Raw genomic sequence first — 114,569 nt, 5'->3', positions numbered from 1 at the left:
CCGACGGAGAGCGCGGCGCAGGGTTTAAATACCCTGTTATGAACGTGCAGGGTATCTGCCGTCTCCCGGTGTGGGATCTGGCTGCCGATAGCTGCCTGTTGGCTATGTGGTGGGTGCCGACTCAGCCGATTGAAGCGCTGAAGGTTGTCGAGGCGTGGGGATTTCGCCTGATGACCATGAAGGGATTCACCTGGCATAAGACGAATAAACACAAAGGCAATAGCGCGATCGGCATGGGCCATATGACCCGGGCCAACAGCGAAGACTGCCTGTTTGCGGTACGTGGAAAACTTCCTGCCCGCATGGATGCTTCTATCTGCCAGCATGTCACCGCGCCGCGGCTGGAGAACTCCCGCAAGCCTGATATCGTTCGCGAAAAATTAGTGCAGTTGCTCGGTGATGTCCCTCGCATTGAGTTGTTCGCTAGGCAGTCATCGCATGGTTTCGATGTGTGGGGAAATCAGTGCGACGGCCCTGCCGTTCAGTTGCTTCCAGGTTGTGCGATTGACGTTATGAAAACGGAGGCAGCATGACACCAGAGCAAGACAACGCCGTCCGCGCACAGGGTCGTAAATGCGTGGCAGAGATTCAGCAAGCAATGAAATGCAGGCCTAAGCCGAAATGGAATGCAGGCCTAAGCCGAAATGGAATGCAGTCGTGCCGCCAATCATCAGGAAGCATCACCAGAAAATTGCGCCGCTTGGTATCAGCCTGGTGGCATTCGTTAGCAGCATCGGTCGCATGCAAGGCCGATACGGAGTGGAATCATGAGTGAAGCAGCAATGATTATTGTCCCAACGGATATCAGCACCATGGTCCACGAGGTTGAAACCGCATATAACCGATACCTAAACGAGTACAGAATACCAGACGACCATAAAATCGTAGTTAACTACTCGGCAGGAAAGGATAGCACGGCGACGCTTGCAGTGGCGCATGCGCTGTTCGGTGACCGGGTTCACGCTGTTATGGCTGATACTGACAATGAACATGATTTAACAGTCGAATTTGCTCGAACCATTCACGAGCAAATCGGCTGCAATCCTGTTCAAGTAGTGAAGCGCATTTACACCGAGGAGGACTTCGCAAAACGCCGGGAATACCTTAAAAAGAACTGGCCAAAGCGGCAAGTGATCCGTATGGGCGCATATCGCGGAATCGTAATGCCATCATTATCCCGTTCAGATACTAAATTCGGCCAGGCATGGCTTCGTACTGCTGAGCGATGGGGTGTTGAATTTGATACCGCTCTCAATGCTGCCCTGTCGGTAATGCACCCGAGCGGAAACAGCTTCCTTGACTGCGCCCTGCTACACGGAAAATTCCCGATGCTCCGTGACCGGTTCTGCACAGATGAACTGAAGATTCAGATCGCGTTCGACAAAGCAATGCGACCGATGCTTGATGACGGAGATGTGGTCGTGCAGTGGTCAGGGGTTCGGGCTGATGAATCATCTAAGCGCGCCGGGTACGAGCGATTTTCGACTGACCGAAGAGATCCGGAATTCCTATATAACTTTCTCCCCATCCACCAATGGACAGCGGCTGACGTATTCGCCCTGCACAAACACTTCGGAATCACACCGAACCCACTATACCTGCAAGGTGCGTCGCGAGTCGGCTGCATGAACTGCGTGCTGTGCAATAAAGAAGAGATAGCCGAAACGGCGGCGCGCTGGCCAGAGCACATTGAAAAGCACAAAGAATGGGAGTTGAAAGTTCGCCTAACCTCTAGATGGGTCCACTGGATGAGCGTGGGCGAGATTAGCCAGCGTTGGATGAAATCATTCGATCTCCCTCTTGGGCGTTCGGTTCAACTGTACGGACTGACGCCGGATGTTCAGCACATCGACTGGTCTGGTTTTTACGGACCTAGGGGGGGGCTTAATTCTCCAGGAGTTGATGATGTTGTTGAGTGGGCTAAAACAGGGCGAGGTGGCAAGGTCTACGATTTAGTGAAGGCCAGCATTGACACGGCAGTATGCTCATCACGGTACGGACTATGCGAATGACGCTAACCAAACGAATCACCAGGTCGCTATGTCGGCCTTTTTTATTGCTGGCGTTCACCTTCAACCGAATTAACCGACAGTTCATGGAGTGAGATATGGAAGAACGTTTTACGCCGGGCCCGTGGTTTGTTCAAGACGACGAATGGACTGATGGCGATACCGCAAACATTACATCAGATTTTCGCAGTGATAACAGCATTGTTCCTGTCGCACAGGTTAGCGGTGGCGGATCAGAATCTGGATACGATGGTGATTTTTCACTGGAGCAGAAAGCAAACGCCAAGCTAATAGCTTCGGCTCCTGAATTGCTGCAAGCGCTGCAACTATCACTGGAAGCTATGAATGAAATGGGCGACATCCTTAATTTTCATGACATGGCTGATTCAGAAACCGTAGAAAAACTCACTCCAGCATTTGAAATGGCTCGTGTCGCTATCAATAAGGCACTCGGAAAGGAACACCCATGACACCAGAAATCATCGATCAGGCCAGCGCTCTCGAAGAGATGATGCGCGAAAACGCTATTCAGGCTCACAGACTCAACCACTCAGCAGTATCAGCAACGCACTGTGAGGAATGCGGAGATCCGCTAATTCCTGAGCGTCGAGATGCGTTTCCGGGCTGTAAGAAGTGCGTAAGTTGTCAGGAAGATGAAGAAAAGCGGAATCGGAGGATGTGATGGGAAAAATGACTTTTGTTGTCGAGTTTGAGGACGGAAAGGAACCGCCATTCCAGTTCACTGATGACTTTATGGGGATGAGCGGGAAGCTCTGCTCGGTAGCAGCATTTGATTATAAAGACGACCTTTTAACTGGAGATGAAGTTTCCGCTGTTATTGGCCTATTCAATGAGCATCGAAGGGATTTCGAAGTGTGGTGTGATGAGTTCGAGGTGGATTCAGCAGAAATTGAGCGAAAAATTAACCTGATGGGGTGAAGTGATGGATTACAGCAAGCTGAGCGATCAGGAAATAAACCAACTTATTGGAAAGGTAATCAGCCGTGATGGACTGTCAATTATCGCATATAACGGCAGCGTGGTTATCCATGAATACTCGGACTGTGGTGATTTTAAAGGGGTGTGCCTTGGGTGGAAGGCTTTCGACCCTTGCAACAACCCAGCAGACGCATGGCCTATTATCGTTGGTAAGAAGTTGAGCATCATTAACGCCGATGATAAATGGCTTTGCGTTCCAGAAGATGAACCAGTTAATGGTGTAACTGGAGATGCTGTCCACATGATTTATTCCGGAGATGGTGTTGAGCATGAAAACCCGCTCCGAGCCGCGATGATTGTATTCCTCATGATGCAGGACTCAGCCAATGTTCCAACTAATTCAACGGGGTCAGATATACGCTGACAATGCCGGGTGGCCGGTAATAATTCATTCCGTCACATCACAGATAGTCCGCTACTGGCGACAGGGCCGGATTAACACCACTTCAATCGACCGATTTAATTCAGATTTCGAGCACCTCGACCCACACGAGGCGGCACAGATACGCGCCGAACTTGAAACAGCAGAACACTTAAAACGCCTCCGCGCTATGCGGGCGGCATGAGGAGCGATGATGCGCATCACTATAAACGTTAATTCCACTCCTGATGTGGAGGCGGCCATAACAGCTCTGCGCCACTTCATCAAAGAGAAGAAACCAGATGATGGAACGAGCGATGTGTGGGGGATCGGCATTACCGGCGGCGCCTACTTTTCTGTGGGAGTTAAGCCGAACGGGAATTACACAGTTAAGCAGCAGGATTGAGGAGAGATTATGAATTGGAACAACCGAGTCGACAGCATGCCAGACCCGGAAAGTAAGAGTCGAGTTCTTGTATTTACACCAACACAGCATGAGGACATGCGATACCGGCTTGTGCCTGCGTCACTATTTAAAGCTGTTTGTCGTGACGCTACGCACTGGATGTAGTCGATGACCCTGAGGAATGAAGCAACTGATAGCTGATTCACTGAGTCGGCTATTGGGTGCGAATGCACTGCCACGTTATCCCTTTTGCTCGGCCATAGTGCCGGGTTCTTTTTGCCTGGCTTCCAGGTTCGATTTCCAAACCGGAGATGAAACCTATGCGCGAACTACGCGACGACTCCCTTATTGACATGAAGTTCATGATCGAAGATGCTGGCTATACAGCGAAGTATTTTTATTCGCAGATTAATGCCGGAAAACTCCCCAAGCCAATCAAACTTGGTCGCACATCACGATGGATGTACGGCGACTACCAGAACTGGAAACGCAGCTACCAATCCCCTATGAAAAACGCATCATGATTTGCCTTTGTGGGCATAAATGCGGGCATAAAATTCTTCACTTCTACAAATTCTCTTATTTCCCCTGTAGTTACGTCTATTATGTGATGTCTGCAGGGGACACTCTGAACGCTCATATCCTCTGCTAAAAACCCTTTATCTTGTGACCCAAAACGGCAGAGAAATGTCTCTTCAGCTCAACCCTGTGCCAGGCGATAAAACGGAACATTTCTCACTGTTGCAGTGAGATTATCAGACACCATTGTCTGACCCGTCGCTACCCGCATCCCTGATTTTCGCAACCTCAGTACGTCAGCCGCTATACGCTGGCTGCCAAACCAGAAAAGCCCGTCCAACGCCGTGACATCCAGTCCTGATTCGAGCGCCATCTTCAGGCGTTCCCGTGGAGATTTCACCGCTTTTGCGATCTGCTGGTAAGGGGCTTCGGTCAACCCTTCTGGATCTATGCGCCGGATACGATGCGACAGACGGTATTGAAATTCATCCGGTATACCGTCAAGGCTCGCTTTCAGGGTATATACACACCCAAAGCGTTTACCATTGAAGATGACGTTTTTCTGGCTAAGCTGTAGCGCGTCACGCACGCTGGCAATCAATTGCGGGGTGCGAAGTAATAACAACCGAAAAGGCAGCTCAAAGCTGGTCACATAGTCCACGTTCAGTAAGGCAATACGCAAACGCTCTTCCGGGCCGGCCTTCATTTCCCGACATTCCGCAATGACGTCAGCCCATTGGCCGGTAAGACGAGAACTTTCAGCAGCCTCTGTAAAGCTGTACTTTTCAGCCTGATAATCAATACGTCCGGTCACACGGTATTCCCTTCTGGCCACATTCGGTATTTGCTGCTCACTTTACCAGCGACAGACGACTATCGAAAGCCCGGCAACATAACGAATATTGACTCAACTCATATACTTAATTGTTATCACACTGCTAATCTCACGGAATTCATTGGCTGGCGGACAGGGTCACCGTGTTAGAAATCTTTTCTTAACCCACTGAAAAATATCTAACAAATATTTTTCTCATATAAAAACGATGGTTCGTTCAATACGGATCCGAATTTATTTGGGTTAAAAAAGGTACGGTATGAAAGTCACATGGACTGTCACTCCTGCCGGGTACCAGCGAATTACCAAACGCTGTCCCGCATGCAATATAAAACGCGAGTTTGCACCTTCCGGTGCCTTCAGGGTTAATTCACAAAAAAAAGTGCTCGATATCTGGAGCATTTATAAATGCACGCATTGTGAATATACGTGGAATATCTCGCTGTTCTCACGGTTTCACATCAGCAAAATTAATCGAGAGCTGTACCATCGGTTTATCACGAACGATGCCAGTACGGCTCACTATTATTCTCATGATAAAGCCACTCTGAGCCGAAACAACGCTGAGCTTGCGGGTAAGCCTGATTTTCGTGTTCAGGAGCAATGGCAGGCCAGCATCAATATTGACCAGCACTTCGCCGTCAGCATCAGGCTTACCTGTGCTTTTCAGATCAGTGCGCTATCGATATTAAAGCGCCAGCTTTTACTCAGCACGGCGGAGATTAAGAAACTGATAGATGAAGGTCATATTCGTGGTATCACCATGAAAGAACTCAAATCGCGAAAGTTACGGACAGCAAATGTCGATTTTCACTTGTCTGCGGTAACGTTGTATGCCCGGCGAAGGGTGGTTCTGGCGCCACGTTAATAGAATAAGGCTCATCCTGAGGTAATGAGCCCTCCCGATCCGACACCTTTGCCGGATCGGGATAGCGGTTTTATGTCAGACAACAAAACGATTAACCAGATCCCTCATGGTTACGGAGAGATTATCCAACCGCTGGCTGTCATTCGCGGCCTGAGAAACCAACGCCGCGTTTTGCTGCGTGACCTGCTCCATGGGTCTCAACGCCTGGTTTATCTGGGAAACACCCAGCGATTGTTCCGTCGCCACCCGGGCGATATCGCCGATATATTGCTTCATACTGGTGGTATTATCCGCCGCCGCTTTTAGCGCGGTAGCTGACGCTGTAACCCGCTCAACGCCCTCGCTGATTTTTACCATATTCTGCACCACCAGCTCACGGATCTGATTCGCTTCTTTAGCACAGCGCTGTGAAAGATTGCGTACTTCACTGGCGACTACCGCAAATCCCCTGCCCATCTCTCCGGCGCGTGCCGCTTCAACAGCCGCATTCAGCGCTAGCAAATTCGTCTGAAAGGAAATATCATCAATTGAAGTAACGATATTTGAGATTTTCTCACTGGAGGAGCGAATCTCTCCCATGCTCTGGTTTGCCGCGCTGGCGACGTTACTTGCCTGGCGAACCTCTTTTTCCAATCTTATTGTCAGGAGCTCCGCTTCGCGGGCATTGTCCGCCGTTTGCGTAATCGTCGTTGAGAGCTGTTCCATACTGGCCACGGCTTCTACAATCGATGCGGCCTGTTCATCGGTGCGCTGGGCCAGATCCTGATTTCCCGCCGTGATACTGCTGCTGGCATCGTACAGCACCAGAGAGCCTTGTTTTATCTCCTGTACGATGTGCTGAATATTTTCCAGCATCGTGTTATAGGCGCGATTGAGTGAAGAAAGCTCGTCTTTCCCTGGCGTCGCCAGACGTTGAGTCAGATCGCCGTTCATACCCGCAATCTTGCTTAGCGTGTCGCTGAACTGACGGTGCATATTGAGTGCGATGGCCCCGGCGAACGCCAATGATGCCAGTAGCGCCAGCAGGCTCACGGCCATATATATCTGCCAGTTTTTACGTGCATCCTGTGCGAGTTTTATGGCACTCTCCCATAGAAGATTCGCCGCCACATTTTCTATCTGTCGCATCACTTCAATACGCTGGGTTTGTACCTTAAACCAGACAGTAGGATCGACGTCAAATCCACCGTTCGCCGCATGGCTAAACGCGGCTTCGCGTAATGAAAGCGCTTGTGTAGCTTCGGTGGATTGTAAGCGACTTTTCAGCATGGAGGCCTGTTCAGGTGAACTCAGGCGCAATGATTGTGCCAGCCAGACATTCTGTTTACTGACCACATCGCTAAGCTGATGTAATTGTCCGTCGGCGAAATGACCAGAGGAAAAGATATTTGACAGCAGCGCTCGCTCAATGCCCGCTTGCTCCTTCAAATTCAGCAAGTTGTAGTAGGCTGCAAATGAATTCGCCATCTCGCCGGAATCCGTCAACGTCCCCAACCGGCCAACAAAATGCAGTACATCAGCAATAACACTAGTATAAAACTCAACCACCTCGGAGGCTGGCAGACCCAATAGCGTCACCTTTTCCCGAATTGTCGCCAGCGACAGAATATTTTTCTTAAACGCGGCGACAGAGGTGGTCACATCCCCTGCCTGTAAGGCAGTATCGGACAGCGAACGCACAAATATCTCGATCTCGCGATCGGTTAACGCCCGTTGCGCGTTTAGTTCATCTTTGAACGTCTTCCCTTCGGCCCCAAGAAACCCGACACTCATTCCACGCTCTTTTTGCAGTTCATGCACCACATTTCCGGCACTGCGTGCGAGGGCTGTCAGTTGGGCAATATTCTCCATCTGTCGTTCTGTTTCGATGCGCGTCCATATTCCTGAACCAGCAAACCAACATAACGCCAATAATAGTGGTTGTAGCGCGATTATTAACTTCATTTTCATCGGCATTCGATAAACCCACCACATGCCACTTACCTCCCTTATCCATATTTTCGTCATGGTTATCGGCGTGACATAGCTGCACTTTACATCTTTTCAACAGACACATGGCTATTTATTTGGTTTAATATTAATCAATATACCTCTATATAATTAGAACAAACAGGATAAACATCCATTTATATGGCATTGCCGAATCTATATTTTATTATTTGATAATATATAGCATGTTATTTCTAATTCTAACGAGAGGCATTATTAACCCGATACCAAACGGGAATAAGACACAGGATCGCTCCCACCGCGGGTGTCGCCCAAAGAGCTACCTGCAGAGCGCGCGCCTCATCTGGCTTCCCGCCGAACGTTAAGGTTATAATCCCTACAACGATTTTATTGGATTAGAAGCGACGATGACAAAACTTACCCTACAAGAACAGATGCTAAAGGCAGGTCTGGTCAGCAGTAAAAAAATGGCAAAAGTGCAGAGAACGGCGAAAAAATCGCGCGTTCAGGCTCGTGAAGCCAGAGAGGCGGTGGAAGAGAATAAAAAAGCACAGGTCGAACGTGATAAGCTGCTCAGCGAGCAGCAAAAGCAGGCTGCGCTGTCTAAAGAGTATAAAGCACAGATCAAGCAACTTATTGAAATGAACAAAATCACCATTACTCGTGGCGATATTGGTTACAACTTCACTGATAATAATCTGATCAAAAAAGTCTATGTTGATAAAGTGACCCAATCACAGTTGATCAAGGGCCGCCTGGCCATTGCGCGTCTGACGGCTGAAAGCAGTAGCGATAGCGAATATGCCATCATTCCGGCTGTCGTCGCCGATAAAATTGCCCAGCGCGATGCAAACTATATTGTATTAAATTGCGAGCTGAGCCAGGAAGCGAAGGGCGAAGACGATCCGTATGCTGATTTTGTCATCCCTGATGATTTAATGTGGTAAGAAAACAAGCAGATAATTCAAACTTCCGTCGCGTATTTCGGTGAACGCCAACGCTACCACCGAAATACCGTTGACGTCACCTCTGCCCAATCCTGTCAGCTAAAACTTATAATGTTCTTTGCTCAGCCCGTATTTTCTCATGCGTAAATACAGTTTTTTACGCGGGATTTGTAAATACTCCGCCACTTCATTAATGCGCCCCTGATGAATATTTAACGCCTCGGTAATAATCTGCCGTTCGTACTCCTCCACCCGGCGATCGAGCGGCGTCGGTTCAGGCATATGCAGCTGCGGATTTGCGGTTTCAGCCAGCGGAAGTAGCCCAACGGCAAAAAGCTCAGCGGCGTTCGCCAGTTCCCGAACATTACTTAGCCACACGCGGCGCCGCATGCCTTTCAGGAGTTCCCCTTCAACGTCAGGTACAGGATGATTCAGGCGCAGACAGGCTTTTTGCAGATAATGGCGAAACAGTGGCTCAATATCATCGGGACGCTGCGACAACGACTGACAAGCGATTTGCGTCATCGCGAAACAGTAATAGAGTTCGGCCACAATTTGGTTAGTTGCCGCCAGTTCCACCAGCGATGTGGCGCCAATACCGATCAAGCGAAACGGACGCCTCTCCTGGCTTTGCAGGTGCACCAGTTGGTGCTGCTGTTCGCGCGTCAGGCATTCAATATGGCTCAGGACCAGCGTACCGCCTTGCGCCTGGGCAATAAGATCATTGAGTTGTCCCGCATTCGCGGGCGTCAGCTCACCGCGGATAAACGGTCCCTCGGTGCTGCGCCCAAGCTGATGCAAATAACGGGCTCCCGTCATACGCCCCGTTCCCGCCTCGCCATAAAACCAGACGGCGATATCCGTTTCCGCCAGTTGCTGCAGACGCTGACGGTACTGATTGACCCAGTCACTGTAACCGATCAGCTCAACCTGCAGCTTTTGCTGACAATAGTGGCGACGCGCAATCACAGATTTTCGCTGACGCAACGCATCTTCTACCAACAACAGCAGTTTGCCGGGGTCGACCGGTTTTTGCAGAAAATCCCATGCCCCTTTCTTCACCGCTTCCACGGCCATCGGGACGTCGCCATGCCCGGTGATCAACAGGATCGGCAGCTGATTATCATCCTGATGAAACAATGTCATTAGATCGATTCCATTGCAGCCAGGCATACACACGTCGCTCAGGACAATCCCCGGCCAGTCGGCCTGGAGCCAATTTCGGGCGTCAAAAGGGTTACTGCATGCGTATACACGATAACCCTCTTGTTCAAGCAACAGCGTGTAAGCGTCGAGAACATCAGCATCGTCATCAATCAGCAAAACAGCATATTCATCACACAACATCGTTTACATCCGTCAGATTAAATTCCAGCACGACGCAGGCATTCCGCCCCGGCGTCGAGGCCAGGCGCAGCTCGCCGTTCATTTGCGTCATTAACGATACACAAATCGATAAACCAATACCGAGACCCACATCCTTACTGGTGGTAAACGGCTTTAATAGTGATGGCAACAACGCGCCTGGCCAGCCGGGGCCGTTATCACAGACTAAGACGCATAATCGGCGCCCATCGGTCTGCCAGTGAACCTCTATTTCCGCGGCAGCCGGACAGGCATCCAGCGCATTTGCCAGTATGTTTACCAGTACCTGCTGAATACGCACTTCATCACCTGCCACCCACACGCTGTGAGCAGGAAGCGTCAGCGTGCCCTGCTGCTTATGGCGCATAGCCAGCAGTTCCCAGGCAGCCGCAAACGTTTGTCGCAGATCGACCGGATGTAAAGGCGCGCCCGGCTCAGCCCGACGCGCAAACTGACGTAGCGAACGGATAATGGCATCGATGCGGGTAATCAACCCCTCTGCTTTGGTTAACGTGCTTCTGGCCTGAGTGGATTGTCCCAGCTCAATTGCCCTTCCAGCCGTAAACAGGTACATCGACAGCGCATTCAGCGGTTGATTAATTTCGTGTGCCAGAGTGGTCATAGTCTGGCCGACGACCGCCAGTTTAGCCGTCTGGATCAGCTCATCCTGCGTCGCCCGGAGATCGGACTCAATCTCCTTACGCTCCGCCACTTCCTGCTCCAGCTGATTTTTTTGCGCATTCAACTGGCCCAGGGTATGGCGCAGCAAGCCCGCGATACGCCCCAATTCATCGCGCCCATAAACCGGGATAGTGGCATCCGTTCGGCCAAGACCAATTTGCACCACGGCCTGGTTGAGCGCGGTAAAACGCTTCACCAGCCGGGAACGAATGAAATAATGGTTAAGTCCCCAGGCGAGAAGGAGCGCCAGCAGCGTCGCCAACAGAATAAGTCCGCCACTGACGCGAACAATTTGTTCCAGCCGCTGGTTAAACATCTGCATTTGCTGATGGCTACTTCCCAATTGCGCTTCAAGTAGTGTTCGAAAGCGCCCGAGCGTTGCCTCTCTGGCATGGTTGGCATCAATGAGCGCCTTTTGCGCAGCGACATAATCGCGCATCGTATCGGGCATTTTATTTTTCATCATCCCGATTTCCAGCAGTTCATCAATGGTTTGCCGCAGGGTGATGGTACTGGGCCAGTCATCGAGGGTACGGATGTTTTCATCGGCGGTTTTCTTCAGATTCTCCAGGTAGCGGATATGGTTCTCCACCAGCATCCCGTCGTCGCTGCCCGACTTCAGTTCATTAAGCCGGTCGCGTAAATCATCCACGATCTGGTTTTCAATTCTTGCCAGGGTGTACACCTGCTGCTGCTCGTTTTGCACCTCTCGCGCACGTTTGAGATACAGCGCCGCATCGCCACTTTTTGCCTCGATTTGATCCAACAACGTCCCCTGCTGCCAGGTGAAATCCTGCACCAGTGAATTCAGCTCGGTGTTAAAATCATCATGTAGCCAGTCGATGCGTGCGGAGAGTTCACTCACTTTTTCACGCACGAGGAACATGTTGTAGAGCACCCGGTCCAGTTCCGCCATCAGCGCCCGGCTGTCCTGCAAAATCACCGCCAGCTGCTGTTGTTCTGCGGGTTGTAGCCCCCGGCTCAGTGCCTCGATTTTATCCAGATGCGAGATTATCTGATTGCGCAGTTGCAGCCTCACCGTCGTATTGGGGGCCAGCAGGAATTCATTAAGCTGATCCACAACCAGGTTAAGATTGCCTTCAATCAAAAAAGCGGAATGCACGCGCGGGAAGTAATCATCAAGCGAATAGCGTATTTGCGAGCTCTGCTCGTGCCATGAGTACAAACTGACGCAGCTCACGCTCAACGTCAGTAGTGCGCCCGCCAGAAAGGCTCCCCGCAGGCTGCTGCTGATGTTGAGCTGCCGCAGGCGTTGCAGTATCGATCCACCTTTCATTTTAACTCTTCCAGTTTTGCTATCGCCTGACGTTGATTTTTAAGAAACCACAGCTGCCACTCCATCATCTGCTGTTCGGCAAAGCTTTTGTTATCGAACTGAGCAAGCCAGGCCTCATCTTCACTACGCCTGGCATCTATCGGGACGCTGGTCAGTAAGGCTCTGATTTCGGGTAACGGGCGTTTCAGGCGCGCTTCCGCACTGTAAAGCGCCCGCCAGGCATCTTTCAGCTGTGCGAGACGAAAACTGATGGCGGTATCAAACATTCGCTGCACCAGCCGCTGCCGCTTAAGGATCAGCCGATAATTAAGCGCAGGCTGGTTCATCAACATCGCCTGTTGAGCGGCCCGTGGGTTATCTGGCGCGAGCTGGGTAACCGGATATTTTCCCGTATTCGCATCCGCAAGGATCCGCTGTCCTTCCGGACTTAATAAGTAGCGGATAAAACGACGCGCTTCACTGGCGTGCTGGCTGTTCTTGAGCACGGCGACATAGGTTGGCGACACTGCCGAGCGTGGAAAATAGCTAAAAACCAGATGCGGATCGTTGAGCAACAGGTTGGCATAGTTATCAATGACCGGCCCGGCAACGCCAAGACCGCTCTTAATTTTGTCGGCTACGCCAAAACTGCGTGATGAAATCGTCACCAGATTACCGGCGCTCGCTAACAGCGTCGCCCAGCCCTCTTCCCACCCTTTTTGCTGCAACAGCGACTCAACCATCAAATGGTTGGTATCGGAACGAGACGGGCTACTCATCAACAACGCATTCTGATATTTAGGCTGCGTTAAATCCGCCCAGTCAGCAGGAGGAGAAAGGTGTCGCGCCGCCAGCGCAGAACGGTTAATTAGCAGGCCAAAACCGGATATCGCCACAGCCACGGAGGTAGAACGAATAGACTCAGGCACCAGCCTCTGGCTTTCCGGCAACGCATTATCAAAGAGCGCCAGCTTCTGATGCTCCTGAAGATGCTGTAACAGCATGGGCGATGAGGTCAAAATGAGATCAACGTTTTCCGCATTCGCGGTATCAAGCAGTTGTTCCAGCGAGCTGCTGGTCCGGTTTAACGTGCGAATCATCACCGACCCCGGCTCCGTCTGCCAGCGCTGAATAATCCAGGCCGTGGCTCCGGGTGAGAAGGTTGTTGCCATCACCAGCTCTTTACCCAAAGCCTGGCAGCTCGCCGACAGCGACATGAAACAGAGCGAGATTGCCCAAAAACGCCGCCAACAGTAAAGTCTGTTTGTGATCCCGTTCATAAATACCAACATATGCAAAAAATAATATTGAGACAAAACTTACCCGTTTATCCCTACAGGAGAGAAGAATAAGGTTTTTCGCAATAATAACCATACGAAAAGTGACTACATCAGCTAAGAATACCCGAAAACACAGTCTGAATTTGTTAATATCCGCACATGCCAGCAATAAAACTTCGCGCAAAAGAACAGAAATAAAATGCCATTATTTAAAAAGAGTCAAAATCTGCCGCACCATCTATAAAATGAGTCAATAGTGACCCATTTCATCGACTTGAGTTTCTCTCCTGCCTATTTCACTCTTCACCACGAAAATTCCTGATATTCACATCAATATAAATTTAGGTGATGATATGTTATCAATATTTAAGGCAGGGCCAGCGGCAAATAAAGTCCCGACAGAGAAAGTCCAGGAAACTTATGGCCGCTACCGCATTCAGGCATTGCTCAGCGTATTCCTGGGCTATCTTGCGTACTATATTGTGCGCAATAACTTCACGCTCTCAACTCCATATCTGAAAGAGCATCTGGATCTCAGTGCCACGCAGATCGGTTTACTCAGCAGTTGTATGCTTATCGCCTATGGCATCAGTAAAGGCATTATGAGCAGCCTGGCAGACAAAGCCAGCCCCAAAGTCTTTATGGCATGCGGTTTGATTCTGTGCGCCATCGTCAATGTGGGTTTAGGATTCAGTACCGGATTCTGGATTTTTGCCGCGCTGGTTGTCTTCAACGGCTTGTTCCAGGGGATGGGCGTCGGCCCTTCATTTATTACTATCGCTAACTGGTTCCCGCGTAAAGAACGTGGACGCGTTGGCGCGTTCTGGAATATCTCACATAATGTCGGTGGTGGTATTGTTGCCCCGATCGTTGGTGCCGCCTTTGCCATTTTGGGAAGTGAACACTGGCAAAGCGCCAGCTATATTGTTCCGGCCGGCGTTGCCGTACTGTTTGCAGTTATCGTGCTGATGCTGGGGAAAGGCTCACCACGCCAGGAAGGTTTACCGGCTCTGGAACAAATGATGCCGGAAGAGAAAGTTGTATTAAATGCCCGACACGCTGTCCAGGCGCCAGAAAATATGAGCGCCTTCCAGATTTTCTGCACCTATGTCCTGCGTAATAAAAATGCCTGGTATGTTTCACTGGTAGATGTCTTTGTCTATATGGTGCGTTTTGGCATGATTAGCTGGTTGCCAATTTATCTGTTAACCGAAAAACATTTCTCGAAAGAGGAAATGAGCGTCGCGTTTTTGTTTTTCGAATGGGCGGCAATTCCTTCCACATTACTGGCGGGTTGGCTTACCGATAAACTGTTTAAAGGCCGCCGCATGCCATTGGCAATGATTTGTATGGCGCTGATTTTCGTCTGTCTGATCGGCTACTGGAAAAGCGAATCGCTGTTGATGGTGACTATTTTTGCCGCCATCGTTGGCTGCCTGATTTATGTTCCTCAGTTCCTGGCCTCCGTTCAGACCATGGAAATCGTACCCAGCTTCGCAGTGGGTTCCGCAGTAGGATTACGCGGATTTATGAGCTACATTTTTGGCGCATCATTGGGTACCAGCCTGTTTGGCGTAATGGTCGACAAAATGGGATGGCATGGCGGTTTCTATCTGCTGATGGGGGGAATTGTCTGTTGCATCCTGTTCTGCTACCTCTCTCATCGCGGGGCGCTGGAACTTGAGCAACAGCGGAAAAATGCTCAGCAAGAAGAAGCATCACTCCAGTTGGCTGACGCCCGTTAATCGATTCCAGTCTCGCAAAAAGTGCCAGCACCGCTGGCACTTCCCTACGCTCAGCTAAATAAATCTCTAACCGTGATAATTCATTTCCAATCGTAACGTGCCAGGTTATTGCCTACCGTCCCCCACCATAAAGCGAATGATCAAACCGCATGTCGGGGCAAGAAAAAGGAATAATCCGGTTACCATTTCGTTACCATTAGTCAACCGCATAGTGAAAACGTAAATTAAAGCCGTGAGTATGCCCATGCCGATAAAAGCGCTTATTGACGCCGCCGCGCCCATTACCTGCCAGATGTAGCAACTGACGCTCAGAATGCTCAATGCGAGAAAGATCCAAAAATAGAGCATTGCGATACCTCCTGTTTGCCGTAAAACTTTACGTAAGTCCTTACACTCCCTTGATTTTATATTCTAAGACAATTCCCATTAGTTCGCAATTTAAGCAACATTTACGTTACAAAAATCACTCATCTGCTTACTATTTAGATATTAACCTGGATTTTATTTATTCATCATAAAAACAATGGATTATATATAGGCTTTTTTTTGTTCTTAATCGCCCCAAAAATATTTACGAAACTTGAGTAATTATTTCTGGCTGACATTAATCTTCGGGTGTACATTGTGCGTCCGATCATTCATGCCCCTCGTGGTTTTGTCCTGACTCAGTTTTACACTCTTTGCAGGAACCAATGTCGTTTATGGCGGCCTAACGATCTGTGCAGAGTGTAACGCGCCAGACCCAGCGTCTTCGCGATACATCTATTTCGTACCAACAACAGGTGCTTATGTTTCCCCAATGTAAATTTTCACGCGCGTTTTTGCATCCGCGCTATTGGCTCACGTGGTTTGGCGTCGGTGTGCTCTGGTTACTGGTACAACTTCCCTATCCCGTATTATGTTTTCTTGGTACCCGTACAGGAACACTGGCTCGCCCATTTTTAAAGCGCCGTGAATCTATTGCACGTAAAAACCTCGAACTCTGTTTCCCCAATCTGTCGCAGGAAGAAAGAGACAAACTGGTCGATGAGAACTTCCGTTCACTCGGTATGGGACTGCTTGAAACAGGCATGGCCTGGTTCTGGCCGGATCACCGGGTTCGCAAATGGTTTGATGTAGAAGGGTTAGACAACCTTAAACGCGCCCAGATGGAAGGCCGTGGCGTGATGGTTGTAGGCGTACATTTTATGTCGCTGGAATTAGGTGGCCGCGTAATGGGGCTTTGCCAGCCGATGATGGCAACCTATCGCCCACACAACAATAAGTTGATGGAGTGGATCCAAACCCGCGGTCGTATGCGTTCCAACAAAGCCATGATCGGCAGAAATAATCTGCGTGGCATTGTCGGCGCCCTGAAAAAAGGGGAAGCGGTATGGTTCGCTCCCGATCAGGACTACGGCCGTAAAGGAAGCTCGTTCGCGCCCTTCTTCGCCGTTAAAAACGTGGCAACCACCAATGGTACTTACGTGCTGTCACGCCTATCGGGCGCAGCGATGCTGACCGTAACCATGGTGAGAAAAGCAGATAACTCAGGTTACCGCCTGTTTATCACACCACAAATGGAAGGTTACCCGGCAGATGAAAGCCAGGCTGCGGCTTATATGAATAAAATTATCGAAAAAGAGATCATGCGCGCGCCCGAGCAGTATCTCTGGATCCACCGTCGCTTCAAAACCCGCCCCATGGGTGAAGCCTCGTTATATATCTAAAAAGAAAGGCCTTACGGCCTTTCTTTTTGTCTGTGGCTGAATTACTTAACGCCCCACTCGTTCTGTAGTTCAGCCATGCGCTCATTGTAGTTACGAGCAATACAGGCTGGTTTATCCTGCTCTTTCCAGCACTCGTTTCGTCCTTTAACCCAGCCGCGCTGCTCAGCTTTCAGCGTTGGGTTATTTTTCGATTTAACCAACGCCTGTTTGTAGACCCCGTTCAACTTAACATCCAGCGCGGAGAGTGATGGACTCTGGCAAATAACCTCTTCAATACTTCCCTTTGCCACCGCTGAGCAAGAGAAAGAAGGACCGCTGTAGGTCGATTTTTCCCCCGGAGCGTAGTCAATATTGTCTTCAGGCTGACAAATTCCGTGCTTACGATTAGGTCCTGTCCATGAAACTTCCGGGTTGCCGTCATCTTTACGGGAGATGGAAAGCGTATTTTTCCCGCTTTTGGCTTCCCAGTAGTTGTCATTGAAGCTCTTTACGGTTGCCTTTGAGCCATCAATCCAAACGTTGCCTTTACCATCACTATTCACACCACCAATACTTGCGCAGCTGAAATTAAACGCTAACGGAGAGGCCGCCATCGACGCCACTGGCGTAAGAACGAGTGCTAACATCATTAATCTGGTCATTTTTAACCTTTTCATTATTGAATTCCGCGAAAAATTAACCGTATTCATATTATGGTGATATGAGAATTCTCCGACTAATCATTACGTCGCTCAATAGCAATTTATTACCGGCAGAAATTAAACTGTCGCCGAATCACGACACTTGTAAGTTATTAAAATTAAATAGAAAAATGCCTCTTGTCTCACCTCATTTTTAGGCGTACATTAGCGCCGTCTGGAGCACTAAAGCTCAGAATTCTGAGGTGATGCAGCCAGGCAAACGAGGGATATTCTCCATTTCGTTTGCGCGTGCATCAGCTCTCTGTCAGGTAAGCATATGTTCATTCAGACGTACCCAGGTACGCGGAGAGATGAAAAGTGAAATATTTCTTTATGGGCATTTCTTTTATGGTCATCGTTTGGGCCGGTACGTTCGCCCTGATGATCTAAATAAAAGACGCAGCAAAAAAACAGGAGCCATCAGGCTCCTGTTTGCTTTTGGGGATCTCACGATTGGTTAGTCGGTACTTTCAATAGCCGATTTCGCACTGGCAGGCAGTAAGCCATCTGCGCGAAACATCGCTTTGATGCCGCGGATCGCCTGGCGGGTACGGTCACGGTTTTCAATTAAGGCAAAACGCACGTGTGTATCGCCATAATCACCAAAGCCAATCCCCGGCGAAACGCATACTTTCGCTTCGTTCAGCAATTTTTTGGCAAACTCAAGTGACCCCATCGCGGCATATTGCTCAGGAATTTTCGCCCAAACGTACATTGAGGCCTTTGGCATCTCAACCATCCAACCGGCCTCATGCAGCCCTTTAACCAGCACATCGCGACGGCGTTTATACTGCTCGGCAATATCCCGTACGCATTGCTGATCGCCTTCCAGCGCCGCGATTGCCGCAACCTGCAACGGTGTAAACGTCCCGTAATCGTGATAGCTCTTGATGCGCGCCAGCGCATTGACCAGCGTTTTATTGCCGACCATAAAACCGATACGCCAGCCCGCCATGTTGTAGCTTTTCGACAGGGTGAAAAATTCAACCGCGACATCACGAGCGCCTGGTACCTGCATAATCGATGGCGCTTTCCAGCCATCGTAAACGATATCGGCATAGGCGAGATCGTGAACCACCAGCACGTCATAGCGTTTAGCCAGCGCGACGACTTTTTCGAAAAATTCCAGCTCGACGCACTGTGCTGTCGGGTTGGACGGGAAACCTAAGATCATCATCTTCGGTTTCGGGTAGCTTTCACGGATCGCGCGCTCCAACTCATTAAAGAAATCGACACCTTCCACCAGCGGCACTGACCGTACCTGCGCCCCGGCAATCACCGCGCCATAAATATGGATCGGATAGCTCGGGTTGGGTACGAGAACCGTATCACCATGATCGAGCGTTGCCAGCATCAGGTGCGCCAGTCCCTCTTTGGAACCAATAGTCACAATCGCTTCGGATTCGGGATCAATTTCAACGTCATAGCGTTCCTGATACCAGCGGGAAATCGCCCGACGCAGACGCGGGATGCCGCGAGACGTGGAATAGCCATGCGTGTCCGGGCGCTGCGCCACGGTACACAGTTTTTCAACAATGTGAGGAGGTGTGGCCCCATCCGGGTTCCCCATACTGAAATCGATAATATCTTCGCCGCGCCGACGCGCAGCCATTTTCAGTTCAGCTGTAATGTTAAAAACGTAAGGGGGAAGGCGATCAATACGCGTAAAGCGACGTTCAGGGCGGGAGTCAGCCATAATATCCTCAGATTAACGTTAGCGCCCGGACCGTCCGAGCGACGCTGCCACGATGGTGGCACGTTTAGAAAATAGCCTGAATAATTTCCTTCTGTCGAGAGGCAATACAAAATATTTTTTTTCGACACAAATGAGGAACAGGCAAACAAAATGAGGAAATATTCAATTTCACACACAGCTAAAAATTACCATCATTTAACATTTTGTTGTGAAAAACATTACCTTGATCTTTGCGCTTAGAAGATAGGTATTGTAAATACAACAACAATGCAACAATCCCCTTTTAATATTAAGGTTTTTCCTCATTAGCCGCAGACTGCGCGGGCGCTGGTCATCCAGACTCAGGTTGCCTATCATAGAGGTTTAACCCCTGCGCAAGAGTCACCCGTGCACGAAATATTTAATATGCTGCTGGCGGTATTTGACCGGGCAGCGCTGATGCTGTTTTGTCTGTTTTTCCTGATTCGTATCCGCCTGTTTCGCGAACTGTTGCACAAGTCAGCCCACTCCCCGAAAGAGTTGCTCGCCGTCACCGCGATTTTCTCGATGTTTGCCCTGTTCAGTACCTGGTCCGGCGTACCGGTTGAAGGCTCACTGGTTAACGTACGTATTATTGCGGTCATGTCAGGGGGAATTCTGTTCGGTCCGTGGGTCGGCATCATTACGGGGCTCATCGCCGGCACCCACCGCTACCTGATTGATATTGGCGGCGTCACCGCCCTACCCTGCTTTATTACCAGTATTCTGGCAGGCTGCATTGCCGGGTGGATCAACCGTAAGATCCCCAAAGCGCAGCACTGGCGCGCAGGTATTTTAGGCGGAATGCTATGCGAATCTCTGACCATGATCCTCGTCGTCGCCTGGGCACCCACCACCGAACTGGGGCTGGATATCGTCTCGAAAATCGGTATCCCAATGATCCTGGGCAGCGTCTGTATTGGCTTTATCGTTATGCTGGTTCAAAGCGTGGAAGGTGAGAAAGAAGCCAGCGCCGCGAAGCAGGCCAAGCTGGCGCTGGATATCGCCAACAAAACCCTGCCGCTTTTCCGTCACGTCAACAGCGAGTCGCTCCGCCAGGTATGCGAGATTATTCGCCATGATATTCATGCTGATGCCGTCGCTATTACCAATACCCAGCACGTTCTGGCCTACGTTGGCGTGGGTGAACTGAATTACCGCGATAACGATGACTTCGTCAGCCCGACCACGCGACAGGCGATCAATTATGGAAAAATCATCATAAAAAACAATGATGAAGCACATCGGACACCGGAAATACACTCCATGCTGGTGATCCCGCTTTGGGAGAAAGGCGTTGTTACCGGCACGCTAAAAATCTACTACTGTCACGCTCACCAGATCACCTCCTCATTGCAGGAAATGGCCATCGGCCTGTCGCAGATTATCTCGACTCAGCTTGAGGTTTCTCGGGCGGAACAGTTACGCGAAATGGCAAATAAGGCAGAGCTAAGAGCACTGCAGAGTAAAATAAATCCCCATTTCCTGTTTAACGCCCTGAACGCTATTTCCTCGTCGGTGCGGCTTAACCCGGACACTGCGCGTCAGCTCATTTTTAATTTGTCTCGCTATCTTCGCTATAATATTGAATTAAAAGATGATGAGCAGATCGACATCAAGAAAGAGCTGTATCAAATCAAAGATTACATCGCCATCGAACAGGCCCGTTTTGGCGACAAGCTGACGGTTATTTATGATATTGATGAAGAGGTAAGCTGTTATATTCCCAGCCTGCTGATTCAGCCGCTTGTTGAGAACGCCATCGTCCATGGTATTCAACCCTGCAAAGGGAAAGGCGTGGTCACCATCAGCGTTGCAGAGTGCGGGAACCGGGTACGGATTGCCGTGCGGGATACCGGTCATGGTATCGATCCGAAAGTGATTGAACGGGTCGAGTCCAATGAAATGCCGGGTAATAAAATTGGCCTGTTGAATGTGCATCATCGCGTTAAGCTGCTCTACGGTGAAGGATTACTGATCCGCCGTCTGGAGCCAGGCACAGAGATTGCCTTTTATGTGCCTAATCAGCACTCGCCCGCAGCCGCACCGGCCACATTATTGCTTTAACCAGGAGTGAAGTCGTGAAAGTCATCATTGTCGAAGATGAATTCCTGGCCCAACAGGAACTAAGCTGGCTGATAAAAGAGCACAGCCAGATGGAGATTGTCGGTACATTTGACGACGGTCTTGACGTGCTGAAATATCTCCAGCACAACCGCGTTGACGCTATTTTTCTGGATATCAATATTCCCTCGCTGGATGGTGTACTGTTGGCGCAAAACATCAGCCAGTTCGCGCATAAGCCCTTTATTGTGTTTATTACCGCATGGAAAGAGCACGCTGTAGAAGCTTTCGAACTGGAGGCCTTTGACTATATTTTGAAACCGTATCAGGAATCACGCATTGTCGGCATGCTGCAAAAGCTGGAGGCCGCCTGGCAACAGCAGCAAGCGGGAACCTCACCATCTGGCCCAGCGCCCCGTGAAAACGATACGATCAACCTGATCAAAGATGAGCGGATCATCGTAACCCCGATCAACGACATCTACTACGCTGAAGCCCATGAAAAGATGACGTTCGTCTATACCCGGCGCGAGTCGTATGTGATGCCAATGAACATCACCGAGTTTTGCAGCAAACTGCCTGCTGCGCATTTCTTCCGCTGCCACCGCTCATTCTGTGTGAATTTGAATAAAATTCGCGAGATCGAACCCTGGTTTAACAACACCTACATTTTGCGCTTAAAAGACCTGGAATTTGAAATCCCGGTGAGTCGGAGTAAAGTGAAAGAGTTCAGACAGTTAATGCACTTATAGCGCAGAGAAAGAGCAATGAAAGAGCCAGGCCTGCCCGCCGACCAACAGTTTTTTGCCGATCTGTTCAGCGGCCTGGTGTTAAACCCGCAGCGTCTGGGGCGCGTATGGTTCGCCAGGCAACTAGCCACATTACCGACCGGCAGTTTATGTATTGACCTGCCCCGCCTGGATATCGTGTTGCGCGGAGAGTACAGCAACCAACTGGAAAAACAGCAGCACAGCCTGGCGGAAGGCGACATGTTGTTCATCCCGGCGAAAGCGGCGAATTTACCAGGCAGCGATAAACCGGTGATGCTCTTGAGCCTGGTATTTTCACCGGCCTGGCTGGGCCTCTCTTTTTATGACAACCGAACCGCATCGCTGCTACGTCCCGTACGTCGCATTGAGTTACCGCATCCGCAGCGCGGTGAAGGCGAGGCGATGCTTACCGCATTAACCCATTTAAGCCGCTCACCACAGGCCCAGGATATTATTCAGCCGCTGGTGCTGAGCCTGCTGCACCTGTGCCGCAGCGTGGTAAACACCCGGCCTGATATAGCGCGCCCGCGCTCTGAATTTCTCTATCACAGCATATGTAATTGGGTCCAGGACAACTATGCCCAGCCGCTGAACCGGGAAAACGTAGCGCATTTTTTCAATATCACACCGAATCACTTATCAAAAGTATTTACCCAGCATGGCACCATGGGATTTGTTGAGTATTTGCGGTGGGTGAGAATGGCGAAGGCGCGCATTATCTTACAGAAATATCATTTGTCGATTAGCGAAGTCGCACAGCGTTGCGGGTATCAGGACAGTGATTATTTTTGCCGCCTGTTCCGCCGTCAGTTTGGCCTGACGCCGGGCGAGTACGGCACCCGTTTTCAGTCAGCACGTTGATTGAGGCAATACCAACGAGTTAGTCATATCCACTTGTATCGTTGTAAAATAATGCCCTTTCGCGCATAACGTGCAGGCTTACTCAACAAAGTGAATATTCGATGAAAAACAGAAGTGCACTTTCCCTGATGTGTCTTCAGATGCTGGAATCAGGTGCGGATCGTCGGACCGTAAAAAGAGCGCTCACCGCCCGACGCGTAAAAGGTCGCCAGGCGGTAGTACTGCTCTGCAAACAAGAGATGATACTGTTAAGGGCCGGGAAACTGCCGATTCAACACACCGCAGATTAATAATTCCTCTTGTAAAACCGTTTTGCCCAGCCTGCAATCCCATTACCGTAGGCTGGAAAACACTCCTCACAGTGGCGTTTAAAACGTCAGTTCCGCCTGCAGCAACGCCAGAATGCTTTCGGCATCGGTCGCGGCAAACAACGACTGGCGGAACTGCTTGTTCACCAGCTTACGCGCCAGCTGCGAGAAGACCTTCACGTGGTTAATGCCTTCATCAGCCCCCAGCGTTAGCATGATCACCAGCTCAACATCGCCCATTTCGGACTGCCAGTCTATCGGCTGAGCAAGCCGGGCAATGCTGATACTGGAATGGTTGATCCACTGGGATTTAGTATGTGGGATAGCAACCCCGAAACCAACGGCAGTAGTCACTATCTCTTCGCGCTGCCAGACATCTTCCTCCAGCTCAAACGGATGTTCGGTGCGTCCATTTACCCCAAGATTACCACATAAGAACTGGATCACCTGCTCTTTGTTGGCAAGAGGCTCGCCAACAAAAATATTCTCCAGCGCCAGTAGCGGGCGCACGTCTTTCTGCGGTGCAAACTGCTTCAGCAAATCTTCTATCTCCTGAGCACTGCGACACTCGCAGGCCTGCATAGCGAGTTCGCGACACGCCTGGCCGTCCAGTTGACGAAGCTGACTTTTCACCGCCGGGATCCGTGGGCTGCTCATACTTAACTCGTCAAGCCCTAAGCCCAACAGCAGCGGTAGGTAACGACTTTCCCCGCCCAGTTCACCGCAAATGCCTACCCATTTACCGCGTTCGTGCGCCACGAGGACAATCTGCTGCAACATCCGCAAGAACGAGGGCGTAATCGGGTTATATAGCGGCGACACGCGAGGATTATTACGATCGACAGCGTACAGATACTGGGTCATGTCATTTGAACCAATGCTGAAGAAATCCACCTCGTCACAGAAGTGGTCGATGATGTAACACACCGACGGTACTTCAACCATAATCCCCAATGAAATTGTCGGAGCATGACGTAAACCCTCCGCTTTCAGCTCCACCAGCGCTTTTTGCAATTCGCTTTTTACCCATAAAATCTGGTCGAGGCTGTGCACCATCGGGATCATCAACTGCGCATTACCGAAGGTGGCCGCGCGTAAAATGGCGCGCAACTGCGTGCGAAACAGCCCAGCAAATTCGGGATAAATCCGCACCGCGCGATAACCCAGGAACGGATTTTCTTCTTGCGGAATATTGAGATAACGGATGTTCTTATCGCCGCCAATGTCCATCGTGCGAAAGATAACCGGCTTGTCGCCCGCAGCCAACAACACCTGTTGGTAGGCTTCAAACTGTTCCTGCTCGTCGGGAGCACTGTCGCGATCCATAAACAGCATTTCTGTGCGAAACAACCCAATCCCTTCCGCGCCATTGGCAAACGCCCCCGGCGCTTCCAGCGCGGTGCCAATATTCGCTGCAACGTCAATTCGTTGATTATCTTTGGTTAACGCGGGCTGGGCGGCGTCAAGGGCTTGCCGACGCTGGCATTCATCAGCCAGCTTCTGCGCAATCGCGTAGTAGCCGCGAACCGCCTCGTTTGGATTAATGGCCAGGACGCCACATCGGGCATCCAGTACCGCGGGTTGCCCGGCATAGCGGCTAATCGCGTCCAGCGGCAAGCCGCTAAGCACCGGAATTGCCGACGCCCGAGCGAGGATCAGCGTATGCGAGGTGCGCCCTGTTTTCTCAAGGATCATGCCTGACAGATGCTGCAAATCGAGGCTCAAAAACTGACTGGGCGTCAGATCTTCAGCAACCAGAATCGTTGGTTTTTCCAGCACCAGCGCATGGCGTGGCCGCTTTTCAGGCCAGGTAATGTGCAACAATTGTTCGCTGATATCACGGATGTCGCTGACGCGTTCGCGCAAATAATCGCTGCCGGAAGCCGACAGCTTATCGCATACTTGTTCCATATTGGTGATAATCGCCGCCCCTAACCCCAGATGCTGCTCGAGCATTAATCGGCGAATATTCCCGGCGAACTCATCGTCCTGAATCAGAGACAGATGCGCGCTGAGAATGGTTTTACTCTCACCATCGCGCTGGCGGAGTTGCTGATTGAGCAGCTCCGCCAGCGTCGCCAGACTGTGCTCCAGCCTGGCGTTGTCTTCCGCACTCGCCGCAATCGCGCGATAGCTCTCCAGATTATCACTCTGCCACAGCGTGAGCTGACCTGCCCCCACGCCGCCTGCCAGCACGGTGCCATACAGCAAATCCGGGTTGAGCCGAATCAGCGAACGCGGCAACGGATGCGCCGCCAGTTCCGCCGCCCCAGGCTGAACGCTGTCGCTGTCGATAAACCGCTGCTGAATGTACTCCTCCAGCGCCCGTCTGGCCTGTTCTTCATCATGACCGGTGATGGTTAAGCTACAGCTGTCGTTAAACAGCGTCCCGGTGCCAATCAGCGCCAGCGAGCTTTTCGCATCCGCTTTGGCGTTTTGACGATGGTTGAAAAACATCACCTCACTTTGCCACTGGCTACACTGCTCTTTCAGCTCCCATGCTGGACGCGCATGCAGGCCATTGGGTAACGGGCAAAGAAATTGAATCGTTAGCATAACAACTCCTGATTAGCGCGAAATCAGCACCTGAAATCCGTCAGATGAGCCACGGTTTCGCACGTAAGATGTGAAATAAGCGCCGACAGCAGCTGCTGCGTCTGGATGATGTCACGACAGTCGGCAATCGATGCCGCACAGTGCCCATGCCGTGTGGCTGGCCCCATAACAACCGTCGGGATCCCCGTTCCGCTGACGTGTACAGCCCCGCCATCGGTGCCGCCATTACTGAACATATCGAGCTGTAACGGTATACCCGCGTCAGCGGCCACACTTTCAATCCATGCCGTCAGCTTTGGCGGCGCAATCAGCGATTTATCGCTCAGCACCAGCATCGGGCCTTTGCCGAGCTGTCGGTGGTTGGCCGCGCCACAATCAAAATTTTTCGCCCAGCAGGCGGTGTCCAGCACGATCGCCACATCGGGGGCAACTGCACGCGCGGCCGTTTGCCCTCCGCGCAGTCCAACTTCCTCACTGGAACTGGCTACCAGCCACACCTCGCAAGGGAGATCGGCACCATGCCATTCGCGCAGCAGCGCGACCAGCAAATAACATCCAAGCCGGTCATCAAAGGCTTTGCCCATGACGCGTTGGTGCGGCAAAACCTGAAAAGTCGTGTCAAAGGTAACGCGATCGCCTGGGTGCACGCCGGCCTGAAGTACTTCGTCATAAGATCGAGCGCCAATATCCACCCGTAGCGCATTCACCTCATTGCCACTGCGCTCTCCGTCGAGCAGACCCGGGATTTTGCTCTCTTCGCGGGTGGTAATCCGCACCGACTGCAACTGTCTGGCCGCCATACGCACATTTCCCACTGGCAAGACATCGATCGCTCCTTCGCTGGAAATACTGCGCACAATAAATCCCACTTCATCCATATGCGCGCAGATCATTACCTTCGGACCGGTTGATTCATTCAGGCGGATCAACACCGATCCTAACCCATCGAAGCGCACTTCTTTGTGCAGACGATCTGCTTCTTCGAGCAAGATCTGCCGCACCTCCTGTTCTGAGGAGGCGATCGCATCAGCCTCGCTCAGCGCCTTCAGTAGCGATAAGTCCATCACGCCTCTCCCGTGTGTAACAATGTTTTCGCCATGGTGTAGAGCACCTCGCCGCCGTCTGGCGTAACCAGTACCACGTCCTCAATACGTACTCCGCCCTGCCCCGGCAGATAAATACCTGGCTCAACGGTGAGCAGCATTCCCGCCGCCAGAGGCGTCGCATCGGTGGGTGAAAAACGTGGATTTTCATGGACCTCAATGCCGATAGCGTGTCCGGTATTGTGACCAAACTCATTACCATAGCCCGCCTGCGTAATAACTTGCCTGGCTGCGGCGTCCACCTCATTGCAACGCGCGCCGGGTCGGATTGTCGCCACCGCCGCCAGTTGCGCTTCCAGAACAACCTGATAAATCGAAAATAGTGCGCTTTCTTCTGCAGAGTGGTTGGCGTCGGGTATGCGAAACGTTCGCGTCATATCCGAACAATACCCCTGATACTGTGCGCCAAAATCCAGCGTAATGAACTCACCCGCCTCAACACGCTTGTCGCTGGCTTTACCGTGCGGCAGCGATCCGCGCCAGCCGCTGGCGACAATGGTGTCAAAAGAGGCTTTATCTGCGCCGAGCGTACGCATGTACCACTCCAGTTCGGCGGCAATCTCGCGCTCACGCAAACCAGGTTTAATAAAACGCCGTATGTGCTCAGCGCTGAGGTCGGCAATCCGACAGGCTTCACGGATACAGGCTATTTCCTGGGCCGTTTTCACCTGCCGAAGCACGTCCGGCACGGCGCTCACCAGTCTTCCATGCAGTTTGTCTGCCCATGTCTTTGCCGTTTCCCAGCTTACCTGCTCGCCTTCGAACCCCACCGTCTGCAGCTTTTCGTCAGCAATGATGTGATTCACCCGCGAATACAGCGTCTGCGTGCCATCGAGGAGATGGATCTGGTAGTCCTGAGTACGCGTAGCGACATCGGTGTAATAACGGGCATCGACGAGGATATGCGCGCTTTCATGGCTGATAAACACATACCCTGAACTGCTGGAGATCCCCATATGCGGCTGTTTATTCTGTCGCGATGACAGCAGCATCGCATCAAGATGTTGCGCCGCCAGCCAGTCACGCAGCGAGGCAAGTAAGCTCATGGTTACAATCCTTTTGATCAGAGGCTTTCAATCAGCAATTTGCCTTTGCGGTACATCAGATGACGCAGGAACACCACCATCAGCGCGGTAATCACCGCACCTAACAGGATCCCTGCCATATAGACACCGAGATTGGTCACCAGCGGCCATGCCCAGATCGCCGACTCAGGGAACCACTGCACCGCACCCAGCCAGACGGCAGCCGTCGATCCGACAATGGCGCCAACCATGTAGGAGGGAATTGCCGTGATGGGGCTTTCCAGCGCAAACGGGATAGCCCCTTCGCTGATGCCCATAAATGCGAGGAACATTGCCGTTTTTCCCTGCGGGTAGAGCTGGGCGCTGAACAGACGCTTACCCGTTAAGCGGCGGTCAAGCAGCGTTGCCAGCCCGAGGCCAATCGGCGGAATAACAATCGCAATAGAGCGCGCGGTGACCGGCAGAACGTGATCGGTGGTAAAGCTGAAGGCGACAAATCCAGCGGCTTTATTAATCGGCCCGCCGAGGTCAATCGCTGTGGCCGCGGAAATCCCCATCGCATACATCAGCGTGCCTTTCTCTCCTGCTGCAGTCAGCAGAGTACGGATGCCGCCGTTGATCCAGCCGCCAAACGGCGTGATCACGTAATACATCGCCAGCATGACGAAAATGGCAGAGAGAATGGGCAGCAAAAAGGTGGTCTTGAACGCCAGCAGGAAATCAGGGAGCTGGATTTTTTGGTTCATCCATTTCACCAGATACCCGGCAACAATCGAGATAATTAGCGCACCAATAAAGGTGGAGGGTACGGGTGCACTGGTTACCCATTGCAGCGTTGATGGGTCAAAATTCAGCAGCTGCGTAGGCTGAGTAGACATCAGCCCACCGATGAACCCCGCCGGAAACGCCAGCTTGCCGCCGATGGAGTTGGCAACGAACGCGGCAAACATCGGAATAGCAAAACCAAACAGCACGCCGCCAAAAGATTGCGACAGCCAGGCAAACTTCAATAATGAGAGATTAAAACCGGTAAATTTTCCGCTGTTCAGCGCATCCATGATGCCAGTGTCAGCAGGAATATCGAGCCAGCTATAAGCGATCAGTTGCGAGAAGGCGAGAATTACCCCGCCCATAATTAACGTCGGCACCATGCGTGAAATACCCGACATCACATGTTGCGGAAGTTCGCCCCAGAAGCTGTTGCGGGAGGCCGGTGGATTTTTTATTGCCGCTGCCGCACCAGATGCGCCAGGCACAACGGTTGCACTGCGTTTTTTAATGGCCATACGTAGTTCCCTGTCGATAATTATTGTTGTTCAGCGGCAACCATCTCTTCGATCTCTTTAATGATGCCGGCCGCATTTTTTATCGCGTCCTGTAGCGTAATTTCGTAGACATCACGCGACTCAAAACGCTCGTTATCTTCCGGAGTTACGGCAACTGAATGGATGATTAACGTCGCCTCAGCAATATCCTGCGCCGTCAGACGATTTTGAATTCCGTCAGCGCCCTGAGTTTCGATTTTCACTTCATAACCGGCTTCAACCGCCGCTTCTTCCAGAGCCTGCGCCGCCATAAAGGTGTGAGCCAGCCCCATCGGACACGCACAGACAGCAATTAATTTTTTGCTCATATTCATTTCCTCGTAATAGTTAACGAGAGAAATTATGGTCCGAGGCAAGTAGGGACCGTTATCAGACAAATAATGCTTTTACTGGACATATAATCCAGTAATCAGGAAGTGTGACGAAGGTCGGAAAGCTGGCCGGCAGGCATAAAAAACCGCGTCAGAAGCGTAATGCTTGTCAGTTAATCATTATGGGGAACATGTGATTGCGACTCAGGGTTCCGTTCACTTCAGCTTTTCACTTTTCTGAAGCACAGGTACCCGTGAACGTGCAAGGGAGGCTCACCGCCGCCTCCCTTGCAACCCAGGCTCCCGGCGGGAAAATCGTCGCGATGCGATTCATTCGTCTTATGCCGTCTGCCTGTCGGGTCGGGGGCGAGCCTGCGTCCATGCAGGCCGTCCCCTCTGCCCGCATCCCTGCGGGCAGCCCCGGTCAGCCGTCAACGACTCATCGATTTTCAGCCGGACCGGAGTCATCGCTTCAACGCTCTGACTTCCAGTTAAATCTGTTTTGCTGTTTAAACAAAAAACGCAAATGGTCAGGTGTGGGCTGGTCCGGCTGAAAATTGCCGACGTGTTTCCGTAAGGCCGGGAGAGCCAGCATGGATGCTGGCTCAGGGCGCGCTTTGCAAGGACGCTACCTCGCGCCCGACCCGGTAGCCTGGAGGAATAAGCGGAGGACAAAATTGCCGGGAGCAATTTTGAACAGCGCTTACGCTGGCCCCGAAGGGGTGAGCCCCAGGGATGGGGCGAATATTCCACGAAGTGGCAATTTTCCCGCCGGGAGCCGGGATTGTTAAGGGTACGGCGATAGTACCCTTAACACGTTCACTGGGAGTAATCGTTTCAGAGAAGTGAAAAACATAAGGTGAACGTAACAAATACCGGGGGCAACAAATTCATTACCTCCGGATATGCCGCTCTTAGCTATAGTTACGACGATTGCTCGTCGTTAACTGATCGTCATTACGTCAGAAGCGCGGTTTAGTGGGAATACAGGCCGGATGATTGCTAAATACCATCCGACATTGGCCTTACAAAATATGCCCCAGCGTCTGACGCAGATGTGCGCCAGAACCAAGCAGGCCCGGATTATCATGCACAATCAGATACACCGGAATATCCTGAACGTAGGCTTTAAAACGTCCTTTATCTTCAAACCCACCGCGGAAACCGGAAGCTTTAAAGAATTCAAGGAAGCGCGGCACGATCCCGCCAGCGATGTACACGCCGCCAAACGTGCCCAGCGTTAACGCCAGATCGCCGCCAAAGCGGCCCATGATCACACAGAACAGCGACAGCGCGCGGCGGCAGTCGATACAGGAATCTTCCAGCGCACGGGCGGTGATATCCTTCGGCTGCAGATTTTCCGGCAGGCGGCCGTCTGATTTGACGATGGCGCGATACAGGTTCACCAGTCCGGGTCCTGAGAGCACACGTTCAGCAGAAACATGACCGATTTCCGCACGCAGAACCTCAAGGATAATCCCCTCTTCTTCGCTGTTAGGCGCAAAATCCACATGCCCGCCTTCACCCGGCAGACTTACCCAGCGTTTATCAACGTGCACCAGATGCGCCACGCCGAGGCCAGTTCCCGCGCCATACACCGCAATCGGTTTACCTTCGACAGGTTCCGCGCCGCCAAACTGGATCAAATGATCTTTTTTCAGCATAGGGATTGCCATCGACACGGCGGTGAAATCATTAATGATTTCCAGATGGCTAAAGCCCAGATTTTTTTTCATCTCAGCAATAGAGAATGCCCAGGTATGGTTGGTCATTGCCACCCAGTCGCCGGTGATCGGACAGGCAATGGCAATGCAACCATCTTCGACGCTGACGCTATGCTCATCCAGGTACACGCGCACCACAGCCTCCAGACTGGGGTAATCCAGCCCGGAATAGGTTTTTGCCTGCGAAATCTCGCCACTGGCAATGTCGCACAGAGCAAGACGTGCGTTGGTGCCGCCAACATCACCTACTAAAGCATATTTTGTCATTCTTCCACTGCTCCGCTAAAGTCAGAATAAATCTTTGCCACACTGTAAATTCATGGGGGCATAACAACAACGGCCTGAAGGCTGATGCCCGTAGAAAATCGATCCAGATCACACAATTACTTTATCGTTTCAGCACCATTTGCAGCGATGCGGCCGCGCAGGCTGTGCAAACTATATCTATGACTCTGTTTGAAGGAATTGAAAATGCTCCATCCGCGAGCCAGAACGATGCTCTTGCTATCAACTCCCGCGATAATCATTGGCATAGCGTCCAGCCTGGTGTTGATCGTTGTGATGAAAGTCGCTTCCGTTTTACAGCAATTTTTATGGGAGCGTCTGCCGATTAGTATCGGAATTGCCCAGGACTCTCCGCTGTGGATCATCGGTATGCTCACGTTAACCGGACTGATGGTCGGGCTTGTCATCCGCTACAGCCGGGGCCATGCCGGCCCTGATCCGGCTTGTGAACCGTTAATCGGAATGCCGGTGGCCGTTTCGGCACTGCCAGGCCTGCTGGCGGCGCTAATCCTCGGTCTGGCGGGCGGCGTCAGTTTAGGGCCGGAACATCCCATCATGACCGTGAATATCGCCCTCGCAGTGGCGCTTGGCAGTCGCCTCTTTCCGCGCATTGCTAAGCTGGACTGGACCATTCTCGCCTCTGCCGGCACCATCGGGGCGTTATTTGGTACTCCCGTTGCCGCCGCGTTGGTGTTTTCGCAAACGCTGAATAGCTCGAACGATGTTCCTTTATGGGATCGCCTGTTTGCGCCATTAATGGCCGCCGCCGCAGGTTCACTGACCACCAGCCTGTTCTTTCATCCCCATTTTTCATTGCCCATCGCGCACTATACGCAAATGCATCTGATCGATATCCTCAGCGGTGCGGTCGTTGCTGCTATAGCCATTGCCGCGGGCATGGTGGCCGTCTGGTGTCTACCGCGCTTGCATCATTTAATGCATCAGCTTAAACACCCGGTACTGATCCTTGGGGTTGGTGGTTTTATTCTCGGTATTTTGGGTGTAATTGGCGGGCCGCTTACCTTATTTAAGGGACTGGATGAAATGCAGCAAATGGCGTTTAGCCAGACGCTGGGGACATCAGATTATTTGTTGCTTGCCGTGATCAAACTGGCGGCATTGGTGGTCGCCGCAGCGAGCGGTTTTCGCGGCGGGCGAATTTTTCCGGCGGTCTTCGTGGGCGTCGCGCTGGGTCTGATGCTGCACGCCCATGTTGAAGCCGTTCCGGCAGCCATCACGGTCTCCTGCGCAATTCTCGGGCTGGTGCTGGTCGTTACCCGCGACGCGTGGCTGAGCCTGTTTATGGCGGCAGTCGTGGTGCCAGACACCACTCTGCTACCGCTGCTTTGCGTCGTTATGCTCCCTGCGTGGCTGTTATTGGCCGGAAAACCAATGATGATCGCCAGCCGCCCCGAGGAGTAGCTATCCTCCGTTGCGAGATTCCAGCGCACGGGTCACCGTGCGCAATAACTCAGGAAGATCCGCTTTCGGTAGCACCACTTCAATTAATGACAACCGTTGCGGACGGGACAGCCGGGCCAGCACTTCCTCCAGTTGTACCGCCTGCTTCACTCGCCAGCATTCCGCCTGACATTCATGACTTAACGCCTGCGGCACCTGCGTCCAGTTCCATCCGGCGATGTCGTTATAGCGCTGATTTGCCCCGTGAATAGCCCTCTCCACGGTATAGCCGTCATTGTTTAGCAGTAAAATCACCGGTGATTGCCCATCTCTGAGCATAGAGCCCAGTTCCTGGATAGTGAGCTGCGCTGCGCCATCGCCAATAATCAGGATCACCCGGCGCTCCGGGCAGGCTGTTTGCGCGCCAAATGCCGCCGGGAGCGCGTAGCCGATGGAACCCCACAGCGGTTGGACCAGGACTTCCGCACCGCTGGGTAGCGAGAGCGCAGCCGCACCAAATGCCGCCGTTCCCTGGTCGACGAGGATGATGTCATCCGGCGCCAGATAATGCTGCACCGTTGGCCAGAAATTTTCCTGGGTCAGCAGCCCCTTCTCAACCTGGATACGCCTAACTGGCGGACGTTCGGGCGGCAGTGAAAACGACATCTCCAGACACAACTCGCGTAACGTAGTGACGGCCTGTTCCATCGGAACGTTAAACCATTGGGTACCAACACGTGACGCATGGGGCTGAACTTCAATAGTACGCTCCGCTGGTAACCGTTGCGTAAACCCAGCGGTCAGGGTGTCGACAAATTGTGTACCGACGCAAATAATCGTATCGGCATCTTCAATCGCCTGGCGCACATAATCGCTACTGGCTCCGGCGCTGTACGTACCGACAAACGCCGGGTGACGCTCATCAAATAACCCTTTCCCCATCAACAGCGTGGCGTGGGCCATCGGCGTTTCCGCCATCCAACGCTGCAAAACAGGCTGTAAACCAAAGCGCTGCGCGAGAAAGTCGGCCAACAGCGCTACGCGCGGACTGTCCAACAGCCGCTCGCGGGCATAATAGCGAAACGCTTCTGCCACGCTGCTTTCCGGTTCGCTCAGAGGAACAATCAGAATGTCATTCGGCGGCGTAGCGGGCTGTTTGGCCACATCAGCAGGCAACATCAGGTAGCCTGGCCTGCGCTCTGTTAACATCGCCCGCAGCACACGGTCAATTTCATAACAGGCGTTTTGTTCATCCAGCATTGCGCTGGCCGTCGTTACCGCCTGCTGCATACGGTAAAAATGCTGAAAGTCACCGTCGCCAAGGGTGTGATGCATCAGTTCCCCGCGACGCTGCGCACCGCGACAGGGCGCGCCGACAACATGTAAGACAGGAACATATTCCGCATAGCTTCCGGCGATACCGTTGATTGCACTTAACTCTCCCACGCCAAACGTGGTGAGCAATGCTCCTGCCCCTGCCACCCTGGCATAGCCATCCGCGGCATAAGCCGCATTTAATTCGTTCGCACACCCAACCCAACGTATGCTGGGATGTTCAATCACATGGTCAAGAAACTGCAAATTATAATCACCAGGCACACCAAAGAGGTGGCCGACGCCACAGCCTGCCAGCCTGTCCAGCAGATAATCAGCAACGGAATATTGGGTTTGCATGACAGCTATCCTTCTGACGGTAACCTCAATGTTGAGTATCGAAGAACTGTGTTGACTGTCCAGAGAAGCCATAGTGAAGGGGGTGGAAAGCAAGATGTACAGTTTTGCCGATTAAAAATTCATTGCCGCCTGCTTTATGTAAACGTATACACTCAATGACACACGTTATCCGACAGGAGGCTACATGGTTTATCAGGCTGATGAAAATCGCTATCAAACAATGGAGTATCGCCGCTGCGGCCAGAGCGGCCTCAAACTCCCGATTGTCTCTTTGGGTTTGTGGCATAATTTTGGTGATGCCACGCAGGTAGAGAACAGTCGGGCTCTGTTACAGCGCGCATTCGATCTGGGAATTAATCATTTTGACCTGGCGAATAACTATGGTCCACCGCCGGGCTCAGCGGAGCGAAATTTTGGCCGCATTCTGCAGGAAGATTTTTTACCGTGGCGGGACGAGCTGGTCATCTCCACCAAAGCTGGTTACACCATGTGGGAGGGGCCCTACGGCGACTGGGGATCACGCAAATACCTGATTGCCAGCCTCGATCAAAGCCTCAAACGCCTGGGGCTGGAGTATGTTGATATCTTCTATCACCACCGGCCCGATCCTGAAACGCCGCTCAGAGAAACCATGCGCGCGCTGGATCATATTGTCCGTCAGGGTAAAGCGCTATATGTCGGACTGTCTAATTATCCGGCGGAGCTTGCCAGGCAGGCGATTGAAATACTCGACGATTTAGGCACTCCCTGCCTTATCCACCAGCCTAAATATTCCCTGTTTGAACGTTGGGTCGAAAGTGGCCTGCTGTCGCTATTACAGGAAAAGGGGGTTGGCAGTATCGCCTTCTCGCCACTGGCGGGTGGGCAATTAACCGACCGCTACCTGAACGGTATTCCTGCGGACTCGCGCGCGGCAAGCTCCAGCCGTTTTCTTAACCCGGACCAGTTAACGCCACAAAAACTGGAAAAGGTCCGTGCGCTGAACGCGCTGGCAGAACGTCGGGGACAAAAACTTTCTCAGATGGCGCTCGCGTGGGTATTACGGGAAGACAAGGTCACCTCGGTGTTGATTGGCGCCAGTAAACCCGCGCAAATTGAAGACGCCGTTGGCATGCTGGCAAACCGTCATTTCTCTGCCGAAGAGTGCGCGGAAATTGATGCCATTCTGAGCTGATTGAAATAAAGACACATTTATTAACAAAAAGTGCTCTCGCTCGCGATTTAAGAGTTAAGGCGATGAAACGGGGCTTTACTGCCCCGTAATATTACGTTAACAGGCCGGCTACGGCTCGATCGTGAAGGAGAGTAAAAATGTTCAGGTCACTGATTCTGGCGGCAGTCTTATTGGCTTTTACCCCGCTGGCCGCGAACGCTGGCGAAATCACCCTGCTGCCATCAATAAAATTGCAAATTGGCGATCGCGATAATTACGGTAACTACTGGGATGGCGGCCGCTGGCGCGACCGGGATTACTGGCATCATAACTATGAGTGGCGCAAAAACCGCTGGTGGCGTCATGACAATGGCTATCATCGTGGCTGGGATAAACGTAAAGCTTATGAGCGCGGCTATCGTGAAGGCTGGAATGACCGTGACGACCATCGCGGTCGCGGGCGCGGCCACAAACATCATCATTAATGTAACAAAAGAGCCTACGGGCTCTTTTGTTTTTACAAACCCAGCGCGGTTCCCACCAGTAACCAGATATTCAGTGCGACCACTAACACCACAATCATCCAGCCAATGTATTTGACCCAGGCGGTGTTAACCAAATCCCCCATCAATGGGCCGTTGCTGGTAAAGATTAGTAGCGGCACCAACGCAAGGGCAATCCCGAAACTGAGCAACACCTGGCTCATCACCAGAATACGGGTGGGATCCAGCCCCATCAGAATCACAATAAATGATGGCATCATGGTGACAGTACGGCGTACCCACAGCGGAATGTGGAAGCGGATAAACCCCTGCATCACCACCTGCCCCGCCAACGTGCCGACCACAGTAGAAGACAGCCCCGCTGCCACCAGGCTTAAACCAAACACCGTCGCCGCCGCGTGGCTCAACAGCGGTTCAAGGGTCAGGTACGCCTGATCGAGATCGGCGATACCGGTATGCCCGCTAAAATGAAATGCGGCGGCAGCTGTCGCCATCATCGCCAGATTCACAAACCCGGCAATCGTCATGGCGATAGCCACATCCCATTTCGTGGCCGCATAGCGTTGTTGCCGCGTTCCGCCGTGCAGATGCTGGGTTAAAGAAGAATGCAAATAGATCACATGCGGCATGATGGTCGCGCCAAGCACGCCAGCAGCCAGGAACACAGCCTCAGAATTGGGCAGGTTGGGAATAATCATCCCTTTGCTAAGCTGCGCCAGATTGGGTTGGGAAAAGATCAGTTCCACGATGTAAGCCGCTGCCACAAACAGCAGCAAGCCGCCAATGACTTTTTCCAGCGGTTTTTGCCCGCGGCGCTGCAGCATCAGAATTAAAAACGTCGCGATACCGGTAAGTACGGCCCCCTGCAATAATGAAACACCCAGGATCAGTTTGAAACCAATCGCAGCGCCAATAAACTCAGCAAGGTCGGTCGCCATGGCGATAATTTCAGCCTGCACCCAGTAAAACCATACCACCGGACGAGGATAATGATCGCGAATTTGCTCCGCCAGGTTTTTACCGGTGGCAATACCCAGTTTTGCCGACAGCACCTGAATCAGCATTGCCATCAGGTTTGCCCAGACCACAACCCACAACAGTTTATAGCCAAAGCTGGCCCCTGCCTGGATATTGGTGGCAAAGTTACCCGGATCGATATAGCCGATCGCCGCGATGAACGCAGGTCCCATTAATGCGAGCTTCAACTTGCGCGCTGCCCGTCCACTGCTACTCTCAACGCGATCGTTAGTCATTTTAGTGCCTCAGAAACATAGCCTTTGCTATGTTTCAAGCTACGCTTATTGAGAATAATTATCAAATTCATTTTAATGGGTGAAGTTGATTTCTCTGATAGCGTTTGTCTATGGATCGATAAGGATTCTTGAAAGACTGGTGAGATGTTTGATTATTGTTATGAGATTAGCACAATGACATAACTTTTCACTTCCCTACTCAACATAACGGAAGTGTATCACCGATCACTAATTTTGAATCTCGTCACAGGTCCTTATTATAGTGTGTGTTTGATCTCGTTTTCTTTATGGTTGTTACATAGAATGTGCACGAAAACTAAACCTGCCTCATATTTGGAGCAAATATGGACCGCGTTCTTCATTTTGTCCTGGCCCTTGCCGTGGTTGCGGTACTCGCACTGCTGGTAAGCAGTGACCGTAAAAAAATCCGCATTCGTTATGTTATTCAACTGCTTGTTATTGAAGTGTTACTGGCATGGTTCTTCCTGAACTCTGATGTCGGTCTGGGCTTCGTGAGAGGCTTCTCCGAGATGTTTGAAAAACTGCTCGGCTTCGCTAATGAAGGGACAAACTTTGTCTTCGGCAGCATGAACGACAAAGGCCTGGCATTCTTCTTCCTGAAAGTGCTTTGCCCGATCGTCTTCATTTCCGCGCTGATCGGTATTTTGCAGCACATCCGTGTTCTACCGGTTGTTATTCGCGCGATTGGTTTCCTGTTATCCAAAGTCAACGGTATGGGCAAGCTGGAATCCTTCAACGCCGTCAGCTCCCTGATCCTGGGTCAGTCCGAGAACTTTATCGCCTATAAAGATATTCTCGGCAAAATGTCCCGCAACCGTATGTACACCATGGCTGCCACAGCGATGTCGACGGTTTCCATGTCTATCGTCGGCGCATATATGACCATGCTGGAGCCGAAGTACGTGGTTGCTGCGCTGGTTCTGAACATGTTCAGCACCTTCATCGTGCTGTCGCTGATCAACCCCTACACCGTTGATGCCAGCGAAGAAAATATTCAGATGTCTAACCTGCACGAAGGTCAGAGCTTCTTCGAAATGCTGGGTGAATACATCCTGGCAGGTTTCAAAGTAGCCATTATCGTTGCAGCCATGCTGATTGGTTTCATTGCGCTGATCGCCGCCCTGAACGCCCTGTTCGCTACCGTAACCGGTTGGTTTGGCTACAGCATCTCCTTCCAGGGCATCCTGGGCTACATCTTCTACCCTGTTGCATGGGTGATGGGTGTGCCGTCCAGCGAAGCGCTGCAGGTGGGCAGTATCATGGCAACCAAACTGGTTTCTAACGAATTCGTCGCGATGATGGATCTGCAGAAAATCGCCTCTACGCTCTCTCCACGCGCCGAAGGCATCATCTCTGTGTTCCTGGTCTCCTTCGCTAACTTCTCTTCTATCGGGATTATCGCCGGTGCGATTAAAGGCCTGAACGAAGAGCAAGGTAACGTGGTGTCCCGCTTTGGTCTGAAGCTGGTATACGGCTCTACGCTGGTGAGCGTACTGTCCGCGTCCATTGCAGCTCTGGTGCTGTAAGCGTCAGGCAACGTAATTGTGACAAGACCGGGGAGATTTCCCCGGTTTTTTTATGTCTGCTATTCAGCAAACCAAAGAGACAGAGAGTGAGAACTGGCAGGATGCAGAAACAAAAAACCCCCGCTTTTCAGCGAGGGTTTAAATTTTGGTGGAGCTAAGCGGGATCGAACCGCTGACCTCTTGCATGCCATGCAAGCGCTCTCCCAGCTGAGCTATAGCCCCACGATGCTTTTACGTACATACCAAATTCATTGGGATTAAATTTGGTGGAGCTAAGCGGGATCGAACCGCTGACCTCTTGCATGCCATGCAAGCGCTCTCCCAGCTGAGCTATAGCCCCGTCACGTAAAGCTTGTCGAGTTGACGGGCGGCATCATATGAATTCCCTTCGCGTGTGTCAACGGCAAAATTAGCTCATAGAATTCAATCGCTGAAAAAGCAGTCAAATGAAGAACATTGCGTAACAACTCGCATTCAGTAGTTAAACGCGTCACGGTTTCTACTAAAATGGTGCTATAAAATGAACCACTAATTAACCCCACGACTATTCAGGGAATCGTTATGTTCAAGGAACGGATGACGCCAGAAGAGCTTGCTAATCTGACCGGATACAGCCGACAGACCATCAATAAATGGGTGCGCAAGGAAGGTTGGGCTACATCACCAAAACCAGGCGTTCAGGGCGGTAAAGCCCGTCTGGTTCACGTCACCGAACAAGTTCGTGAATACATTCGCAGCGCCGAGCGTTCAGCCGAAGGTTTATCAGATAACTTATCGTTATCCGGCGATACCTCTATTGAAGCTCTGCTGATTAGGCTCGCCAAAGAGATGACACCGTCAGAACAGAAAATGTTTACGTCACTGATCCTGCGTGAAGGCATTACGGGTTTATTACAACGCTTAGGGATCCGCGATAACAAATAATATGAAAAAATTACGCAGCAAAATGACGACCGAAGAACTAGCGGAATGTCTTGGGGTCGCCAAACAAACCGTCAATCGTTGGGTCAGAGAACAAAACTGGACCACCGAAAAATTTCCCGGTGTTAAAGGTGGTCGTGCAAGACTTATTCATATCGACTCCGGCGTCCGCACGTTTCTGCTCAACATTCCCGCTTTTCGCAAAGTTCCTGAGGTTTATCAGGCTGAAGAGCCGCTGGCAGAATACACCCATGTAGTGCGCAGCCATGCCTGCCGCCAGATAATTAGCGCGCTGGACAATATGTCTCCAACGGAACAAGAAAAGCTGGCGATGTATATCTCGCGCGAAGGGATTCGTAATTTCCTTATCCGTCTGGGGATTGATGAGTCTGAATAACGGATAAAAAAACGGCAGGAGTGCATCCTGCCGTTGTGTCATCAATCAGCCTGAATTACTGCTGACTTTCACGCTCTGCAATAAACGCCAGCGCTTTGTTAATACGCTCAACGCTGCGGGATTTGCCAATCGCATGCACCGTGACGTCTAACGCCGGGGACTGACCCGCGCCGGTTACCGCGACACGCAGCGGCATCCCAACTTTACCCATGCCCACTTCCAGCTCATCAGCGGTTGCCTGAATCGCGTGGTGGACGTTTTCTGCCGTCCACTCGGTAATGGCGGCCAGTTTGTCGCGAACCACTTCCAGAGGCTGACGCGCAACCGGGCGCAGGTGTTTCTTCGCCGCGTCAGCATCGAACTCAGCAAAGTCTTCGTAGAAGTAGCGGCAGCTCTGCGCCATCTCTTTCAGAGTCTTACAACGCTCGCCCAGCAGTTTCACCAGCTCAGACAGTTGAGGCCCAACGCGGGTATCGATATTTTCCTGCTCAATGTGCCATTGCAGATGCGTTGCCACATATTCCGGCGCCAGCGCATTAATGTAGTGATGGTTCAACCACTGCAGTTTTTCAGTGTTGAACGCACTCGCAGACTTGCTCACCGCACCGAGGGAGAACAGTTTAATCATCTCTTCACGGGTGAAGATTTCCTGATCGCCGCTGGACCAGCCCAGGCGTACCAGATAGTTCAGCAGCGCTTCCGGCAGGTAGCCGTCATCGCGGTACTGCATCACGCTGACCGCTCCGTGACGTTTAGAGAGTTTTTTACCGTCGTCGCCGTTGATCATCGACACGTGCGCGTAAACCGGCACTGGCGCGTTCAGCGCTTTCAGGATGTTGATCTGACGCGGGGTGTTGTTGATATGGTCTTCGCCACGAATAACGTGGGTAATTTCCATATCCCAGTCGTCGACCACCACACAGAAGTTGTAGGTCGGGGAACCGTCGGTACGGCGGATGATCAGATCGTCCAGCTCCTGGTTGCTGAATTCGATCGGCCCACGGATCTGATCGTCAAAAATAACGGAACCGTCCTGCGGGTTGGCAAAACGCACCACGCACGGCTCGTCGGCGGCATGGTGCTCATGACCATGGCGGCAGCGGCCGTCGTAACGCGGCTTCTCACCGTTCGCCATCTGCTCTTCGCGCAGCGCATCCAGGCGCTCTTTGGAGCAGTAGCACTTATATGCGGTGCCTGCTTCCAGCATTTCATCAATAACAGCGTTGTAGCGATCAAAACGTTTGGTCTGGAAGTACGGGCCTTCATCCCATTCCAGATTCAGCCAGTTCATACCATCCATAATGGCTTCAATAGCTTCCGGCGTGGAGCGTTCGAGATCGGTGTCTTCAATACGCAGCACAAACTCACCGCCATGGTTACGTGCAAAAAGCCAGGAATAAAGAGCAGTACGCGCACCGCCGACGTGCAGGTAACCTGTCGGGCTTGGCGCGAAGCGAGTTTTGATTTTCATGAAATGGCCTTACGTTTATAAAGATGCCGACAACCGGCAAATCCAGGGAAGATTATCAGGCTCGTATTCTATCACTGTGGTCTGATTCCTCAATGTTGATCGGGTTGGAACATCACGCTTTGCCATTTTCGTATACAAATCATGCTGCATGGATTGTTTTGCGATCGTTTTGTTTAAATTTACGACGAACGAACAATTTCTTTAGAAAATGCGTTGACTCATTTTCAACTCTCCCTATAATGCGACTCCACACAGCGGGGGTGATTAGCTCAGCTGGGAGAGCACCTCCCTTACAAGGAGGGGGTCGGCGGTTCGAACCCGTCATCACCCACCAACTACTTTATGTAGTCTCCGCCGTGTAAAACAAGAAATTGAGAAGTGGGTGATTAGCTCAGCTGGGAGAGCACCTCCCTTACAAGGAGGGGGTCGGCGGTTCGATCCCGTCATCACCCACCACTTTCTCGCCAGCTGGATTTCTTGTTAAAATGTGAAGTACCGAAGTGGGTGATTAGCTCAGCTGGGAGAGCACCTCCCTTACAAGGAGGGGGTCGGCGGTTCGATCCCGTCATCACCCACCACTTCGGGTCGTTAGCTCAGTTGGTAGAGCAGTTGACTTTTAATCAATTGGTCGCAGGTTCGAATCCTGCACGACCCACCAATGTAAAAAGGCGCCCTAAAGGCGCCTTTTTGCTATGCGCAAAATTCAACGATTCAGAATCTGCTTGCCTGATGCACTGCGCTTATCAGGCCTACAGACGGCCTGACACGTAGGCCGGATAAGACTTTAGTCGCCATCCGGCACAGTCATCATACCGTTAACGCTGCCACCAGTTTCTCCAGTGCTGGCGTCGCCTGTTGCTGGTCATACACAATATACAAATCTGCCGGAATACGTTCCTCTAACGGACGGAACACCACACCCGGCCAGCTCATCTGCGCATAACTGTCTGCAATCAACGTAATTCCAACCCCCATACTGATCATCGCCAACACCGTTTGCGGCTCCTTCACCTCGCGAATAATCATTGGCGAAAATCCGGCGCTTTGGCAAACGCGCTGTAAAAATGCCCAGTCGGTATGAATGGACGGCATTGTGACAAAATATTCGTTCCGCAACGCTTCCAATGGTATCGCGGCAAGTTCAGCCAGGGGATGCTCTTCTGGCATCGCCACCAGAAAAGAGGATTCGTGCAAACGCAGGCTGGTAAATCCAGGAGAAGGCTCAGTGGCCATCCGCCAAATTCCCGCATCCAGTTCACGTCGTTCCAGCATCGTCATCTGCATTGCAGGCATGTTCTCGCGAAACAGCACCTCAACGTTAGGGTTATCTTTTAAGAAACGCCGCATCACGGGGCGCATTTTCCCCCACATCGCCGTCCCGATAACACCAAGCTCAATCCGCCCCGCCTCGCCGCGACCAATCTGCTCGACTCTCACCAGCGCCTGATTCGCACTGGATAGCAATCGGCGCGACTCTTCCATCAAAATTTTTCCGGCGTGAGTTAAGGCTACACTGCGAGAATGTCGGATAAATAGCAAAGTGCCGAGCTGTTGTTCCAGCTCTTTAATATGCGTACTGAGCGGTGGTTGCGACATATTCAGGCGAGCAGCAGCGCGTCCAAAATGCAGTTCTTCTGCGACAGCAAGAAAATAACGCAGTAACTTCAGATCGATACGGTGCGTGCGTTCCATGGATAATGCGCTCCTGAGGACAAAGGATAATGCGCAAAGTTACCACATCGCAGCGCCGAACATGAAACGGCAGGTATCAGGACCCCGCCGCTAATGTCACGTTAATGTGCCAGTGATTTCTGCACCCGCCGTTCAGGGTCATGTTTATATTTGAAGAACAACGCAAAGATAACCGCAAGTGCTAACGCATACGCGGCAAACACCAGCCAGATGGTTTGCCAATCCTTAACGCCATCGACAGAGAAGTAATCTACCGCCATCCCGCTCAGGATTGAACCCACCCAAGCGCCCACGCCGTTGACCATCGTCATAAATAGCCCCTGCGCACTGGCGCGAATGTTAGAACTCACTTCCTGCTCTACAAACACCGATCCTGAAATATTGAAGAAATCAAACGCGCAACCGTAGACAATCATCGACATCAGCAGCATAACAAAGCCGACCGGGGACGGATCGCCAAAGGCAAAAAAACCAAAGCGCAGCATCCACGCCAGCATGCTCATTAGCATTACCGTTTTAATACCAAAGCGTTTGAGGAAGAACGGGATGGTGAGGATAAAGCCCACTTCCGCCATCTGCGAAACTGAAAGCAGGATAGAGGGATACTTCACCACAAAACTGTCGGCAAACTCAGGATTACGGGCAAAATCATGCAGGAACGGATTGCCGAAAACATTAGTGATTTGCAGTACCGCCCCCAACATCATCGCAAACAAAAAGAAGATAGCCATGCGTGGATTTTTAAACAAAACAAAAGCATCCAGCCCAAGCTTGCTGGCAAGCGTTGTGTTCGCTTTCTTCTCTGCAACCGGAATTTTCGGCAACGTCAATGCATACAGCGCCAGCAATAACGATGCGCCTGAAGCGATATACAGTTGCGCACTGCTCAGCTCCAGTCCCATCAGGCTCACCGTCCACATGGCCACAATAAACCCTATAGTGCCAAACACGCGAATGGGGGGGAAAGCGGTGACCGGATCCTGACCCGATTGTGCAAGGCATGAGTATGAGACGCTGTTCGATAACGCAATCGTCGGCATATATGCCATCGCGTTAACCAACATCACCCAAAACATCGTCTGGGGATCGGTAACGGTGGTGGCGTATAGCAACACACCCGCGCAGACCAGATGACAAAGCATATAGGCGCGTTCGGCGCGTAGCCATTTATCGGCGATGATCCCCATAATGCCCGGCATGATTATCGCCGCCAGCCCTTTTGAACTGTAGACCATACCCACATTCGCGCCGGTAAAATCAAGGGTATTAATCATGTAAGAACCCAGGGTGACCAGCCAGCTTCCCCAGATGAAATATTGCAAAAACGACATGAGCTTTAAGCGAGATGCGATACCCATTTTCCCGTTCCTTGCCAAAAAAGTAAGACCCCGCAAGCGGGGTCATTTTCTAATTATTCAGGCCAGTTTGCGCAAAAAGCCGCAGATCAGATTGATAAAATTCTGCCGAGAAAGTTCAGCTGCCGCCAGCGTCTGCGCGTGAGATAATTTCACATCGCCCAACCCTTCAGCCAGGTTAGTGATAGCTGCGACCGCAACCACTTTCAGACCGCAGTGGCGTGCAGAGATAACTTCAGGCACCACCGACATCCCCACCACATCGCCACCAATGATTTGCATCATGCGAATTTCTGCCGCGGTTTCAAAATTTGGCCCCGGATAAGAGACAAATACGCCTTCGCTCAGCGGGAAACCTTCTTCTGCGGCAACGGTTTGTAGGATTGCACGATATTCAGCATCATAGGCATTCGCCAGCGAAAAGAATCGCTCGCCAAAACGCTCATCGTTAAGTCCCACCATCGGTGTACCAGGCATCGTATTGATGTGATCGCTAAGCGCAACCAGACTACCTGGCCCAACTTCAGGGCGGAGGGAGCCTGCGGCATTAGTACAAAATAACAGTTCACAGCCCAGCAGCTTCAGTGTGCGAATGGCATCGGTCATCACCGTCATACCGCGCCCTTCATAAAAATGCCCGCGACCTTTCATACAGGCCACCGGTACGCCCGCCAGATTTCCCAGCACAAGTTCACCGGCATGACCGTGAACGGTGCTCACCGGGAACCCGGGAAGTTTCTCGTAAGAGATGGCCACCGCATCCTCAATTTGATCCGCCAACGCGCCCAGGCCTGAGCCAAGAATAAAAGCGACACGTGGAGTGAAATCCGGCTTATAGCTACGAATAATATCGGCGCTGTACCAGGGATTTTGCGAGAAAAGAGAGTGGCTCATGAGATATCCTTAATACTGAGTAATCGAAATAACATCGCGTACCGGACTGTTATAGCGGGACTACGCAATCGATTACCAATACCGTTTATCCCGATAAGCGATAGTAAATCTGTATCGATGAGTTGCACTAAATTAGCTTGAAATCACATTATTTTCGAGCCAGAAATGGCACAGGAATACAGATACATGAAGGTTTGGGATTTTAATGATTAAACTCCACTCGGCCGTATTGTCGCTGAAGTTCTGTTCGCTGATGCCGATACTCATGTTTTATGGCACGAGGAATCCGTATGACAACTATCAACGTTTCCACCCCAACTGTTCAAAGCAGTAGCGGCGGTGGAAAAGCATCAGCCGAGAATGACATCTCCGCACAGATTGCACAAATCACCCAAAAGATAACCAAGCTAACCCAGCAGCTCAAAGATATCCCCAATAGCAGTGGCAGTGTTGAGCAGAAACGCGAGCAGCAAGAGCTTATTCAGACTCAAATCAAGATGTTACAAGCACAGCTGGCTCAATTGTTGCGCCAGCAGGCCGAGGAGTCACAGCAAAAGCAAAGCGCCGATCAAAGAAAAGCTGAGGGCGTCAACAATGCTACCGGCCAACATCAGGTCGATATTTATATCTGATACAACGGATCTCGGGCACGACCGGCGGTTAATTCACTGGCCTGCATCCGCACTACGTCCCACAGCGCCTGGGCTGCAGTCGATAAAGAACGATTTTTACGTCGTGCCAGCATCAATTGTCGTTCCACAACCGGCGTCAGGCGTTTTACCTGCAAATGGCTGCCCTGTGGCAGAGGAAGCGCCAGCGCGGGCAGTACGCTGATACCAATGCCCGCCTCTACCATCGGAAACAACGTAGCCGGGTGACCAATCTCCTGAACAATATTGGCATCAATCGAAAAGTGGGCCAGCGCCGCATCGATCAGCGGTCGACTGCCGGAAGCGTAATCCTGTAGCACCAGACGCTCATGATAGAGATCCTGCCAGTTTACCCATTCCCGCTGGGCTAACGGATGATCCTGCCGACACAGCAACAGGAAAGGTTCGGACAGTACGGCTTCACACTGCAGATCGGTCACAGCACCAGGATCAATCACAATGCCAAAATCGACTTCTCCCTGGCGAATGCTTTCCAGCACCCACTGCTGTGGCCTGTCGTGCAGCACAAAATCGATCGCAGGATAAAGCTGATTACTCTGGGCAATACACTGTGGAATCAGGTGCGCGGAGATCGTCTGGCTGGCGGCAACGCGCACCGTTCCGGTTAACTGTGTCCCCACCTGGCCTGCTTCACGCAGGGTGCTGTGCAGTTCATCCAGAATACGCTCCAGTCGTGCCGCCAACTGATGCCCGGCTTCTGTCAGTACCACTTCTCGCGTTGTTCTATCTAATAATCGGACGCCCGTCTGCCCTTCCAGCTCTTTAACGCTATGGCTGACTGCCGACTGGCTTAAGCCAATGATATCCCCCGCCCGGCTAAAACTTTTAGCCTGAGCGACGGTAACAAAAATACGGAGCTGACGCAGAGAGTAATTCATCTATTCGATTCATATATGGATGCAATAAATCAATTTTATTTCTCAAACGGAAAAACGCAAAATGTTCCTACCGAATTTCAGGAGCTTTTATGAAACTATTTCGTATTCTTGATCCGTTCACGATAACGCTAATTACCGTCGTTTTACTGGCTTCCTTTTTCCCGGCCGAGGGCGGTTTTGTCCCTTTTTTTGAAGGCTTAACCACCGCCGCCATTGCCCTGCTGTTTTTTATGCACGGGGCAAAGCTGTCGCGTGAGGCCATTATTGCCGGTGGTAGCCACTGGCGTTTGCATCTGTGGGTCATGTGCAGCACTTTCGTCGTCTTCCCGGTATTGGGTGTTCTGTTCGCGTGGTGGGCACCGGTCAATGTTGACCCGATGCTGTATTCCGGTTTCCTGTATCTGTGTATTTTGCCGGCCACGGTGCAGTCGGCCATCGCCTTTACATCGCTGGCCGGAGGTAACGTCGCCGCCGCCGTGTGCTCCGCTTCGGCCTCCAGCCTGCTGGGTATTTTCCTTTCACCACTGCTGGTAGGCCTGGTGATGAATATGCACGGCGCGGAAGGCAGCCTGGAGCAGGTGGGGAAAATTATGCTGCAACTGCTGCTGCCATTCGTGTTGGGACATCTTTCGCGTCCATGGATTGGTAACTGGGTATCACGACATAAAAAATGGATCGCCAAAACGGACCAATCCTCCATTTTACTGGTGGTGTACTCCGCCTTTAGCGAAGCCGTCGTTAACGGGATCTGGCACAAAGTAGGAATTGGCTCACTGCTTTTTATCAGCGTGGTCAGCATCGTTCTGCTGGCAATTGTGATTGGCATAAACGTCTTTGTTGCCCGGAAATGCGGCTTCAATAAAGCCGATGAAATCACCATTGTCTTCTGCGGTTCGAAAAAGAGCCTGGCGAATGGGATCCCAATGGCAAATATTCTGTTCCCGACTTCGGTGATTGGCATGATGGTGCTGCCGTTGATGATCTTCCATCAAATTCAGCTGATGGTCTGCGCCGTATTGGCCCGTCGCTACAAGCAACAGACGGACGCATTGCAGGCGCAGCAGAAAAGCCCCGCCGCAAAAGCTTAAAGCGGGCGTTTCAGGGGCTGCACCAGTTGCGTCAGCCCCTCAGTTTTAATCAGCAGCGTGATTTGCATCAGCTCGCCCAGTTTACCCGGCGGGAATTCATCCTTACGGGCAAACCACAGCAGATACTCTTCCGGGACATCAATCAGCCGACGCCCCTTATATTTGCCAAAGGGCATCACGGTGTTGGCGATTTCAACCAGCTGCTCTTTTTCCATCTCAGGCACCCAGTAAGCGGATCATTTCAGCTTCATCAATCACGCTAATACCGAGTTCCTGCGCTTTTGCCAGTTTCGAACCCGCCGCTTCGCCGGCAATAACCAGATCGGTTTTCTTCGACACGCTACCGGCCACTTTCGCGCCCAGTTCGGTCAACCGTGCTTTGGCGTCATCACGCGACATCAGGCTCAGGCTTCCGGTCAGCACCACCGTTTTGCCCGCGAAGGGGCTGTCGATTTCCTCAGCGTTGATAACCACTGGCGCGGGCCAGTGAATGCCCTGCGCCAGTAACTGGCCTATCACCTCGCGGTTGCTCTCTTCGGCAAAGAAATTAAACACGTGCGTCGCCACCACAATGCCGACATCCGGCACTTTTTGCAGCTCGTCAATAGAGGCCGCTTCCAGCGCTTCAAGCGTGCCGAAATACGCCGCCAGACCTGCGGCTGTGGCCTCGCCGACTTCACGAATGCCCAGCGCGTAGAGGAAACGGGCAAACGTCGTTTCTTTCGCTTTTTCCAGCGCATTCACCACGTTTTGCGCCGACTTCGGCCCCATCCGATCGAGCCCGGTCAGCTTGCCTGCCGTCAAGGTGAAGAGATCTGCTGGCGTATGGACATACTCTTTCTCGACCAGTTGATCGATAATTTTGTCGCCCATACCGTCAACGTCGAGCGCACGGCGGGAAACGAAATGTTTCAGCGATTCCTTACGCTGTGCCCCGCAAATCAGGCCACCGGTACAGCGAGCGACCGCTTCGCCTTCCACACGTTCAACATCAGACCCGCACACCGGACAATGCTGTGGAAACACGATTTCACGCGTCTCTTCCGGGCGCTCGGAAAGCACCACGTTGACGACCTGCGGGATCACATCGCCCGCCCGGCGAATAACGACTTTATCGCCAATACGCAACCCCAGACGATCGATTTCATCGGCATTATGCAGAGTGGCGTTACTGACCAGAACCCCGGCAACCTGAACCGGCTCAAGACGAGCGACGGGCGTAATCGCCCCGGTACGTCCGACCTGAAACTCAACCTCGCGTACAAAGGTCATCTGCTCCTGCGCCGGAAACTTAAAAGCCACTGCCCAGCGCGGCGCGCGAGCGACAAAGCCCAGTTGTTCCTGCAACGCCATGGAGTTGACTTTAATCACCACACCGTCAATATCGAAGCCCAACGTCGGTCGGTCTTCTTCAACCTTGTGATAGTAAGCGAGTACTTCCTCCGGTGAGTCACACAGCGCTACCCTGTCGCTTACCGGCAGTCCCCACTCTTTAAATTGCAGCAGACGGCCGAGGTGAGTATCAGGCAGCACGCCGCCTTCCAGCACACCAACGCCATAGCAGAAGAAAGTAAGCGGTCGCTTCGCCGTGATACGTGGATCAAGCTGACGTAATGACCCGGCTGCCGCGTTGCGCGGGTTAGCAAACACTTTATTGCCAGTGCGGCGGGCTTCTTCATTAATTTTTTCAAATCCGGCCTGTGGCAGGAACACTTCCCCGCGCACTTCCAGACGGGCGGGAATATTTTCGCCACGCAGTTTTAACGGGATCGCGCGGATAGTGCGCACGTTAGAGGTAATGTCCTCCCCCGTGGTGCCATCACCGCGCGTTGCGGCGCTGACCAGCACGCCGTTTTCATACAGGATACTGACCGCCAGGCCGTCCAGTTTCAGTTCACAGCACCAGGTCAGCTTATCGGTGCTCTTCAGTCGGTCCTGCACGCGCTTGTTGAAGGCGAGAAAACTCTCCTCATCAAACACGTTATCCAGCGACAGCATTGGCACTTCATGGCGAATCTGGCTGAACGCCGACAACGGAGCGGCGCCAACGCGTTGGGTTGGCGAGTCAGGGGTAACCAGGTCCGGGTGCAGCGCTTCCAGCTCGCGCAGTTCGCGCATCAGACGATCATATTCCGCATCGGGAATTTCCGGCGCGTCCATCACATGGTAGAGATACTCATGATGGCGAAGCGTGGTTCGCAGTTCTGTCAGTTGTTGTTCGATTGATTCCATATCGCACCATCAATGATAAAAAACCCCCGACAGGCGGGGGTTTAGCAAGGAGATGTCACGCCAGAAGTAAATCAGGCGTGAGATTCTTTAACTTCGCGGATGCGGTCCTGATATTCGCGCAGTTTCTGCGGCGTCATCATACGACGTTGATCGTCGAGCACCACACCGCCAACTTCATCAGCAATGTGCTGCGCGGACTGCAGCATCAGCTTAAAGTTTTGCAGCTCGTCGCCATAGGACGGAACCTGCATAAAAATAGTCACGCCAGGCGTGCTGAAGTCGCCCGTCATCTCCGGGTCAAACGTCCCAGGATTAACCATGTTGGCAAGACTGAACAGCGACGGACCACTACCATCCGGGCTCAAATGGCGATGGAAAATATTCATATCGCCAAATTTAAAACCGGCTTGCTGAATGCTGTTAAGCAGCACATCACCGTTGAGCTCGCTACCATGGTGGGCCGCAACGTTCATAATGATGACCGCTTCTTTACGCTGCGGTTTTTCTGCAACAGGCGCTTCTTCAACTACCGGCTCAGGCTGCGGTTGATGTTCAACGACAGGCTCTGCTGGCTGGAAGGTTTGTGGCGCAGGTTGCGGAGCCTGCTGCACCGGCTGCTGAACCTGAGGGGCAACAGGCTGATGCTGCACCGGCTGTTGCACCGGTTGCGGCTGAACAGGCTGATGTTGCACAGGCTGTTGCGGTTGAACAGGCTGAGGCGGCTGCTGAACATGCGGCGGCGGTACCGGCTCTTGTGCAGGCTGCTGCGCGGTTGGACGCGGCTGAGCAGACGCATAAGGCGGCTGGTACTGGTGTTGCGGCGACTGAGGAGGAACACCATGTTCCTGCGCGTTACCGGGAGCATGATTCACACGATGAACGCGAACTTCGCCCACGCCTTCGTCTTCCTCGACGTTGTCGTCGAACGAATCCTCGTCTTCACGTTTAGACTTCATGCGTTTCAGTGGGCGATCGCGGAATATAGAAGACCGCTCTTTACGGCTAGTCCAAAAACCATGTACCAGTAAAGCGATTATGGCGATCGCGCCAACAATGATTAATATCAGACGCAAATCCTGCATCATTATATTCTCTGTTGTTCTAACACCTTGCCACCACGGCAAACATTTACTCACTAAGAGTATTTGTCGATTACGCCAAGTGCAAGTGCACTCTTGGCTTTCACGGCATAAAGATGAACAAAATTGTGCTTTTTGCTGTTTTTTCGAACATTTCCGAACAGCTTAACGCTCAACAACCCGGTAAGATACACCAGGTTTACCAGAGCTTATATAACAAGGAGTATGTCCTGACCATGGTTTCATCATCTGCAGTTGTACCTCGCAGCGGCCTTTATTACTTTTCTCAGGGATGGAAGCTCATCTCCCAACCGGGCATTCGTCGGTTTGTTATTCTGCCTTTGCTGGTGAATATCCTGTTGATGGGCGGCGCGTTCTGGTGGTTATTTACCCAACTCGATAGCTGGATCCCCGCATTGATGAGCCACGTTCCAGACTGGCTGCAGTGGCTCAGCTATTTGCTGTGGCCAATTGTCACTATTTCCGTACTGTTAGTGTTCGGCTACCTGTTCTCCACCGTTGCCAACTGGATTGCCGCACCGTTTAACGGTTTACTGGCAGAACAACTTGAAGCACGCTTAACGGGCGCAACGCCACCCGACACTGGCGTTCTCGGCATCATGAAAGACGTTCCACGCATTATGAAGCGTGAATGGCAAAAGCTGGCGTGGTATCTCCCGCGCGCTTTTGTATTGCTGATCCTCTATTTTATTCCCGGCATTGGACAGACCGTCGCCCCGGTGCTGTGGTTCCTGTTCAGCGCATGGATGTTGGCCATTCAGTATTGCGATTATCCGTTTGATAACCATAAGGTTCCCTTTAAGGAAATGCGCGTCGCGCTGCGTACGCGTAAAGTGACCAATATGCAGTTTGGCGCGTTGACCAGCCTGTTCACCATGATTCCGGTGCTGAATCTGTTCATTATGCCGGTGGCAGTTTGTGGCGCCACGGCGATGTGGGTAGACTGCTATCGTGCTAAGCACGCGTTATGGAAGTAATGCAAAAATGTGTAAAAGCGGGCTGGCTTATGCCCGCTCTTATTCCATACTGCAAGGCATTATTTCCCATCAGCATATAGATATGCGATTTCCTTACTTCCCCATACTTTCTCAACAGGTATGCTGAAGCGGTATCCCAATTTCATACAGTTAAGGACAGGCCATGAGTAAGATTTTTGAAGACAACTCGCTGACTATCGGTCATACGCCGCTGGTTCGACTGAACCGTATCGGTAACGGACGCATTCTGGCGAAGGTGGAATCACGTAACCCGAGCTTTAGCGTCAAATGCCGCATCGGTGCCAATATGATTTGGGATGCCGAAAAACGTGGGGTGCTGAAACCGGGCGTTGAGCTGGTTGAACCGACCAGCGGTAATACCGGGATTGCTCTGGCCTACGTTGCCGCCGCCCGTGGTTACAAACTGACTCTGACCATGCCGGAAACCATGAGCATTGAGCGCCGCAAGCTGTTAAAAGCGCTGGGCGCGAATCTGGTGCTGACCGAAGGCGCAAAAGGGATGAAGGGCGCGATCCAGAAAGCGGAAGAAATTGTGGCCAGCGATCCGGAAAAATTCCTGCTGCTGCAGCAGTTCAGCAACCCGGCCAACCCGGAAATCCACGAAAAAACCACCGGCCCGGAAATCTGGGAAGATACCGATGGCCAGGTTGATGTCTTTATTTCCGGCGTCGGCACCGGCGGTACGCTGACTGGCGTTACTCGTTACATTAAAGGCACCAAAGGTAAAACGGATCTGATGACCGTCGCGGTAGAACCGACCGACTCACCGGTTATCGCCCAGGCCCTGGCGGGCGAAGAACTCAAACCAGGCCCGCATAAAATTCAGGGTATCGGCGCAGGCTTCATTCCAGGTAACCTTGATCTGAAGCTTATCGATAAAGTCGTTGCTATTACCAACGATGAAGCTATTTCTACCGCGCGTCGCCTGATGGAAGAAGAAGGTATTCTGGCGGGGATCTCTTCCGGTGCCGCGGTTGCTGCCGCGCTTAAGCTCCAGGAAGATGAAACCTTTACCAATAAGAATATAGTGGTTATTCTACCGTCATCGGGTGAGCGTTATCTGAGCACTGCACTGTTTGCCGATCTCTTCACTGAGAAAGAACTGCAACAGTAATGCCAGCATGTTAAAAACGCGTAAAAAAGCACCCTTTTGGGTGCTTTTTTGTGGCCTGCTTCAAAGTTTCAACTCTCCTGGCATTGATTCAACCCGCCGGAACTGGTATTTAACCAAGCTAATTATTTTGATGCGCGAAATTAATCGTTACAGGAAAAGCGCTAGCTGAATCGATTTTATGATTTGGTTCAACTCTTCCTTTCGCTGCATAATGTTTAATGACGAACGAAACGTCAGCGGCAAGAAGTTGCCAGCAACGGATTGCACCGAACTCCTTTTGTGTCGCGTCCAGTTTACGCCGATGCTAACAATACAGGCTAAAGTTGAGCCGCCAGGCTAGACTTTAGTTCCACAACACTAAACCTATAAGTTGGGGAAATATAATGTTCCAGCAAGAAGTTACCATTACCGCTCCGAACGGTCTGCATACTCGCCCTGCTGCTCAGTTTGTTAAAGAAGCAAAAGGTTTTACTTCTGAAATTACTGTGACTTCCAACGGCAAAAGCGCTAGCGCCAAAAGCCTGTTTAAACTGCAGACTCTGGGCCTGACTCAGGGTACCGTTGTCACCCTGTCCGCAGAAGGTGAAGACGAGCAGAAAGCAGTTGAGCATCTGGTAAAACTGATGGCTGAACTCGAGTAAGTTCAACGAGTTCTTTTAAATATCAGTCACAAGTAAGGTAGGGTTATGATTTCAGGCATTTTAGCATCCCCGGGTATCGCTTTCGGCAAAGCATTGCTGCTGAAAGAAGACGAAATCGTCATTGACCGGAAAAAAATTTCTGCCGACAAGGTTGATCAGGAAGTTGAACGTTTTCTGAGCGGTCGTGCCAAGGCATCTGCGCAACTGGAAGCGATCAAAACCAAAGCTGGTGAAACGTTCGGTGAAGAAAAAGAAGCCATCTTTGAAGGGCATATCATGCTGCTCGAAGATGAGGAGCTGGAGCAGGAAATCATAGCCCTGATTAAAGATAAGCACATGACGGCTGATGCAGCTGCGCATGAAGTTATCGAAGGTCAGGCCACAGCCCTGGAAGAGCTGGATGATGAATACCTGAAAGAACGTGCGGCTGACGTACGTGACATCGGTAAACGCCTGCTGCGTAACATTCTGGGTCTGGCAATTATTGACCTGAGCGCTATCCAGGAAGAAGTTATCCTGGTTGCCGCAGACCTGACCCCGTCTGAAACCGCACAGCTAAACCTGAACAAGGTACTGGGTTTCATCACTGACGCGGGTGGACGTACTTCCCACACCTCCATTATGGCGCGTTCCCTGGAACTGCCTGCCATCGTCGGTACGGGTAGCGTCACCTCTCAGGTGAAAAACGACGATTATCTGATTCTGGATGCCGTAAACAACCAGGTTTACGTCAATCCGACCAACGACGTTATTGAGCAACTGCGTGCCGTTCAGGAGCAGGTTGCGACCGAGAAAGCGGAACTCGCAAAACTGAAAGATCTGCCGGCTATCACGCTGGACGGACATCAGGTTGAAGTTTGCGCCAACATCGGTACCGTTCGTGACGTTGAAGGCGCTGAGCGTAACGGCGCTGAAGGTGTTGGTCTGTACCGCACCGAATTCCTGTTCATGGACCGTGAATCGCTGCCGACTGAAGAAGAACAGTTCGCTGCGTATAAAGCCGTGGCGGAAGCCTGTGGCTCTCAGGCGGTCATCGTCCGTACCATGGACATCGGCGGCGATAAAGAGCTGCCGTACATGAACTTCCCGAAAGAAGAGAACCCGTTCCTGGGCTGGCGCGCCGTGCGTATCGCCATGGATCGTAAAGAGATCCTGCGTGACCAGGTTCGCGCTATCCTGCGTGCCTCTGCTTTCGGTAAACTGCGCATCATGTTCCCGATGATCATCTCTGTTGAAGAAGTGCGTGCGCTGCGCAAAGAGATTGAAATCTACAAACAGGAACTGCGCGACGAAGGTAAAGCTTTTGACGAAAGCATTGAGATTGGCGTGATGGTGGAAACACCGGCTGCGGCAACAATTGCGCGTCATTTAGCCAAAGAAGTTGATTTCTTTAGTATCGGCACCAATGATTTAACGCAGTACACCCTGGCAGTTGACCGTGGTAATGATATGATTTCACACCTTTACCAACCGATGTCGCCATCTGTGCTGACGCTGATCAAGCAGGTTATTGATGCTTCTCATGCTGAAGGCAAATGGACTGGCATGTGTGGTGAGCTTGCAGGCGACGAACGTGCTACACTTCTGTTGCTGGGGATGGGTCTGGACGAATTCTCTATGAGCGCCATTTCTATCCCGCGCATTAAGAAGATTATCCGTAACACGAACTTCGAAGATGCGAAGGTGTTAGCAGAGCAGGCTCTTGCTCAACCGACAACGGACGAGTTAATGACGCTGGTTAACAAGTTCATTGAAGAAAAAACAATCTGCTAATCCACGAGATGCGGCCCAATTTACTGCTTAGGAGAAGATCATGGGTTTGTTCGATAAACTGAAATCTCTGGTTTCTGATGATAAGAAAGACACCGGAACTATTGAGATTGTTGCTCCGCTCTCTGGCGAGATCGTCAACATCGAAGACGTGCCGGATGTAGTTTTTGCTGAAAAAATCGTTGGTGATGGCATCGCTATCAAACCAACCGGTAATAAAATGGTCGCCCCTGTTGATGGCACCATCGGCAAAATCTTTGAAACCAACCACGCTTTCTCTATCGAATCCGACAGCGGCATTGAGCTGTTTGTTCACTTCGGTATTGATACCGTTGAACTGAAAGGCGAAGGCTTCAAGCGTATCGCTGAAGAAGGTCAGCGCGTTAAAGTGGGCGACCCGGTTATTGAATTCGATCTGCCGCTGCTGGAAGAAAAAGCCAAGTCTACCCTGACTCCGGTTGTTATCTCCAACATGGACGAAATCAAAGAGCTGATCAAACTGTCCGGTAGCGTGACCGTGGGTGAAACTCCGGTTATCCGCATCAAGAAGTAATTCTTGCCGCAGAGAAGAATGGCGCCAGATGGCGCCATTTTTTTATCTAACGGATGGCGGCGTTAAATTTGTGAGGTCATCGGCCGATAACACGCCTCGCGCATCAGAATTTTCATCCCTTCCGGCCCGCTTTCCAGCATCCGCCTTTCGGAATCAGACACCAGCAGTTCACAATCATACCCACCCGCAATACCAAACATCGCCCGCGCTACGCAAATATCTTCCAGCGCCTCTGTCCCGCTGGTATCAAAATGCCCGATTAAACGTCCATGCTGGCGTACCACCAGCCGATAACTCTTCATCGTGCCTCCCCTGCCGGTGGCAGAATTAATTCATCACAACCGCACTGATGCGTCCAGCTCATGACGTCCAGCACGCGCTGCGCGGCATCGTATGCCGCCGTAGTCAGCGCTTTCCCCAGCACAATGCCGCTCGCCAGTTCAGCACAGAACAGATCGCCGGTGCCTTTTAAATCCGTCTTCACCCGCGGGTGAGCGAACACCTCAACCGTTTCAGCCGTCACTACCGCCACATTAATAACTTCTTCGCTATCACCCGGCGCGCTGGTGATCACCACCCATTTCAGCGTGTCGCTAAGCAGAGATTTTGCCGCTGCGATTGCTTCATCAAGCGTACGGCACGGCTTGCCGCTCAGCATTTGCAGCTCGAACACGTTCGGCGTCAGCCCCTGCGCCAACGGCAGCAGGTGCTGACGATAAGCCTCCGGGATTTCGGCTTTAACATACATACCGCTATCCGTATCGCCAATCACGGGGTCAACCAAAATGCACAGGTCCGGATGCGTGGCCCGAACGGTTTCCAGCCATTGTGCCAGCAAGGCGATTTGCTCCGCGCTGCCCATGTACCCTGTCGTCACCGCCTTTAGCTCGCGCAAGGCATCACGTTCGCTTAAGGCGCGGAGATAGCCGCTAAACCATTCGGGCGGAATAACGCCGCCATAAAAGGTTTCATAATGCGGGGTGTTACTGAACAGTACCGTGGGTACTGCCGTCACGCGTAATCCCTGCGCTTTAATGGCCGGCACAGCGATGCTGTTGCCTACGCTGCCATATACCACCTGTGACTGGACGGCGACGATATCGGTCTGTAATGCCCGATGCTTGTCGTCGAAGAGCACTGACTGAATATCACTCTCCTGCTCCATAAATTTCTCCTCTCGCTGGACAGCGCGCTTACGCCTCATTATTATCGTCATATGCTAAAATTCATTTTGTCATAGGTCAATAATGATCGACGGAAAAACCGCTAACGAAATTTTTGACAGTATCCGTCAACATGTTGCTACAGGCACGCTGGCAGCAGGAGAAACGTTGCCGCCAGTGCGGGAACTGGCAACGGAATTAAACGTGAACCGCAATACTGTCGCGGCGGCTTACAAACGTCTGGTCACCTCCGGGTTGGCACAGAGTCTGGGACGCAACGGCACGGTGATTAAGGGGATTACTGCCCCCGTTGCGCTGGAAGGTGGTAACCCAGATACTCCACTCATCGATCTTTCCGGCGGTAATCCAGCGCCCTCACGGCTTCCTGACCTGAGTAGTTATTTCGCGAAGATAAATAAGGATCCGCGTTTGTATGGTGATGCGGCCGTCTCCCCAGGACTCAAGAGCTGGGCCACGCAATGGATACAGGATGCGATACCGGGTCAGGGGGAAATTGATATCACCAGCGGCGCCATCGATGCCATTGAGCGGCTGCTATGCGCCCATTTACTGCCCGGCGATAGCGTGGCTGTAGAAGATCCGTGCTTTTTGAGTAGCATCAACATGCTGCGCTATGCCGGATTTACCGCCAGTCCAGTTAACGTCGACAGTGAAGGCATGCAACCCGCCATGCTGGAATGCGCATTACAGAAAGGCGCGCGGGCGGTGATTCTGACCCCGCGCGCTCATAACCCGACAGGATGCAGTCTGAGCGCATCCCGCGCGGCGCAATTACAGGAAATCCTGGCTCGCTATCCGCAAACGCTGGTGATCGTCGACGACCACTTTGCGCTGCTGTCCGCTTGCCGCTGGTATCCGGTGATTGCGCAGGAAACTGTACACTGGGCGATTGTCCGTTCGATGTCGAAAACCTTAGGCCCGGATTTACGCCTGGCTATCGTAGCCAGCGATCCCGTCACATCCGGGAAACTGCGTTTACGGCTCAACTCCGGCAGTCAGTGGGTCAGCCATCTGCTGCAGGATTTAGCCTGCGCGTGCCTGAGTGACGAGACATATCAACACACGCTGGCACAAACGCAGCAGTTTTACGCCGTCCAGCAGCAAAAGCTGAATACGGCTCTGCGCCAACATGGCATTGAACTGCCCGTCGGTGACGGTCTGAATCTGTGGTTACCGCTGGCAGATCACAGTCAGGAGATCGCTTTTGCGCTGGCAAAGTCCGGCTGGCTGGTTCGCGAAGGCGAAGTGTTCGGCGTCAATACGCCTGCACACGGTTTACGCATTACGCTGTCAACATTAGAAGACAGCGACATTGATAAGCTGGCGGTTGATATTCATCAGGCGCTAAAGCGCTAACAGGAGACAAAAAGTGCGAGTTCATTTTGTTATTCATGAGTCTTTTGAATCTGCTGGCGCGTACCTGCCGTGGGCCGAATCGCGCGGCTATACCATCACCTGGTCACGCGTATACGCTGGAGAAACAGTTCCCGCCAATGCCGATGGTTTCGATATGCTGGTCGTCTTTGGTGGCCCGCAGTCGCCCCGCACCACGCAGGAAGAGTGCCCATACTTTGACTCTCAGGCTGAGCAGCATCTGATTAACCAGGCGATTTCGGCAAGAAAAATCGTGGTGGGGATCTGTTTGGGTTCGCAGTTAATTGGCGAAGCGCTGGGCGCGAAGGTGTGTCAAAGCCCGGAAAAAGAGATTGGGCACTACCCAATCGTCCTGACCGAGGCAGGCCAACAGCACCCGTTGTTCAGCAATTTCGGCTCATCGCTTATCGTCGGTCACTGGCACAACGACATGCCGGGGTTAACCGACCAGGCGATAATTCTTGCTACCAGTGAGGGCTGTCCGCGACAAATCGTGCAATACGGTAATTTCGTCTATGGTTTCCAGTGCCATATGGAGTTCACAGCTGACGCGATTGAAGGATTAATTCAGCACTCAGAGCAAGAGTTGGCTGAAGCCGAAGGGAAACGCTTCATCCGCCCGGTTGAAGAGATGCGCGCCTGGGACTACCAGCAAATGAATGAGAAGCTGTGGCAATTCCTGGATAAGCTGGTGGAAAAACGTAACGATTAATCATCCCTGGCCGGATAAAACAATATCCGGCCATCGTGCCAGGCAGTTACCTGATGGCGCTGCGCTTATCAGGCCAAAAAGTTAAATTCCCAGCCCCTGATTAAAGTGCTCTTCACCAAAGACGCCGGTCGAAAGGTAGCGATCGCCGCGATCGCAGATGATCGCCACAACTACCGCGCCGGGCGTGGCACGTGCAACGCGTAACGCGCCCGCGACCGCGCCGCCAGAGCTGACACCGCAGAAAATTCCTTCACGCACGGCCAGTTCACGCATGGTATTTTCGGCATCATTCTGATGAATATCCAGCACCTCATCCACCAGCGAGGCGTTAAAAATGCCCGGCATATATTCCGCAGGCCAGCGGCGAATTCCCGGAATACTGCTGCCCTCTTCCGGCTGCAGGCCAACGATAGTGACCGGTTTTTCCTGCTCGCGCAGAAAACGCGACACGCCGGTAATGGTGCCGGTCGTCCCCATACTGGAGACAAAATGGGTGATGCGGCCTGACGTCTGCTGCCAGATTTCGGGTCCGGTGGTGGTGTAATGCGCGTACGGGTTATCGGGATTATTAAACTGATCGAGCAGTTTACCTTCACCGCGCTCAGACATAGCGAGGGCTAAATCGCGCGCGCCTTCCATTCCCTGCTCTTTGGTGACCAGAATCAGTTCCGCGCCATAGGCACGCATTGCCGCCCGGCGTTCCTGGCTCATGTTGTCTGGCATCAGCAGCTTCATGCGGTAGCCCTTCAGCGCGGCGATCATGGCCAGCGCAATACCAGTATTGCCGCTGGTAGCCTCAATCAATACGTCACCCGGCTTAATTTCCCCACGCTTTTCCGCTTCAACAATCATCGACAGCGCAGCCCGGTCTTTCACCGAACCCGCAGGATTATTCCCTTCCAGCTTGACCCAAATTTCGCTGCCGTTATCCGGCGCCAGGCGTTGTAATTTCACCAGAGGCGTATTGCCAATTGTTTTTTCTAATGTGTTCACGTTTTCAGCTCGTAAAAAAGCCCGGTAAGCGTAGCACCACCGGGCGATAACTATGCAAATTAACCTATCAGGCTGATTGCGCCAGGGCAAGTTCCTCTTCACGCGTTTCAATACGCTGGTCGCCGTTATACAAACGTGCATTTTGCAGTCCAACAAACAGCCGTTCACCGCGGCTCGGGGAATCATCGCCCTGCATGATGACCGTCAGCGGTTCGTTGTACCACCCGAGGGGTTGTACAACTAATTGGGTGTAGTGCCCCTTCGGACTGGCTTCCAGCACCTGCACCGGCAGCGGCGAATCCAGGCTGGTACGGCGGCTCACATCCACTTCCCATGGACGCAGGAACAGATCGACCGGTCCCTGATAGCCAGGTGTATAGCCCAACGGCCAGCGGTGTGCGCCCACGTGGAACTGTCCGCCACGAATCGTCCCCTGCAGGCGGTTAACCTCGCCCATAAACTCCAGCACAAAACGGGTGGCCGGTTCGCGCCAGACCTGATCCGGCGCATCGGCCTGTTCAATATGACCCTGACTCATCACCACCACGCGATCCGCAACTTCCGTCGCTTCTTCCTGATCGTGGGTGACAAACACGCTGGTGAACTTCAGTTCCTCGTGCAGCTGACGCAGCCAGCGGCGCAGTTCTTTACGCACCTGAGCGTCGAGCGCGCCAAACGGCTCGTCGAGCAGCAGGATCTGCGGCTCGACAGCCAGCGCACGCGCCAACGCCACACGCTGTTTCTGGCCGCCGGAAAGCTGCGCCGGGAAACGATCTGCCAGATGAGCCAATTGCACCATCTCCAGCAGTTTGGTCACTTTGGCTTTGATCGCCGCGGCGTTCGGACGCTCACGCCGCGGCAGAACTGTCAGACCAAAAGCGATGTTGTCGAAAACGGTCATATGGCGAAACAGCGCATAGTGCTGAAACACAAACCCCACCTTACGGTCGCGGGCGTGCAAACGGCTGACATCGGTGCCGTGAAAACGAATATGCCCGCTGGACTGATGCTCCAGCCCGGCAATGATACGCAGCAGCGTGGTTTTTCCCGAACCGGATGGCCCCAACAGAGCAACCATTTGACCTGAAGGAATATCCAGCGAGATATCGTTCAGCACCTGGGTGCGACCAAAAGACTTCTTAATATTGGCAATCTCAATGCTCATGATTTTCCTCCTGCTGCGCGCGTTTCTCCTGGTTCTCCAGACGCCATTGCAACATGCTCTTCAAAAACAGGGTAATAATCGCCATCAGCGTCAACAGCGCGGCGGCGGTAAAGGAGCCGACGGCGTTATAGTCCTGCTCCAGTAATTCAATCTGTAGTGGTAAAGACAAGGTTTCGCCGCGAATCGAGCCGGAAACCACCGACACCGCGCCGAATTCACCTATCGCACGGGCGTTAGTCAGCACCACGCCATACAGCAACGCCCAACGGATATTCGGCAGCGTGACGCGGCGGAACATCTGCCAGCCGGAGGCACCAAGCAAAATCGCCGCTTCGTCTTCATTGCTGCCCTGACTTAACATTACCGGCACCAGTTCGCGCACCACAAACGGACAGGTCACGAACACCGTCACCAGCACCATCCCCGGCCAGGAGAACATAATTTGCAGGTTGTGTTCATCCAGCCAATCACCCAGCGGGCCGTTAGAACCATAAAACAGCAGATAGATCAGACCTGCGACCACTGGCGAGACGGCAAATGGAATATCCAGCAGCGTCAGCAGCAGTTGGCGTCCAGGGAAGTTGAAGCGAGTCACCAGCCAGGCCAGCAATACGCCGAATACCAGATTAACCGGCACCGCAATCAGCGCAATTAGCACCGTCAGCCAAATGGCATGCAGCATATCCGGGTCAGCCAGGTTCTGTAGTACCGGCATTAATCCCTTACTGAACGCCTGCACGAAGATATAAATCATCGGTACCAGCAAAATAAAGGTCGATACCAGCATGCCCGTGCCGATCAGAAACCATTTACCCCAGTTAATACGGGGTGCGTCATAGCGTTTCAATTGAGTAATGTCTGCCATCAGTGACCTACCACGCGTCGACCGAAGCGACTTTGCAGGGTGTTAATTGAAAACAGCAGCAACAACGACGCCCCGAGGATCACAGAAGCAATCGCGCTGGCGGCCGGGTAGTCAAACTCCTGCAAGCGAACAAAAATCATCAGCGAGGTCACTTCGGTTTTCCATGCGATGTTTCCGGCGATAAAAATAACCGCGCCAAACTCACCGAGGCTTCGGGTAAACGAGAGCGCAACGCCCGCCACCAGCGCGGGAGACAGCTCTGGCAGCACCACTTTACGAAAACTCTGCCAACGCGTGGCGCCGAGCGTTTCCGCCGCTTCTTCATATTCCGGGCCTAACTCTTCCAGCACTGGCTGTACGGTACGCACTACGAACGGAATGCTGGTAAAGGCCATCGCCACCGCGATGCCAAGCCAGGTATAGGTCACCTTAATGTCCAGCTTCGCCAGCCACTCGCCGTAGAAGCCATTGACCGAAAACAGCGACGCCAGCGTCAGGCCAGCTACCGCCGTAGGCAACGCAAACGGCAGGTCCATCAGCGCATCCAACAGCGTACGGCCCGGAAAGCGATAGCGGGTTAAGATCCACGCCATCAGCAAACCGAACACGCCGTTAAAAATTGATGCCACAAACGCCGACAGCAGTGTCACTTTATAAGCCGCTACCACCTGCGGATTGGTAATCACTTCCCAATACTGCGCCCAGCTCATTTGCGCCAGTTGCATGACCAGCGCACTAAGCGGCAGCAGCAATATCAGGCAAACGAACAATAAGCTGGTCCCGAGGCTTAAGGTGAAGCCGGGCAGCACGCGTCGGGAGGAAACAGCAAACATTTACTTACGCCCCGCCGCCAACAGTTTGTCCAGCTCGCCGCCGCTGACAAAGTGCGTTTTCATCACCTCAGGCCACGCGCCAAACTTGTCTTCGACGCGGAACAGTTCGGTTTGCGGGAATTTATCTTTCAGCTTGTCCATCACCTGCGGGTTGTTCACGCGGTAGTAGAAATCGGTAATGATGGTTTGCGCCTGTGGGCTGTACAGCCAGTTCAGGTACGCTTTCGCCGCTTTTTCAGTACCGTTGGCCTGCACATTTTTATCTACCCAGGCTACCGGGAATTCCGCCAGAATGTTGACCTTCGGCACCACCACTTCGAAACCCTGATCTTCATACTGTTTACGGATGTTGTTCACTTCCGATTCAAACGTGATCAGCACATCACCCAGACCGCGTTCAACAAAGGTGGTCGTTGCACCGCGACCGCCGGTATCAAACACTTCCACGTTTTTCAGAAACTGGGTCATAAACTGTTCGGTTTTGGCTTTATCACCACCGTCAGCTTTATCTGCCGCGCCCCACGCAGCCAGATAGGTATAACGCGCGTTACCGGAAGTCTTCGGGTTAGGGAAAATTAGCTTCACGTCCGGGCGAACCAGATCGTTCCATTCGTGGATATTCTTCGGGTTACCCTTACGCACCAAAAACGCCATGGTGGAATAGAATGGCGAGCTGTTATTCGGCAGTCGGCTTTGCCAGTCGGCGGGGATCAGCTTGCCTTTGTCATGCAGGATCTGCACGTCTGTCACCTGGTTATAGGTCACTACATCGGCCTTCAACCCTTGCAAAATCGCCAGCGCCTGTTTTGATGACCCGGCATGAGATTGTTTAATCGTCAGTTTGTCGCCGCCGTTATCCTTTGCCCATTGCTGTTCAAATGGCGGGTTAAGGGCGGCAAACAGCTCGCGGGAGACATCGTATGAACTGTTCAGCAGTTCCGTTGCCTGCGCCTGCCCCACCAGCAACAGCATTGCTGCCAGCGTCAGGGTTCTTTTTTTCAGTAAGTTAACGGCCATTGCGCACCCTTATAAATTTAATGACTTTCTTATGGTCATCATATTTATAACCAGTGCTAAAGGAGTAACGGTTTTATATACCGTTTGATGATTTGAAAGTTGAAAAGAGAATAAGGGGTACCTCCTCCCCATCGCGCGGGGAGGAGACCGGCATCAATCAGACGCCGACGCTAACGCTTTCAGGCAAGGTGCTACCGCCATCAATCACGTTTTGCGTGCCAGTTAAATAACTGGACTCATCCGAGGCCAGGAACGCAGCCAGCTCACCGACTTCTAGCGGGCAGGCCAGACGACGCATCGGGATCGCTTTCGCCATTTCGGTTAATACAGATTCCGGATCGTCCGGATTGGACTGACGCGCAATATTTTCCGCCATCGGCGTGCGAACATAGCCTGGGCAAATGGCATTCACGCGAATACCGGACTGCGCATATTCCACCGCCAGCGATTTGGTTAAGCCGATAATCGCCGCTTTTGACATTGCATAGGCCGTTTCGCCCGGATCGGCCACCATATCGCCAGTCACTGAGGACATCATCACGATACGCCCGTCTTTGCGATCAATCATCTCCGGCAGCACGGCTTTTGTTACGTTCCAGACGCCTTTGATATTGATATCAATATGGAAGTCGCGATCTTCATCGCTCATCTCAAGGAAATTGCCGAGGCGACATACGCCGGCATTGTTGACCAGAATATCGATTTTGCCTTCAACCTTCTTCGCGCGTTTCACCGCTTCTGTGACCGAAGCAAAATCTCTGACATCCGCGTGAACCGCAGTGCAGCGGTGACCGCGCCCTGCCAGCTCATCCGCCAGTTTTTCAATCTCATCGGAGATATCCAGCAGGATTAAGTTCGCGCCATGGCGGGCAAACGTTCTGGCGATCCCCTCGCCAATACCCTGAGATGCGCCCGTAATCAATGCTGTTTTGCCCGTGAGTTTTCCCATTTCAATATTCTCCTTTTGAATATGAAGCCTTCGCTTCATTCACGCAGAAGATACAGCAATAACAAATTAGTGCTGAGGAATAGCTCACTAAATCAGGTTAATCTCAGGTAAAAAAAATCCCCGACAATTCGGGGATATCTATTTAGTTGCAGATGACAAGATCAGTTCGCCATCCGGCAACTTACCATCACAGCGCCATCAGGCGGTCCAGCGACGGGGCAAAGTAATAGCCACCGGTTACCGGCTTGGTGAAACGCAGCATCGCGTCGCGCTTACCGTCTGTGTCGCCAAACATACTCAGCAGTTGCTGCTCAATGTTGTGCAGACGTGCGCAGTAGGCGCAGAAATAGAGACCGTGTGTGCCGCTGGCCGTGCCGTATGGCAGGCTCTGGCGCACAATTTTCAGCCCTTTACCGTCTTCTTTCAGATCAACGCGGCTCAGGTGAGAGGTAACCGGACGGTCATCACCGTCGATCTCTTCGTTGGCTTCCTTGGTACGACCAATCATCATTTCCTGGTCGTGAATGCTCATGCGGTTAAGCTGCTTCAGGTTATGTTCCCAACGCTGCACAAATACATAGCTGCCACCAGCATCCACGCCATCTTTGATCACCGCGACTTCACGACGCGTTTCTTCACCAGCCGGATTTTCCGTACCGTCAACAAAGCCGCTGAGATCGCGTTCTTCAACCCAACGGAAACCGTGGATCTCTTCTTTGACGTCAATGCAGTCACCAAATGCTTCCATTGCTGCCTGCGCGACGGAGAAATTCACGTCATGACGCAAAGAGAGAATGTGGATCAACACATCATACTGGGTGGCTGGCGCCAGGCCTTTACCGTAAGGGATAAAGTCTTTTAACTCTTCCGCCCCAACGCCGCCGCTTAATGCACGCCAGGTGTTGTTGCCGAAAGCCACAACCGCGCCCAGATGCGCATCCGGGAACTTCGCTTCAAAGGTCGCCAGTTTATCAGCAAAGATTTTGCTGGCCGCACGCAGGGCCTCAACGTCGCCTTTAACATTGGCTTCAATCCAAATCGCCGCACGGCAATGTTCTGGCAAAATGCCACTCTGAACCTGAGACATTGTTCCTCCTGAAAAAAAGATGCCACGACCTCGTGGCATTGATTGGCGCTATTCTACCTGTTTTTTTAGCAAGTCGATTTGTTCAGACGCAAATTAACGCCGCCAGATGATTTTGCTGACTTTCCACGTTTTCAGCGTGTCGTCCGACGGCATTAAGCCCTCAGGCCCGCTCCATTCGCCGGAAAAAATGTAGCTAATATGCTGACTTCCTTCAGCTTTACATTCAACGCTCGCGCTGTCATCGCCGGTTGCTTTTTGGCAGTTACCAAAGGCTTTAGTGTAAAGGTCGCTAAACGGTGTACCGATTTCGACACCCGCGTCTGATGAAATATCGCTGTCCAGGACATCAATACGGCTGATGGTTCCCTGACTGCCATTGATGACCATTGCCAGCTTGTCATCTTTCATCGCCTCATAGAAGCGCACCACATTACCGTCATCGGTCTTCATCCCGCTGCGCAGGCGGTAATCACCATCCAGCGCATCAGCAATAGTTTTTTCATCCAGCGGCGTAGCGCCAGTTAACGCGCCGACGCCCTGCTCAGTGACCTGCGTTGAAGAACCGAACCAGTTCCACGGATTGGCGGCAGACCAGTTCACCGACGACAGCGTGGAACACCCGGTCAGTAGCAGCGGCATCGCGCATAAAGTCAAACGCAGTGATTTCATTTCACTTCCTTCCTTATTTATCAACGTTGCTTGGAGTCCGCTTTCACCAAAAAGTGCCGTTATTCTTTCTCAAGGGAAAAACAGGCGCGCAGACGTTGATTGGTTAACAGCCAGACCAGCGCGACGATATCCGCCACCAGCAGCGCCAGTCCGATGCCGTTGACAGGATCGCCTGCCAGCCACATCGCCGGTTGCCAGCAGAGCAGTACCAGTTGCGCGAGAATCAGTAATCCGCGCAGCCAGCGCCATACCCCCGGATACGCAAAGCGCCGCCCGCTGAGTAAAAACGCCAGCACCGCGGGAACGCCGGGGAGCAACCCCAGCCAGAATGCGTCATGGTCGGGATAAAACAGATTCAGTAGCGTATTGCCCTGCTCACGGGAAGAACCGGCAATCACGAACAACACCCAGGTGCGCGCCTGCAGCAGCAGTACGCACCAGAAAAGAAAAGGCAGGCGCAGACGCCCGTGACCGTCATAGTCGGCGGGGTGAAACTCAGTACTCTTCATCTTCGATCAAGCGCTTACCGAGATTGAGTACATCCGCATGTTCATAGCCCAGGCGTTCATACATCCCCAGCACCAGATCATTATCTTCACGCACCATGATTTGAATCTTCGGACACCCGCGGGCGATGAGCTTTTTCTCCAGTCGGTTAAGCAGCGCATTGGCGATGCCGCGACCGCGAAACTCAGGATGCACGCCGAGGTAATAGGCCGAGCCGCGATGCCCGTCGTATCCGCCCATCACCGTACCGACCACCTCGCCGTTCACTTCAGCGACCAGGAACAAGCTGACGTCATGATTTACTTTACGCTCAATGTCCATTTCCGGGTCATTCCATGGACGCAGCAAATCACAGCGCTCCCAGAGGGTGATCACCTCTTCGAAATCTTCCTGGCGAAAAACGCGTATTTCCATGGTATTGGTTACCTTTTCAGGACGTTAAAAAGCGATTATGGCGCGAACGGCTGATTTAGCCAATATCTGACGCGAAGCGGCGGAAAAAATGGCATAATACGGAATTGTCACGTATTGAAATGAAAAGTAAAACAATTCTTATCCCGATCCGTCGCAACGGACTACGCGATACGATATAACGTTTAGAACCTTTTTTTTACAACTCAGGCCGTATGAGCACTTTTAAACCACTAAAAACACTCACATCGCGCCGCCAGGTGCTGAAAGCCGGGCTGGCCGCCCTGACGCTGTCAGGCATGTCGCAAGCCATCGCTAAAGAAGAAGCGCTAAAAACCAGTAATGGACACAGCAAACCGAAAGCGAAAAAATCAGGCGCTAAACGCGTAGTTGTCCTTGATCCGGGTCACGGTGGTATTGATACCGGCGCAATTGGCCGCAACGGTTCCAAGGAAAAGCATGTGGTACTAGCGATTGCCAAAAACGTGCGCTCGATTCTACGTAACCAGGGGATAGATGCACGCCTGACCCGCTCCGGCGATACGTTTATTCCGCTCTACGATCGCGTCGAGATCGCCCATAAACATGGCGCCGATCTGTTCATGTCGATCCACGCCGACGGTTTTACCAACCCAAGCGCGGCAGGTGCTTCAGTCTTTGCGTTGTCCAATCGCGGCGCCAGTAGCGCCATGGCGAAGTATCTGTCCGATCGTGAAAACCGCGCCGATGAAGTGGCCGGGAAGAAGGCCACCGACAAAGACCATTTGCTGCAGCAGGTGCTGTTCGATCTGGTGCAAACTGACACCATTAAAAACAGCCTGACGTTAGGTTCGCATATTCTTAAGAAGATCAAGCCGGTACACCGTCTGCACAGTCGCAGCACGGAACAGGCCGCCTTTGTGGTGCTAAAATCACCCTCAATTCCTTCGGTACTGGTCGAAACGTCGTTCATTACCAACCCGGAAGAAGAACGACTGCTGGGCACGGCGGCATTTCGACAAAAAATTGCTACCGCTATCGCCAATGGCATCATCAGCTATTTTCACTGGTTTGATAACCAGAAAGCACACTCGAAGAAACGTTAATCATGAAGCCCGATGCACAGCGCGTAAAACAGTTCCTGCTTAGCCTGCAGGATGATATTTGCCAGCGATTATCCGCCGTAGACGGCACCGAGTTTGTTGAAGATAACTGGCAGCGCGAAGCAGGTGGCGGCGGGCGCAGCCGGGTACTGCGTAACGGCGGTATTTTCGAACAAGCGGGCGTCAACTTCTCTCACGTCCACGGCGATGCGATGCCGGCCTCGGCTACCGCCCATCGACCTGAACTTGCCGGGCGCAGCTTTGAAGCCATGGGCGTCTCGCTGGTGGTGCATCCGCAGAATCCCTACATTCCGACCAGTCATGCCAACGTGCGCTTTTTTATCGCGGAAAAACCGGACGCCGATCCCGTCTGGTGGTTTGGCGGCGGCTTTGACTTAACGCCCTACTACGGCTTTGAAGAGGATGCGGTACACTGGCACCGTACGGCGCGGGATCTGTGTCAGCCGTTCGGTGAAGACGTTTATCCCCGTTACAAAAAGTGGTGCGATGACTACTTCTTCCTTAAACACCGCAACGAGCAGCGCGGCATTGGCGGGTTGTTTTTCGATGATTTGAATACGCCGGGTTTCGACCACTGCTTCGCCTTTATGCAGGCGGTGGGGCAAGGTTACACCGAGGCGTACCTGCCCATTGTTGACCGACGTAAAGCGATAAATTGGGGTGAACGCGAGCGCAACTTCCAGCTTTATCGTCGTGGGCGCTATGTCGAATTTAACCTGGTGTGGGATCGCGGCACATTGTTCGGTCTGCAGACCGGTGGGCGCACGGAATCGATTCTGATGTCGATGCCGCCGCTGGTGCGCTGGGAGTATGACTGGCAGCCGGAAGCGAACAGCCCGGAAGCTGCCCTTAGCGAATTTATTCAGGTCCGCGACTGGGTGTAATTGTCTGATAACGCAATGCTTATCAGGCCTACAACCCATAGGCCTGATAAGACGCAAAGCATCACATCCGGCACAATAATGCCATCACGCCCACTGGCGCATACGCTGATGCAGCGTCAACGACGGTTTTTCCGCAAACAACTGCTGGTAGTCGGTAGCAAACTGCCCTAAATGCCAGAACCCCCACTGCATGGCGGCATCTTTCACCGTCACACTCTGCGACCACGGACTTATCAGCTCGCGACGCACGGCGTTCAGGCGAATACGTTTTAACCAGGCATTCGGACCAATCCCCAGAATCGCGTGAAAGGCGTTTTGCAACGTCCGACGGCTGACGTGCAGTTGGTTACACAGATCGAGCACGGTCAGCGGCTCTGACATGTTTTCCAACACATACTCGCGCGCACGCGACAGTAAACGACGATAGCTCTGATGGCTGATGCTCTCAGCGGTTATAATCGGCTGCGCTTCTTCCAGCATGGTCCCCATCGCCAGCAGCAGGTTATCGCCCAACACTTTGCGTACCGCAGGTTGACGCAGGTTTTCTGGATTTTCGCTAAACGTTGCCAGCGCCTGCTGCACAAAGCCCCATAGCGCGGCTTTGTGCTGTTCTTTGACTTCCAGCGCCGACTGGTTGCGCAGCATATGCAGCACCCTTTCCGGGTTATGCAGGAAGTTGGCCTGACGGGCAATCGCCTCTTCCGAAATGACAACCCCCAGAATGGTGTAATCATCCGGCGTACTCAGTTCAAACTCCGTCCCGCCAGGTCGGGTGGCAATTTCAGCACTGCCCAGACATTGGGCGCCAATAAAACCCTGTTCGCCGCGCGTGGCCGGAATGCCAAACCAGAACGAGTTCGGCCAGACAAGACACGACTGGCGCAGCGCGAGTCCGGTGTATTCACGGAAAACCTGAATATCGTCGAGCAGGATTTCCGTGAACTCGCCATGAAATTTTCCCGGATGCAGCTGATCGTAAATCTGCTGCCAGGCGGTAATCGTCAGCGCATGCTCATATACATCCGTTGTTCGCCGCTGGTGAACGTTGTCCACCTCCACTTTCGGCGTAAGTTTAACGTCTTCGGGTAACACTTCATGATAAAGATGGTGCAGGTTTGCAGTACGGTTCTTTTTCATGATCTTTTAAGCCGGAAGCTTCAACGAAGCCCCCGGCCCTCCGACAGGTTAATTTTTTAAGCGATAGCGACTACTGCGTTTACGCAACGCTCCGTCAGAAAAGAGCTGTTCCAGCGCCTTTCTGGCTTCATCAAGTGACCAGCCAAAGTGGGCAGCCACTTCCCCTGCCGTCATTCCTTGACGGACCGATGCTAACAGCGTCAGAAGTTGTTCAGAGGATTCAGACGTTAACGGGGCGTCCTGTGTCTTCTCTGCTTTTACGTCTGTTTTCACTTCTGGCTTCTGTTCTGGTTTCTTCGGCTGGCGCTTAAAACCGCCGATCAGCCACTGGGTGTCATCGTCCGGTCGGCCTATCTCCTTACGGCTGATAACACGGCCCGTACGCGCTGCGGCGGCGCTGCCAGCATCCAGCGCTGCGCGGCACGCCGCCAGATCGCCTTCCACGACCAGCGTCAGCCTGCCTGGATCGAGCACTTCGTGGCTCAGCAGGCGTACGTTCGCGGCTTTCAGCATGGCATCCGCCGCGTCTACGGCAGCCACCATGCCATCCACTTCCAGTAATCCCAGTGCATTGATCATCACAACCTCTCTTACGCGCGCTGGATTGGATTACGGGCAATATCCAGAACGGCATCAGCAAAGGCGTTACATGCGGCTTTACAAGCGGCCTGGCTACCGGTCAAAAACGCGGCTGAATAGTTGGTTTCTGACGGCGGTGGCACGTAGGTCACCAGTTGTACATCAGCAGATTTCAGCGCCGCATCAATACCAAACGTCGCTTCCAGCGGCGGCGCCACCAGATACGCCATTGGATCGCCAAGTCGGCATCCTGCGGTCGCGGAAAGATACGAACCGGTACGCGAAACCACGTGCGCCAGGAAGGCGGTATCTTCTGCATCATTCGCCCACTGGAACGCCGCGCCGCTTTCAATATTGGCGACCATCGCGTCCAGACCCGCGCGAACTTCTGCCGGGTTGGGTCCTCCGAGCATAATCAGTACTTCGCCCGAGGTTGGAGAGGGACTGTGCGCCGCACCGGCATACAGCGAGCGGCCATAAACCACTTCGACCATCGCCTGTTTTGTCGCTTCGTCTGCAGCAATATACGCCACGTCATCAGAATCTGCTGTGATGAGTCCGAGGCTACGTATATGTGGCGGTAATTTAAGTTCACGGGCAAAACCGTCATTTACCGAGGCAATCACGCGCATTGCGGTGACTGAAGGTCTAATCAAATCTAATGCTGGCATGATGCCTCCTTAACGGGTCATATTGATGCCGGAGGCTTTTTGCTCCAGCATGCGCTTGGCCAAATCCACAATCACCGCCGCTGCTTCAACCGGTGGCGTACCGCCCTGGTGAATGTTCGAGATACAGGTACGGTCAGCTTCAACGGTCGTCGCCACGCGCGGCGAATAGACGGCGTAGCAGGAGAGACTTTCCGACTGGCCGAGGCCCGGACGTTCACCTACCAGCAGGATCACCGCTTTCGCGCCCAGCAGTTCGCCGATCTGATCTTCGATTTTCACGCGACCATAGCGAACGAAGAACGGGGTCCCGACTTTTAATCCGGCTTGTTTTAAGCCTGACAACAGCGGCGGGAGAATCTCTTCGTAGTTGGCAGTGATGGCATCGGTAGACAAGCCATCAGAGATAATCACCTGCACATCCGGGTTCATTACACACTGCGATTTCAGCGCTTCAATGGCTTCCGCACTCAGACGACGCCCCAGATCCGGGCGCGTCAGATACAGGTTTTTGTCACTGATTTCCGAACGCACTTCCAGCAGCCCTTGCGCTTTTACCCACTCTTCCGGCACTTCTTTCAATACCGTATCTTTCGAACGCGAGTGGTCGGCCAGGAAGCGCAGTAACGCCTGGGTGCGCGGACGAGGACCGGCGCGCCCGGTACATACACGCGCCGCGGTACTGCGCCGCAGTTCAGTCAACACCTCTGCGCGGTGCGGATTCTCAACGCCTATCCACGCTTTAGCTTCGGCTGAGCCTAAGTCCATCGCACAGCTTTCACCAGTCGGCGCGGCGCACTGCGTAGTGCTGCATTTTGCTGGTGCTGACGGTTCTTGAGCCTGCGGTTGAGACTCACCCATTGACGCCATTACGCTGCGTACAATTTCTTCAATCTGTTTTTGATCCATCGTGTTTCATCCCCGCATCATCAGAAGAACAGTGACGGATCGCCCGCCCGTTTGGTCAGGCGACCGTTTGCCATAATGCCCATGGTTTCCAGCCAGCGTTCAAACTCCGGCGACGGGCGCAGGTTCAGCAACTGGCGCACGGTCGCGGTATCGTGGAATGCGGTGGTCTGATAGTTGAGCATGATGTCGTCGCCGAGCGGCATGCCCATGATGTAGTTGCAGCCAGCGGTGGCGAGCAAAATCATCAGGTTTTCGTTAAGGTTCTGGTCAGCATCAGCATGGTTGGTGTAGCAGCAGTCGCAGCCCATCGAGATGCCGCTCAGCTTGCCCATAAAGTGATCTTCCAGACCCGCGCGAATAATCTGACGGTCGTTGTAGAGATACTCTGGCCCGATAAAGCCCACCACGGTGTTCACCAGGAACGGATCGTAGTGCCGCGCCAGCCCGTAGTTACGCGCTTCCATTGTCACCTGATCGGCGCCGAAGTTAGCGCCAGCGGAGAGTGCAGAACCTTGTCCGGTTTCGAAGTACAGGCAGTTTTCCCCGGCGATACGGTTGAATTCAGCGCCTACGGCGCGCGCTTCATCGAGCATTGCCAGCTCCACGCCGAACTCTTTTAAACCTTTCTCGCTGCCGCAGATACTCTGGAAGATCAATCCACCCGGCGCGCCGCGACGAATCGCTTCAATCTGGGTGGTAACGTGCGCCAGTACGCAGCCCTGGGTCGGAATATTGAATTTATCGATAACGCCGTACACGGTATCAAGCACGCGGCTTAAGTTTTCCACGTCATCCGTTACCGGGTTTACGCCGATCACCGCATCGCCCGCCCCGAAAGACAGCCCTTCATAGATTTGCGCCGCAATACTCTGCACGTCGTCACGGGTGTCGTTCGGCTGCAAACGGCAGCTAAAGGTGCCCGGCAGCCCGATAGTGGTGTTAGCTTTTTTGATCACCGGCATTTTCTTGCCGCCGTAGATCAGGTCCGCGTTGGAGCAGATTTTTGCTACCGCAGCGACCACTTCCGACGTTAACCCTTTGCGCGTAAACGCAATGTCATCAACAGAGGTTTCATCGCTCAGCACGTACTCGCGCAGCTCGCTGATACTCCAGTTTTTGATGCGGTTATAGGCCGTTTCGTTGACGTCATCCTGAATCAGACGCGTCACGCAGTCCTCTTCATAGGAAATCACCGGGTTATTACGGATATCCGCTACCGTCATTTCCGACAGCACCTGCTTGGCCGCCACGCGTTCCTGCGAACTGGTTGCAGCTACCCCTGCCAGCACATCCCCCGAACGCAGTTCGTTGGCTTTGGCCAGCACCTCTTTAACATCCTTAAACTGATAAACATTGCCGAACAATGTGGTCTTTAGTTTCATAAGTCGTTCCCTCAGGAAGGAAATGCGAGTGATTTCACCGTCACCGGCACAACCGATCCGCCAAAAAGAGGCGTACCAATGTCGATATAGTCCCCCGCCCGGACAACCACCTCATCGATGACCGCCAGCGGGTGTTGCTGTAACTGTGGGCGTAACAGCATGCCCAGGGCTTTACCAAAATCCTGCTCGGCTACCACCAGCAGGGGATGCGGATTCGGATAGCGCGCGACAAAGGCCAGCAGCGCATCAATTACCGTTAACAGCGCTGCGTAGCGCACCGGTAGCGAACCGGGCAGCGCCAGCACGTAGGCGTCCGTTTGCGGATCCAGATCGAGCTGCATCAACGCCTGTTGCCAGGCAGCCACCAAATCAGCCTCATCAACCGGAATCGCCACCGGCAGATTGCGCAGCGGAAGCGCCACGCCTTCCAGCCAGATAGTGCTGCCCGAAAGCGACAGCGTATGCGCCCCGGCGCCAATCACCGTGGCGCGCACGGTTTGCGCCGGGAACTGCACGTTCATCTCACGCAGGCGCGGATGTTCATGCAACGCCGTGGCGAGCAGCGGTCCAATGTCGGAAAAACAGAACGGATCGGCAGGTTGGTTGCGGTAGCACTCGCCCACCCCGCCGGACAACGTAATCACTTCCGGTTTCACGCCCGCAGGCAGCAGACCGGTTTGCATCAGCGCCTGCGCCAAAGGTGAAAGCGTGCCGTCAATCACCTCCACAATCAGCGCCGCCATGCGTCTTGCTACCTGGACCAGTTGTGAGGCGTTGAGCGTTCGGGCGTCAAAGCCCGGACCAAATACGTCATCGACAATCATCTGTCCCGGCTGATGCGCATGCACCACGCGCCCCTGACCGTCGGTTTCCAGCAGTCGCCCACCGACGTTCAGGCAGGCCGAACCGCTGACCTTTCCGGCGTCGAACAACACATAGTTCGACGTCCCGCCACCGATGTCGATATTCAGTACACGGCACAACTTCTGCTCAGACAGCGTTTGTGCGCCCGCACCGTGACCGGCGATCACCGACTCCAGGTGCGGACCGGCGCTGGCAACCACGAAGTCCCCCAGCGACTGGGAGAGCGTCATTACCGCCGGGCGGGCGTTGCGGGTTTTGGCGCTTTCGCCGGTGATGATGATCGCCCCGGAATCAACAGCTTCAGGCTTGATGCCCGCCGCCTGATACTGGGCAAGGATCAGTGCCTTAAGTTCAGCCTCTTTCAACCCGCCCTGCTTATCAACAGGGGTGAAGAACACCGGGCTTTGCCAGCTAATTTCGCGTTTGATGAATTCGTAGCGCGGCACCTGCGACACTGCCGCACGGTTAACCAGCTCAAGGCGCGAGAAGATCACCTGAGTGGTGGTGGTGCCGATATCGATACCGACGCTCAGTAGCTGGCGAGTGTTCACGATTGCGCCTCCGGGTTGGTTTCCACTTCTGCTGGCACATCTTCATCTTTCGGTACCAACAGCATAGCCACACCAATCGCCGTCACGCCGCCAATCAGCTTTCCGACAATCATCGGGAAGATCATGGCGTTCATGTTGGCAGCGGCGAAACCTAAGTGGTCACCCAGCGCGAAGGCCGCGGAGACCGCAAACGCGCAGTTGATCACTTTGCCGCGGGTATCCATATTCTTCATCATGCCGAACATTGGGATGTTGTTCGCCAGTGTCGCCACCATGCCCGCAGCCGCAATGTTATTGACTTTTAACAGGTTACCGACGCTCATCAGCGGTTTTTCAAACCAGCGGGTCAGCAGCAGCACCATCGGGTACGCGCCGAGCAGTACACAGGAGATAGAGCCGATAACTTCGATGGCGCGCATCACTTCACCCGGCTTGTCGCCCGGCGCCATGAAAATAGGGTCCAGACCCGGGATCAGCTCCCAACCAAGCAGGAATTTGATGACTGCCGCCGCCAGACCGATGGTGATCAGCGCCACCAGGAATTTCGCGAAAATCTGGAAGCCGTTGATCATTTTTTCCGGGATGAATTTCAGACCCAGCGCCACCAGCACAGCCACGATCAGCACCGGGATCATGTTCATCAGGATTAGCGCGAAGGTGAACTCCACCGGCTGACCGTTGATTTCAACGCCGGAGTACATCGCTATCAAACCACCCGCAATACAACCAATCGGAATGGTGACGATACCGGCCAGCACGCCCAGCGCCAGATAACGACGGTCGGACGGTTCAATAATCCCCAGCGCAACCGGAATGGAGAAGACCAGCGTCGGCCCCATCATCGCCCCAAGGATCAGGCCAGAGTACAGCCACGCCGCAACGTCGCCACCCGCCAGTTCTTTCGCCAGGAAGAAGCCGCCCATGTCGCACGCCAGCAGCGTTCCGGCAAACATCGACGGGTTCGCGCCCAGCATTTCGTACAGCGGAATAATCACCGGACCGAGCACATGCGCCAGTACCGGTGCCAGCGCGGTCATACCGACCATCGCCAGGCCCAACGCGCCCATCGCCATAAAACCTTCTTCAAACTGACCGCCCGATCCCTCAATACTCTTACCGAACTTACCGAGGAAGCGCGCTGAACCGCCAAACTGCGACAGGATCCTGTCCACGGCGGCAATCAGCATAAAGAACATCATGATGTACATGATGATTTCGTTAATTCCCATAGCCCCTACTCCCTGTCATTTGTGATTTGTAGGCCGGATAAGACGTTTACGTCGCCTCCGGCATTAACGCCGTGTTATTGCCGGATGGCGGTGCGAGCACCTTATCCGGCCTACAGGCATTACCCAGCAGCCGCGTACAGGTCGATAATCTGTGCCTGTGTGGCGGTGCGTGGGTTACTGCGAATACAAATATCCTCCAGCGCGGCGTCAGCCCATGCGCTGTAATGCTCGGGCTTTGCCCCAACGTCGGAGAGCCGTCTGGTCTGGCCCACTTCGCTAATCAGCTCGCTGACGGCGTTGATGGCATCGCGATCGTCCGACTTCTTGTTGGTTAACGCCCGTCCGATATGGCTGAAGCGCTCACGACATACCATGCGGTTGAACCCCATTACCGTGGGCAGCAGCATGGCGTTAGCCTGCCCGTGCGGAATGTGCAACGTCGCACCCGGCTGGTGGGCCATCGCATGGCACAGGCCCAGCCCCGCGCTGGAAAACGCCATCCCGGCCATACAGGAGGCCAGCAGCATGCTTTCCCGCGCCGCCAGATCCTGCCCATAGCCAACGGCCTTCGGCAGCGATTTGCCGATCATCGCAATCGCGCCAATCGCCAGGCTGTCGGTAAACGGCGTCGCGTTCAGGGCGCTATACGCTTCAACGGCATGCGTCAGCGCATCGATCCCGGTCATCGCCGTGACGTGTGCGGGTACACCTTCCGTTAGCGCGGCGTCAAGAATCGCCACATCCGGCATCAACGACGCATGCGCCAGCACTTTTTTAAGTCCGGTTGCAGCGTCGATAATCACCGTGACGTTAGTGGTTTCCGACCCCGTTCCGGCGGTAGTTGGTACGGCAATCAGCGGCAAACGCGGGCGTAACACGCTGCGCTCATCCATGTCAGCCAGGGTCTGCGTGGGATTAGTCACCAGCAACGCCACTGCCTTAGCGGCATCCAGTACGGAACCTCCGCCAAAGGCCACCACGCCGTCGCACTTCGATTCACGCAGTTGCGCGACCGCGGCGCAGACATCCGTAATGCACGGTTCGCCCACCGGGCACGGCCACAGCGTCATCGCCACACCTTTCATCGCCAGGCTACGCTCCAGCGCGGCGGTCATTCCCGCCTGATGCAGGAAGCTGTCGACCATGACAAACATATGCGTCAGTCCGCGCGTTTGTGCTTCCTGTCCGCAGGTACTGAGCGCTCCCAGTCCACATAACGTAACCGGTGGAACGCTAAACGTTTTTACGCGTTGCAGATTCAGGGTGTCGAATGCCTGAAAGAGCGCGGTCTGCAATTCAGCTTGCATAGATTCCTTCCGCTTTTTCTTTTCCGCTGTTGGCAATCGCCAGCGGGGTCATAAACAGGCTGTGCTGAGGTAAATGCACCTGCAGTTCCGGGAAGCGCTTACGGAACAGCTCATCCACGCCCGGCTGCATGCAGGAACCGCCGGCCAGCCATAAATCGGTGACACCCTGCCCGGCAATATGGTGAGCCACGATTTCCGCCATTTTTTCGTAGACTGGCTTCACCACCGGCCAGATCTCCTGACCGTTGCTGCGTTTGTACTGTTCGGCTTCTTCCAGTTGGATACGGCGGTTCCCGGCCAGCGTCAGAGAAATGTGGTGCCCGCCGGTCGCTTCATCGGCGGAATAAGTCACTTTGCCCTGCTTAACAATGGCTATCCCGGTGGTGCCGCCGCCGATATCCACCACGCCAGCGTTATCGAGCTGCAACAGATCCGCCACGGCAGTCGGCTCGTCGAGCACATGACTCACTTCAAGTCCGGCTGACTCCAGCACGTTAATGGAGATTCGTGGGTCCGTTCCCGGTGGAAACGAGGTTGCCGCATGGGTAAAGCGGCAACCCAGCTGTTGTTCAAGCGTATCGAGATGGCGACGAACAATGGTTACTGCGCCGAAGAAATCCCAGACGATGCCATCGCGCACGACATCGGCCCAGTCGAGGCAAACCGCTACCGGCTGCCCGTCACCGTCGACGACCATCGACACCACATCACACGTCCCCAAATCAACGCCCAGCCATAGCGGTGATTCGCTCGCAGCAGGCGTCTGGTTGCATAGCGTGGCTGCTTTTTGCAGTCTGGGTGTCAGCCAACGTTGTTCGTCGTGCGCCATCTCTTTTACTCCTTATACAATTCTGAAGGCGTCCACCAACACACAGCGACGCAGACGCACAAACGTACGCGCGCTGGTTACCCCTTCCCCGGTTGGCGTGGTAATGGTCATCGTGGTCCAGCCTTCGCCGCCGAGTCCCAGACCGGCAATACACGGCCCGTTCTTGACGAAAATGCTGGTATCAATGGCGTTCGCCATGCGGTTCATGTTGTCGATATTGCGTGAGTGCATTGCCGCCGTATGGTGGCAGCCGCCTTCCAGCTTGACCGCCAGTTCAATGGCTTCATCGACGTTAGCGACCCGCACGACCGGCAGAACCGGCATCATCAGTTCGGTGACGGCAAACGGATGCGTCGCGGAGGTTTCGACGAATAACAGCCGGGTTTGCTCCGGTACGTTCAGACCAATCGCCGCAGCGATTTTTCCTGCGTCGCGCCCTACCCAGTCACGACTGACCGTGCCTTTACCGCGCTCATCGATATTTTTCAGCAGCACTGGTTGCAACTGTTCAGCCTGGGCCGCGGTCAATTTCACCGCATGCTGGCTTTCCATCAGACGCATCAGCTCATCGGCGACGCTGTCGACCACAATCAGCACTTTTTCGTCGGCGCAGATAATGTTGTTGTCAAACGACGCGCCTTTGACGATCGACTGCGCCGCGCGGGCCAGATCGGCGGTTTCATCCACCACCACCGGCGGGTTACCCGCACCGGCGGCAATCAGACGTTTGTTGGTGTGTTTACGCGCGGCATCCACTACGGCTTCGCCACCGGTGACGACCAGCAGGCCGATGCCTGGGTACTTGAACAGACGCTGGGCGGTTTCGATATCCGGATTGGCAACGGTAACCAGCAGGTTTGCCGGACCGCCTGCAGCGACCACCGCCTGGTTAAGCAGGGTGATGGCGCGCTGAGAAACTTTTTTCGCCGCCGGATGCGGCGCGAAGACCACGCTGTTGCCAGCTGCGATCAGGCTAATGGCATTGTTAATAACGGTTGCGGCCGGGTTGGTGGACGGTGTCACCGAGGCCACCACGCCCCACGGCGCATTTTCAATCAGCGTCAGGCCGTTATCGCCGGTCAGGACCTGTGGAGACAGACATTCCACTCCCGGCGTGCCGCGTGCCTGCGCAACGTTTTTGGCAAATTTATCCTCAACGCGTCCCATGCCGGTTTCTGTGACGGCAAGTTCCGCTAATTCTCTGGCGTGCTTTTCGCCCGCCTCACGTAGCGCCGCGATAGCCAGTTGGCGCATGGCAACGCTTTTCAGCCCTTGCTGGGCCAGTTTTGCTGCCGCCACTGCGTCATCCAGGGAGGCAAAAACGCCCATTTCTTGAACGGCACTGACGGGTTGGCTGCTGTCTTTCATTTTTAGCAGTACCGCTTTCACGACCTGTTCAATATCCTGTTGATTCATGATTTTCTGCCTTATTTATGGAAGATCACCTGACCACCTGCCACCACTTCATCGACAATGCCAATCACGCACAGATCGACAGGTGATGATTCGTTACGGTGCGCCTGACGGGCTGAGCTTCCGCTGACCAGCAGCACCCACTCTCCGGTTCCCGCCCCGATGCTGTCGATAGCAACAGCACATTGCCCATCGGGATTACCCTGGGCATCAATCATTTCCACCATCAGCAACTTGTCGTGCGCGAGCCCCTGATGGCGTACGGTACAAACAATTTGTCCTGTGACGATTGCCAGTTTCATACGCGCCTCCGTGGCATATTTCAGGTAAAACCTCCCCCTACCCTCCGCAGAAGGTAATGTGAAAAGGAGAGAGGGTGACGCCAGCAATACAGTCTGTGGCGTCACATGGACGACTTACATGTCGTTGCTGTCGCCTTTAAAGCTGATCGGGAACACTTCTTCCAGATCGCCATGCGGACGCGGGATCACATGTACGGAAACCAGCTCGCCAATACGCTGTGCAGCCGCAGCACCTGCGTCCGTTGCGGCTTTGCATGCCGCTACGTCGCCACGGACCATGGCAGTGACCAGACCGCCACCGATCTGCTTCACGCCAACCAGTTTCACGCGTGCCGCTTTAACCATTGCGTCAGAAGCCTCAATCAGTGCAACCAGGCCCCGGGTTTCAATCATTCCTAATGCTTCCATTGTGTTTTCCTCTCATTAAGGGGTCCAGAACGGGACCTAAACAACCAGTGTTTGTGAGGCGTTTTCACGACTCACGTCAGTCTGGCGCGGCACTGCTGCCACCAACGCCAGTTCGATAATTTCCTGTACGCTACAGCCGCGAGAGAGGTCATGAAGCGGTGCGGCAAGCCCCTGGATCAGTGGCCCGACTGCACGATACCCTCCCAAACGCTGGGCGATTTTGTAACCAATATTGCCTGCTTCAAGCGATGGGAAGACCATCACATTGGCATTACCCTTTAACGGACTTGCAGGCGCTTTTTGCGCGGCGACATCCGGAACAAAGGCGGCATCAAATTGCAGTTCGCCATCCACGATAAGCTGCGGCGCACGTTCACGAACGATCTCCGTGGCCTGCTGCACGTTAGCGACGTTGGGGTGACGGGCACTGCCATTACTTGAAAACGACAGCATGGCCACGCGCGGCTCTTCACCGGTAATTGCCTGCCAGGTCTGCGCGCTGGCAATCGCAATATCCGCCAGCTGTGCAGCGGTGGGCTGGGGTACGACGCTGCAATCGGCAAAGCCTAATGACGGTCCGAGATACTGCGGCAGCATCAGAAAAATCGACGACAGCGTTTTACAGCCCGGCTGTAGCCCAATAATGCGTAACCCGGCGCGCAGCACGTTTGCTGTTGACGACAGATTGCCGGCAATACAGACGTCAGCTTCTCGCGCGCTGACCATTGCCGCAGCGAACATCAGCGGATCATTGAGCTTTTCCAGCGCATCGGCTGGCGTTTTATCTCCCGCGCGGGCCAGCCAGCGCAGCGCAAACTCTTCGCGCATTGCCAGATTGCTTTGCGGATCGATAACCTGGATACCATCCATCGCCACCCGATGGCTGAGAGCAAACTGGCGCAAAGCAAATGGGCTGGCGACAAGAATGGGGCGTGCCAGACCGTGCTGATGCAGATAATTCGCGGCTTTCAGCACCCGGACATCCAGCGCATCCGGGAACACCACCCGAGCAGGGGCTTGCTGGGCGAGTTGACGAGCACGTTCGATGATCATGGCTTCTCCCCCAGTCGTTGTTGAATTTGGCTAACCGTCAGCGGATGTTTCGCCACGCTCAGAATCATCATCACGTAGACCGTACTGGAAAGGCGATTGAGCGCCTGCATGATGTCCGGTCGTATAACTTCAAAACTGCGGGTAATGAAGACCTGAGCCGCCACCGTCTCCGTTTCACGGACTTTGGTACGCAGCAGATTCAACAGCGCACAATCACGTCCGTGGCTGGCCTCAGGCACCAGATGATCGTGATCCAGATAGCGCAGCGGATGATGTGAAAGCCGGTGTAAATCTTCGTCGCTCAAACCGACGATAGCTTGTGCTGCCAGCGGCTCGTCCATAGCATCGGCGCGCATAATATTGCCCAGGCGCGAACGGATATCCGCCAGCCACGGCTGCCACGGTTCCGCCAGATCGATCTGCAACCACACGGCCAGCGCGATGGTGCTGTCCAGCGCGGCGCGAAATCCCAGACGTGGATCACTTTTGGCGACCATCTTGTCAGCCGTCAGATGCGTCAGCGTGTCTGGTTTCTTCGCCACCGGTTGATGACACAGTTCGCAGCTGGCCTGTGGATGGGTATCGCTGCTGGTTAAACCATGCACCGGCTGCGGCTGCTGTTGTTCGTCATCAATAAACAGGCTGCCCTGCTCGTCGATAAACTTAATGCGCAGATGTCGGCTTTCCAGTAATTCCCGGGCAGACGGCGTCAGGCGAGCATCAGCGGGGAGATGAATTTCAGCCCCCTCGCTGAGCGTATGATTCGCTCTGAGCCATGCTTCGGTAATGAAATCCTTCATACATCCGCCTTAGCAGGACTGCCAGTTCGCAGGCCAGGCCACATACAGAAACTTCACCGTCGATGGCGTACCAAATTCAATGCTGGAGCCTTTCGGGATAAACATGACGTCCCCGGCTTTAGCAATCATGGTTTCGCCTTCGTGGCGAACGTGCAGCTCGCCTTCCAGAATCATGTCGATTTCGTCGTAGTTCAGCGTCCATGGGAAAAAGGCGTTATCCCACTGCATGAACCCGGCGGCCATACTGCTACCGTCCTGGTCGGTCACCAGATCGGTTAAGCCAACGCAGTGTGGTTGTGCGCCGTCAAAACGCCCAAACTTCACGCTGCTACCGTCGATGACTTTGACGCCGCCTTTGCCGGTGACCGATTTAAAGCTCGGCTGCATTCCGCCCTGCTCCAGCGACTGTTTCTCCTTCATGACTTTGTCCATCAGCTGCGCGACCAGGCTTTCGGTAAATTGCCCTTCGGGCAATTGCGCAATGATGGTTTCACGAATGCGCTGGCTTTCCGTTTTGCCATCATCCACCGCAGCCGGTGCAGCAGCGGCGGCAGTTGGCGCGGATTCGTCGCATTCACGGATAGTGACGCCCAGCAGCTCCGCCACTTCGCGTGCCTCCGGGGTGATGATGCTGGCGCGCAGAACAACCGACATTTCCTGTTCGCCGCGTGCGTGGGCCGCACGAATATCGTTAGCTGTGATGAGTTTTTTCACCTGCCCTTTCCTCCTTTTGGCTGAGCTCAGTCAGATAATCCACCAGGTGCTGCACGCTGCGCGGGTCATGGCTATTGAGCTCGAAAATCGGCTCATGAAACCCCATCCCGCGAAGTAGTTGTCGCGTTGCGGCGACGTCGGCATCCGGCATGTCCGTTTTGCTGATAACGGCGATTTGTCGTTTACTGGCGCCGATATCCAACAGCCCGGCAGGTAAGCGACTTTCTTTATCATTTGCCGCGTGTATATAAATCAACGTATCGACATCCTGCAGCGTGGTAATTAAGGCGTGGTACCAACGCGGATGGCTAAAATATTCCCCAGGCGTGTCGATATCGCCATTTTCATTAAACTCAACGGCCTGTGTTTTTCTGGCGAGGGAATAATTCCCCTGTAGCGCATTAAAGAGCGTTGTTTTCCCCGCGCCCACCGTACCGACAAACGCAATACGTTTCATCGCCGCCTCTGATTAACTTTTTGTCAGGTTGCACAACGTGAAATTTAATAACCGACCCAGACCGCTCACCGTCTGTAATAGCGCTTCTTCTACCGCGCCTACCGAGCCATAAATCACCAGCGCCCCGCTGAATCTATCGAGAAAGCCGATATGTACATCCGCCGCTTTCATGGCTAAATCACCGGCTATCATCGCGGTTTCGCCTGGCGTCAGCGTCATAATGCCGATGGCGCCCGCTTCGGGAACGCCGATCTTTTTCGCCAGTTCTTCGCCAGGGTGCGCAATGAGATGCGCCAGCGTGACCTGTTTCCCCGGCACAAATTCCTGAATGATGCGTTCTTTTTCCATTGCTCACCGCCTCCGCTAAAACTGCCCTCATCGTGGCAATTTTTTGTCAGAGTAAATAACAAAATTCGGCAACCAGGTTTAAAAGGTGAAGTGGATCACTAAGAAAAGGAAAATAAAAAGGCGCGGGAGGTACCCGCGCCAGAAATAATTAAAGTGAAATTACAGCGGCTGTGTTTGAGCTTCTACAACGGCCAGCGCCACCATATTAACGATACGACGAACAGAGGCGATCTGCGTTAATACGTGAACCGGTTTCGCTACCCCCATCAGCACTGGGCCGACCGTTACGCCTTCGGAGCTGGAAACACGTAGTAAGTTGTAACTAATACGAGCAGCCTCCATATTCGGCATCACCAGAATATTCGCTGAGCCTTTCAACGGGCTGTCCGGCATACGGTCATTACGGATACTTTCCACCAGCGCGGCATCACCGTGCATTTCACCGTCAATCATCAATTCTGGCGCACGCGCCTTAATCAGCGCCAGCGCTTCACGCATTTTGCTGGCCGACGGACAGTTTGATGAGCCAAAGTTGGAATGCGACAGTAATGCCACCTTCGGTTCAATACCAAAGCGACGTACGGTTTCTGCCGCCATCACGGCGATTTCAGCCAGTTGCTCCGGCGTAGGGTCATCGTTGACGTAGGTGTCGGCGATAAAGGTGTTACCGCTTGGCAGCAGCAAAGCGTTCATCGCTCCGGCCGTATGCACGCCTTCGCGGTAACCAAACACCTCTTTAACTACGCTGAAGTGCTCATGATAGTCGCCAATCGTACCGCAGATCATCGCATCCGCTTCACCGCGCTGCACCATGATCGCACCGATCACCGTGGTGTTGGCAATCACCGCACGCTGCGCCTGCTCCTGGGTAATACCACGGCGCTTCATGATCTGGTAGTACTCGCTCCAGTACTCTTTAAAGCGCGGATCGGACTCATTGTTAACGATTTCAAAATCGACACCGGCTTTGATCTGCAGCCCCAGTTTCTGGATACGCATTTCGATCACGCTCGGACGACCAATCAGGATCGGCTTCGCCAGACCTAAGGTGATCAGCTCCTGAGTCGCATGCAGCACACGCGCCTCTTCCCCTTCCGTCAGCACCACGCGCTTCGGCGCTTTACGTGCCTGGGAGAAAATCGGCTTCATGAACAGGTTGGTTTTGTAGACAAATTCGGTCAGCTTATCGATATAAGCGTCAAAGTCAGCAATCGGACGCGTCGCCACACCGGAGTCCATCGCCGCTTTTGCTACCGCTGGGGCGATTTTGACGATCAGACGTGGGTCGAACGGTTTCGGAATGATGTATTCCGGGCCAAAGCTCAGGTCCTGATCGCCATAGGCAGAGGCCACCACTTCGCTCTGCTCGGCGTGCGCCAGCTCAGCAATGGCGTGTACCGCGGCCAGTTTCATCTCTTCGTTGATGGCGGTAGCGCCGACGTCCAGCGCGCCACGGAAGATGAACGGGAAGCAGAGAACGTTGTTAACCTGGTTCGGATAGTCGGAACGACCGGTACAAATGATAGCGTCCGAGCGCACCTCTTTTGCCAGCGGCGGCAGGATTTCCGGTTCCGGGTTAGCGAGTGCCAGGATCATTGGCGCACGCGCCATCTTCTTGACCATTTCCTGGGTCAGCACTTTCGGGCCAGAACAGCCGAGGAAAATGTCTGCGCCGTCAATCACGTCATCCAGCGTACGTTTACCATCATCCACTACCGCGTAAGCCGCTTTGGTCTCCGCCATGTTCGGTTCGCGGTCTTTGTAAATCACGCCTTTGGAGTCGCAGACCACAATATTGTGTTTCTGCATCCCCAGCGCCACCAGCAGGTTCATACAGGCAATCGCCGCCGCACCTGCGCCGGACACCACCATGCGTACGTCAGAGATGTTCTTCTCCACCACCCGCAGACCGTTCAGAATTGCGGCGGTGCTGATGATCGCCGTGCCGTGCTGATCATCATGGAATACCGGAATATTCATGCGCTCGCGCAGTTTTTGCTCAATGTAGAAGCACTCCGGCGCTTTAATATCTTCGAGGTTGATGCCGCCAAATGTTGGCTCCAGAGCCGCCACGACGTTGATAAATTTATCCGGATCAAGCTCATCCACTTCGATATCGAACACGTCAATCCCGGCGAATTTCTTAAACAGAACGCCTTTACCTTCCATCACCGGTTTACCAGCCAGTGCGCCGATATTGCCCAGGCCCAGCACCGCCGTACCGTTGGAGATAACCGCAACCAGGTTGCCGCGCGCGGTGTATTTGTAGGCCGCCAGCGGGTCCTTTTCAATTTCCAGACACGGCGCTGCAACGCCTGGCGAGTAGGCCAGAGCAAGATCGCGCTGTGTTGCCAGAGGCTTGGTCGGAGAAACCTGAATTTTACCTGGTACTGGAAATTCGTGGAAATCGAGGGCGCTTTGTTTTAACTGGTCATCCATCTTGTTGTTCCTTTCACGTGTCGATCAAAAAAGTGGCGCGGGTAACCATGCTACGAGCCGCACATTATCACCTCTGTCAGCGGCCCAAACTTTGAAGGTCCCCAAACTCTCGCCATTCAAAGAAAGAATTTGTTATCAACTTATAACAGCCATGTTACCTGCTTAATCCAGCAATGCCATGCTTGTCTGCTATGCTTTTTGCGTGTGCAGCCCGCAATTTTCCCAAAAGTGTGAATTAACACACGCATCTAACGCTTTACTTTTCAAGGAGTATTTCCTATGACCCGTAAAGAGCTTGCCAATGCCATTCGTGCGCTAAGTATGGATGCCGTACAAAAAGCTAACTCAGGCCACCCCGGCGCACCAATGGGTATGGCCGATATCGCCGAAGTACTGTGGAATGATTTCCTCCGCCATAACCCGACCGATCCCACCTGGTACGATCGTGACCGATTTATTCTGTCCAATGGTCACGCTTCAATGCTGCTTTACAGTCTGCTGCATCTTTCCGGCTACGATTTGCCGTTAGAGGAGTTGAAGAACTTCCGCCAACTGCATTCGAAGACGCCAGGGCATCCAGAAATCGGCTACACGCCGGGCGTGGAAACCACCACCGGCCCGCTGGGTCAGGGTTTAGCCAACGCGGTTGGCCTGGCGATTGCCGAACGCACGCTGGCTGCGCAATTTAACCAGCCGGATCATGAGATTGTTAACCACTATACCTGGGTGTTTATGGGCGACGGCTGCCTGATGGAGGGAATTTCCCACGAGGTTTGTTCCCTGGCGGGAACCCTGGGACTGGGCAAACTGATCGGCTTCTACGATCACAACGGCATCTCGATTGATGGCGAAACCGACGGCTGGTTTACCGACGATACCGCAAAACGCTTTGAGGCCTATCACTGGCATGTGGTGCATGAGATTGATGGTCATGATCCTGAGGCGGTGAAAAAAGCGATTCAGGAAGCGCAGGCTGTTACCGATAAGCCATCGCTGATTATCTGCCGCACGGTGATTGGTTTTGGCTCACCGAATAAAGCCGGGAAAGAAGAAGCGCACGGCGCTGCGCTGGGTGAAGAAGAAGTGGCGCTAACCCGACAGAAGCTGGGGTGGCACCATCCTGCTTTTGAGATCCCCAAAGAGATTTACCGGGCGTGGGATGCACGGGAAAAAGGTGAGAAAGCGCAACAGGCCTGGAATGAGAAATTCGCGGCGTATCAACAAGCACACCCGGAGCTGGCGGCTGAATTTACCCGTCGAATGAGCGGCGGGCTGCCGGAACAGTGGGAAGAGACGACCCAGAAGTACATTACCGACTTACAGGCTAATCCGGCCAAAATCGCCACCCGTAAGGCCTCACAAAATACCCTGAACGCCTACGGGCCGATACTGCCTGAACTGCTTGGCGGCTCGGCGGATCTGGCGCCGAGCAATCTGACTATCTGGAAAGGTTCCGCTTCGCTTAAAGAGGATCCGGCCGGAAACTACATCCACTACGGCGTGCGGGAGTTTGGCATGACCGCGATTGCTAACGGTATCGCCCATCACGGTGGCTTTGTGCCTTACACCGCCACGTTCCTGATGTTTGTCGAATATGCCCGTAATGCCGCGCGCATGGCGGCGCTGATGAAGGCCAGACAAATCATGGTTTATACCCACGACTCGATTGGTCTGGGGGAGGATGGTCCTACGCACCAGGCCGTTGAACAGCTCGCCAGCCTGCGTCTGACACCTAATTTCAGCACCTGGCGACCGTGCGATCAGGTTGAGGCGGCAGTAGGCTGGAAGCTGGCGGTCGAACGCCATGACGGGCCAACGGCGCTAATCCTCTCCAGACAAAATCTGGCGCAGGTTGAGCGTACACCTGAACAGGTGCAGCAGATTGCCCGCGGGGGATATGTGCTGAAGGACAGCGGCGGTAAACCGGATGTTATTTTGATTGCGACCGGTTCAGAAATGGAAATCACGCTGCTAGCGGCGGAAAAACTGACCGGTGAGGGTCGTAACGTGCGTGTGGTTTCTCTGCCCTCAACCGATATTTTTGACGCTCAGGATGAGGCGTACCGGGAATCTGTCTTACCGATAAACGTCAGCGCGCGCGTGGCGGTGGAAGCAGGCATTGCCGATTACTGGTACAAATATGTCGGTCTAAAAGGGGCAATTGTCGGCATGACCGGTTATGGAGAATCGGCTCCGGCAGATAAGTTGTTCCCGTTCTTCGGCTTTACGGTGGATAACATCGTGGCCAAAGCGCATAAAGTGCTTAACGCGTGATCCACAATGTGGGCCAGGCATCTGGCCCATGCCAGTTATCGCAACTTGGTTCCTGGGCATAACGCGCCAGGCGAAACCGCTGTCCATCATAGCGCCAGCGCGTCTGGATACCGCAATCTGCCATCCCTCGTCCTTTGGCGAGGGTAACCAGTTCTCGCGACTTCTCGTCAAATGTGGCGTTGGTCAGCTCCATATCCCGACTTTCGGCATCCGTTTTAAATGGCAGACTCAAACGTACGGCACTGGAAGTTAACGGTTTTGCGCGCGAAACAATCCACGCCAGATCGATAGTGTTATACGCCCCGGCTTCACAGCCGATCATCAGTAGCGCTTTATCATCCGTCAGGGCCGTGACGCGCATCTCGCGACGCAGTGGATCGATCGAGCAGCGAATACCATTGATGCGCCAGTTACCATAATCCAGCAGCTCACTGCGCTCTTGTTGTGTTAAGGGCGTTGGCGTTGGGTTAATGACAGCCACACCTTTCAGGGCCGGGGCTGGCGGTACGCTGAGCGGCGGCTCATCACCTTTTTCGATCCAGGCGGTTTCGCTCCCCACGCGTTTTTGCTGGGCATCGATAAACAGCAATGCTGCTTTTAATCCGATCAGTGAAAGATTTTGCGCGCCTTTTTGCAGGGTTATTGCCTTCGCGTCCTGTACAGTTTGTAAAAATGCGCTAATAGTTGCCGGATCATCGGTCATCAGTTGCCAGGGCGTAATACGCCAGTGCTCACCGCTAAGCGCAAGCGAGTCGCCATCCAGCAACAGACGCGACGCAATTTCGCTCTCTTTAACATGGGAAGGCTCCAGCCCTCCCAGTTCAATACGCAACACGGCATCGGTGTGCGCCCCGGCGCTGCGGCTGAGGGTCATGACCAGGCCGTGATGTTCTCCGGTATTGCGCGCCACGCAAAAATTCTGGTTGTTACACGTCACCTGCCAATCAGAAAAAGCCTGCTGCGCGGGCGCGGCCCACAGCAAACGAACGGGTAGCAGCCCGAGCAGGAAAAAGAAAATGACGCGATAGCGCATGGACGGTACAACCCCGAAATCAAAACACACAGCCTAAGCGGTATCTTCCTTGCGCGACTGATGTGGCTCAATAAGAATCGTCGGATTGGCCGTCTATTTGTAAAGAAATATTAATACTGAAGGTTAATCCATCAGGTGCGACGACTGCAGGTAATTCAACAACAGCACCGTTTTGCCGTCACGGATCTCACCCGTTTTAATCATTTCCAGTGCCTGCGTGAACGGTAGCTCCAGAACCTCAATATCTTCATCTTCAACACCGCCGCCTGCGTTTGCCCGTTGACTGTCGCTGTATTGCGCGATAAAGAAATGGATCAGCTCCGTTACGCCGCCCGGAGACATGTAGAGTTCGAACAGTTTACGCACTTCACCCACTTCATAGCCGGTCTCTTCAATCGCCTCTTTACGAATACACGCTTCCGGTTCGTCGTTATCCAGTAGCCCGGCGCAGGTTTCAATCAGTTGGCCGTCTTCGTTACCGTTGACCCAGGTCGCGACGCGGAACTGACGGATGAGCACCACGGTTTTTTTCTCAGCGTTATACAACAGAATAGTCGCACCGTTGCCGCGATCGTAAACCTCGCGTTTGTGACGAATCACCTCCCCATTACTTCGGGTCAGGTCATAGGTGATATTGCGCAGGATGAAGTAGTTATCAGAAAGGACTTTATCTTTGATGAGGGTAATTTTTTGCGACATACCGGCTCCACGGCGAGAAGTGAAAAATAATACTACGCCGTGAAACCGGGTTTGTCTTGACCTTCGGCTAGTGAGATTTGACTGATTTTACGCCCAGCCAGTCAACGATCCCTTGGGCAGCATGCCGCCCTTCGGCCATCGCCGTGACCACCAGGTCCGCACCGCGTACCGCATCTCCGCCGGCAAAAATTTTCGGATTACTGGTTTGATAACGGTACGCGCTCTCAACGTTGGCGGCAATCCGTCCCCAGTTATCGACCTTAACGCCATGCGTCTCCAGCCACGGCATACCGTGCGGGTGGAAACCAAACGCCATGATCACCGCGTCTGCGGGCATAACAAACTCACTCCCGGCGATCGGCACCGGACGTCGACGCCCATTCGCGTCCGGCTCGCCAAGCTGGGTACGTAAGAAACGCACGCCGCTGACTCGTCCATCGGCATTCAACACCAGTTCAACCGGCTGGACGTTAAACTCAAAGTTCGCCCCCTCTTCACGCGCGTTTTTTACCTCTTTTTTCGAACCCGGCATGTTGGCTTCATCACGACGATAGGCGCAGGTTACCTGACTTGCGCCGTGACGCAGCGCAGTGCGAACGCAGTCCATTGCCGTATCGCCTCCGCCCAGGACAACCACATTCAACCCGGCGGTATCAATAAACGGTTCTTCAGGCAGTTCATCCAGCCCCATCACCTGTTTCGTGTTGGCAATCAGGAACGGCAGCGCATCATAAACACCAGGCGCGTCTTCATTCGGCAGGTCCGCCTTCATGGAACGATAGGTCCCCACGCCCACAAACACGGCATCGTACTCTTCCAGCAGCGTCGCCAGCGCCACATCCTTGCCCACTTCGCAGTTAAGTTCGAAATGAATACCCATGGCGCTGAAGATTTCACGGCGACGCGCCAGCAGCGTTTTGTCGAGCTTGAAGGCCGGTATGCCAAACGTCAGCAAACCGCCGATTTCAGGATGGCGATCGTACACGGTGGCGCTAACGCCGTTTCGCGCTAACACATCCGCACAGGCCAGGCCCGCCGGACCCGCGCCGATAATCGCGACGCGCTTATCCACTTTCTGTACGTGGCTTAAGTCCGGTCGCCAACCTTTACTCAGCGCCCGATCAGAAATATAACGCTCAATATTACCGATAGTCACCGCGCCATGCTCGTTACGCACCGTACATGCCCCTTCGCAGAGCCGATCCTGGGGACACACGCGCCCGGTCACTTCCGGCAGACAGTTGGTCTGATGAGAAAGCTCAACCGCCGCGTCAATGTTCCCGGCTTTGACCAGTTCTATCCACTGCGGAATATGGTTATGCAGTGGGCAGGTCCATTCGCAAATACTGTGGTCGCCGCATTTCAGACAGCGGAATGCTTCCCGTTCCGCCTGCGCCGTACGAAACGGCAGATAGATCTCTTCAAAGCTGGTTTTACGGGCTTCAATCGCCAGCTTGTCCGGCTCACCACGCGCAGGCGTCGCCTGCATTTGCTCACGTTTGGTGATGGCAACCTGAACAAAATCGGTAGCGCTACTGTGCCAGGGCTGACTCTCCAGACTGGCTGTACGCAGTCTGCGCGCTTTTGACAGACCGGTAAGCGCGTTTTCCGTCACCAACTGTAACGCCTGTGCCGGACAGTTTTCCACGCAGGCGGGCCCCTCTTCACGCCCCTGACATAAGTCGCATTTATGCGCTGTCGCTTTCACCTTTCCTTTAGCCACGGGAGTGAGTACGATCTGCATCGTGCCAAAGGGACAAGCCACGACGCACGATTTGCAGCCAATACATTTTTGCGGGTTCACCTGCACGCTGTCGTTTTCATGGCTGATTGCCCCGTTTGGGCAACTTCTGGCGCAGGGCGCATCTTCACAGTGGTGGCAGGTCACCGCACTGCGTTGTTGCTGATGCTTGATGACGGTAATTCGGGGCTGAAAATGCCGCGGGCTCAGGACATGCTGCTCGCCATTGTGAGCCATGACGCAGGCGACCTCACAGGCATGGCAACCCAGGCACTGCTGGCTATTGACCATAATAAAACGATTCATGGCTTCCTTCTTTTTTGGTTGCAAAAACCTTATTCTTTATATGACTGTTGTTATTAACCGACACGGAAGGAAGCGGCAATGTTCATTTGCCCAGGAAGCACAACTATTTATCCAGAACCTGTGGCAGATCAATTTATTTCATCGCATATGAAATTGTGTTTCAGTTACCATCCAGTTTCATGGCGTTTTATTAACATTTATCAACTACACCGCATCGTTCGGGCTGTATCAAGGCGCGACGTGTATTGTGTGAGGATGCACAAGTGACGGTAAAGCGTCCGGTCTCGGCCAGTCTGGCCAAGGCTTTTTTCTACATCGTGCTGTTGTCGATTCTCTCAACGGGTATTGCGTTACTCACGCTGACCAGCAGCTTGCGGGACGCTGAAGCCATCAACGTTGCTGGCTCATTGCGCATGCAAAGCTACCGTCTGGGTTACGATCTGCAAAGCCAAAGCCCGCAACTCAACGCTCACCGCCAACTTTTCCAACAGGCGCTAAACTCGTCGGCATTGCAAAATCTGAATGCGTGGTATGTACCGCAAGCGGTGAAAAGTCGCTATGGACGACTGCATGCAAACTGGCTGGAAATGAACGCCCGTCTGATCGATGGCGATTTAAAATGGTACCAGGCTAATATCAACAACTATGTCGATCAAATCGATCTCTTCGTACTGGCGCTGCAACATTACGCCGAACGCAAAGTGATGCTGGTTTTTGGTATTTCGCTGGCTGGCGGGATCGGCATATTCACTTTGGTTTTCTTTACCCTGCGGCGCATTCGCCAGCAGGTGGTGCGGCCGCTAAATAAGCTGGTAATGGCCAGCCAGCACATTGAGCACGGTCAGTTTGATATCCCGCCGCTGGATACCGGTTTACCCAACGAACTGGGGCTGCTGGGCAAGACCTTTAGCCAGATGTCGAGTGAGTTGCACAAGCTGTACCGCTCGCTGGAAGCCTCGGTCGCAGAGAAAACCCACGATCTCCACGAAGCTAATCGCCGCCTGGAGGTGCTGTATCAGTGCTCTCAGGCGCTCAACACCAGTCAGATTGATGTGTACTGTTTCCGCCATATTTTACAGATTGTCCGCGAACATGACGCCGCGTATTTCCTGGAACTCACCGTCGGCGATAACTGGCGGATTAGCGAAGGGACCAAAAGCCCCGAGCTGCCAATGCAAATCCTGCCGGTCACGATGCAGGAAACCGTCTACGGCGAACTGCACTGGCAAAGTCCAAACGTCAATGCCTCGACCCCGCTGCTCAACAGCGTATCGTCTATGCTGGGACGCGGGTTGTACTTCAACCAGGCGCAAAAACATTTTCAGCAGCTGTTATTAATGGAAGAGCGCGCGACCATTGCACGCGAACTGCATGACTCGTTGGCGCAGGTGCTCTCTTATTTACGCATTCAGCTCACGCTGCTGAAGCGCTCGATTCCAAAGGATAACGCTCCGGCGCAAAGCATTATGGCGGATTTCTCTCAGGCGCTGAATGATGCCTATCGTCAATTGCGCGAGCTGCTGACCACCTTCCGTCTGACCTTACAGCAGGCCGATTTACCCTCCGCCCTGCATGAAATGCTGGAAACGCTGCAAAATCAGACCTCAGCTAAACTCACACTCGATTGTCGGTTGCCTACGCTGGCGCTGGATGCGCAAATGCAGGTGCATCTGTTGCAAATTGTTCGTGAAGCGGTGCTGAACGCGATTAAGCATGCTAACGCAACCGAAATTGCCGTCAGTTGCGTCACCGCGCCGGATGGCAATCATACTGTTTATATCCGCGATAACGGCATCGGCATTGGCGAACCGCATGAGCCTACCGGGCACTATGGATTAAATATTATGCGTGAGCGAGCGGAAAGGCTGAGCGGCACGCTGACCTTCTCGCAGCCCTCCGGCGGGGGAACGCTGGTGAGCATCAGTTTTCGTTCGGCTGACTCCGACAGTGGGCTAACGTAAAGAACCGCAAAGCGCTTGCAGGCCTGGATCCAGGCCTGACGGCGCTGGCACAAAAGGTATGCTGTAAACGGGCATGATAATTTACATTATCTTCTTTTTTTCTCCACGTTTGGCTCGTACCTTGCCGCTAAAGTGAAGCAAGTCATACCCATAACGATACGCAGAAACACGAGGTCCCCTTTTAATGGCGAATTTTTTCATCGATCGCCCCATTTTTGCCTGGGTGTTAGCTATCCTGTTGTGCCTGACAGGAGCCCTGGCTATTTTTTCACTACCCGTTGAGCAATATCCCGATCTGGCCCCGCCCAACGTGCGGGTAACCGCCAACTATCCTGGCGCATCTGCACAAACGCTGGAAAACACCGTGACCCAGGTCATCGAGCAGAATATGACTGGTCTCGATAATCTGATGTACATGTCATCACAAAGCAGCGGGACAGGCCAGGCGACGGTTACGCTGAGCTTTGTCGCCGGGACCGATCCTGATGAAGCCGTACAGCAGGTGCAAAACCAGCTGCAATCGGCAATGCGTAAGTTGCCGCAGGCGGTACAGGATCAAGGGGTCACGGTGCGTAAAACCGGGGACACAAATATTCTGACCATCGCCTTCGTCTCTACCGATGGCTCCATGGATAAGCAGGACATCGCTGATTACGTCGCGAGTAATATTCAGGACCCGCTCAGTCGTATAAACGGCGTGGGGGATATCGACGCCTACGGTTCACAATACTCCATGCGTATCTGGCTCGACCCGGCCAAACTTAACAGCTTCCAGATGACCGCCAAAGATGTGACCGACGCTATCGAGTCACAGAATGCGCAGATTGCCGTCGGGCAACTTGGCGGCACGCCTTCAGTGGACAAACAAGCGCTGAATGCGACGATTAATGCCCAGTCGCTGCTGCAGACTCCGGATCAATTCCGCGATATTACGCTACGCGTTAGCCAGGACGGTTCAGAAGTTAAACTGGGCGACGTGGCGACGGTCGAAATGGGGGCTGAGAAGTATGATTATCTCAGCCGCTTTAACGGTAATCCCGCCTCCGGTCTGGGCGTGAAGCTGGCCTCCGGCGCCAATGAAATGGCGACGGCAACGCTGGTCATTAACCGTCTGAACGAGCTGTCGCAATATTTTCCACACGGACTGGAATATAAGGTGGCGTATGAAACCACCTCCTTCGTAAAAGCCTCAATCATCGACGTGGTAAAAACCCTGCTGGAAGCAATCGCGCTGGTATTTTTGGTCATGTACCTGTTCCTGCAAAACTTCCGCGCCACGCTGATTCCCACTATCGCCGTTCCCGTCGTACTGATGGGTACCTTCTCCGTGCTCTACGCCTTTGGCTATAGCGTGAACACGTTAACCATGTTCGCAATGGTGCTGGCAATCGGCCTGCTGGTGGATGACGCCATTGTGGTAGTGGAAAACGTCGAGCGAATTATGAGTGAGGAGGGCCTCTCGCCGCGTGAAGCCACGCGGAAATCGATGGGGCAAATCCAGGGCGCGCTGGTCGGTATCGCCATGGTACTGTCGGCGGTGTTTATCCCAATGGCCTTCTTCGGCGGCACTACCGGGGCTATTTATCGCCAGTTCTCGATTACCATTGTTTCCGCGATGGTGCTGTCCGTTCTGGTGGCGATGATCCTCACCCCTGCGCTGTGCGCCACGCTGCTTAAACCGCTGCATAAAGGCGAACAACACGGGCAGACCGGTTTCTTCGGTTGGTTTAACCGCATGTTTAACCGCAATGCCGAACGCTACGAAAAAGGCGTTGCCCGGATCCTGCATCGCAGCCTGCGCTGGATCCTGATCTACGTTCTGCTGCTCGGCGGTATGGTCTTCCTGTTCCTGCGTCTGCCGACTTCCTTCCTGCCGCTGGAAGACCGCGGAATGTTTACCACCTCGATACAGCTCCCCAGCGGCTCCACCCAACAACAAACGTTGAAAGTGGTAGAGGAAGTAGAGAAGTATTACTTCACCCACGAAAAAGACAACATTATGTCGGTCTTTTCCACTGTAGGATCCGGCCCCGGCGGGAACGGACAAAACGTGGCGCGTATGTTCGTGCGTTTAAAAGACTGGGATGAGCGTGACGCCACCACCGGGACTTCCTTCGCCATTATCGAACGCGCGACCAAAGCGTTTAATAAGATTAAAGAGGCTCGCGTCTTCGCCAGCAGCCCTCCGGCCATTAGCGGCCTCGGCAGTTCGGCTGGTTTTGATATGGAACTGCAGGATCACGCCGGCGCGGGCCATGACGCGTTAATGGCCGCACGCGACAAGCTGATTGAGCTGGCCGGGAAAGACGCATCCCTGACCCGCGTTCGTCATAACGGACTCGACGACAGTCCACAATTGCAAATTGATATCGATCAGCGCAAAGCCCAGGCGCTGGGCGTGTCCATTGACGACATCAACGATACATTGCAAACGGCCTGGGGCTCCAGCTACGTTAATGACTTTATGGACCGCGGTCGCGTGAAGAAAGTTTACGTCCAGGCGGCGGCGAAGTACCGCATGCTCCCGGACGACATCAACCTGTGGTACGTCCGCAATAATAGCGGCGGCATGGTGCCTTTCTCAGCCTTTGCCACCTCGCGCTGGGAAACCGGCTCACCGCGTCTGGAGCGTTATAACGGCTATTCTGCCGTCGAGATTGTCGGTGAAGCCGCGCCCGGCGTCAGTACCGGTACGGCAATGGACGTGATGGAGTCGCTGGTGCGACAGTTGCCGACCGGATTTGGTCTCGAATGGACGGCAATGTCTTATCAGGAGCGACTGTCTGGTTCTCAGGCACCTGCCCTGTACGCCATTTCTCTGCTGGTAGTGTTCCTGTGCCTGGCGGCACTGTACGAAAGCTGGTCGGTGCCCTTCTCCGTCATGCTGGTGGTGCCGCTGGGGGTAATTGGCGCACTGCTGGCCACCTGGATGCGCGGTCTGGAAAACGATGTCTATTTCCAGGTCGGGTTATTAACCGTTATCGGTCTTTCAGCGAAGAACGCGATATTGATTGTTGAATTCGCCAATGAGATGAACGAGAAAGGACACGATCTGCTCGACGCCACGCTGCATGCCTGTCGCCAGCGCTTACGCCCGATTCTGATGACGTCGCTGGCGTTTATCTTTGGGGTGTTGCCGATGGCCATCAGCAATGGCGCGGGTTCCGGCGGTCAACATGCAGTGGGGACCGGCGTAATGGGCGGGATGATTTCAGCCACAATCCTGGCAATTTACTTCGTCCCCCTGTTTTTTGTGCTGGTCCGCCGACGCTTCCCATTGAAGCCACGCCCAGAATAATCGGACACAAAAAAGGCGACTTACGTTGAGTCGCCTTTTTTTATCCTTTGCAGGATATGAATTTCTTCCAGAAAATTATTTACGAAGCATGACTTCGATAAAGTCTTTCCAGTTCCCCAGTTCACGTTCAATCATAACAACCTCTCTTATTATTATGAGCATTCTACGAAATCATCATCATCAAAAGAAGATCATTTAACCGATGGTTGTGATTACATCCTCCCGTGTTTGGGGTTTATGTGATCACTATGCGCTATACCCATAAATTTTATGTGACTTACTGCAATATTTTGAAATATTCATACATCATCTACTACTTTTGCAATTCTGATGGAAAAACAGGCTGATGCAAACAGGCAAATTCTGATTTTCATTTACGAGTTAGTTTTGGAACTTTCAGGAATCATTATTCACCATTGTTCAACAATGTTATATTTCTCTATAACGCCAGGATGACAATATGTATTATCCGTGTTCACACAACACTAGAATAAATATTCAAATTAAATCGATAAGGATTCAAATGATCACTCTCTACGGCATTAAAAATTGCGATACTATTAAAAAAGCCAGACGCTGGTTAGAAGAGCGAAGGATCGACTACCGCTTCCATGATTATCGCGTCGACGGACTGGACAACACGCTATTACAGTCTTTTATCAGCGAATTAGGTTGGGAGCCGCTGCTCAATACACGTGGAACCACATGGCGGAAACTGGATGAAGCCACGCGTAGCCAAATCACTACTGCGGACGCCGCCGCCGCGTTGATGATTGAAATGCCTGCAATTATCAAACGCCCATTGCTCTGCAAGCCGGGTAAGCCTATGCTGCTTGGTTTCAGTGATTCCAGTTATACTCTGTTTTTTAATGAGGTGTAATCTATGTCGTGCCCGGTTATTGAGCTGACTCAGCAGCTTATTCGCCGTCCTTCCCTGAGCCCGGATGATGCCGGGTGCCAGGCGTTAATGATTGAACGCCTGCGCGCGGTAGGTTTTACCGTTGAGCGTATGGATTTTGGTGACACACAGAATTTTTGGGCATGGCGCGGTAAAGGTGAGACTCTGGCATTTGCCGGTCACACTGACGTAGTGCCTGCCGGCGATGTCGATCGCTGGATTAATCCGCCGTTCGAACCGACCATTCGCGATGGCATGCTGTTTGGGCGTGGCGCTGCCGATATGAAAGGTTCACTGGCAGCGATGGTCGTGGCCGCAGAACGCTTTGTCGCCCAACATCCTAATCATCAGGGCCGTCTGGCGTTCCTGATAACCTCTGACGAAGAAGCCAGCGCCAAAAACGGCACCGTAAAGGTGGTTGAAGCGCTGATGGCGCGTAACGAACGCCTCGATTATTGTCTGGTAGGCGAACCATCCAGTACGGAAATCGTTGGCGACGTGGTGAAAAATGGTCGTCGTGGTTCGCTGACCTGCAACCTGACCATTCACGGCGTGCAAGGACACGTGGCCTACCCACATCTGGCTGATAACCCGGTACACCGCGCCGCGCCAATGCTCAATGAACTGGTGGCGATCGAGTGGGATCAGGGTAACGAGTTCTTCCCAGCGACCAGTATGCAGATTGCCAATATTCAGGCAGGAACCGGTAGCAACAACGTCATCCCTGGTGAGCTGTTCATCCAGTTTAACTTCCGTTTCAGCACCGAATTAAACGATGAAATGATTAAAGCCAGGGTGCTGGAACTGCTGGAAAAACATCAACTGCGTTATACCGTCGACTGGTGGCTCTCCGGTCAGCCGTTCCTGACCGCACGCGGTAAACTGGTGGATGCAGTAGTGAACGCCATTGAGCACTATAATGAAATTAAACCGCAGTTACTGACTACAGGCGGGACATCCGACGGGCGTTTTATTGCCCGCATGGGGGCACAGGTAGTAGAGCTTGGGCCGGTCAATGCCACCATTCATAAAATTAATGAATGCGTTAATGCCGCCGACCTGCAACTGCTTGCCCGTATGTATCAACGTATCATGGAGCAACTCGTCGCCTGATGAGTGTTCCTGCAAGAGGAAATGAGCATGGACTGGCTGGCAAAATATTGGTGGATTTTAGTATTGGTGTTTCTGGTAGGCGTATTGCTGAACGTTATCAAAGATCTCAAGCGCGTCGACCACAAGAAGTTTCTCGCTAATAAGCCAGAGCTTCCCCCGCATCGTGACTTTAACGATAAATGGGACGACGACGACGATTGGCCGAATAAGGATCAGCCGAAGAAATAATTTGTAGGCCGGATAACACATATCACATTGCTATCCGGCACTATCACTGACTGTCATGCCGGATGGCGGCTTCGCCTTATCCGGCCTACAGGTTAAATCATCTCAATCACATCATCATCGTTGGGCGTACCGCCACTCAGCGCTTCATCAAAGTAGTGTTTCGGTACGGTAAAACGCAGATGATCGAGCGCAAACTGCATGCTGTGTTCATCAATGGCGTGCCCCAGATTTTCGACGATATCCAGCGTCACATCCCCACCGGCGCGAATTAACGCTTCCTGAGCGTTAACGGCGTGAGATAACTCAATCACCCGGTCTTCACCGCCGTGAATCAAATGCACCGTCGTAGCCGTGGTTGCAACCTCGGGTAAGGTGGCATAGCGACCATTGAAAGCGATAACGCGCGATGCCAGCCCCGGCTCGGCTTTAATACTCTCAAGCGACATAATCGCCCCCTGAGAAAAACCAATCAGCGCAGTAGCCTGAGGTGAAACGCCGCTCTGCTTCTGCCAGTAGCGCACGGTTTCAATAAAGACCGGCATAATGGCGTCAACACGCGCCTGCCGGTTCTCTTCCGTTACGCCCTGAACCGAAAACCACTGACGTCCGGAAGGAGAACCAGAAGGCTCAGCCCCGCCAATGCTGACGATGAGCGCATCCGGAAACAGCGGTGCAAACCAGGAGCCGATTTCGCCCATGGCAACCGGGTTATCGCCGACGCCATGAAACAGCAGCAGTAGCTGTTGAGCGGGTTTATCAGGACTTTGAACAACAAAATGGTCATGTTTCATGGCGATCTCCTTAACTGATGAGAATCATTCTACGCCGCTTAACCGCAATGACCATGTCAGTAAATTGAAGAAGTTAGTGAAAATTTTGCCATTGCATAATGCGATTTTGTAGCCGCTGTATACGTTCAGCATCCAGCTGTTTTAGCGCCTGCGCCGCCTCGGCCCGCTGAACGACCAGCAGTGCTTTACGCCCGGGGATCTTCAACTGCTGGCACAATTCGACATCGCTGCGTTTAGCCTGTAAGCGCCCCCGCAAGGCCGGGAGAGGTAACTCGCTGTGCTGAAGCAGACGAGTCAGACAGCCAAGCGACGTCAATAATGGCCGATGGGCGAAAGCAAATCCGGCCAGCTCGTTCCAGTCATCCTCATTAAGCGTAGACTCTTTCAACGGGTCCAGCGGAATGCCCTCACCGTTCCACTGCGTAAGGATCTCCGCATCACGCCGCAGACGCTGGTGTTCGCGCCCGGCAAGGCGTTTTCCCGCTTCGCTAATAGGCAGTAACGCCATGGCGGTATAGCACCCGCTGCTGGCTTCGCGGTGATTGCCCATTCGCACCAGAACAAAACCACAGCGCTGCCAGAAACGCCAGAGTTCGACCGTATACCCAAAACTGACGGACAGATAGTCACACAGCGTGGAGTAACGCCGGGCCTGCATTATCAACTGCTGCCCGATACCTTCTCGCTGGCGAGCAGGATGAACCGCAATTCGGCTTACCCGCCGTCCAATGAGCGTTGCCGCCAACGGATCGCCACCGTGCGCCGCCAGTGACTGTGCAACCAGATTTCCACGTGGTCGGCGATATCCTGCCCAGACGGCCTGGCTTAATTCAGCAGATAGTCCCCCTTCATCCACCAACCAGACGGCTCCCGCCACCGAATCAGCACACGATGCCTGAAGAAAATGTTGGCCAGGTGCGTCCATCATCCGCCGCAGATCAAGTGGCGAGGTGCGATAGTGCGCCCCGGAAAGCAGTTGATATACCGCTACCGGCAGTGCCGGGTTGTCATGCCAGGATTGTTGTTCAAATGCCGAGAAATGGAGATCGCCCAACGGGGCATGCGTAAAAGTTTCGTCGTCAAACACCAGCGCATCGCTGACGATTTTCTCCAGAGGGCATCCCAGCGCCCAGCGTACGGGCTGTTGTAACTCATAACGTCGAAGATGGGGAAAGCGGGCGCAGAATTTCAACAAGAAGCCTCTGCCGGTTCCCTCATAGCCCTGAACGGTGGTGGTTAATAGCGTACGGGGAAAACGCGCGACTAACTGATGCAGTAGCGGCGCGGGAATTGCGGCGGCTTCATCAACGATAAGCCAGTCTGCGGTTGCAGAACTGCTTAACAACGCATCCGGGGCCATAAAGCGGTAACGTTCTGCGGCAAATTGCGCCAGCACATCGGTTGCCGCTTTAGCAGGCGCGGTAACAATAGCAGTCCCGTTGATACGTGCAATCAGTTGCCCCGCCAGCGCGGATTTTCCCCGACCACGCGCGGCCGTCACGGCAACCACGCCAGGAGGCATACCCAGCAACTGCGATAAAATCAGCGCCTGTTCAGGCTGAGGTTCACCGGTTGCCGCGTGCCAGTCGGCGCGAGCAGCAAAGTGGGGATATGTAGCAGGCTGATGCTGCTGCCAGTGCAACGCCTGTCCATCCTGGGAAATCACCCGTTTGATGTGTTCAACAAAATGTGGCGTTGGAATAGGGTCTGCGCAGTCGCTCCAGCGCAGTGAATCCGTGTCCGGATGCGTGTGCCAGCCATGCCAGGGGGGAGTCAGCAACACCAGCCAGCTCCCGGCGAGCAGCGTGCCGCTTAAGGCGGCAAACGCCGCAGCATCAAATCCCTGCCCGGCGTCAAAAACTGCATGATGGAATTCGCGCCCCAGTAATGTTTGCAGCGCCTGCGGCGTACAGTTCGGCTCAGCAGGGGCTTGCGCCCCTACCCATAGCCAGTCACCGGGTAACGCGTTGCGTAGTGCTAACGCTTGCGCCTGACACCAGCTATCCTCGCCGCTGATAACCAGCAAACGACGGATACCTTCGCGGGTCATCTGTTCAGTTAACGCACTCAGCGCCGTGTTATCAGACATCCCTGCCTCTGTATTTTAAATGCCTTTTCCAAAAGTATTGCACTGCCCCGGATCGCCGCTGTCAAAGCCGCGTTTGAACCAGGTAAAACGCTGTTCAGAGGTTCCGTGGGTAAAGCTGTCCGGTACAACGCGCCCTTGTCCTTGCTGCTGCAGGCGATCGTCGCCAATCGCCTGCGCGGCGTTCAGCGCCTCTTCCAGATCGCCGGACTCCAGCACGCCCTGCTGCTGCATACTATGGCCCCAGACGCCGGCAAAGCAATCCGCCTGCAGTTCCATACGCACGGAAAGACGGTTCACTTCAGCCTGTGAGGCATTCTGCTGCATCTGACGAACTTTCGGTTCAATACCCAGCAGTTTCTGCACGTGGTGGCCCACTTCATGGGCGATAACATAGCCCTGAGCAAAATCACCATCGGCGCCCAGCTTGTTTTTCATATCGTCGTAGAAGGAGAGGTCAATGTACACAGTGCCATCCGCCGGGCAGTAAAACGGCCCCATCACGGACTGGCCCGCGCCGCAGCCGGTACGTGTAGCGCCCCGATACATCACCAGCTTCGGCTGTTGATAGGTCCGGCCCATTTTTTCAAACTGCTGTCCCCAGGTATCCTCTGTGGTGGCCAGAATCACCGAGGTAAATTTTGCCGCTTCATCATCATTTGGGCTGATGGAGCGTGATGATTGCTGTTGGGAGACGGGTTGACCGGTCATTAACCCGGTGAGATCCACGCCATAATAACCTGCGACCAACACCACAATCAGCAGGATGATGCCGCCTTTACCACTGGGCAAACGAAAACCAGGCCCGCCCATAGAAGGGCCGCCGGAGCTATTTCGTCTGTCTTCTACATTGTCACTTTCACGACGCCCTTGCCAGCGCATAATCACCTCAACTTTTTATTCATTATGATGATGATCGTAGGCGGTTCGGAACAGGATTACCATAAGAAACAGTAATCAAAATCGGCGAGATTGATGAGCCGGTGAGCGATCGCCGGCTCAAAGGGGAATTAGTCTAACTTGACACCCAGGCGATGCGCGACGGCTTCATAGGCTTCGATCAGGCCGCCCAGGCTCTGGCGGAAGCGATCTTTGTCCATTTTATCCAGCGTTTCTTTATCCCACAGACGGCTACCGTCCGGTGAGAATTCATCACCCAGCACCACTTCACCTTTATACAAGCCAAACTCAAGTTTGAAATCGACCAGAATCAGGCCCGCATCATCGAACATCTTTTTCAGCACGTCGTTAGCTTTGTAGGTCAGCTCTTTCATGCGTGCCAGATTCTCTTTGCTCACCCAGCCAAAAGTTTCGCAATAGGAATCGTTAATCATTGGATCGTGCATAGCATCGTTTTTCAGGAACAGATCAAACAGCGGCGGATTCAGTTCAATACCTTCCTCAACGCCTAAACGCTTAACCAGTGAGCCTGCCGCGCGGTTACGCACCACACATTCAACCGGTACCATCTCCAGTTTTTTCACCAGACATTCGGTATCGGAAAGCAGTCGCTCCATCTGGGTAGGAATGCCCGCTTCTTGCAGTTTAGTCATAATGAAATGGTTGAACTTGTTATTCACCATGCCTTTACGGTCAAACTGTTCAATGCGCGCGCCATCCCCTGCTGACGTATCATTGCGGAATTCGAGCACCAACAGGTCCGGGTTTTCCGTGCTGTATACGGTCTTCGCTTTACCACGATACAACTCAGCTTGCTTTTGCATCTTTATTACTCCTGGGTGTGAATTAACGATAAATATTGCGTTTTTCTGCCGACGCACACGTTTGCGTATCATATCAGAAAAAAAGGGCTGGAGTTATCCAGCCCTTCATTTTTACTTACTGAACGCTGCCTGGAAGACAGCGACCAGCGCGTCGTTCTGGCTTTGCGTCAGGGTATGTCCCTTCGGATCGATAAACTGCATACTACTGCGGTTATCTAAATCACCGACCTGCAGTTTATAGTCGCCTGACACTAAACCTGGATCGCTTGCACCCAGTTCCTGCCAGCTGCTATCAGACAGCGGTTTGTAGGTCACAGCGATGCTGCCCTGAGAACGGGTACTGTCGGTCACTTTCATGCCCACTTTCTCAAGCGCTGCCGGCAGACGTTGCCAAACCACGTTGAACGGTCCACGCACCACCAGCATTGGTAAACCCGTGTCATCGGCGGCGCTCTGAACGTCCATGGTGGCTGCAGAGCGGTTCTGCGCGGCATTCGCAGCATCGGTGGCATTCTTATCCAGACCGGCAGAGATAACGTTCATCATCTCAGCGCTGTAACGCTGCATTGATGCCGCATCGGCTACGGGTTTACCCGCCTGCTCAAGGTTAGTCAGTTTCACCGTTACCGCTTGCTGATAGCCCTGCGGTTTAACCGAGATTTGATAACGTCCACGGTACTGCTCGTCTTCATCCAGACGGTTCCAGTCAACCCAGTCGGTGGTCAACGTCTGGCTGGCATCATCACGCTTAGCGATCGTGTAGTTTTTAGACTGAATGACGCTAACGACCTGTGGCCACAGCGTGTTGCCACGACCATTTTCCACCAGCAATGTCGACGTATCACCTGCGATCTGGGTACGAGCGCCAGTGACTAACGCTAACGGCTGAGCCGGTGGGCGAATGTCCAGCGCTTTACCCACGGCACCACTACCGTTGGTTACCGGGATATTATAGTCACCCGACATAACCGGCAGAATCATCCCAGCTGGCGCATGAAGCTCAGCAAGCGGTGCGGCCTCCAGATAGGATTCATCACCGCTCACCTGGCGCTTATAGCGCGAGTCAGAACTACAGGCCGCGAGCAACATAACAAGCGAAACACCCGCAACCTTGGCCAGGCGCGACTTTTGTACTGAGTAAGCCATCAAATCTCCCTAAACTTTACAGCAAACCGGCATGCTTAAGCGCCGCCTTGACGATTTCACGAGCATTGTCCGTGATTGGCGTCATCGGCAGACGCAGCGTATCGGTCGCCACAAGTCCCAACTCCTTACATGCCCATTTCACTGGGATAGGATTGGGTTCGACAAATAGTTTGTTGTGTAACGGCATCAGACGCTGGTTAATCACCCGCGCCTCGGCAAAATTCCCCGCTGCCGCCAGTTTGCACATTTCAGCCATATCACGTGCCGCAACGTTAGACGTTACGGAAATCACGCCATGACCACCGAGCTGCATAAAATCCAGTCCGGTCGCGTCATCACCGCTGAGCAGAATGAAGTCGTCTGAAACCAGCTCTTTGATCTGGTGAACGCGACTTAAGTTCCCCGTGGCCTCTTTAATAGCGATAATATTTTTTACTTTCGCCAGGCGGCCAACGGTTTCTGGCAGCATATCGCAGCCAGTACGGGACGGCACATTATACAGAATTTGCGGCAGGTCAGTATGTTCAGCGATAGCTTTGAAATGCTGGAACAAACCTTCCTGGGTTGGGCGGTTGTAGTACGGCGTCACCGTCAGGCAGCCGACAACACCGCTATCGTTGAAACGCTGCGTCAGACTAATGGCTTCTGCGGTCGCATTGGCGCCGGTTCCGGCAATAACCGGAATACGCCCGTCGGCCAGCTCCAGCGTCATCATCACCACATCGCCATGTTCATCATGACTCAGGGTGGCAGACTCACCAGTGGTGCCAACCGAAACGATCGCCGAGGTGCCGCTGGCGACATGATAATCAATCAGTTTTTTCAGGCTCGACCGGCAGACTTTACCTTTCTCATCCATCGGCGTAACAAGCGCGACAATACTTCCCGTGAACATGGGCCATCCTCTGTGCAAACAAGTGTCTCAATGGTACGTTTGGTACGACAATAAAAGCAAGCGACCAGAGCCGTTCTGATTGTTGTATGCATGTTTTTTTTATGCTTTCCTTATGATTACCTCACCGCTCAAAGGAAGAACAGGTTTGACATCGTCATCGCAACACTATCTGGTCATTACTGCGCTGGGTGCCGACCGCCCAGGAATTGTGAACACCATCACGCGTCATGTCAGCAGTTGCGGCTGTAATATCGAAGACAGCCGACTGGCGATGCTGGGTGATGAATTCACATTTATCATGCTGCTGTCAGGCACCTGGAATGCCATCACCCTGATTGAATCAACCTTGCCGTTGAAAGGCGCTGAGCTGGATTTATTGATTGTCATGAAGCGCACGACTGCGCGTCCCCGCCCAGCGATGCCCGCCACGGTATGGGTACAGGTCGATGTCCCCGATTCTCCACATTTGATTGAACGCTTTACCGCCCTGTTTGACAGCCACCAAATGAATATTGCGGAACTGGTTTCACGCACGCAACCGGCTGAGAATGGAAAGACGGCACAGCTGTTTATTCAAATTACCGCACATAGTCCTGCGTCACATGACGCGGCAAATATTGAAGATGCGTTTAAAGCACTCTGTACAGAACTCAATGCGCAAGGCAGTATTAACGTCGTCAATTACTCACAGCATGATGAACAGGATGGAGTTAAGTAATGAACCCACTGAAAGCCGGTGATATCGCACCGAAATTTAGCTTGCCGGATCAAGACGGAGAACAAGTTAATTTAACCGACTTCCAGGGACAGCGTGTTCTGGTTTATTTTTACCCGAAAGCCATGACACCCGGCTGTACCGTACAGGCCTGCGGCCTGCGCGATAACATGGATGAGTTAAAAAAAGCAGGTGTTGAAGTGCTGGGAATCAGCACCGATAAACCGGAAAAACTTTCCCGATTCGCTGAGAAAGAAGTTCTTAACTTCACGCTCTTGTCCGACGAAGATCATCAGGTTTGCGAGCAGTTCGGCGTCTGGGGTGAGAAGTCATTTATGGGCAAAACCTACGATGGCATCCACCGCATCAGCTTCCTGATTGATGCTGAAGGGAAAATCGAGCATGTGTTTGATAACTTCAAAACCAGCAATCACCACGACGTGGTAATGAACTGGCTGAAAGAGAACGCCTGATTCACGTTTTGCAGAAAAAAGCCTGATGGCGACGCTACGCGTGTTATCAGGCTTTGATCTGCACAAACCCGTAGGCCGGATAAGGCGTTTACGCCGCCATCCGGCAACAACCTCGGTTATTCAAACGTCCCTTTGACGCAGGCTTTTTTCGCTCTGACTACGGTTTTTCCCTTCGCCCACAGGTGATTCACCTCCAGCGCGTCGTTCAGCACCAGAATGTCCGCATCGCATCCCACCGCCAGACGCCCTTTATGCTCCAGTCCTAAAAACTCTGCCACCGTACGCGTCAGCGGACACAGCGCCTGTTCCAACGGCACAGCATGCACCTTCACCAACTGACGCACCGTTTCCGCCAGGGATTCAAACCCCGCGACGCCAATCCCGGTGAGATTACCTGACTCATCAAATTCCGGCTGGCTGCCGTTGCCGTCCGAGCTTAAGGTAATGCGCGACAGCGGCACATTTTGGCGCAGCGCCGTGGCAATAGCCGTGGCCGGATCAACAGGCTCATCAATGCTGCTGGTAATGTCGATATAACCGCCCTGGCGGGCATACTCCAGTGCCGCCTGGAACAAAGGTTCCGCACGATTAACGTGTGTCGGTAACAGTTTAGTTATCGGCACATCGCAGTTTTCAAGGATCTGATACAACGGTTCCAGCATGCGCGGGCTGTCGCCCATATGGAAAACGCTGATTCCCGGTTTACGCCCCAGTAATCCACCGACGCGCGACTGCGCCGCCATGTTCGCCAGTGCCTGAGTATCTGGTGCTGAAGAACGATGGTCCGAAATCGCACACTTCACGCCAATCACTTTATCGATCAGCGCCACGTCGCGATCGATGCTGCCGGTGATAGTCGGGGAAGGCAGAGAGTACGCCCCGGTCAGCATCCAGGCGCTGATACCTTCAAACTCCAGCGCGCGGGTTTTCGCCAGCAGCGACTCCGGATGACGGGTAATACCATCTGTGCCCAGTAATCCCACCACCGAAGTGACCCCTGCTTCAACCAACCGTGACAAACGCACTTCCGGCGTGCGGGTGTGCGGCCCCGCTTCTCCGCCGCCGCCAATCAAATGGACGTGCTGATCGATAAACCCAGGACACACAATCGCGCCGTCAAGATTGACACACTCACAGCCGGGAAAGTCTTCCAGGGAAATCGACGGCGCGATGGCAACAATTTTGCTGCCGGACACCAGTATATCCTGTCGGCCTAAATCTTCCGGCGCGTACACATGTCCCTGCTGGAACAACGTCAAATCAAGAATTGAACAGTTCATAACCTTCCTTGTCAGGCAATAACCTGCATGACCCAAATAGAGAGCAGTGCATTAATGACGCACACCGCAATAATAAGCGGATAGTAACGAGGATGGACCCCCGCTGTCCCCAGACAACGTCCCACATTTTGCACCGGGTTACCCATCAGGTAGATAGCGGGTAACAATACCGTAGCATCATGTCCCGAAAGCGTACCGGCAACAACCAGGCTGGCGCAAACACCGACGCCACCTCCCATACTCATTACCGCCGCCAGCAGGACGGTGGCAGATTCGCCAGGCAGCCCCCATAGCGCCATAACCGGCTCACATACCCGCCCGACAATCTCGAGCAGCCCCGTCACTTTCAGCGCCTGAATAATCACAAACGCCATCACCACGTTCGGCAACAGGCTGGTTGTTGCTATGGTAAACCCGCGCCGTGCGCCATCGATAAACATATCCATGACGTTTTTACGTACCTGAGTTGTCATCTCATGCCTCCTGCTGCGTACGGCGATTTTCCAACTGCGTAATCCATAAGCGCAGCAGGTTAGCCCCCACAAATTTGAACACGAGGATCACCGCCAGCGGCGTAATCACCGGAACGGTAACCATCGTAAACAGCGCGGCTCCCGAGGAAAAATAGTTGGTAATACAGGCGCTGCCACTGGTTTGCCAGCAGGCAAAAATGGCACGTTCCTGTTCAGTGATAATGCCCTCTTCAGCCATCTCTTTCGTCATCCCGGCCGCGGCATCGGTATTTTGCAAATTCGCGATCAGCGCCAGCGAACAAACACCTGGAATGCCGAGTAACGGGCGCAGGACAGGTGTCATCAACTGTTGTGCGGCGCGCAATCCACCTAACCCTTCGGTGACGGAAATAATCCCCAGAGAAAGAATGACGGAAGGTGCCAGCTCCAGTGCGAATAAAAAGCCATCTTTAGCGCCCATACCACCCGTGCCGCGAAAAGAGATCGCCGTATCGCCTGCCGCATTAACTTTCCCAAACGCACCGTTGAGGACGGTGAAGTCAAAAACCCGCCACCATTCGGTACTTTTCGCAAACATGCCGGAAAAAAGAATTATTGTAATTAAAAAAGCGAGATAACCGCCCCATCCCACCTTTTGCTGCGTGTGTGTGTTGTGACCCATTTTGTTCTCCTGTTGGCCTTATCCTTGCGTGACGAAAAGACATCACGTTGGTCAAGTTAAAGACAAATGCGGAGAAAAACGACACCAGAGGAGATTATTCAGAATGTGTGGATAGAGGTCAGACAAGTTCAGTTCCGGCGACATTGCATCGCCGGAGTTTGCAGATTAAGGTTCGTCAACGGCCTGACCGTCAGGCCAGGCATGCATGACGGCTTTGATGAGCGTCGCCAGAGGAATCGCAAAGAATACGCCCCAGAACCCCCATAGCCCGCCAAAAATCACGACCGACAGAATAATCACCAGCGGATGCAGGTTAACGGCCTCGGAGAACAGTACGGGGACCAGCAGATTACCGTCCAGCGCCTGGATTATCAGGTACACGGCAAAGCAGCTCCAGAATTCGGTGCCAAGCCCGAACTGGAACAACGCCACCCCAACGACCGGGATCGTCACCACAAAAGCGCCGATATATGGGATCAAAACCGAGAACCCCACCAGCACCGCCAGTAGCAGAGAATAGTTAAGGCCAAACAGCAGGAATCCAAGCCAGGTCGCCACACCAACCACCACCATTTCCAACACTTTACCGCGGATATAGTTGGTGATTTGCTGGTTCATCTCTTTCCATACCTGTCCCGCCAGCCCGCGATTACGCGGTAGCACCCGGCGCACGGCGTTCAGCATCTGGCCTTTATCTTTGATCAGGAAGAACACCATCAACGGGACAAGCACCAGATAAACCGCCAGCGTGAGTAATCCGACCAGGGAGGCTAACGAATATTTCACCACCGAATCCCCCATGGTGAGCATTCGCGAGCGCATATTCTCCGCCATCGCATCAATAATGCCCGCATCCATCAGCGCCGGATAACGTCGTGGTAAAGTGGCGGCAAAATCAGATAATTTATTGAGCATACCGGGCATATCGCGGATCAGGTAGATCCCCTGCTGCCACGCGACGGGCATCACGACAAACGCCATCAGCAGCAAAATGCCGACAAACACCACCAGCACGATTGATGTCGCCCAGCGCCGTGAGCAGCCGATATGTTCCAGCCGTACAGTCGGCCACTCAAGCAGGTACGCCAACACAATGGCGACCAACAGCGGCGCCAAAAGACCGCTAAAGAAGAACAGGATGCCAAAACCGGCAACCAGAATAATTAGCAGGGCGATGGCCTCGGGGTCGCTAAAGCGGCGGCGATACCATTGCATCAACATTTCGAGCATAAAACCCTTCCATGAACCCAATAGCGGGATTGCGATCCCGAATTGTATCGAAATGTCACAAAAAAGACTTCGCTTTTTATGGCTGATTACGCAAAGTGAAAAGACATTTTCCTGGGTGTTCATCGTCAGGTTTCGCAGTTAAACTTCCTAAGCTTGCGGAGTGTGAACGATACTTCACGGCATTGGTCAAATGGCTATCTCAAAAAAGAATACAGGACAGAGGTTATGTTCAGGCAGTTGAAAAAAAACCTGGTTGCTACCCTCATTGCCGCACTGACCATCGGTCAGGTTGCGCCCGCATTTGCTGACCCCGCGGACACCCTGCCTGATATGGGAACCTCGGCAGGGAGTACCCTTTCCATAGGACAGGAAATGCAGATGGGCGATTTTTACGTACGCCAGCTGCGAGGCAGCGCGCCGTTAATTAACGATCCGCTGCTGACCCAATATATTAATAGTCTGGGGATGCGTTTAGTTGCACACGCCGACTCGGTAAAAACGCCTTTCACCTTCTTTTTAATCAACAACGATGAAATCAATGCCTTTGCCTTCTTTGGCGGCAACGTTGTTTTGCACTCCGCCCTGTTCCGCTATTCCGATAACGAAAGCCAGCTGGCATCGGTTATGGCGCACGAAATTTCCCACGTCACGCAGCGTCACCTGGCGCGTGCGATGGAAGATCAGAAACGCAGCGCCCCGCTAACGTGGGTCGGTGCGTTAGGCTCCATTTTATTAGCGATGGCCAGCCCCCAGGCGGGTATGGCGGCGCTGACCGGTACGCTGGCGGGTACGCGCCAGGGAATGATCAGCTTTACGCAGCAAAACGAACAGGAAGCGGATCGCATCGGTATTCAGGTACTGCAACGCTCGGGTTTCGATCCCCAGGCCATGCCGACGTTCCTGGAAAAACTGCTCGATCAGGCTCGTTATTCTTCGCGTCCACCGGAAATTTTGCTGACCCACCCCCTGCCAGAAAGCCGTCTGGCAGATGCGCGTAACCGCGCCAACCAGATGCGCCCGGTCGTCGTCCAGTCTTCAGAAGATTTTTATCTGGCCAAGGCGCGTACCTTAGGCATGTATAACTCTGGCCGCAATCAGTTGACCGATGACTTACTAAGTAACTGGTCGAAAGGCAACATACGCGAGCAACGTGCGGCGCAGTATGGCCGCGCACTCCAGGCGATGGAAGCCAGTAAATACGACGAGGCGCGTAAAGCGCTGCAACCATTGCTGACGGCTGACCCTAACAATGCCTGGTATCTCGACCTGGCAACGGATATCGATCTCGGACAGAAGAAAACCGGCGACGCTATTAATCGCCTTAAAAATGCTCGAGACCTGCGAGTCAACCCGGTACTGCAGCTCAATCTGGCAAATGCGTATTTACAGGGCGGACAAGCCAAAGAAGCAGCCAATATCC

112 protein-coding genes, 6 tRNA genes and 1 pseudogene (2 of these 119 cut by a window edge) are annotated in these 114,569 nt (G+C 53.2%); 49 read left to right on the top strand and 70 right to left on the bottom strand.

What is annotated here, in order from left to right:
* From FDW96_RS23880 to FDW96_RS23835, 10 genes and pseudogenes are all read left to right on the top strand, one after another.
* Nucleotides 1-533 carry the 3' portion of an MT-A70 family methyltransferase gene (locus FDW96_RS23880; protein WP_137366416.1) on the top strand. 61 nt of this gene lie to the left of the window's left edge, so only the last 533 of its 594 coding nucleotides appear in the window; its start codon lies off the left edge, out of view; the stop codon is at nucleotides 531-533.
* Nucleotides 530-771: pseudogene (locus FDW96_RS25495) on the top strand (hypothetical protein). Before FDW96_RS23880 ends, FDW96_RS25495 begins: the two are co-directional and overlap by 4 nt.
* Nucleotides 768-2,012: a phosphoadenosine phosphosulfate reductase family protein gene (locus FDW96_RS23870; protein WP_137366415.1), complete on the top strand. Its 1,245-nt coding sequence runs from the start codon at nucleotides 768-770 to the stop codon at nucleotides 2,010-2,012. The pseudogene FDW96_RS25495 and the gene FDW96_RS23870 overlap by 4 nt, the downstream one beginning before the upstream one ends.
* A gap of 95 nt (nucleotides 2,013-2,107) precedes the next feature.
* Nucleotides 2,108-2,479 (top strand): hypothetical protein, encoded by a 372-nt coding sequence (locus FDW96_RS23865; RefSeq protein ID WP_137366414.1) that lies wholly within the window; start codon nucleotides 2,108-2,110, stop codon nucleotides 2,477-2,479.
* Nucleotides 2,476-2,691, top strand: a complete 216-nt coding sequence (locus FDW96_RS23860; RefSeq protein WP_137366413.1) for a TraR/DksA family transcriptional regulator — start codon at nucleotides 2,476-2,478, stop codon at nucleotides 2,689-2,691. The genes FDW96_RS23865 and FDW96_RS23860 overlap by 4 nt, the downstream gene beginning before the upstream one ends.
* Nucleotides 2,691-2,948, top strand: coding sequence for a hypothetical protein (locus FDW96_RS23855; RefSeq protein WP_137366412.1), 258 nt, complete (start codon nucleotides 2,691-2,693; stop codon nucleotides 2,946-2,948). The genes FDW96_RS23860 and FDW96_RS23855 overlap by 1 nt, the downstream gene beginning before the upstream one ends.
* 4 nt (nucleotides 2,949-2,952) lie before the next feature.
* Nucleotides 2,953-3,372: a phage protein NinX family protein gene (locus FDW96_RS23850; protein WP_137366411.1), complete on the top strand. Its 420-nt coding sequence runs from the start codon at nucleotides 2,953-2,955 to the stop codon at nucleotides 3,370-3,372.
* Complete coding sequence (locus tag FDW96_RS23845; RefSeq protein WP_137366410.1) at nucleotides 3,335-3,574, top strand: DUF4222 domain-containing protein; 240 nt, start codon at nucleotides 3,335-3,337, stop codon at nucleotides 3,572-3,574. Before FDW96_RS23850 ends, FDW96_RS23845 begins: the two co-directional genes overlap by 38 nt.
* Before the next feature lie 6 nt (nucleotides 3,575-3,580).
* A complete protein-coding gene (locus tag FDW96_RS23840) occupies nucleotides 3,581-3,775 on the top strand; it encodes a hypothetical protein (RefSeq protein WP_137366409.1) in 195 nt (64 codons plus the stop codon).
* 320 nt (nucleotides 3,776-4,095) lie between these two features.
* Nucleotides 4,096-4,299 (top strand): AlpA family transcriptional regulator, encoded by a 204-nt coding sequence (locus FDW96_RS23835; RefSeq protein WP_137366408.1) that lies wholly within the window; start codon nucleotides 4,096-4,098, stop codon nucleotides 4,297-4,299.
* Nucleotides 4,300-4,475: 176 nt separating this feature from the next.
* Here the strand turns inward: FDW96_RS23835 and FDW96_RS23830 are convergent, their stop codons facing one another.
* Nucleotides 4,476-5,108 (bottom strand): hypothetical protein, encoded by a 633-nt coding sequence (locus FDW96_RS23830; protein WP_061382131.1) that lies wholly within the window; start codon nucleotides 5,106-5,108, stop codon nucleotides 4,476-4,478.
* A 280-nt stretch (nucleotides 5,109-5,388) separates the two neighbouring features.
* Here FDW96_RS23830 and FDW96_RS23825 point away from each other — a divergent pair, with 280 nt between their 5' ends.
* Nucleotides 5,389-5,997, top strand: a complete 609-nt coding sequence (locus FDW96_RS23825; protein ID WP_137366407.1) for a DUF1062 domain-containing protein — start codon at nucleotides 5,389-5,391, stop codon at nucleotides 5,995-5,997.
* Between the two features lie 75 nt (nucleotides 5,998-6,072).
* On the opposite strand, the gene FDW96_RS23820 is transcribed toward FDW96_RS23825, so the two are convergent.
* On the bottom strand, nucleotides 6,073-7,971 hold the full coding sequence (locus FDW96_RS23820; protein ID WP_137366406.1) for a methyl-accepting chemotaxis protein: 1,899 nt from the start codon (nucleotides 7,969-7,971) through the stop codon (nucleotides 6,073-6,075).
* Nucleotides 7,972-8,354: 383 nt separating this feature from the next.
* Here FDW96_RS23820 and FDW96_RS23815 point away from each other — a divergent pair, with 383 nt between their 5' ends.
* On the top strand, nucleotides 8,355-8,894 hold the full coding sequence (locus tag FDW96_RS23815; protein ID WP_137366405.1) for a DUF2058 domain-containing protein: 540 nt from the start codon (nucleotides 8,355-8,357) through the stop codon (nucleotides 8,892-8,894).
* 99 nt (nucleotides 8,895-8,993) lie between these two features.
* Here FDW96_RS23815 and pgtA read toward each other — a convergent pair whose 3' ends face one another.
* Genes pgtA through pgtC form a run of 3 tightly spaced genes read right to left on the bottom strand, consistent with a single transcriptional unit; the run spans nucleotide 8,994 to nucleotide 13,427 of the window.
* Nucleotides 8,994-10,241 carry a two-component system response regulator PgtA gene (gene pgtA, locus FDW96_RS23810; protein WP_137350011.1) on the bottom strand — a complete coding sequence of 416 codons (1,248 nt, stop codon included), beginning with the start codon at nucleotides 10,239-10,241 and terminating at the stop codon, nucleotides 8,994-8,996.
* On the bottom strand, nucleotides 10,231-12,222 hold the full coding sequence (gene pgtB, locus FDW96_RS23805) for a two-component system sensor histidine kinase PgtB (protein WP_170974738.1): 1,992 nt from the start codon (nucleotides 12,220-12,222) through the stop codon (nucleotides 10,231-10,233). Before pgtB ends, pgtA begins: the two co-directional genes overlap by 11 nt.
* A gap of 11 nt (nucleotides 12,223-12,233) precedes the next feature.
* Nucleotides 12,234-13,427, bottom strand: a complete 1,194-nt coding sequence (gene pgtC, locus FDW96_RS23800; protein WP_137366497.1) for a phosphoglycerate transport regulator PgtC — start codon at nucleotides 13,425-13,427, stop codon at nucleotides 12,234-12,236.
* A 422-nt stretch (nucleotides 13,428-13,849) separates the two neighbouring features.
* Between pgtC and pgtP the strand changes: the two genes are divergently transcribed.
* Nucleotides 13,850-15,241: a phosphoglycerate transporter PgtP gene (gene pgtP / locus FDW96_RS23795; protein WP_137366403.1), complete on the top strand. Its 1,392-nt coding sequence runs from the start codon at nucleotides 13,850-13,852 to the stop codon at nucleotides 15,239-15,241.
* A gap of 105 nt (nucleotides 15,242-15,346) precedes the next feature.
* On the opposite strand, the gene FDW96_RS23790 is transcribed toward pgtP, so the two are convergent.
* On the bottom strand, nucleotides 15,347-15,589 hold the full coding sequence (locus FDW96_RS23790) for a DUF2545 family protein (protein ID WP_042306990.1): 243 nt from the start codon (nucleotides 15,587-15,589) through the stop codon (nucleotides 15,347-15,349).
* Between the two features lie 440 nt (nucleotides 15,590-16,029).
* On the opposite strand from FDW96_RS23790, the gene lpxP reads away from it, so the two are divergent.
* Nucleotides 16,030-16,950, top strand: a complete 921-nt coding sequence (gene lpxP / locus FDW96_RS23785; RefSeq protein ID WP_042306988.1) for a kdo(2)-lipid IV(A) palmitoleoyltransferase — start codon at nucleotides 16,030-16,032, stop codon at nucleotides 16,948-16,950.
* Nucleotides 16,951-16,991: 41 nt separating this feature from the next.
* Here lpxP and FDW96_RS23780 read toward each other — a convergent pair whose 3' ends face one another.
* Complete coding sequence (locus FDW96_RS23780) at nucleotides 16,992-17,606, bottom strand: lysozyme inhibitor LprI family protein (RefSeq protein WP_137350009.1); 615 nt, start codon at nucleotides 17,604-17,606, stop codon at nucleotides 16,992-16,994.
* 342 nt (nucleotides 17,607-17,948) lie between these two features.
* Here FDW96_RS23780 and ypdK point away from each other — a divergent pair, with 342 nt between their 5' ends.
* Nucleotides 17,949-18,020 (top strand): membrane protein YpdK, encoded by a 72-nt coding sequence (gene ypdK, locus FDW96_RS23775; RefSeq protein ID WP_010723117.1) that lies wholly within the window; start codon nucleotides 17,949-17,951, stop codon nucleotides 18,018-18,020.
* 67 nt (nucleotides 18,021-18,087) lie between these two features.
* On the opposite strand, the gene alaC is transcribed toward ypdK, so the two are convergent.
* On the bottom strand, nucleotides 18,088-19,326 hold the full coding sequence (gene alaC, locus FDW96_RS23770; protein ID WP_042306985.1) for an alanine transaminase: 1,239 nt from the start codon (nucleotides 19,324-19,326) through the stop codon (nucleotides 18,088-18,090).
* Between the two features lie 387 nt (nucleotides 19,327-19,713).
* Between alaC and FDW96_RS23765 the strand changes: the two genes are divergently transcribed.
* From FDW96_RS23765 to FDW96_RS23750, 4 genes are all read left to right on the top strand, one after another.
* A complete protein-coding gene (locus tag FDW96_RS23765; protein ID WP_137366402.1) occupies nucleotides 19,714-21,411 on the top strand; it encodes a sensor histidine kinase in 1,698 nt (565 codons plus the stop codon).
* 14 nt (nucleotides 21,412-21,425) lie between these two features.
* Nucleotides 21,426-22,160 (top strand): LytTR family DNA-binding domain-containing protein, encoded by a 735-nt coding sequence (locus tag FDW96_RS23760; protein ID WP_042306983.1) that lies wholly within the window; start codon nucleotides 21,426-21,428, stop codon nucleotides 22,158-22,160.
* Between the two features lie 15 nt (nucleotides 22,161-22,175).
* Nucleotides 22,176-23,039, top strand: coding sequence for a helix-turn-helix domain-containing protein (locus FDW96_RS23755; RefSeq protein WP_042306981.1), 864 nt, complete (start codon nucleotides 22,176-22,178; stop codon nucleotides 23,037-23,039).
* Nucleotides 23,040-23,140: 101 nt separating this feature from the next.
* On the top strand, nucleotides 23,141-23,329 hold the full coding sequence (locus tag FDW96_RS23750; protein WP_042306978.1) for a hypothetical protein: 189 nt from the start codon (nucleotides 23,141-23,143) through the stop codon (nucleotides 23,327-23,329).
* Nucleotides 23,330-23,407: 78 nt separating this feature from the next.
* Here FDW96_RS23750 and ptsP read toward each other — a convergent pair whose 3' ends face one another.
* The 6 genes from ptsP to glk form a co-directional block, all read right to left on the bottom strand.
* On the bottom strand, nucleotides 23,408-25,903 hold the full coding sequence (gene ptsP / locus FDW96_RS23745) for a phosphoenolpyruvate--protein phosphotransferase (RefSeq protein ID WP_042306976.1): 2,496 nt from the start codon (nucleotides 25,901-25,903) through the stop codon (nucleotides 23,408-23,410).
* 23 nt (nucleotides 25,904-25,926) lie between these two features.
* Nucleotides 25,927-26,967 carry an aminopeptidase gene (gene ypdE, locus FDW96_RS23740; protein ID WP_137366401.1) on the bottom strand — a complete coding sequence of 347 codons (1,041 nt, stop codon included), beginning with the start codon at nucleotides 26,965-26,967 and terminating at the stop codon, nucleotides 25,927-25,929.
* Nucleotides 26,967-28,052: an aminopeptidase gene (gene ypdF, locus FDW96_RS23735; protein ID WP_137366400.1), complete on the bottom strand. Its 1,086-nt coding sequence runs from the start codon at nucleotides 28,050-28,052 to the stop codon at nucleotides 26,967-26,969. The genes ypdE and ypdF overlap by 1 nt, the downstream gene beginning before the upstream one ends.
* A 17-nt stretch (nucleotides 28,053-28,069) precedes the next feature.
* A complete protein-coding gene (locus FDW96_RS23730) occupies nucleotides 28,070-29,317 on the bottom strand; it encodes a PTS fructose transporter subunit IIC (RefSeq protein ID WP_042306972.1) in 1,248 nt (415 codons plus the stop codon).
* 20 nt (nucleotides 29,318-29,337) lie between these two features.
* Nucleotides 29,338-29,664: a PTS fructose transporter subunit IIB gene (locus tag FDW96_RS23725; protein ID WP_003028254.1), complete on the bottom strand. Its 327-nt coding sequence runs from the start codon at nucleotides 29,662-29,664 to the stop codon at nucleotides 29,338-29,340.
* A 1,028-nt stretch (nucleotides 29,665-30,692) separates the two neighbouring features.
* Complete coding sequence (gene glk, locus FDW96_RS23715; protein WP_042306971.1) at nucleotides 30,693-31,658, bottom strand: glucokinase; 966 nt, start codon at nucleotides 31,656-31,658, stop codon at nucleotides 30,693-30,695.
* Nucleotides 31,659-31,862: 204 nt separating this feature from the next.
* On the opposite strand from glk, the gene FDW96_RS23710 reads away from it, so the two are divergent.
* Nucleotides 31,863-33,098, top strand: a complete 1,236-nt coding sequence (locus FDW96_RS23710) for an ion channel protein (RefSeq protein WP_061382152.1) — start codon at nucleotides 31,863-31,865, stop codon at nucleotides 33,096-33,098.
* Here FDW96_RS23710 and FDW96_RS23705 read toward each other — a convergent pair whose 3' ends face one another.
* The gene (locus FDW96_RS23705) at nucleotides 33,099-34,751 is read right to left on the bottom strand and encodes an alpha-keto acid decarboxylase family protein (protein WP_137366399.1); all 1,653 of its coding nucleotides are present in this window, start codon (nucleotides 34,749-34,751) and stop codon (nucleotides 33,099-33,101) included.
* 184 nt (nucleotides 34,752-34,935) lie between these two features.
* Here FDW96_RS23705 and mgrA point away from each other — a divergent pair, with 184 nt between their 5' ends.
* Nucleotides 34,936-35,925, top strand: coding sequence for an L-glyceraldehyde 3-phosphate reductase (gene mgrA / locus FDW96_RS23700; protein ID WP_042306968.1), 990 nt, complete (start codon nucleotides 34,936-34,938; stop codon nucleotides 35,923-35,925).
* A gap of 137 nt (nucleotides 35,926-36,062) precedes the next feature.
* The gene (gene ypeC / locus FDW96_RS23695; protein WP_003834889.1) at nucleotides 36,063-36,389 is read left to right on the top strand and encodes a DUF2502 domain-containing protein YpeC; all 327 of its coding nucleotides are present in this window, start codon (nucleotides 36,063-36,065) and stop codon (nucleotides 36,387-36,389) included.
* Between the two features lie 32 nt (nucleotides 36,390-36,421).
* Here the strand turns inward: ypeC and FDW96_RS23690 are convergent, their stop codons facing one another.
* On the bottom strand, nucleotides 36,422-37,660 hold the full coding sequence (locus FDW96_RS23690) for an Nramp family divalent metal transporter (protein ID WP_042306967.1): 1,239 nt from the start codon (nucleotides 37,658-37,660) through the stop codon (nucleotides 36,422-36,424).
* A 344-nt stretch (nucleotides 37,661-38,004) separates the two neighbouring features.
* Between FDW96_RS23690 and nupC the strand changes: the two genes are divergently transcribed.
* Nucleotides 38,005-39,207 (top strand): nucleoside permease NupC, encoded by a 1,203-nt coding sequence (gene nupC, locus FDW96_RS23685; RefSeq protein WP_042306965.1) that lies wholly within the window; start codon nucleotides 38,005-38,007, stop codon nucleotides 39,205-39,207.
* A gap of 146 nt (nucleotides 39,208-39,353) precedes the next feature.
* Here nupC and FDW96_RS23680 read toward each other — a convergent pair.
* Together FDW96_RS23680 and FDW96_RS23675 are read right to left on the bottom strand one after the other, a co-directional pair.
* Nucleotides 39,354-39,429 (bottom strand) — tRNA-Ala (locus FDW96_RS23680).
* Nucleotides 39,430-39,471: 42 nt separating this feature from the next.
* Nucleotides 39,472-39,547 (bottom strand) — tRNA-Ala (locus FDW96_RS23675).
* A 221-nt stretch (nucleotides 39,548-39,768) separates the two neighbouring features.
* Between FDW96_RS23675 and FDW96_RS23670 the strand changes: the two genes are divergently transcribed.
* Nucleotides 39,769-40,131 carry a YfeC-like transcriptional regulator gene (locus FDW96_RS23670; RefSeq protein WP_003028277.1) on the top strand — a complete coding sequence of 121 codons (363 nt, stop codon included), beginning with the start codon at nucleotides 39,769-39,771 and terminating at the stop codon, nucleotides 40,129-40,131.
* A 1-nt stretch (nucleotide 40,132) separates the two neighbouring features.
* Entirely contained in the window at nucleotides 40,133-40,525 is a 393-nt protein-coding gene (locus FDW96_RS23665) for a YfeC-like transcriptional regulator (RefSeq protein WP_079223236.1), read from the top strand.
* A 55-nt stretch (nucleotides 40,526-40,580) separates the two neighbouring features.
* Here the strand turns inward: FDW96_RS23665 and gltX are convergent, their stop codons facing one another.
* Complete coding sequence (gene gltX / locus FDW96_RS23660) at nucleotides 40,581-41,996, bottom strand: glutamate--tRNA ligase (protein WP_038642458.1); 1,416 nt, start codon at nucleotides 41,994-41,996, stop codon at nucleotides 40,581-40,583.
* Nucleotides 41,997-42,254: 258 nt separating this feature from the next.
* Between gltX and FDW96_RS23655 the strand changes: the two genes are divergently transcribed.
* The 4 genes from FDW96_RS23655 (at nucleotide 42,255) to FDW96_RS23640 (ending at nucleotide 42,654) form a co-directional block, all read left to right on the top strand.
* Nucleotides 42,255-42,330: transfer RNA gene (locus FDW96_RS23655), tRNA-Val, on the top strand.
* A gap of 46 nt (nucleotides 42,331-42,376) precedes the next feature.
* Nucleotides 42,377-42,452 (top strand) — tRNA-Val (locus FDW96_RS23650).
* Between the two features lie 46 nt (nucleotides 42,453-42,498).
* Nucleotides 42,499-42,574 (top strand) — tRNA-Val (locus FDW96_RS23645).
* Nucleotides 42,575-42,578: 4 nt separating this feature from the next.
* Nucleotides 42,579-42,654, top strand: a tRNA-Lys gene (locus FDW96_RS23640).
* Between the two features lie 149 nt (nucleotides 42,655-42,803).
* Here FDW96_RS23640 and FDW96_RS23635 read toward each other — a convergent pair.
* From FDW96_RS23635 to xapA, 3 genes are all read right to left on the bottom strand, one after another.
* Entirely contained in the window at nucleotides 42,804-43,688 is an 885-nt protein-coding gene (locus FDW96_RS23635) for a LysR family transcriptional regulator (RefSeq protein ID WP_137366398.1), read from the bottom strand.
* A 101-nt stretch (nucleotides 43,689-43,789) separates the two neighbouring features.
* Entirely contained in the window at nucleotides 43,790-45,046 is a 1,257-nt protein-coding gene (locus FDW96_RS23630; protein WP_079223232.1) for a nucleoside permease, read from the bottom strand.
* Nucleotides 45,047-45,103: 57 nt separating this feature from the next.
* Nucleotides 45,104-45,937 carry a xanthosine phosphorylase gene (xapA, locus tag FDW96_RS23625; protein WP_042306955.1) on the bottom strand — a complete coding sequence of 278 codons (834 nt, stop codon included), beginning with the start codon at nucleotides 45,935-45,937 and terminating at the stop codon, nucleotides 45,104-45,106.
* Between the two features lie 290 nt (nucleotides 45,938-46,227).
* Between xapA and FDW96_RS23620 the strand changes: the two genes are divergently transcribed.
* Entirely contained in the window at nucleotides 46,228-46,569 is a 342-nt protein-coding gene (locus tag FDW96_RS23620; protein WP_137366397.1) for a FlxA-like family protein, read from the top strand.
* Here the strand turns inward: FDW96_RS23620 and FDW96_RS23615 are convergent.
* Nucleotides 46,560-47,486, bottom strand: a complete 927-nt coding sequence (locus tag FDW96_RS23615) for a LysR family transcriptional regulator (protein WP_042306952.1) — start codon at nucleotides 47,484-47,486, stop codon at nucleotides 46,560-46,562. The two genes, FDW96_RS23620 and FDW96_RS23615, sit on opposite strands and share 10 nt — an antisense overlap.
* An 89-nt stretch (nucleotides 47,487-47,575) precedes the next feature.
* On the opposite strand from FDW96_RS23615, the gene FDW96_RS23610 reads away from it, so the two are divergent.
* The gene (locus FDW96_RS23610; RefSeq protein WP_042306950.1) at nucleotides 47,576-48,574 is read left to right on the top strand and encodes a bile acid:sodium symporter family protein; all 999 of its coding nucleotides are present in this window, start codon (nucleotides 47,576-47,578) and stop codon (nucleotides 48,572-48,574) included.
* Here the strand turns inward: FDW96_RS23610 and FDW96_RS23605 are convergent.
* From FDW96_RS23605 to zipA, 3 genes are all read right to left on the bottom strand, one after another.
* On the bottom strand, nucleotides 48,571-48,789 hold the full coding sequence (locus FDW96_RS23605; protein WP_003038102.1) for a DUF3820 family protein: 219 nt from the start codon (nucleotides 48,787-48,789) through the stop codon (nucleotides 48,571-48,573). The two genes, FDW96_RS23610 and FDW96_RS23605, sit on opposite strands and share 4 nt — an antisense overlap.
* Nucleotide 48,790: 1 nt before the next feature.
* On the bottom strand, nucleotides 48,791-50,806 hold the full coding sequence (gene ligA / locus FDW96_RS23600) for an NAD-dependent DNA ligase LigA (RefSeq protein WP_042306947.1): 2,016 nt from the start codon (nucleotides 50,804-50,806) through the stop codon (nucleotides 48,791-48,793).
* A gap of 71 nt (nucleotides 50,807-50,877) precedes the next feature.
* Nucleotides 50,878-51,891, bottom strand: a complete 1,014-nt coding sequence (zipA, locus tag FDW96_RS23595; protein WP_042306945.1) for a cell division protein ZipA — start codon at nucleotides 51,889-51,891, stop codon at nucleotides 50,878-50,880.
* Between the two features lie 230 nt (nucleotides 51,892-52,121).
* Here zipA and cysZ point away from each other — a divergent pair, with 230 nt between their 5' ends.
* From cysZ to crr, 5 genes are all read left to right on the top strand, one after another.
* Nucleotides 52,122-52,883, top strand: a complete 762-nt coding sequence (cysZ, locus tag FDW96_RS23590) for a sulfate transporter CysZ (protein WP_137366396.1) — start codon at nucleotides 52,122-52,124, stop codon at nucleotides 52,881-52,883.
* 163 nt (nucleotides 52,884-53,046) lie between these two features.
* Entirely contained in the window at nucleotides 53,047-54,018 is a 972-nt protein-coding gene (cysK, locus tag FDW96_RS23585; RefSeq protein WP_137366395.1) for a cysteine synthase A, read from the top strand.
* Between the two features lie 383 nt (nucleotides 54,019-54,401).
* Entirely contained in the window at nucleotides 54,402-54,659 is a 258-nt protein-coding gene (gene ptsH, locus FDW96_RS23580; RefSeq protein ID WP_002913505.1) for a phosphocarrier protein Hpr, read from the top strand.
* Nucleotides 54,660-54,704: 45 nt separating this feature from the next.
* Nucleotides 54,705-56,432, top strand: coding sequence for a phosphoenolpyruvate-protein phosphotransferase PtsI (ptsI, locus tag FDW96_RS23575; RefSeq protein ID WP_003038080.1), 1,728 nt, complete (start codon nucleotides 54,705-54,707; stop codon nucleotides 56,430-56,432).
* Nucleotides 56,433-56,472: 40 nt separating this feature from the next.
* Nucleotides 56,473-56,982 (top strand): PTS glucose transporter subunit IIA, encoded by a 510-nt coding sequence (gene crr / locus FDW96_RS23570; protein ID WP_000522253.1) that lies wholly within the window; start codon nucleotides 56,473-56,475, stop codon nucleotides 56,980-56,982.
* Between the two features lie 62 nt (nucleotides 56,983-57,044).
* Here crr and FDW96_RS23565 read toward each other — a convergent pair whose 3' ends face one another.
* Both FDW96_RS23565 and pdxK read right to left on the bottom strand, forming a co-directional pair.
* Nucleotides 57,045-57,284 carry a cytoplasmic protein gene (locus tag FDW96_RS23565; RefSeq protein WP_137366394.1) on the bottom strand — a complete coding sequence of 80 codons (240 nt, stop codon included), beginning with the start codon at nucleotides 57,282-57,284 and terminating at the stop codon, nucleotides 57,045-57,047.
* Entirely contained in the window at nucleotides 57,281-58,147 is an 867-nt protein-coding gene (gene pdxK / locus FDW96_RS23560; RefSeq protein ID WP_137366393.1) for a pyridoxine/pyridoxal/pyridoxamine kinase, read from the bottom strand. The genes FDW96_RS23565 and pdxK overlap by 4 nt, the downstream gene beginning before the upstream one ends.
* An 82-nt stretch (nucleotides 58,148-58,229) precedes the next feature.
* Here pdxK and ptsJ point away from each other — a divergent pair, with 82 nt between their 5' ends.
* A complete protein-coding gene (ptsJ, locus tag FDW96_RS23555; RefSeq protein WP_042306936.1) occupies nucleotides 58,230-59,522 on the top strand; it encodes a transcriptional regulator PtsJ in 1,293 nt (430 codons plus the stop codon).
* A gap of 13 nt (nucleotides 59,523-59,535) precedes the next feature.
* Complete coding sequence (locus tag FDW96_RS23550; RefSeq protein ID WP_137349327.1) at nucleotides 59,536-60,252, top strand: type 1 glutamine amidotransferase; 717 nt, start codon at nucleotides 59,536-59,538, stop codon at nucleotides 60,250-60,252.
* 81 nt (nucleotides 60,253-60,333) lie between these two features.
* Here FDW96_RS23550 and cysM read toward each other — a convergent pair whose 3' ends face one another.
* The 10 genes from cysM to FDW96_RS23500 form a co-directional block, all read right to left on the bottom strand.
* Nucleotides 60,334-61,245 (bottom strand): cysteine synthase CysM, encoded by a 912-nt coding sequence (cysM, locus tag FDW96_RS23545; RefSeq protein ID WP_042306932.1) that lies wholly within the window; start codon nucleotides 61,243-61,245, stop codon nucleotides 60,334-60,336.
* A gap of 67 nt (nucleotides 61,246-61,312) precedes the next feature.
* On the bottom strand, nucleotides 61,313-62,410 hold the full coding sequence (gene cysA / locus FDW96_RS23540; protein WP_003038066.1) for a sulfate/thiosulfate ABC transporter ATP-binding protein CysA: 1,098 nt from the start codon (nucleotides 62,408-62,410) through the stop codon (nucleotides 61,313-61,315).
* Nucleotides 62,400-63,275 carry a sulfate/thiosulfate ABC transporter permease CysW gene (cysW, locus tag FDW96_RS23535; RefSeq protein WP_042306930.1) on the bottom strand — a complete coding sequence of 292 codons (876 nt, stop codon included), beginning with the start codon at nucleotides 63,273-63,275 and terminating at the stop codon, nucleotides 62,400-62,402. Before cysW ends, cysA begins: the two co-directional genes overlap by 11 nt.
* Nucleotides 63,275-64,108 carry a sulfate/thiosulfate ABC transporter permease CysT gene (gene cysT / locus FDW96_RS23530; RefSeq protein ID WP_038642497.1) on the bottom strand — a complete coding sequence of 278 codons (834 nt, stop codon included), beginning with the start codon at nucleotides 64,106-64,108 and terminating at the stop codon, nucleotides 63,275-63,277. The genes cysW and cysT overlap by 1 nt, the downstream gene beginning before the upstream one ends.
* The gene (locus tag FDW96_RS23525; protein WP_042306928.1) at nucleotides 64,109-65,125 is read right to left on the bottom strand and encodes a sulfate ABC transporter substrate-binding protein; all 1,017 of its coding nucleotides are present in this window, start codon (nucleotides 65,123-65,125) and stop codon (nucleotides 64,109-64,111) included.
* 157 nt (nucleotides 65,126-65,282) lie between these two features.
* The gene (gene ucpA / locus FDW96_RS23520) at nucleotides 65,283-66,074 is read right to left on the bottom strand and encodes an SDR family oxidoreductase UcpA (RefSeq protein WP_042306926.1); all 792 of its coding nucleotides are present in this window, start codon (nucleotides 66,072-66,074) and stop codon (nucleotides 65,283-65,285) included.
* A 187-nt stretch (nucleotides 66,075-66,261) separates the two neighbouring features.
* Nucleotides 66,262-67,161, bottom strand: a complete 900-nt coding sequence (gene yfeX, locus FDW96_RS23515) for a porphyrinogen peroxidase (RefSeq protein ID WP_042306924.1) — start codon at nucleotides 67,159-67,161, stop codon at nucleotides 66,262-66,264.
* 93 nt (nucleotides 67,162-67,254) lie between these two features.
* Complete coding sequence (locus FDW96_RS23510; RefSeq protein ID WP_079223210.1) at nucleotides 67,255-67,830, bottom strand: RpoE-regulated lipoprotein; 576 nt, start codon at nucleotides 67,828-67,830, stop codon at nucleotides 67,255-67,257.
* Between the two features lie 59 nt (nucleotides 67,831-67,889).
* Nucleotides 67,890-68,339, bottom strand: coding sequence for a DUF2919 domain-containing protein (locus FDW96_RS23505; protein WP_079223208.1), 450 nt, complete (start codon nucleotides 68,337-68,339; stop codon nucleotides 67,890-67,892).
* A complete protein-coding gene (locus tag FDW96_RS23500) occupies nucleotides 68,326-68,751 on the bottom strand; it encodes a GNAT family acetyltransferase (protein WP_006683546.1) in 426 nt (141 codons plus the stop codon). Before FDW96_RS23500 ends, FDW96_RS23505 begins: the two co-directional genes overlap by 14 nt.
* A gap of 212 nt (nucleotides 68,752-68,963) precedes the next feature.
* Here FDW96_RS23500 and amiA point away from each other — a divergent pair, with 212 nt between their 5' ends.
* Complete coding sequence (gene amiA / locus FDW96_RS23495) at nucleotides 68,964-69,833, top strand: N-acetylmuramoyl-L-alanine amidase AmiA (RefSeq protein ID WP_003038046.1); 870 nt, start codon at nucleotides 68,964-68,966, stop codon at nucleotides 69,831-69,833.
* Nucleotides 69,834-69,835: 2 nt separating this feature from the next.
* A complete protein-coding gene (hemF, locus tag FDW96_RS23490) occupies nucleotides 69,836-70,735 on the top strand; it encodes an oxygen-dependent coproporphyrinogen oxidase (protein ID WP_137366392.1) in 900 nt (299 codons plus the stop codon).
* Nucleotides 70,736-70,819: 84 nt separating this feature from the next.
* Here hemF and eutR read toward each other — a convergent pair whose 3' ends face one another.
* The 18 genes from eutR to maeB form a co-directional block, all read right to left on the bottom strand.
* Nucleotides 70,820-71,872 (bottom strand): HTH-type transcriptional regulator EutR, encoded by a 1,053-nt coding sequence (gene eutR, locus FDW96_RS23485; RefSeq protein ID WP_079223204.1) that lies wholly within the window; start codon nucleotides 71,870-71,872, stop codon nucleotides 70,820-70,822.
* Between the two features lie 48 nt (nucleotides 71,873-71,920).
* The gene (gene eutK / locus FDW96_RS23480; RefSeq protein ID WP_042306913.1) at nucleotides 71,921-72,451 is read right to left on the bottom strand and encodes an ethanolamine utilization microcompartment protein EutK; all 531 of its coding nucleotides are present in this window, start codon (nucleotides 72,449-72,451) and stop codon (nucleotides 71,921-71,923) included.
* 11 nt (nucleotides 72,452-72,462) lie between these two features.
* The gene (gene eutL / locus FDW96_RS23475; protein ID WP_003838537.1) at nucleotides 72,463-73,122 is read right to left on the bottom strand and encodes an ethanolamine utilization microcompartment protein EutL; all 660 of its coding nucleotides are present in this window, start codon (nucleotides 73,120-73,122) and stop codon (nucleotides 72,463-72,465) included.
* Nucleotides 73,123-73,131: 9 nt separating this feature from the next.
* The gene (gene eutC, locus FDW96_RS23470; RefSeq protein ID WP_137360604.1) at nucleotides 73,132-74,028 is read right to left on the bottom strand and encodes an ethanolamine ammonia-lyase subunit EutC; all 897 of its coding nucleotides are present in this window, start codon (nucleotides 74,026-74,028) and stop codon (nucleotides 73,132-73,134) included.
* Between the two features lie 20 nt (nucleotides 74,029-74,048).
* Nucleotides 74,049-75,410, bottom strand: coding sequence for an ethanolamine ammonia-lyase subunit alpha (gene eutB / locus FDW96_RS23465; RefSeq protein ID WP_003038029.1), 1,362 nt, complete (start codon nucleotides 75,408-75,410; stop codon nucleotides 74,049-74,051).
* Between the two features lie 11 nt (nucleotides 75,411-75,421).
* Complete coding sequence (eutA, locus tag FDW96_RS23460; protein ID WP_137366391.1) at nucleotides 75,422-76,825, bottom strand: ethanolamine ammonia-lyase reactivating factor EutA; 1,404 nt, start codon at nucleotides 76,823-76,825, stop codon at nucleotides 75,422-75,424.
* The gene (eutH, locus tag FDW96_RS23455; protein WP_042306909.1) at nucleotides 76,822-78,054 is read right to left on the bottom strand and encodes an ethanolamine utilization protein EutH; all 1,233 of its coding nucleotides are present in this window, start codon (nucleotides 78,052-78,054) and stop codon (nucleotides 76,822-76,824) included. The genes eutA and eutH overlap by 4 nt, the downstream gene beginning before the upstream one ends.
* 119 nt (nucleotides 78,055-78,173) lie before the next feature.
* Complete coding sequence (gene eutG / locus FDW96_RS23450) at nucleotides 78,174-79,361, bottom strand: ethanolamine utilization ethanol dehydrogenase EutG (protein ID WP_137366390.1); 1,188 nt, start codon at nucleotides 79,359-79,361, stop codon at nucleotides 78,174-78,176.
* Nucleotides 79,351-80,190: an ethanolamine utilization protein EutJ gene (eutJ, locus tag FDW96_RS23445; protein WP_137366389.1), complete on the bottom strand. Its 840-nt coding sequence runs from the start codon at nucleotides 80,188-80,190 to the stop codon at nucleotides 79,351-79,353. Before eutJ ends, eutG begins: the two co-directional genes overlap by 11 nt.
* A gap of 12 nt (nucleotides 80,191-80,202) precedes the next feature.
* Nucleotides 80,203-81,606, bottom strand: a complete 1,404-nt coding sequence (locus FDW96_RS23440) for an aldehyde dehydrogenase family protein (protein ID WP_137366388.1) — start codon at nucleotides 81,604-81,606, stop codon at nucleotides 80,203-80,205.
* 11 nt (nucleotides 81,607-81,617) lie between these two features.
* Nucleotides 81,618-81,905, bottom strand: coding sequence for an ethanolamine utilization microcompartment protein EutN (eutN, locus tag FDW96_RS23435; RefSeq protein WP_003038011.1), 288 nt, complete (start codon nucleotides 81,903-81,905; stop codon nucleotides 81,618-81,620).
* A gap of 114 nt (nucleotides 81,906-82,019) precedes the next feature.
* Nucleotides 82,020-82,313, bottom strand: coding sequence for an ethanolamine utilization microcompartment protein EutM (gene eutM / locus FDW96_RS23430; protein WP_003835054.1), 294 nt, complete (start codon nucleotides 82,311-82,313; stop codon nucleotides 82,020-82,022).
* A gap of 36 nt (nucleotides 82,314-82,349) precedes the next feature.
* A complete protein-coding gene (gene pta, locus FDW96_RS23425; RefSeq protein WP_137366387.1) occupies nucleotides 82,350-83,366 on the bottom strand; it encodes a phosphate acetyltransferase in 1,017 nt (338 codons plus the stop codon).
* Nucleotides 83,363-84,166 (bottom strand): ethanolamine utilization cob(I)yrinic acid a,c-diamide adenosyltransferase EutT, encoded by an 804-nt coding sequence (gene eutT, locus FDW96_RS23420; RefSeq protein WP_137360597.1) that lies wholly within the window; start codon nucleotides 84,164-84,166, stop codon nucleotides 83,363-83,365. The genes pta and eutT overlap by 4 nt, the downstream gene beginning before the upstream one ends.
* 9 nt (nucleotides 84,167-84,175) lie before the next feature.
* The gene (gene eutQ, locus FDW96_RS23415) at nucleotides 84,176-84,880 is read right to left on the bottom strand and encodes an ethanolamine utilization acetate kinase EutQ (protein WP_137366386.1); all 705 of its coding nucleotides are present in this window, start codon (nucleotides 84,878-84,880) and stop codon (nucleotides 84,176-84,178) included.
* Nucleotides 84,858-85,337, bottom strand: coding sequence for an ethanolamine utilization acetate kinase EutP (eutP, locus tag FDW96_RS23410; protein ID WP_042306895.1), 480 nt, complete (start codon nucleotides 85,335-85,337; stop codon nucleotides 84,858-84,860). Before eutP ends, eutQ begins: the two co-directional genes overlap by 23 nt.
* A gap of 12 nt (nucleotides 85,338-85,349) precedes the next feature.
* Complete coding sequence (gene eutS / locus FDW96_RS23405; protein ID WP_003037995.1) at nucleotides 85,350-85,685, bottom strand: ethanolamine utilization microcompartment protein EutS; 336 nt, start codon at nucleotides 85,683-85,685, stop codon at nucleotides 85,350-85,352.
* A gap of 159 nt (nucleotides 85,686-85,844) precedes the next feature.
* Nucleotides 85,845-88,124: an NADP-dependent oxaloacetate-decarboxylating malate dehydrogenase gene (gene maeB / locus FDW96_RS23400; RefSeq protein ID WP_042306893.1), complete on the bottom strand. Its 2,280-nt coding sequence runs from the start codon at nucleotides 88,122-88,124 to the stop codon at nucleotides 85,845-85,847.
* 279 nt (nucleotides 88,125-88,403) lie between these two features.
* Here maeB and tkt point away from each other — a divergent pair, with 279 nt between their 5' ends.
* Nucleotides 88,404-90,398 (top strand): transketolase, encoded by a 1,995-nt coding sequence (gene tkt / locus FDW96_RS23395; protein WP_137366385.1) that lies wholly within the window; start codon nucleotides 88,404-88,406, stop codon nucleotides 90,396-90,398.
* On the opposite strand, the gene FDW96_RS23390 is transcribed toward tkt, so the two are convergent.
* From FDW96_RS23390 to aegA, 3 genes are all read right to left on the bottom strand, one after another.
* Nucleotides 90,388-91,431: a DUF1176 domain-containing protein gene (locus FDW96_RS23390; protein ID WP_042307205.1), complete on the bottom strand. Its 1,044-nt coding sequence runs from the start codon at nucleotides 91,429-91,431 to the stop codon at nucleotides 90,388-90,390. The genes tkt and FDW96_RS23390 overlap by 11 nt on opposite strands.
* Before the next feature lie 123 nt (nucleotides 91,432-91,554).
* On the bottom strand, nucleotides 91,555-92,130 hold the full coding sequence (gene nudK, locus FDW96_RS23385; RefSeq protein ID WP_006683526.1) for a GDP-mannose pyrophosphatase NudK: 576 nt from the start codon (nucleotides 92,128-92,130) through the stop codon (nucleotides 91,555-91,557).
* 67 nt (nucleotides 92,131-92,197) lie between these two features.
* A complete protein-coding gene (gene aegA, locus FDW96_RS23380) occupies nucleotides 92,198-94,177 on the bottom strand; it encodes a formate-dependent uric acid utilization protein AegA (protein WP_137366384.1) in 1,980 nt (659 codons plus the stop codon).
* 263 nt (nucleotides 94,178-94,440) lie between these two features.
* Here aegA and narQ point away from each other — a divergent pair, with 263 nt between their 5' ends.
* Together narQ and acrD are read left to right on the top strand one after the other, a co-directional pair.
* On the top strand, nucleotides 94,441-96,138 hold the full coding sequence (gene narQ, locus FDW96_RS23375; protein ID WP_137366383.1) for a nitrate/nitrite two-component system sensor histidine kinase NarQ: 1,698 nt from the start codon (nucleotides 94,441-94,443) through the stop codon (nucleotides 96,136-96,138).
* Nucleotides 96,139-96,322: 184 nt separating this feature from the next.
* Nucleotides 96,323-99,436: a multidrug efflux RND transporter permease AcrD gene (acrD, locus tag FDW96_RS23370; RefSeq protein ID WP_079223179.1), complete on the top strand. Its 3,114-nt coding sequence runs from the start codon at nucleotides 96,323-96,325 to the stop codon at nucleotides 99,434-99,436.
* Nucleotides 99,437-99,511: 75 nt separating this feature from the next.
* Here the strand turns inward: acrD and ypfM are convergent, their stop codons facing one another.
* On the bottom strand, nucleotides 99,512-99,571 hold the full coding sequence (gene ypfM / locus FDW96_RS23365; protein ID WP_001386977.1) for a protein YpfM: 60 nt from the start codon (nucleotides 99,569-99,571) through the stop codon (nucleotides 99,512-99,514).
* Nucleotides 99,572-99,959: 388 nt separating this feature from the next.
* Here ypfM and FDW96_RS23360 point away from each other — a divergent pair, with 388 nt between their 5' ends.
* From FDW96_RS23360 to FDW96_RS23350, 3 genes are read left to right on the top strand one after another with little or no spacing between them, the layout of a single operon-like run.
* A complete protein-coding gene (locus FDW96_RS23360; RefSeq protein WP_079223177.1) occupies nucleotides 99,960-100,316 on the top strand; it encodes an ArsC family reductase in 357 nt (118 codons plus the stop codon).
* Between the two features lie 3 nt (nucleotides 100,317-100,319).
* Nucleotides 100,320-101,447 carry a succinyl-diaminopimelate desuccinylase gene (gene dapE, locus FDW96_RS23355; RefSeq protein ID WP_042306881.1) on the top strand — a complete coding sequence of 376 codons (1,128 nt, stop codon included), beginning with the start codon at nucleotides 100,320-100,322 and terminating at the stop codon, nucleotides 101,445-101,447.
* Nucleotides 101,448-101,474: 27 nt separating this feature from the next.
* Nucleotides 101,475-101,675, top strand: coding sequence for a YpfN family protein (locus tag FDW96_RS23350; RefSeq protein WP_003835080.1), 201 nt, complete (start codon nucleotides 101,475-101,477; stop codon nucleotides 101,673-101,675).
* 92 nt (nucleotides 101,676-101,767) lie between these two features.
* Here FDW96_RS23350 and ypfH read toward each other — a convergent pair whose 3' ends face one another.
* From ypfH to dapA, 6 genes are all read right to left on the bottom strand, one after another.
* Nucleotides 101,768-102,466 (bottom strand): esterase, encoded by a 699-nt coding sequence (ypfH, locus tag FDW96_RS23345; RefSeq protein WP_137366382.1) that lies wholly within the window; start codon nucleotides 102,464-102,466, stop codon nucleotides 101,768-101,770.
* 73 nt (nucleotides 102,467-102,539) lie between these two features.
* Complete coding sequence (locus FDW96_RS23340; protein WP_137349341.1) at nucleotides 102,540-104,555, bottom strand: tRNA(Met) cytidine acetyltransferase TmcA; 2,016 nt, start codon at nucleotides 104,553-104,555, stop codon at nucleotides 102,540-102,542.
* A gap of 15 nt (nucleotides 104,556-104,570) precedes the next feature.
* Nucleotides 104,571-105,434, bottom strand: coding sequence for a neutral zinc metallopeptidase (locus tag FDW96_RS23335; RefSeq protein ID WP_032944186.1), 864 nt, complete (start codon nucleotides 105,432-105,434; stop codon nucleotides 104,571-104,573).
* A 128-nt stretch (nucleotides 105,435-105,562) separates the two neighbouring features.
* A complete protein-coding gene (purC, locus tag FDW96_RS23330) occupies nucleotides 105,563-106,276 on the bottom strand; it encodes a phosphoribosylaminoimidazolesuccinocarboxamide synthase (protein ID WP_003835086.1) in 714 nt (237 codons plus the stop codon).
* Between the two features lie 111 nt (nucleotides 106,277-106,387).
* On the bottom strand, nucleotides 106,388-107,422 hold the full coding sequence (gene bamC, locus FDW96_RS23325) for an outer membrane protein assembly factor BamC (protein WP_038642564.1): 1,035 nt from the start codon (nucleotides 107,420-107,422) through the stop codon (nucleotides 106,388-106,390).
* Nucleotides 107,423-107,438: 16 nt separating this feature from the next.
* Nucleotides 107,439-108,317 (bottom strand): 4-hydroxy-tetrahydrodipicolinate synthase, encoded by an 879-nt coding sequence (dapA, locus tag FDW96_RS23320; protein WP_016153972.1) that lies wholly within the window; start codon nucleotides 108,315-108,317, stop codon nucleotides 107,439-107,441.
* A 145-nt stretch (nucleotides 108,318-108,462) separates the two neighbouring features.
* On the opposite strand from dapA, the gene FDW96_RS23315 reads away from it, so the two are divergent.
* Complete coding sequence (locus FDW96_RS23315; protein ID WP_038642566.1) at nucleotides 108,463-109,035, top strand: glycine cleavage system transcriptional repressor; 573 nt, start codon at nucleotides 108,463-108,465, stop codon at nucleotides 109,033-109,035.
* Nucleotides 109,035-109,505: a thioredoxin-dependent thiol peroxidase gene (bcp, locus tag FDW96_RS23310; RefSeq protein ID WP_038642568.1), complete on the top strand. Its 471-nt coding sequence runs from the start codon at nucleotides 109,035-109,037 to the stop codon at nucleotides 109,503-109,505. The genes FDW96_RS23315 and bcp overlap by 1 nt, the downstream gene beginning before the upstream one ends.
* Nucleotides 109,506-109,621: 116 nt before the next feature.
* Here the strand turns inward: bcp and iadA are convergent, their stop codons facing one another.
* From iadA to FDW96_RS23290, 4 genes are all read right to left on the bottom strand, one after another.
* Nucleotides 109,622-110,785 carry a beta-aspartyl-peptidase gene (gene iadA, locus FDW96_RS23305; RefSeq protein WP_137349342.1) on the bottom strand — a complete coding sequence of 388 codons (1,164 nt, stop codon included), beginning with the start codon at nucleotides 110,783-110,785 and terminating at the stop codon, nucleotides 109,622-109,624.
* 11 nt (nucleotides 110,786-110,796) lie between these two features.
* The gene (locus FDW96_RS23300; protein ID WP_003037948.1) at nucleotides 110,797-111,258 is read right to left on the bottom strand and encodes a YjiG family protein; all 462 of its coding nucleotides are present in this window, start codon (nucleotides 111,256-111,258) and stop codon (nucleotides 110,797-110,799) included.
* Nucleotide 111,259: 1 nt separating this feature from the next.
* Nucleotides 111,260-111,919, bottom strand: coding sequence for a nucleoside recognition domain-containing protein (locus FDW96_RS23295; RefSeq protein WP_061382181.1), 660 nt, complete (start codon nucleotides 111,917-111,919; stop codon nucleotides 111,260-111,262).
* Nucleotides 111,920-112,084: 165 nt separating this feature from the next.
* Nucleotides 112,085-113,149: an AI-2E family transporter gene (locus FDW96_RS23290; RefSeq protein WP_006683504.1), complete on the bottom strand. Its 1,065-nt coding sequence runs from the start codon at nucleotides 113,147-113,149 to the stop codon at nucleotides 112,085-112,087.
* Between the two features lie 225 nt (nucleotides 113,150-113,374).
* On the opposite strand from FDW96_RS23290, the gene bepA reads away from it, so the two are divergent.
* A protein-coding gene (gene bepA / locus FDW96_RS23285) for a beta-barrel assembly-enhancing protease (RefSeq protein ID WP_137366381.1) crosses the window boundary here: on the top strand, nucleotides 113,375-114,569 show its 5' portion. Its footprint extends 269 nt past the window's final position; only the first 1,195 of its 1,464 coding nucleotides appear in the window; its start codon is at nucleotides 113,375-113,377; the stop codon falls past the right edge of the window.

The organism is Citrobacter sp. TBCS-15 (assembly GCF_005280815.1).
Taxonomy (GTDB): domain Bacteria; phylum Pseudomonadota; class Gammaproteobacteria; order Enterobacterales; family Enterobacteriaceae; genus Citrobacter; species Citrobacter werkmanii.
Note: the sequence above shows the minus strand (reverse complement) of the source record. Positions and strands in the feature narration are given on the sequence as shown.

Coding starts and splice junctions, on each gene's coding strand:
- FDW96_RS23870 (WP_137366415.1), top strand. CDS start 768: ATGAGTGAAGCAGCAATGATTATTGTCCCAACGGATATCAGCACCATG.
- FDW96_RS23865 (WP_137366414.1), top strand. CDS start 2,108: ATGGAAGAACGTTTTACGCCGGGCCCGTGGTTTGTTCAAGACGACGAA.
- FDW96_RS23860 (WP_137366413.1), top strand. CDS start 2,476: ATGACACCAGAAATCATCGATCAGGCCAGCGCTCTCGAAGAGATGATG.
- FDW96_RS23855 (WP_137366412.1), top strand. CDS start 2,691: ATGGGAAAAATGACTTTTGTTGTCGAGTTTGAGGACGGAAAGGAACCG.
- FDW96_RS23850 (WP_137366411.1), top strand. CDS start 2,953: ATGGATTACAGCAAGCTGAGCGATCAGGAAATAAACCAACTTATTGGA.
- FDW96_RS23845 (WP_137366410.1), top strand. CDS start 3,335: ATGTTCCAACTAATTCAACGGGGTCAGATATACGCTGACAATGCCGGG.
- FDW96_RS23840 (WP_137366409.1), top strand. CDS start 3,581: ATGATGCGCATCACTATAAACGTTAATTCCACTCCTGATGTGGAGGCG.
- FDW96_RS23835 (WP_137366408.1), top strand. CDS start 4,096: ATGCGCGAACTACGCGACGACTCCCTTATTGACATGAAGTTCATGATC.
- FDW96_RS23825 (WP_137366407.1), top strand. CDS start 5,389: ATGAAAGTCACATGGACTGTCACTCCTGCCGGGTACCAGCGAATTACC.
- FDW96_RS23820 (WP_137366406.1), bottom strand. CDS start 7,971: ATGTGGTGGGTTTATCGAATGCCGATGAAAATGAAGTTAATAATCGCG.
- FDW96_RS23815 (WP_137366405.1), top strand. CDS start 8,355: ATGACAAAACTTACCCTACAAGAACAGATGCTAAAGGCAGGTCTGGTC.
- pgtA (WP_137350011.1), bottom strand. CDS start 10,241: ATGTTGTGTGATGAATATGCTGTTTTGCTGATTGATGACGATGCTGAT.
- pgtP (WP_137366403.1), top strand. CDS start 13,850: ATGTTATCAATATTTAAGGCAGGGCCAGCGGCAAATAAAGTCCCGACA.
- FDW96_RS23790 (WP_042306990.1), bottom strand. CDS start 15,589: ATGCTCTATTTTTGGATCTTTCTCGCATTGAGCATTCTGAGCGTCAGT.
- lpxP (WP_042306988.1), top strand. CDS start 16,030: ATGTTTCCCCAATGTAAATTTTCACGCGCGTTTTTGCATCCGCGCTAT.
- FDW96_RS23780 (WP_137350009.1), bottom strand. CDS start 17,606: ATGAAAAGGTTAAAAATGACCAGATTAATGATGTTAGCACTCGTTCTT.
- alaC (WP_042306985.1), bottom strand. CDS start 19,326: ATGGCTGACTCCCGCCCTGAACGTCGCTTTACGCGTATTGATCGCCTT.
- FDW96_RS23755 (WP_042306981.1), top strand. CDS start 22,176: ATGAAAGAGCCAGGCCTGCCCGCCGACCAACAGTTTTTTGCCGATCTG.
- FDW96_RS23750 (WP_042306978.1), top strand. CDS start 23,141: ATGAAAAACAGAAGTGCACTTTCCCTGATGTGTCTTCAGATGCTGGAA.
- ptsP (WP_042306976.1), bottom strand. CDS start 25,903: ATGCTAACGATTCAATTTCTTTGCCCGTTACCCAATGGCCTGCATGCG.
- ypdE (WP_137366401.1), bottom strand. CDS start 26,967: ATGGACTTATCGCTACTGAAGGCGCTGAGCGAGGCTGATGCGATCGCC.
- ypdF (WP_137366400.1), bottom strand. CDS start 28,052: ATGAGCTTACTTGCCTCGCTGCGTGACTGGCTGGCGGCGCAACATCTT.
- FDW96_RS23730 (WP_042306972.1), bottom strand. CDS start 29,317: ATGGCCATTAAAAAACGCAGTGCAACCGTTGTGCCTGGCGCATCTGGT.
- FDW96_RS23725 (WP_003028254.1), bottom strand. CDS start 29,664: ATGAGCAAAAAATTAATTGCTGTCTGTGCGTGTCCGATGGGGCTGGCT.
- glk (WP_042306971.1), bottom strand. CDS start 31,658: ATGACAAAATATGCTTTAGTAGGTGATGTTGGCGGCACCAACGCACGT.
- FDW96_RS23710 (WP_061382152.1), top strand. CDS start 31,863: ATGCTCCATCCGCGAGCCAGAACGATGCTCTTGCTATCAACTCCCGCG.
- FDW96_RS23705 (WP_137366399.1), bottom strand. CDS start 34,751: ATGCAAACCCAATATTCCGTTGCTGATTATCTGCTGGACAGGCTGGCA.
- mgrA (WP_042306968.1), top strand. CDS start 34,936: ATGGTTTATCAGGCTGATGAAAATCGCTATCAAACAATGGAGTATCGC.
- ypeC (WP_003834889.1), top strand. CDS start 36,063: ATGTTCAGGTCACTGATTCTGGCGGCAGTCTTATTGGCTTTTACCCCG.
- FDW96_RS23690 (WP_042306967.1), bottom strand. CDS start 37,660: ATGACTAACGATCGCGTTGAGAGTAGCAGTGGACGGGCAGCGCGCAAG.
- nupC (WP_042306965.1), top strand. CDS start 38,005: ATGGACCGCGTTCTTCATTTTGTCCTGGCCCTTGCCGTGGTTGCGGTA.
- FDW96_RS23670 (WP_003028277.1), top strand. CDS start 39,769: ATGTTCAAGGAACGGATGACGCCAGAAGAGCTTGCTAATCTGACCGGA.
- FDW96_RS23665 (WP_079223236.1), top strand. CDS start 40,133: ATGAAAAAATTACGCAGCAAAATGACGACCGAAGAACTAGCGGAATGT.
- gltX (WP_038642458.1), bottom strand. CDS start 41,996: ATGAAAATCAAAACTCGCTTCGCGCCAAGCCCGACAGGTTACCTGCAC.
- FDW96_RS23635 (WP_137366398.1), bottom strand. CDS start 43,688: ATGGAACGCACGCACCGTATCGATCTGAAGTTACTGCGTTATTTTCTT.
- FDW96_RS23630 (WP_079223232.1), bottom strand. CDS start 45,046: ATGGGTATCGCATCTCGCTTAAAGCTCATGTCGTTTTTGCAATATTTC.
- xapA (WP_042306955.1), bottom strand. CDS start 45,937: ATGAGCCACTCTCTTTTCTCGCAAAATCCCTGGTACAGCGCCGATATT.
- FDW96_RS23620 (WP_137366397.1), top strand. CDS start 46,228: ATGACAACTATCAACGTTTCCACCCCAACTGTTCAAAGCAGTAGCGGC.
- FDW96_RS23615 (WP_042306952.1), bottom strand. CDS start 47,486: ATGAATTACTCTCTGCGTCAGCTCCGTATTTTTGTTACCGTCGCTCAG.
- FDW96_RS23610 (WP_042306950.1), top strand. CDS start 47,576: ATGAAACTATTTCGTATTCTTGATCCGTTCACGATAACGCTAATTACC.
- FDW96_RS23605 (WP_003038102.1), bottom strand. CDS start 48,789: ATGGAAAAAGAGCAGCTGGTTGAAATCGCCAACACCGTGATGCCCTTT.
- ligA (WP_042306947.1), bottom strand. CDS start 50,806: ATGGAATCAATCGAACAACAACTGACAGAACTGCGAACCACGCTTCGC.
- zipA (WP_042306945.1), bottom strand. CDS start 51,891: ATGATGCAGGATTTGCGTCTGATATTAATCATTGTTGGCGCGATCGCC.
- cysZ (WP_137366396.1), top strand. CDS start 52,122: ATGGTTTCATCATCTGCAGTTGTACCTCGCAGCGGCCTTTATTACTTT.
- cysK (WP_137366395.1), top strand. CDS start 53,047: ATGAGTAAGATTTTTGAAGACAACTCGCTGACTATCGGTCATACGCCG.
- ptsH (WP_002913505.1), top strand. CDS start 54,402: ATGTTCCAGCAAGAAGTTACCATTACCGCTCCGAACGGTCTGCATACT.
- ptsI (WP_003038080.1), top strand. CDS start 54,705: ATGATTTCAGGCATTTTAGCATCCCCGGGTATCGCTTTCGGCAAAGCA.
- crr (WP_000522253.1), top strand. CDS start 56,473: ATGGGTTTGTTCGATAAACTGAAATCTCTGGTTTCTGATGATAAGAAA.
- FDW96_RS23565 (WP_137366394.1), bottom strand. CDS start 57,284: ATGAAGAGTTATCGGCTGGTGGTACGCCAGCATGGACGTTTAATCGGG.
- pdxK (WP_137366393.1), bottom strand. CDS start 58,147: ATGGAGCAGGAGAGTGATATTCAGTCAGTGCTCTTCGACGACAAGCAT.
- ptsJ (WP_042306936.1), top strand. CDS start 58,230: ATGATCGACGGAAAAACCGCTAACGAAATTTTTGACAGTATCCGTCAA.
- cysA (WP_003038066.1), bottom strand. CDS start 62,410: ATGAGCATTGAGATTGCCAATATTAAGAAGTCTTTTGGTCGCACCCAG.
- cysW (WP_042306930.1), bottom strand. CDS start 63,275: ATGGCAGACATTACTCAATTGAAACGCTATGACGCACCCCGTATTAAC.
- cysT (WP_038642497.1), bottom strand. CDS start 64,108: ATGTTTGCTGTTTCCTCCCGACGCGTGCTGCCCGGCTTCACCTTAAGC.
- FDW96_RS23525 (WP_042306928.1), bottom strand. CDS start 65,125: ATGGCCGTTAACTTACTGAAAAAAAGAACCCTGACGCTGGCAGCAATG.
- ucpA (WP_042306926.1), bottom strand. CDS start 66,074: ATGGGAAAACTCACGGGCAAAACAGCATTGATTACGGGCGCATCTCAG.
- yfeX (WP_042306924.1), bottom strand. CDS start 67,161: ATGTCTCAGGTTCAGAGTGGCATTTTGCCAGAACATTGCCGTGCGGCG.
- FDW96_RS23510 (WP_079223210.1), bottom strand. CDS start 67,830: ATGAAATCACTGCGTTTGACTTTATGCGCGATGCCGCTGCTACTGACC.
- FDW96_RS23505 (WP_079223208.1), bottom strand. CDS start 68,339: ATGAAGAGTACTGAGTTTCACCCCGCCGACTATGACGGTCACGGGCGT.
- FDW96_RS23500 (WP_006683546.1), bottom strand. CDS start 68,751: ATGGAAATACGCGTTTTTCGCCAGGAAGATTTCGAAGAGGTGATCACC.
- amiA (WP_003038046.1), top strand. CDS start 68,964: ATGAGCACTTTTAAACCACTAAAAACACTCACATCGCGCCGCCAGGTG.
- hemF (WP_137366392.1), top strand. CDS start 69,836: ATGAAGCCCGATGCACAGCGCGTAAAACAGTTCCTGCTTAGCCTGCAG.
- eutR (WP_079223204.1), bottom strand. CDS start 71,872: ATGAAAAAGAACCGTACTGCAAACCTGCACCATCTTTATCATGAAGTG.
- eutK (WP_042306913.1), bottom strand. CDS start 72,451: ATGATCAATGCACTGGGATTACTGGAAGTGGATGGCATGGTGGCTGCC.
- eutL (WP_003838537.1), bottom strand. CDS start 73,122: ATGCCAGCATTAGATTTGATTAGACCTTCAGTCACCGCAATGCGCGTG.
- eutC (WP_137360604.1), bottom strand. CDS start 74,028: ATGGATCAAAAACAGATTGAAGAAATTGTACGCAGCGTAATGGCGTCA.
- eutB (WP_003038029.1), bottom strand. CDS start 75,410: ATGAAACTAAAGACCACATTGTTCGGCAATGTTTATCAGTTTAAGGAT.
- eutH (WP_042306909.1), bottom strand. CDS start 78,054: ATGGGAATTAACGAAATCATCATGTACATCATGATGTTCTTTATGCTG.
- eutG (WP_137366390.1), bottom strand. CDS start 79,361: ATGCAAGCTGAATTGCAGACCGCGCTCTTTCAGGCATTCGACACCCTG.
- eutJ (WP_137366389.1), bottom strand. CDS start 80,190: ATGGCGCACGACGAACAACGTTGGCTGACACCCAGACTGCAAAAAGCA.
- FDW96_RS23440 (WP_137366388.1), bottom strand. CDS start 81,606: ATGAATCAACAGGATATTGAACAGGTCGTGAAAGCGGTACTGCTAAAA.
- eutN (WP_003038011.1), bottom strand. CDS start 81,905: ATGAAACTGGCAATCGTCACAGGACAAATTGTTTGTACCGTACGCCAT.
- eutM (WP_003835054.1), bottom strand. CDS start 82,313: ATGGAAGCATTAGGAATGATTGAAACCCGGGGCCTGGTTGCACTGATT.
- pta (WP_137366387.1), bottom strand. CDS start 83,366: ATGATCATCGAACGTGCTCGTCAACTCGCCCAGCAAGCCCCTGCTCGG.
- eutT (WP_137360597.1), bottom strand. CDS start 84,166: ATGAAGGATTTCATTACCGAAGCATGGCTCAGAGCGAATCATACGCTC.
- eutP (WP_042306895.1), bottom strand. CDS start 85,337: ATGAAACGTATTGCGTTTGTCGGTACGGTGGGCGCGGGGAAAACAACG.
- eutS (WP_003037995.1), bottom strand. CDS start 85,685: ATGGAAAAAGAACGCATCATTCAGGAATTTGTGCCGGGGAAACAGGTC.
- maeB (WP_042306893.1), bottom strand. CDS start 88,124: ATGGATGACCAGTTAAAACAAAGCGCCCTCGATTTCCACGAATTTCCA.
- tkt (WP_137366385.1), top strand. CDS start 88,404: ATGACCCGTAAAGAGCTTGCCAATGCCATTCGTGCGCTAAGTATGGAT.
- FDW96_RS23390 (WP_042307205.1), bottom strand. CDS start 91,431: ATGCGCTATCGCGTCATTTTCTTTTTCCTGCTCGGGCTGCTACCCGTT.
- nudK (WP_006683526.1), bottom strand. CDS start 92,130: ATGTCGCAAAAAATTACCCTCATCAAAGATAAAGTCCTTTCTGATAAC.
- aegA (WP_137366384.1), bottom strand. CDS start 94,177: ATGAATCGTTTTATTATGGTCAATAGCCAGCAGTGCCTGGGTTGCCAT.
- acrD (WP_079223179.1), top strand. CDS start 96,323: ATGGCGAATTTTTTCATCGATCGCCCCATTTTTGCCTGGGTGTTAGCT.
- FDW96_RS23360 (WP_079223177.1), top strand. CDS start 99,960: ATGATCACTCTCTACGGCATTAAAAATTGCGATACTATTAAAAAAGCC.
- dapE (WP_042306881.1), top strand. CDS start 100,320: ATGTCGTGCCCGGTTATTGAGCTGACTCAGCAGCTTATTCGCCGTCCT.
- FDW96_RS23350 (WP_003835080.1), top strand. CDS start 101,475: ATGGACTGGCTGGCAAAATATTGGTGGATTTTAGTATTGGTGTTTCTG.
- ypfH (WP_137366382.1), bottom strand. CDS start 102,466: ATGAAACATGACCATTTTGTTGTTCAAAGTCCTGATAAACCCGCTCAA.
- FDW96_RS23340 (WP_137349341.1), bottom strand. CDS start 104,555: ATGTCTGATAACACGGCGCTGAGTGCGTTAACTGAACAGATGACCCGC.
- FDW96_RS23335 (WP_032944186.1), bottom strand. CDS start 105,434: ATGCGCTGGCAAGGGCGTCGTGAAAGTGACAATGTAGAAGACAGACGA.
- purC (WP_003835086.1), bottom strand. CDS start 106,276: ATGCAAAAGCAAGCTGAGTTGTATCGTGGTAAAGCGAAGACCGTATAC.
- bamC (WP_038642564.1), bottom strand. CDS start 107,422: ATGGCTTACTCAGTACAAAAGTCGCGCCTGGCCAAGGTTGCGGGTGTT.
- dapA (WP_016153972.1), bottom strand. CDS start 108,317: ATGTTCACGGGAAGTATTGTCGCGCTTGTTACGCCGATGGATGAGAAA.
- bcp (WP_038642568.1), top strand. CDS start 109,035: ATGAACCCACTGAAAGCCGGTGATATCGCACCGAAATTTAGCTTGCCG.
- iadA (WP_137349342.1), bottom strand. CDS start 110,785: ATGAACTGTTCAATTCTTGATTTGACGTTGTTCCAGCAGGGACATGTG.
- FDW96_RS23300 (WP_003037948.1), bottom strand. CDS start 111,258: ATGACAACTCAGGTACGTAAAAACGTCATGGATATGTTTATCGATGGC.
- FDW96_RS23295 (WP_061382181.1), bottom strand. CDS start 111,919: ATGGGTCACAACACACACACGCAGCAAAAGGTGGGATGGGGCGGTTAT.
- FDW96_RS23290 (WP_006683504.1), bottom strand. CDS start 113,149: ATGCTCGAAATGTTGATGCAATGGTATCGCCGCCGCTTTAGCGACCCC.